Raw genomic sequence first — 111658 nt, forward strand, 5'->3', positions numbered from 1 at the left:
GGGGGGGGCGCGCACGTTGGGATTGCTGGGTTTGTCCGTCCCGCCCTCACTATACCTGCGCCGGTCCGCGCGGGGGGGGCCCGGGTTGGGCCGCCACCGCACCTCGGTCAGGACTCGTAGGGCAGAGCCTTGACGTCGGACGCCTTCACGTAGACCACGCGGTGGTTGTACGAGATCTGGAAGTACGTCTGACCGCCGACGACGAGCGTGTGGTTGGCCGGCACGCCCGCCGGGTCGAACCGGGCGTAGTAGTTCTCCGCCTTGAACGAGCCGGTCGCCACGTAGGTCTGGCCGGCGGGCAGCGTCCAGGGGATCGGCGCGACCGTCCAGATCGGGTCGAACGGGATCGTGGACGGGTACTCGGACTGCTCGGGGTAGGCACGCCCGTAGAGCGGGACCGACGAGACGCCGTCGGGAGCGGTCAGCAGCAGGCCGCGGGCGGGCACGGTCGCGCAGTGCCCGGGGTTGTGGAACCACGCCTTCTGCCCGCCGTACCAGATGGCCGTCCAGTCGCCCTGCTGCCCGGCGAGCGCGTAGGACCGGCCGGTGACCGCCTTGTCGCTCCAGTCGTCGATCGCGGTGGTGCCGGGCGAGCCGTCGGGGTGGTTCACCGGGTCGGTGATCAGCGGCGCGTTCTCGTCGGGCGCGGTGCGCAGGTAGACGAAGTTCGCGCCGTGCGCCGGCAGCGGGGTGCAGGTGCCCGCCGCGTCACACGTCGTCATCGGGGGCTGGTTCGTCGCGTAGTGCGGGTTGATCGTGACGACCTGGCTGTCCGGGGAACCGGTGGGCCGGATCGGCGCGCCGAGCAGGTCCATGTAGTGCGCCCAGTCCCAGTAGGGGCCCGGGTCCCAGTGCGCGGCCGAGAAGTTCTTCGTGCGCTCCCGCGAGATGTCCTCGTGGCCCAGGATGTGCTGGCGGTCCAACGGGATGTGGTACTTCGCCGCGAGGTACTTCACCAGCGCCGCGGAGGAGCGGTACATCTGCTCGGTGTACCAGGTGCCGCCCTGGGCCGCGATGCCTTCGTGCTCGATGCCGATCGAGTGCTCGTTCATCGTCCAGTTGCCGGCGTGCCAGGCGACGTCCTTGTTCTGGACCATCTGCGTGACCTGCCCGTCGGACGAGCGGATCACGTAGTGCGAGCTGGCCCCGCCGGCCGGGTTCTGGAACGACGCGATGGCCTGGTCGTACGGGCTCGCGGTGCTGCTCGGCACGCTTTCGGTGTCGTGGATGACGATGTACTGGATCTTCTGGCCGTCAGCGGGCCGGTTGGCGGGATCGTAGTTGCCGTAGTTGTTGGGATCGCTGTGGTTCGCGCTGGACCAGTCGTATCCGGCGGGCACGAACCGGCAGTCGAGGTTCGCCGGGCATTCCGGCGCCGGGGTGTCCTGCGCGTGCGCCGTGACGGGCAGCGCGGCGGACGCGACCAGCGCGAACACCGCGGCAGTCACGGTTCTGACGGTGAAGGGCATCAGGCATGATCCCAGAAATCCCGCCGCTGTGAAGCGTTTTCACCATTCCGCGAAACCGCCGTCGTCGTGCCGCCACACCGGCGACCGCCACGCGTGCCCGACCTCGTCGGCCCGGCGGACGGCGTCCTCGTCGATCTCGATGCCGAGGCCGGGCCCGAGCGGGCGGGCCGCGTAGCCGTCCTGGAAGGCGAAGATCGACGGATCGGCGAGATAGCTGTGCTCCCGGCCTTCGTGGTAGTGCATGCCCGCACTCTGTTCCTGGATCAGGAAGTTCGGCGTCGCGAACGCGACCTGCAGCGACGCGGCGAGGGAGATCGGGCCGAGCGGGCAGTGCGGCGCCAGCGAAGCGCCGTACACCTCGGCGAGCGCGCCGATCCGCCGCAGCTCGGAAATCCCGCCCGCGTGCGACGGGTCCGGCTGGACCACCGCGACGCCGGCGTCGAGCACCGGCTTGAACTCCCAGCGCGAGAAGAGCCGCTCGCCGAGCGCGATCGGCACCGTGGACGCCTCGACGACCGCGCGCAGCGTGTCGCTCGGCGTCTCCGGCAGCACCGGTTCCTCGACGAACATCGGCTGGACTTCCTCGAGGAGACGCACCAGCCGGCGCGCCATCGCGGGCGAGACGCGGCCGTGGAAGTCGATCGCGAGGTCGCGGTCCGGGCCGAGTGCCTCCCGCGCCTCCCACGCGCGCGCGACCGCGGCGTCGGCTTCCGCGGGCGACGCGATCGCGGGCAGCGGGCCGGCGACGTTCATCTTCACCGCCGTGAACCCCGCCTCGACCTGCGCGGCCACGGCTTCGCGGATGCCGGCGGGCCGGTCGCCGCCGACCCAGCTGTAGACCCGGACGCGGTCGCGGACCGGGCCGCCGAGCAGCTCGTGCACCGGCGCGTCGCGCACCTTCCCGGCGATGTCCCACAGCGCGTGGTCGAAGCCGGACAACGCGCTCGACAGCACCGGGCCACCGCGGTAGAAACCGCCGCGGCGCAACACCTGCCAGTGGTCCTCGATGCGCAGCGGGTCCTGGCCGATCAGCAGCTCGGACAGCTCGTGCACGGCCGCGCGGACGGTCTCCGCGCGGCCCTCGACCACGGGCTCGCCCCAGCCGCTGATCCCCTCGTCGGTGCTGACCTTGAGGAACAGCCAGCGCGGCGCGACCAGAAATGTCTCGATGCCGGTGATCTTCACCCTGTCCCCGATCTACGCGGAATCCTTGGCGGCGGACCAGCCGCCGTCGACGGTCAGTTCGGCCCCGGTGACGAACGAGGCCGCGTCCGAAAGCAGGAAGGCGATCACGTTCGCCACCTCTTCCGGCTTGCCGAGGCGGCCCACCGGTGTCGCCCGCGCGCTGCGTTCGCGGTTCTCGGGCGAGATGTTCTTCCAGGCCTCGGTGAGCACCGGTCCCGGCAGCACGGAGTTGACCCGCACGGCGGGGGCGTATTCGACGGCCAGCTGCCGGGCCAGCGCGACCAGCGCGCCCTTGCTCGCGGCATACGCGGGATGCCCCGGCAGGCCGAAGTGCGCGTGCACCGACGAGACCAGCACGATCGCGCCGCCCCGGGCGCGCAGCGACGGCAGGCAGGCCCGGACGGCGAGGTACGTGCCGGTCAGGTTGACGTCGAGCTGGCGCTGCCACTCGGTCAGGCCGATCTCGTGCAGCGGCCCGGTGCTGGGCACGTAGGCGTTGCTGACCAGGGCGTCCACCTCGCCGATGGCCGCCCAGGTGGCCTCGTCGCGGACGTCGCCCCGGATCGGGACGACGCCGTCCGGGAGTTCCGCGATGTCCACGCCCAGCACGCGGTAGCCGTCGTCGAGCAGTCGAGCCGCGGTTGCCGCGCCGATCCCGGACGCCGCTCCCGTCACCACCGCCGTACGCGCGGACATCGTCGTCTCCTCTCGGACTCCAGCCAGGAGCAGCATGACGTGCGCCCCTTGGTTTGCGCAAGATTAAATCCTAAAATACGACTTATGACTTATCGTTGGGAGATCACGGCGGACGCATTGGGCCAGGGTGTCGTCGGAATCGTGCGCACGCGCGACGCGGAATCGGCGCTTTCGGCGGCCCGGGCGGCCCTCCAAGCCGGGCTGCGCTCGATCGAGCTGCCGCTCACCAACCCGGGAGCACTGGAGGCGATCTCCGCGCTCGCCGCCGCCCACCCGGACGCGACGATCGGGGCGGGCACGGTGCTCGACGCGCCGTCCGCGGTGCTGGCCATCCGCGCCGGGGCACGCTTCCTCGTGTCGCCGTCGGTGGACACCGCGGTGATCCGGACGGCGCACCGCCACGGCGCGGCGGCCTTCCCGGGCGCCGGCTCGGTGACCGAGATCGTGCGCGCGCTGGAAGAAGGCGCCGACGCGGTCAAGGTGTTCCCGGCTTCCGCGCTGTCGCCGTCGTGGATCTCCGACGTGCGGGCGGCGCTGCCGCAGGCACCACTGGTACCCACCGGCGGCATCGGCCCCGAGGACGTGCCACGCTGGCTCTCGGCGGGAGCGGTGGCCTGCGGGATCGGCTCGGCGCTGACCCGCGGCACCAGCGCGGAGATCTCCGCCCGGGTCGAGACGCTGTTGAGGAGCGCGCATGGCTGAGCTGGTCTTCGTCGGGTGCTACACGGGCGACGCGGGGAAGGGCACCGGGATCACGACGCTCTCGCGTTCGCCTTCGGGCGAGCTGACGGAGATCGCGACGCTGCCCATGGAATCGCCGTCGTGGCTCGTGCGCCACCCGTCGTTGCCGGTGCTGTACGCGGCGAACGAGACCGGCTCGGGCGCGGTGACGGCGTTGTCCTTCTCCTCCTCGGGTGCGCTGTCGGTGCTGGGCTCGGCCGAGACGGGCGGCGCGCACCCGTGCCACCTGGCGGTGACGCCGGACGGGAAGTTCCTGCTGTGCGCCAACTACACCGGCGGCAGCCTGGCGGTGTTCTCCCTGACGCCTTCGGGCGCTCTCGGTTCCCAGACGGCCCTGGTCCAGCACACCGGCAGCGGTCCGGTGGCCGACCGTCAGGAAGCGGCGCACGTCCACATGGCGGTGCCGTCGCCGGACGGTTCCGTCGTGAGCGCGGTCGACCTCGGCACGGACGAAATCCGCAGCTATACGCTGTCTTCGTCGGGCTCGCTGGAGTTGCTGGCGGTGTCATCGCTGCCGCCGGGAACCGGCCCGCGCCAGCTGGTGCGCCGCCCGGGCACGGACCTGGCGTACGTCGTCGGGGAGCTGGCCGGAACCGTCGTGACGGTCCGGGAGACCTCGCCGGGCGCGTTCGCCGTGGTGTCCACGACGGCTTCGACGTTTTCGCCGCCTTCGGGCCCGAACCTGGTGGCGCACCTCGAGCTGACGGGCGAGAGCCTGTACGTGTCGAACCGCGGCCCGGACTGCGTCACGGAGTTCGCCCTGGACGACACGGCCGCGGTGGCGGACCAGCCGTGCGGCGCGAACCCCCGGCACTTCGCCTTGGTCGACGGGACCTGCTACGTCGCGGCCCAGTCGGAGGACGCGATCACGGCGTTCACCCTGACCGCGTCCGGCGACGCGGAGCTGCGGTACCACCCGACGGGGTCGCCGACGTTCGTGCTCCCGGTTTCCCTGCCCTGACCATCGGCGCTAGCACGGGTCCAAGCGGGTCGGATCAGGCTTGTGCCCGTCGAGCGGTACGCCGGGGAGGTTGTTGCGGAAGAACGTCTCCCACAGGTCGCTGGTGATGAACTCGACCAGCTTCCGCCGGATGACTTCGCATCGCTCCTTGTCGGCTACCGGGACACCGACGCCGTAGCGTTCCTGGTGCCCGAAGACTATCTCGACGGGGACCGAAACGGCCGGGTCCGTGCGCTGGATGCCGGCGAGCAGCAGCTGGTCGGTGGACACCGCGTCGATCTGACGGCTGTGCAGCGCCTGGCGGCACTCCTCGTTGGTGTTCTTCTCGACGATGGTCACCGGAAACCCCAGTTCGCCGTGCAGCTGGCTGGACGAGGTCGACCCGCTCGTCACGCAGATCGTTCTTCCGCGGAGATCCGCGACGGTGCGGTAGGCGCCCTTGTCCTCGGCACGGACCATGACACCTTGCTGGGTCAGCATGTACGGCCCAGCGAAGTCGATGCCTTTCTCCCGGCGTTTGTCCGTGATCGAGTACGTTGCCACCACGAGTGACAGCGCCCCGCCCAGCAGATCGTTTTCGCGGTTCTTCGTCACCACATCGACCGGCACCGGCCGGAATCCCAGCTGGCTCCCGAGCCAATTGGTCAGATCGTGGTCGAATCCGCCACGGTCGCCGGCCGCGTCCACCAATCCCCAGCCGGGCGAACCGGATGTCACGCCGACGTTGAGGATCGCGGGAAACAGCGGTTTCTGTTCGGCAGAGCAAGCGGAAAGCAGCACAACCGCCGCGAAGATCGCCACGGACCCCCGTCGCCGGTCAGCCATTGAGCACCGCCTTGTCGATGTGCAGGCGGACCGCGCAGTTCACGTTGTCCGCGTCGTAGCGCAGCACCACCTTGACCGCCGCGTCGCGCCGGACTCCGTCGAGTGGCACTGCCGTCGGTTGTTGCGGCGAACCTGTCACCACCTTTTGCTGACGCCCGTCGAGCACGGGGATGAAATCGAGCATGGCGGTGCGCTCGCAGTCCCCGGTGTCCTGCACGTTGGTGAGCGACACGGTCATGGTCAGCTTGGTCCGAGCCGGAGGCGCGCCCGGCACGTCCAAAAGCGTGTAACTGCCGTTCCGCCATGGCGGATCATCGGGCTTGCCCTTGCCGGGGAACGACACCTCGATGTCCCTGGTGTTGTCCCACACCGCATAGCCGAGCGCGCCCAGCCCGAACACCGCCAGCGCGGCGGCCGCGACCATCGAATACCGCCGCCACGGCAGCGGACTGGTCCGCTTTCTGACCTTCGGCAACAGCGGCAGGGCCGCCAAAGCCGCCGAAAAGGAAAACGCCAGCGTACCGGCGAGCTGGCTCGCCGTGTTCAAATCCAGGACGAGCAACGGCAGCAGCGATACCGCGCAAAGAATTGCCAGCAACCCCAGGAAACGTCGCCGCGCGGCACTGTCGGTCATGGCCCGCATGTCGGTCTCGCAACCGCGGTTGTTACAACCCGGGCTTTGTCGGTTCAGTGATGATTGTCTGACGTATTCGCAGGCCTATCCGCAGCGATTCAACGGCCACCGTCCACGCCGCAGTTTACTCATAATTTATGATGAATCGCCGAGCGGCGTAAGATCCTCCTGTCACCACCAGCCAGCTGAGAGGGTCCTCCCTTGACCGAACACCGGCCACGCGGCCTGCACGGCCAGACCGTGGAGGCACTGGCCAGCCGGATCCTCTCCGACGAGTGGGGCGAGGGCACCGTCCTGGACCTGCCCGCGCTGCGGGAAGAACTCGACATCAGCCTGACCGCGCTGCGCGAGGCGCTGAAGGTGCTGGCCGCGAAGGGCATGATCGACGCGCGGCAGAAGCGCGGCACGTTCGTCCAGCCGCGCGAGAAGTGGAACATGCTCGACGCCGACGTCATGCGCTGGCAGACCGCGGCCGCCGACGACCCGGGGCTGCTCGACGAGCTCACCGAGGTCCGCGCGGTCGTGGAGCCCGCCGCCGCGCGGATCGCCGCCGGGCGCGCGTCGGCCGAGGACGTCGAGGCGCTGCGGGAAGCGCTGTCCGAGATGGCCGCCGCGGGCGACGACCCCGAGGCCAGCGTCGCCGCCGACCTCGTCTTCCACCGGCGGCTGATGGCCGCCACCCACAACAACTTCCTGGTGCGGATGGAACGGATCATCGCGATCGGCCTGGCCGAGCGCGACAAGCTGGTGCACGGGGCACCGGCGGCGGAGGACCCGGTGCCGAGCCACCGGAAGGTGTTCGACGCGATCGTCGCCGGGGACCCGGCCGCGGCCGAGCAGGCCATGCTCGCCCTGGTCGCCAAATCCCACGACGACCTGGAGAAGGCCAAGCGCCAAAGTCCGTGAAGGCCTCCTTACCGGCCGTAAGCGCCGGTAAGGAGGCCTTCACGGACTTTCGAGGGCCGCCTGCAGCATCCGGGCCGCCGCCGCGCGCGGGGCCGGGTCGACGGCGATCAGCGCGTTGACGACCGCGCCGTCGACCAGGGCCACCAGCCGGTCCAGCTCGGTCTCCGTGACAGGTGTGCCCGAGCGGGCGAAGATCTCCGTCAGCAGCTCGTTGAGCTGGGCCGACAGCGTCCGCATCAACGGCCGCAGGTACGGACGGCGGCCGGTGGCGACCAGCCGCTCGTACCGCAGGAGCACGGCTTCGGCGTCGGCCTCCTGGTCACCGCTCTCCGGGCCCAGCAGCATGTCCAGCACCAGGTCGACGGTCGCCTGCACGCCGCGGTTGCGGGTCGCGAGCTCCTCCAGCCGGCGGCGGCCGGTCGCCAGCTCGGCCTTCGCGTGGTGCTCGACGGCCGCCGTGACCAGGTCTTCCAGCGAGTCGAAGTAGTACGTCGTCGACGCGAGCGGCAGGCCGGCCCGCTCGGCGACCGCGCGGTGCCGCACGGCGTCGAACCCGCCCTCGACGAGCAGTTTCGCGGCGGCCTCGACGAGCGCGGCGCGCCGTCGCTCCCCCTTCGGGGTGGTCGCAGCGGTCATGGCCGGTCATTCTGCCAACCGGCCCGCCCCGGGCTCAGAACTGGGGCGCGAGATCGTGCGCGATCCGCTCGACCCGCCCCGCGAGCGGTGCCGCCGCCCCGGCGGAAGGCACGCTGACCAGCACCAGCGCGCCCCCGGAAGCCGTGCTCACCTGCGCGGTCACCGTGCCGGCGGGCTGGAACTTGCGGGCCACCGGGATGCCCTTCGGGTACACCGCCGCGGCGATTTCGCCACCCGGGACCGGGAACCCGGCGGACCGCGCCGCCGTCGAACAGGCACCGCCCGGGACGGCCTGGGTGTCGGAGACGTGGCCAGGGAGCTCGCCAGCGAGGGCGATGGCGAGCTCCCTGTCCACCTGATCGCACCCGGAGGCGCCTTCGGCCAGCCGGCCGGTCCTCCCGTCGGAGGTACCCCCCTGCTGGGGTACCGCCGACGAGAAGTTCGGTGACTCCCCCTCGACCTGAGGACGCATCGGGCCGTCCCCGGGTTGCCCGGCGGCCGCCCCGCTGTCCTGGGCCGAGGTCATCGACTGCGGGGTACCCCCGGACAGCAGGCCGTACGCCCCGAACCCGGCCACGACCAGCACCGCGGCGCTCACCCCGGCGGTGATCCGATTGCGGTGGCGCACGGTCTGGCGGCGGGACTCGCGGACGACGTCGTCCTGGGAGAACGTCGGTTCGGGCGCGTCGCCGGGCACGGCGGAGAACAACGAGCGCAGCTCTTGCTCATCCATTGGTCTCCACCTCCCGTTCCAGCACCTGCTTCAGGTTCGCCAGCCCGCGCGCGGTCTGGCTCTTCACGTTGCCTTCGCTGCAGCCCAGCGCCTGCGCCGCGCTGGTCACGTCCAGTCCTTCGAAGAACCGCATGACCAGCACCGCCCGCTGCTTGGGCGGCACTTCCTTCAACGCCGCGAGCAGGTCTTCCCTGGTCGCGACGAGGTCGTCGAGGCCGGGCGAGTCGTCGGCGGGCTCGGGCAGCGTCTCGGTCTGCCACTCGCGCCGCCACGGCCGCCGTGATTCGTCGATCGTCGCCCGGACGAGTGTCTTGCGGACGTACGCGTCGGTCGCCGCGCGATCCCTGATCTTCTTCCACCTCCGGTGCAGTGCGACGAACGCCGTCTGCGCGAGGTCGTCCGCCCGGTGCCAGTCGCCGCAGAGCATGTACGCGGTCCGGCGCACGGCGTCCCGCCTGGCGGCGAAGTACTCCGCGAACTCCTGCTCGTCGCGCTGGTCCACGCGCAGTCGTGCTCCGCTCTGTTGTCGTTCGCCCGTGAGGACGGAATCAGGGGCGTCCACGGTTGCACGGACCGGACGAGTTCGACCACTCCGGGGCTCATTGATCCCCTCGACGTCGGTGTGATGTGATCGCTCTGTGACCTTCACGCTGCCGCCGCTGGACTTCCGCTCCGACACCGTCACCCGGCCGGACGACGTGATGCGGGCCGCGATGGCGTCCGCCGAGGTCGGCGACAACGTCCTCGACCACGACCCGACGATCGCGAAGCTGGAGGAGCGGGCCGCGCACGTCCTGGGCATGGCGGCCGCTCTCTGGGTGCCGAGCGGGACCATGGCCAACCTCGTCGCGCTGAGCCTCCACCTGCGTCGCGGCGACCGGTTCCTCGCCACGCGCGGCGCGCACGTGCTGGCCAACGAGCTGGGTTCGGCGGCGTGGCTGGCCGGCGGCATGCCGGAACCGGTCGAGCACGACGGCGGCCCGGGCCGCCCCTCGCCCGACGGCCTCTTGGCCGCGATCGGGCGGCCCGCGCCGTACTTCCCCCTCCGGACCTCGCTGTTCTGCCTCGAGAACACGCACAACGCCGCCGGCGGCGCGGTGATCCCGCCCGACGAGCACGCCCAGCTGCTGTCCGTCGCCAAGGAAGCCGGCCTGACCGTGCACCTGGACGGCGCCCGGATCTGGCACGCCGCCGTCGCCCTCGAAGTGCCGCCGGCCGCGCTCACCGTCGGCGTCGACAGCGTGTCGGCCTGCTTCAGCAAGGGCCTCGGCGCGCCAGTCGGCTCGGTCGTCGCGGGCAGCAAGGAGTTCGTCCGGGAGGCCCGCCGGATGCGGCAGATGCTCGGCGGCGGGGTACGGCAGGGTGGCATCCTGGCCGCGGCCTGCCTGGTCGCGCTGGACCGCGTCCCCGAGCTGGCCGAATCGCACGAAAACGCCCAGCGGCTCGCCGAGGGCCTGCGCGAACACGGCTGGCCGGCGAACGACCCTGACACCAACATCGTCCTCGCCGAGGTGCCCGACAGCCTGGCCGCGCAGACGTGGCTCGACTCGCTGGGGATCCACGCGATCGCGGTGTCGGGCCGGGTCCGGTTCGTCACCCACCGGGACCTGAGCGCGGCCGACATCGAAGAAACGTTGCGCCGGCTCAAGACCGGCGCGTGACGACCTGGGGGTACCGGTGAACTGGATCGTGTTCGACTACGGCGACGTGCTCAGCAAGCCGAGCGCGGCGCGCCCGGACCTGGCCGCGGTGCTGGGCGCACCGCTGCCCGAGTTCGAGAAGGCGTACTGGGACCTCCGGATCCCGTACGACGCCGGCAGCACGCCGCTGGAGTACTGGCAGGCCGTCGGTGCCGCGGTGGGCGTGCCCGTCGACGAGGCGATGTCGGCCGAGCTGACCCGCATCGACGTCGAGGGCTGGGGTCACCTGGAACCGGCTTCGGCGGCGCTGCTCGAGGCGCTTTCCGAGGCCGGCGCGGCGCTGGCGCTGCTGTCGAACGCGCCGTCGGTGTTCGGCGAGTGGGTCCGCGCGCAGGACTGGGCGCGGCACTTCCGCGTGACGTTGTTCTCGGGCGACGTCCGGTGCGTCAAGCCGGACGCGAAGATCTTCCGTCTCCTGCTCGACGAGCTCGGCGCCGAACCGGCCGACTGCCTGTTCTTCGACGACCGTGAGTCCAATGTGGACGGAGCACGTGCCGTGGGCCTGCGCGCCCACCTGTGGAACGGCGCCGACGCGGCCCGGGCCTGGCTGGACTGAAACTCACCCACACCGCACGGCCGCCTACCGGCCGTGATCTCCATGACCTAGGCTGGGCGTCCCCGACTTCCCCGGCAGGTGTCCATGGCGACGAGCGAACGACCGTCGGACCGCGTCGACTTCGACCGGCCGAGCATCGCGCGCGTCTCCGACGCGCTCATGGGCGGGCAGAACAACTACACGGCCGACCGCACGGTCCTGCGGGAGATCCTGGACATCGCGCCCGAGTCGCCGGCGATGGCCCAGGAAGTGCGGCAGTGGCTCGTGCGCGCCGTCCGCTACCTGACCGAACGGCTGGGCGTCGACCAGTTCCTCGACCTCGGCTCGGGTTTCCCCACGGTGGAGAACACCCACCAGGTCGCGCAGAAGTACAACCCGGAAGCCCACGTCGTCTACGTCGACAACGACCCGGTAGTGCAGGCGCACGGCCGGGCCCTGCTCGTCGACAACGACTTCACGCACTTCTCCGGCAACGACCTGCTGCACCCCGGAGAGACGCTCGCCGACGACACGGTGAAGCAGTTCCTCGACTTCGAGCGGCCCGTCGGGCTGGTGATGTGCGCGATCGTCCACCACATCACGGACCTCCAGCAGGCGCAGCAGGTCGTCAAGTCCTACGTCGGCGCGATGGCGCCGGGCTCGTACCTGCTCCTGCTGCACCAGCACAACCCCGGCGACGGCTCCGAAGCGGCCGCCGTCGCGGCGTCACTGCAGGACCGGTTCGGCCGCACCGGGCTCGACACGCTCTACCGCACCCGAGCCGAGATCGCGTCCTTCTTCGACGGCCTCGAACTGCTCGAGCCCGGGCTGACCGCGCCGCACCTGTGGTGGCCGGACGGTCCGCGCCTGGCGCCGCTGACGCCCGTCAACTGGACGTCGCTGTGCGGCGTGGCGCGGATCCCGTGAGTGTCAGTAGCGGTTGATGCGCTTGTGGTCCTTCTTGCCGGTGATGGCGCCGTACGCGGCCGTGCCCAGGAAGACCACGCCACCGATGATGGCGATCCACAGGACAGCCTTGAACAGGAAGCCGAGCACGCTCCCCAGCACCATGAACGCCACCCAGGCGACGATCAGGCCGCCGACGATCTTCCAGAACATGGCTCCTCCGATGCATTCCCCGTGGCCCCACCGGCCCGATGACTCCACAGTGCCACCTGGCGCGGTGAAACTCCCCTCGGAAGGCCAACGTTCGGGGTTTATTCAGGGTTCCCCCTGGCCAGCCAGGCCCCCAGGCGCCGGACCCCTTCGTCGATGTCCCCGGCGCTGCCGGCGAAGGAGAACCGGACGTACTTGCCGCCGTCGACCGGGTCGAAGTCGACGCCGGGGGTGATGGCGAGCCCGGTGTCGGCGAGCAGCCGCTGGCACCAGCTCAGGCTGTCTTCGGTGTACGCGCTGACGTCGGCGTACGCGTAGAAGGCGCCATCGGCGGGAGCGAGCTTGTCGATGCCGATGCGCTTCAGGCCGGCGAAGAGCCGGTCGCGGTTGGCGCGGTACCGCTCGACGTGCGCGTCGGCTTCCGCGTACGCCTCGGGCGTGAAGGCGGCGAGGGCCGCGTACTGCGAGACGGCGGGCGGGCAGATGGTGAAGTTGCCGGTCAGGACGTCGACCGCGCGGTGCAGCCGCTGCGGCGCGAGCATCCAGCCGAGCCGCCAGCCGGTCATGGCGAAGTACTTGGAGAAGCTCCCGAGCACGATCGGCTCACGGCCGAACTGCCAGGCGCAGTCGAGCTCGGCGCCGTAGGAGATGCCGTGGTAGATCTCGTCGCTGATGAGCTGCACGCCGTGCGACGCGCACCAGCCGGTGATCGCGGCCAGCTCCCCGGGCGGCAGCACGGTCCCGGTGGGGTTGCTGGGACTGGCGACGATCAGCCCGTCGATCGGACCGAGCTCGTCGAGCAGGGCGACGGTCGGCTGGAAGTTCGTCTCGGCGGTGGTGGCGAACTCGACGACCTCGCAGCCGAGGACGGACAGCAGGTTGCGGTAGGCGGGGTAGCCCGGCCGCGCCATGGCGACCTTGGCACCGGGGTCGAAGGCGCTGAGGAAGGCCAGCAGGAAGCCCCCGGAGGACCCGGTGGTGAGGACGACGTCCTGCGCACTGACGTCGAGCTGGTATTTCCGCTGGTAGTGCGCGGCGACGGCCTCGCGCAGCTCGGGGATGCCCAGTTGTTCGGTGTAGCCCAGGGTGCTGTCGTTCAGGGCTTTGTGCGCGGCCTCGAGGACGGGCTTCGGCGCGGGCGCGGACGGCTGCCCGGCCGCGAGCGACACGAGATCGCCGTGGCTGCGCTGCCGGGCACCGGCCGCGGAGAGGACGTCCATGACGTGGAAGGGCGGCACACCGGCCCGCAGCGCGGGCCCCGCGAAGGCTCCGAGGTCGACCATGCGGCCAGGCTAGTAGCCGCGGTAGGCACCCCCGTGGGCCATGGCCTTGATGCCGGGCACGTTGTCGAGGCTGCCGTACCGGTCGAAGGAGTACCGGACGCCGGCGATGATGTTGTCGACCGGGTTGTAGATGTTGTCGTGGCCGGGCAATTTGTGGGCATTGAAGGTGGAATCAATGCACTGCATGAGGCCCTTGGACGGATGCCCAGCGGCGGCATTCGAGTTGCCGGTCAAGAAGATGTGGTCGCCTTCCTGGGCTGTCCACGTGCCGAGTTCCGTGGTCACGCACCACACGTCGCCCCGGCCGGCCTCTTCCTTGTGCAGGAACGCGCCCGTGATGACGGGGGCGTTGAAGTGCACGGAGAACTCCGGGCGCCAGGTTTCCGGCTGGTGCTTGCGCTCCACCGGGAGCACACGAGGCCGCCACCCGGACAGGTACCCCGCGAGCGCGATCGCCTCGAGGACGGCACCCGGCGCCTGGTAGACGACCACCTGAGGCCGGGTGTAGCCCGGCTTCAGGTACTGGCTGCCCTCGGCGTCGGTGATCGCTTCGAGCCACGCCGCACGCTGCTCGGTGGACATCGCCAGGACCTGGGCCACCGCGTCCGACTTGGGGTTTCCCGCGCGCGCCAGCAGGTCCCGGGCGTAGTCGTGGTCCAGCCGGAACTGGTGCCGGGGCCTGCAGCCACCGCGGTCGTCGACGTACAGCGCGTGCGGCACGCCGTCGAGGAGCTTCTTGAGCTTCTCCACCATTTCGGGCTTCGACTGCGCGATGGACACGGTCGGGCGGTGCTGCCGGGTCTCGACGTGTCCGTCACCAGCGATCCACCCGAGGATGGCGGCCTCCGGCACGCTGATTTCCAGCGACGACTCGGTCGCCGCGGGCGCCGTGAGGAGAATCCGGTCACGCGAGCGAACGTCACGGGTGGTCACGAAACCCGGCTCGGTCTCGTAGCGGTTCTCCTGTTTCGGCGAAACGAAGCCGTGCATTTTGCGTCGGTGCACCGCGACACCGTTCGCCGGCTGGTCCACCGAACGCGGCTCCCAACCACACTCCGGGCAAACCACCGGCAGATCGGTGCGCCGGACACTGACCCGCGACAGGTCGAGCCAGCGGTGGTTCGGCGTCGTGGTCGCGTGCCAGCGGGAGTTGCTCATCCGGACCAGTTCGGCGTCTTCGTGGTGGACCACCCGGGTGATCCGTGTCCACTCGCTGCGCCCGGTGGCCGGGTTGAAGCCGATCGTCTCGTCGCCGACCTCGACCGCGTCGTGCTTCAGGAGACCACGCCTGGTCACGATTTGCGTGTCCAGTGGCACGCAGTCCCAGTTGTTTATGGCATTGGGATTTCCACCGGATTCGTGCTGAATGATGGCCCAGATCTTCGGGATATCCGCATCCGTCACCGGAATACCCGCCGCCTGGAGCGCCTTCATCGCTTCCTGAATCCACTGTTGCACATTGCCAGGAGGCGGCGACGACGGCGGCCCACCGCTGGGACCGAGGCCGCCACCTCCACCGCCTCCACCACCACCGCCGCCGCCCCCGCCACCGCCGTGGTGGGAGGCGCCGTTGCTGTGGATGCCGCCCGTGCTCTGGGGTGGCGGTGACGAGCTGCTCGGCAGCGGGACCTGGTCGTAGCCGCCCTCGATCTGCTGGGACATCAGCTTCTGCGAGGCCTTGATCGCCGTGTCGGCCTGGGTTTGCAGGCCCGTCACGTCGCCGTCGAAGCCCGCCGTGATGGTGTGGATGTCCGTTTTCGCCGTGGCCAGGATTTCGGCGGACGAAGGGCTCGGGCCGGGCTTGCCCTCCTCGTGCGCCCTCTGTTCCGCGGCTTTCGCGTTGTCGATGGCCGTTTGCGCCTGCTGGTTGCGGGCGTTGACCGCCTTCTCCGCCGCCAGCTGCTTGTCCTGGACGTTCTTCTTGATCTGCTCCAGGGACGACGCGAGGTCGTCGAGATCCTTGGCGACGTCCTCGAGGTGGGTCTGCACCTTGGTCCCGGCGTCGCGGACCTGGCGGACGTACTGGAAGAACTGGTCGGCCGCCGGACCGGCCCACACGCTTCCGTTGAGCGCGTCGGTCGAATTCTTCAGCGACGCATTGTGGTCGCCCGCGTTCTTCCCCGCCTCGCGGAACTGCGCCGCCGCCGCGGTGATCTTCCCCAGGTCGACCTTTTCGACCTGGTTCACCTTGTCCATGAAGGCGCCCCAGTTGTCCGGCGTGCCGGCGCCGTTGGAGTTCAAACCCACTGTCGTGCCCCCTGCTCAGTTCACTTGTCGACGTGCAGTTCGAGGTCGCTCGCCCCGACCTGGTCGGTTTCGGCGATCAGCCCCGCGGCCTTGCGCATGGCGAACCCCAGCGCCTCCATGTGCTTGCCCGCGGCGTCGAACTGGCTGTGCACGCCGTCCTTGAACTTGCCGACCGCGCCGTGCGCGTCGCCGGTGGCGTCCATCCCGCCGAAGGGGCTTTCCTTCTCGTGGTCCAGGCCGGTGACCTTCTGCTTGGACTTCTCGAACTCGTCCTTCAGCTTCTCCACCTGACCGGCCGCGATGGCCATCGAGTCCGGGTCGTAGACAGGCACGGTTCGTCATCCCCTTCGGAAACTTGTCGCCGCCCGGTCAGACGTCGCCGTGACCAGGACGGTTCCCGCGCTTACTTTATGACTTCGCGCGGGGCGGGCGGGGGATCTCGGCGAACTTCCACCCGGCGGGGCTCAGGCCTCCGCCATCAGCTCGCGGATCCGCGTCGCCAGCAGGGCGTTGTCCGCCGGGGTCACGGTCGCCCACTCGCGGCCGTCGCGGTCCGGGGCCACCTGGAACAGGTACCTGCCCGCGTCCGTGTCGAAGAACGCCACCACCCGGCCCGCCCGGTGGACGACGCCGTCGCGCGAGGTGCGTTCGGCGCCGAACTGGCCGCGGGCTTCCTGCCCCAGCAGCATCCCGGACAGCTCCTGGGCCTGGAACAACGCGACCCCGCGATCCTCCAGCGCCGTGACCAGCGCCTTCGCGTCACCCTTGGCCGCCTCGTCGGCGGACCTGAGGGCCGCGTACGGGATGCTCACCGTCTGGCCGATGCCCGGGCCGAGGTCGCCCGCCACCGACACCGCCGCTTCCGGGAGGCCGTCCTCCGTGGCCGGGATCAGCCAGACCTCGCCGTGGTCGACCACCGCCAGGACGGCCTGGCCGCGGACGCTCACCGCGCGGCCGCGGATCTCGCGTTCGGCCCACACCCACACGTCCAGCCCGGCCTGCGGGCGGCCGAGCAGGTGCAGCATGTCCGCCACCTCGCCGGACACCCGGCGGTTGCGGGCGAGGCGCCGCTCGCTCAGCGACGCCCACGCCGACTCCACCAGCTCACGCCGTTCGGTGTGGGTGGCTCCCGCGCTCGGCACGTCCAGGGCGACGTGCCGGCGGGGCAGTTCGAGCGACTCCCAGAGCACGTCGAACTCGAGGGCGGACAGCACCAGCGACACGGTCAGCGCACATCCCCGCCGTGGTCGCCGAGCACGTCGGGCGAGACCATCCGCTGGTCGGAGAACAGGTCCTTGTCGTCGACGCCGAAGCGGCGCACGTGCTCGGCGTCCTCGTCCTGCGGTGCCGCCTCCGACAGGAACTTCGCCTCGCCGGGCTGGTGCTTCGGGCTGATCTGCTCCGACTTCCGCAGCGCGACGGCTTCCTCTTCGGGCAGCTCGCCGACCGGCAGCGGCCGCACCGGGCCCTTCGGCTGGGTCTTTTCCCGCCGCTGCCGCTCCTTGTCGCCGCTCAGCGCGCCACCGGCCGCGCCCGCGCCGACCGCCGCCGCGCCCGCGCCCAGCTCGCCCGGCGACGCGCCCGGCTTCCCCGCGAAACCGCGTTCGGCCGTGTACTGCCCGGGCGGCAGGGACGCCTGCGGGGCGGCACCGACCGTGCGGCCCTTGGCCAGCAGGCCGTCCGGGCCGCGACCGGCCGAGCTGTCGACGCCGGTCGAGCCGCCGGAAGCACCCCCGCCACCGCCTTGGAGTGACTTGATCGGTGCCGTCGCCGGTGACGCACCAGGCGGCAGGCCGTGCGGCAGATCACCTGGTGGGACGAACTGTTCGCCACCGCCTCCGGCGGACGGGCCCGGGGTGAAGCGGCCGCCTTCGTGGGACGTGCCGCGCCCCGGGGCGTTGACCCAGCCGGTAGGCGCCGACGTCGGCGGCTTCGCGCCCGCCGGCGTCGTCGAACCGGTGGGCGTCGTGTGCTGGGCGGGCGGAGCACTCACCGGCCCGCCCTGCCGCGGCTGCTGCACCGGCCGGGTCGGCGGCTGGGCCGCGACGCCGTAGGCGGGCGTCGGCGGGTCGGCGTGCACGTGGTGCGACACCGGCTGCACCACCGGCGGGTCGACGTGCACCGACCGGACCTTGTCCGAAGCCGGCTTCACGCCGCCGTCCGGGGTCACCTGGACCGCGGCGCCGGCGACGTCGAGCACGCCCGGCGTGACGCCCGGGGCGGCCAGCTTCAGCGACTCCGGGTCGCCGAGCGCCTGCGTCGAGAGCAGGTTCGTGCCGCTCGCCTGGGCGTACTCGTTCAGCGCCTGCACGGCCTGTGCCTTGGCGTCGTTCGCGGCTTCCACCTGCCGGGCGTGGTCGGTCTCGAAGCCGATGAGGCTGAGCAGCAGGCCGTCGGTCAGGGTGAAGCCGCCCGCGCCCTTCCGGACCGTTTCGGCGTCCGGGAGCTTGTACTTCGTCCGGTTGAACGCCTCGCCCTGCTCGAACACCATTTCCGCGGCGTGCGCGACCTTCGTCGTGGCGTCCTGGGAGAACCCGGCCTGCTCGGTGAACACCTGGCTCGCCGCGCCCCCGGCCTGGCTCTGCCACTCGACGCCGAGCTTGAGCAGCTGCGCGCGCAGCGTCTGGTCGGTGTGGGCGAGCGCGGCCGCGACGGCCTTCAGCGCCTCGACGGCGGTGCCGATGCTGCCGGTGCCGTCACCGTCGATCATCCGCGTGATCTGGGTGGCGACCGCGGTGTTGGTCCAGCCGTCGAACCGGGTGTTCTGGATGCCGGCCGCGAGCTCGGATAGTTCCACGCGCCCTCCCTAGTTGCGTGCTTTCAGGGACTGCAGCGCCAGGTCGGCGGCGTGCGCCGACATGTCGCACAGCTGCGGCTGCGTGAGCTTGCCGCGGGTGATGGCGAAGGTCTGGACGGCCAGCGTCTGGCCCTTCGCGACGCCGACGAGCGTTTCGCAATCGGCGGGATCGCCCGCCGCGCGGTAGCTCGTCAGCGCCGGGTAACCGGCGATGGTCTTCGGCTCGGTGGTCATGCTGTTCTTCTTGCGGGCCCCGGTGATCCACTGGTCGAGGTCCGCCTTGACCGCCCGCACGTGGTAGGAGTGCACCGGCTCGGCGCCGTCGGCGTCGAACACGCAGGTCGGACCGTCCTGCTCCGGAGCCGTACGGGGGAGGCTGGTGATCTTCAGCTCGTCGAGCCGCACCTGCGGGAAGATCTCGCACAGGTCGAGGCCCTGCAGCGGCAGGTCGGCCGGGCGCTGCGGCAGCTGGGCCGCCTTGGCGCTCTGCGAAGCCGCGGTCGCGCCCGTCTCGACCGGGTAGGGGGTGCCGCCGGTGCCCGCCGAACAGCCGGCGAGCGCCGCCGTCGCGAGCACGCCCCCGGTGATCCGCCACCGCCGGTTACGCACCGTGCTTGCCGCGGTCACCGAACACCGCCGCCTTCTCCTCGTCGCTGATCTTGTAGTCCTTGGCGGCTTCGCGCAGCTGGTCGACCAGTCGCTTGAGGCCGGCGACGTACTCGCGAACCTGGCCGGCGTAGGAGCGGTCGCCGTCCGCGATCAGGCTGTTCCAGGCCTCGATCGACTGGGTGCTGATCACGTCGGCGGACGGCGCGTCGATCCGCAGCTGGCCCAGCCGGGTGAGCAGCTGGTCCTCGAGGGCGTTGGCCTGGTCTTCGACGATGCGGGCGACGTCGAGGAGCTTGTCCGGGCGGACCAGGACGTCCGCGGCCGCGGGCGCCACCGGGACCGCCGCGCTGAGGTCGTACGAGGGTCCTGACATGCTCTCCCCTGACGTCGTACGGACAGTGACCGGCCGGCTCCCGTCGAGGCTACCAACGAGGGTGTGGCGGCAGCCTGAGTTTGGACGAAGAACGGTTCCGTCCGGTTCCCCCGATCCGGGAAACCTCAGGCGCGCTGTTTCGCCGACGGCGCGCTGATCTCGCCGTTCGCCGCCTTCAGCGCGATGTCAGTGCGGTGGTGCGAGCCCGCGAGGTGGACCTTCTCGACGGTCTCGTAGGCGTGCTTGCGCGCCGACTTGAGCGTCTTGCCCGTGCCGACGACCGACAGCACGCGGCCGCCGGCGGAGACGACGGCGCCGTCGTCACGGCGGCGCGTGCCCGCGTGCAGCACGCCTTCCAGCTCGGCCCCGGTGATGACGTCGCCGGTGCGCGGCTTGCCCGGGTAGCCGTCGGCCGCGACCACGACGGTGACCGCGGCGCCGCCCGACCACTCCAGCGGCGGGTGCTCGGCGAGCTTGCCGGTCGCGGTGGCGTGCAGGAGCCCGGCGATCGGCGTGCGCAGCAGGGCCAGCACGACCTGCGTCTCGGGGTCGCCGAAGCGGCAGTTGAACTCGATGACCTGCGGGCCTTCGGAGGTGAGCGCGAGCCCGGCGTAGAGCAGGCCGGAGAACGGCGCGCCGCGGTTCACGAGCTCGTCCGCGACCGGCTGGACGACCTTCTCGACCAGCTCGTCGACCAGGTTCTCGGGCGCCCACGGCAGCGGCGCGTACGCCCCCATGCCGCCGGTGTTCGGGCCCGCGTCGCCGTCGCCGACGCGCTTGAAGTCCTGCGCGGGCAGCAGCGGCACGACGGTGCGGCCGTCGACGAAGCAGAACAGCGACGCCTCCGGACCGTCCAAATAGGACTCCAGGAGGACCGGGTGGCCGCCGTCGAGGAGCATGATCGCGTGCTTGCGCGCGACGTCGATGTCCGGCGTGACGACGACGCCCTTGCCGGCGGCGAGGCCGTCGTCCTTGACCACCCAGATCGGGCCGAAGCGGGCGAGCGCGGCGTCGAGACGGGCCGGGTTGTCGACCACCTCGCTGCGCGCGGTCGGCACGTTCGCCGCGGCCATGACGTCCTTCGCGAACGCCTTCGAGCCTTCGATGCGGGCCGCCGCGGCCGACGGGCCGAAGCAGGCGATGCCCGCCTTGCGGACGGCGTCGGCGACGCCGGCGACGAGCGGGACCTCCGGCCCGACCACCACCAGGTCGGCCTGCCAGCTCTTCGCGAGCGTCACCACCGCTTCGGGGTCGGCCGCGTCGACGCCGAGCTGCTCGGCCACCGCGGCCGTCCCGGCGTTGCCGGGCGCGCAGGCCAGCGCGGTGACGGAGGGGTCGCCGGACGCCGCGAGGACGAGAGCGTGCTCACGGGCGCCGGAGCCGATTACCAGTACGCGCACGCCGCACAGCGTATCGGCCCGCGTTCCCGGCGGACATTTCGCCGTCCCCGGGCACCCCGGGGAAGAGGAGTCCACGCGCCGTTTACCGCGGCGTCCACCCGGATACGTACTTCGGACGCTTGCGACATCGAGGGTGACGCGGGTAGATCAGGGACACCCTGGGAAAAGAGGTCACCAGATGAAGCGGAAACGTGTCGGCGTACTCGCCTTGGCCGGACTGGCGTTGCTGAGCGTCACCGGAGTCGCGGTCGGGTCGGCCAGTGCTGCTGCGGCGTCCGACCAAAGCGGGGGGTCCGCCGGTGCGGCCGCGCACGGACGGGGCCACGATGACCCGGTGATCATCGGACACCGCGGCGCGCCCGGGTACCGGCCGGAGCACACCCTCGCCTCGTACGAGCTCGCCTACCGGATGGGCGTCGACTGGGTCGACGTCGACCTCGTGCCGACGAAGGACGGCCGGCTCGTCGCCCGGCACGAACCGGAGATCGGCGGCACCACCGACGTCGCCAAGCACCCCGAGTTCGCTTCGCGCAAGAAGACGCTGGTCATCGACGGCGTCCCGACGACCGGCTGGTTCACCCAGGACTTCACGCTGGCCGAGCTGAAGACGCTCCGCGCGGTCGAGCGGATCCCGCAGAACCGGCCGCACAACACGCTGTACAACGGCAGGTACCAGATCGCCTCCTACCAGGAGGTCCTCGACCTGACCAGGCGGCTCGGCCGCGAGCTGCACCGGACGCTGGGCACCTACCCCGAGGTCAAGCACTCGACGTTCTTCCAGTCCATCGGCAACCCGACCGAGCCGAAGCTGGTGGCGATCCTCAAGCGCAACGGCCTCGACCGGCCGGACGCGCCGGCGATCATCCAGTCGTTCGAGGTGTCGAACCTGATCGCGCTGCACAAGCAGCTCCGGACGCCACTGCTGCAGCTGACGTCGGCGACGGGCGCCCCGGCGGACTTCGTCGCGAACGGCGACAAGCGGACGTACGCGGACCTCGTGACGCCGCAGGGCCTGCGTGAGGTCGCGAAGTACGCGAAGTACCTCGGGCCGGACAAGGCGCAGATCATCCCGCGGGACAAGAACGACAACCTGGGCACGCCGACCGCGCTCGTCGCGGACGCTCACAAGGCGGGCCTGAAGGTGCAGCCGTACACGTTCCGGAACGAGAACCCGTTCCTGCCCGCCAACCTGCGCTCCTCGGCCGAGCCGGACGCCTACGGCGACGTCTTCACCGAGGAAGCGGCGTTCTTCAAGGCCGGCGTCGACGGCTTCTTCGCCGACCAGCCGGACACCGCGCTGGAGTCGCTGCACGCCTTCCTGGGCCGGTAAATAGCTTTGCCGGGCAGGGCGCTTCCGGGGACGCTGTGTCCATGGAAGCGCCCTTTTCCGGCGTCGTGCTGGTCAGCCGCGGTGACGAGACGCTGCTCGCCCAGGCGTCCGGGTACGCGCACCGCGCCCACGACGTGGCGAACACCCTCGACACGCGGTTCGCGATCGCCAGCGGCACCAAGGGGCTGACCGCGCTCGTCGTCGTCGGCCTGGTCGCCGAGGGACGGCTGAAGCTGGAGACGACCGCCCGCGAAGTCCTCGGCGACGACCTGCCGCTGATCGACGACCGCGTCACCGTCCAGCACCTGCTGACGCACACCTCCGGCATCGGCGACTACTACGACGAGGAAGCCGACCCGCCGCCGACCCCGTCCCTCGCCACGTCGGCCGACTACCTCGCGGCGCTCGGCGGCTTTCCGCAGCGAACCCCGCCCGGCACGGAGTTCCGGTACAACAACGGTGCGTTCGTCGTCCTCGGCCTGATCGCCGAACGGGTCGCGGGCATACCTTTCACCGACCTCGTCCGGACCCGCGTGACCGAGCCCGCGGGCATGCCGGACACCGCGTTCCTCCGCTCGGACGCCTTGCCCGGCCGGACGGCCACCGGCTACCTGGAAGACGGCCGCACCAACGTGTTCAGCCTGCCGGCGGTAGGCCACGGCGACGGCGGCATCTACAGCTCCGCACCGGACTTCCGGAAGTTCTGGCCCGCGTTCCTGGCCGGCCGGATCGTGCCGCGGGAGTGGGTGGACCGGATGCTCACCCCACACACGGACCGCTACGGGCTCGGCTTCTGGCTGCCGCGGCCCGGCGTCGTCCGGCTGGAGGGCGGCGACCCCGGTGTCACGTTCCGGAGCACCCACCAGCCGTCCTCCGGTGTCACCGCGACGCTGATCTCGAACGACCACCGAGGTGGCGGGCCGCTCCTGCGGCAGCTGGACGAGTTCTTCACGGAGTCTTGACACCTTCGAGCACCCGGGCTACTTTCGGCGAATTCAATGGTCTGGCCGCATACCTTTCAAGAGGTGCTCGATGGACGTTTCCGACCAGCAGACCACCCCCGACCACACCGACGACGACAGCGCCCGCCTGCACCAGCTGGGGTACGCGCAAGAGCTCAAACGGACGATGTCGGCGTTCTCGAACTTCGCCGTCTCCTTCACGATCATCTCGATCCTGTCCGGCTGCCTCACGCTCTACAAGTTCGGCATGCAGACCGGCGGACCGGCCACGATGATCTGGGGCTGGCCGCTGGTCGGCGTGTTCGTCGTGCTGGTCGGGCTCGGCATGGCCGAGGTCTGCTCCAGCTACCCGACCGCCGGCGGGCTCTACTACTGGGCCGCGAAGCTGGCGCCGGGCCGGTCCGGCCCCGCGTGGTCGTGGTTCACCGGCTGGTTCAACCTGATCGGGCAGATCGCGGTCACCGCGGGCATCGACTTCGGCGCGGCCCTGTTCCTCAACGCGTTCCTCGACCTGCAGTTCGGCTTCGAGGCGACGGCCGGGCACACGATCCTGCTGCTGGCGGTCATCCTGGTCGTGCACGGCCTGCTGAACACCTTCGGCGTGCGGCTGGTCGCGATCCTCAACAACGTCAGCGTGTGGTGGCACGTGCTCGGCGTGCTGGTGATCGTCGGCGTGCTGATCTTCGTGCCGGCCAAGCACCAGGACGCGTCCTTCGTCTTCGGCAGCTTCGTCAACCAGACCGGCTGGGGATCGTCGATCTACGTCTTCGCGCTCGGGCTGCTGGTCGCGCAGTACACGTTGACCGGGTACGACGCTTCGGCGCACATGACCGAGGAGACGAAGAACGCGGCCAAGGCCGGCCCGCGCGGCATCGTGACGTCGATCGTGGTCTCACTGGTCGCGGGCTGGATCCTGCTGATCGGCCTGACGTTCGCGATCCAGGACTACGACGGCGCGGTCAACTCCGCCACCGGGGTGCCGCCCGCGCAGATCTTCATCGACGCCACCGGCGCTGTCACCGGCAAGTTCCTGCTGCTGATCTGCATCGGCGCCCAGCTGTTCTGCGGCATGGCGTCGGTGACGGCGAACTCGCGGATGATCTACGCGTTCGCGCGTGACGGCGCGATCCCGGGGTCGAACTTCTGGCACCGGATCAACAAGCGCACGCAGACGCCGACCAACGCCGTGTGGCTCGCCGCGGGCGGCGCGCTGCTGCTGGCCCTGCCGTACCTGTGGAGCGCGACGGCCTACGCGGCGGTGACGTCGATCGCCGTCGTCGGGCTGTATGTGGCCTACGTGATCCCGGTGTTCCTGCGGGTGCGGCTCGGCGACGCCTTCGAAGCGGGTCCGTGGTCGCTCGGCCGCTGGGGCAAGCCGGTCGGCATCGTCGCGACGGTGTGGGTCGTGCTGATCTTCTTCCTGTTCATGCTCCCGCAGGTGTCGCCGGTGACGGTGGATTCCTTCAACTACACGCCGATCGCCTTCCTCGTGGTCCTCGGTGGCGCGGGGTTGTGGTGGGTGGCCTCGGCCCGGAAGTGGTTCAAGGGGCCGAAGGTCCAGGGTTCCGAGGCGGAACTGGCCGCGGTGGAACAGGAACTGAAGGAGCTGGGCTGACTTCCTGCGCCGGGCTGCGGTGGCCGGGACGGACGACCGTCACGGCCGCCGCGCCCAGCGCGCCGACGCCGGCGAACGCGTAGAAACCCCACGGGTACGCGATTCCCGCCGTCAGCAGCGCGCCGCCGAGGATCGGGCCGGAGATCGCGCCGATCCGGCCGATGCCCGCCGACCAGCCGAGGCCGGTCGCGCGGATCGCGTCCGGGTAGATCCGGCCGATGTAGGCGTACACCAGCACCTGCGCGCTGAACACGAAGCACCCGGTCAGGAACACCACCGCGTACAGCCCCACGGCGGTCAGCTTCACGCTCATCAGCGCCAGGAACAGCGCGCCCGCGCAGAACCAGGCGATCGCCGACGGGCGGATGCCGACGCGGTCGGCGACGCGGCCCGCGACGAGCAGGCCCACGATGCCGCCGACGTTGAGCGTCAGCAGCAGGCTCAACGCGGCCCCCAGCGGATAACCGGCCTGGCGCATGATCTCCGGCAGCCACGTGTTGAGCCCGTAGACCAGCAGCAGGCCCATGAACGACGTCACCCAGAACGCGATCGTCGCGCGCAGCAGGCCGCCGCGGAACAGGCCGGCGACGGCGTGCCCGGCCGACCGCTCGGTCTCGCGGACCCGCTGGAACGTCTCGGACTCCGGCAGGTACTTCAGCATCAGCGGGACCAGCACGACGGCCGGGAGCGCGCCGGCCACGAACATCGCGCGCCAGCCCAGCGGCGAGATCAGGACGATGCCCAGCAGCGCGGTCAGCACCGCGCCGACGTGGTAGCCGGTCATCACCGTGGTCGTCGCGCTGCCCGACTTGCCGTGCCGCGCGTACTCCGTGACCAGCGTGATCGCCGTCGGCAGGCAGCCGCCGAGGCCGAGGCCGGCGACGAACCGCAGCAGGCCGAAGACGAACGTCGACGGCGCGAACGCGCATAGCAGCGTGCACAGCGAGAACAGCGTCACCGAGATGATCAGCGACTTCCGGCGGCCGATGACGTCGGTGACCGTGCCGATCGCCAGGCCGCCCAGCATCATCCCGGCGAGCCCGACGGTCGACACGACCGAGGCCGTGGCGGGCGTCAGGCCCCAGACGTGGCCGCGGAGCAGCACGGGCAGCACGGTGCCGAGCACGACCAGGTCGAACCCGTCCAGCAGGACGGCTGTCCAGGCCAGGGGCACGACCCAGGATCGGGTGCCAGGGGACATGGGAACCTCCGAGGTGCGTCGGTGCACGTCTTCCGCACACGTGTGCGTATTGCGAACGAGTATGCACACCACCCCCGACAGTTTCCATCGCACTTCCACTCGCCGGAAGCCGAGCAGGGCCGCGCGACCTGCGGAAAGATCGCCCGGGTGGAAATTCTGACGTTGATGGGCGTGCTCGCGGGCTCGCTGGCCCTCACCGCTCTCGCCCGGCGCCACAACCTGTCCGCGCCGCTGCTGGTGGTGGTCGTCGCGCTCGGGGTCGCGCTGATCCCCGGCATCCCGAGGCTGGCGCTGGAGCCGGAGCTGATCCTCACCGTCGTGCTGCCGCCGTTGCTCTACTCGACGTCGCTCGAGAGCTCGTTGACGCACTTCAAGACGAACCTGCGCCCGATCGTCGCCCTCGGCGTCGTGCTGGTCGCCGTGACCGCGGTGGTCGTCGCCGTCGTCGTGCACCTCCTGCTGCCGGACGTGCCTTTCGCGTCGGCGCTCGTCCTCGGCGCCGTCGTCGCGCCGCCGGACGCGGTGACGGCGGTGGCGATCGGGCGCAAGCTCGGCCTGCCGCGGCGGGTGATGGCCGTACTGACCGGCGAAAGCCTGGTCAACGACGCCGCCGCGCTGACGCTCTACAAGGTCGCGCTCGCCGCCGTCGCGGGCACCGCGGGCTCGGCCGGGCACGGGTTCGCGGTGTTCGGGGTGGCGACGGTGCTCGGCATCGCGGTCGGCCTGGCGATCGGCGGCGTCGTGGTGCTGATCCGGCGGCAGCTCGACGACCCGCTGATGGAGTCGGCGTTCGGGATCATCGTGCCCTTCGCCGCGTACGTCACCGCTGAGCACCTGCACCCGTTCAGCGACGACTTCAGCGGGTCGGGAGTGCTCGCCGTGGTCGCGGCGGGCCTCTTCCTCGGCCACCGCCAGATCCACGCGTCTCCCGCGACGCGCATGCAGGACAGGTCCGTGTGGGCGTCCATCGACGTCCTCCTGGAGGCGCTGGTGTTCGCGCTCATGGGGCTGCAGCTGCCGTTCGTGCTCGACGGCGTGCAGCACGCGGCCCGCGACAACGGGACACTCGCGCTGGTCGCGGCGGCCGTGCTCGGCGTGACGATGCTGGTGCGGATCCCGGCGGTGTTCGTCTCGGCCTACCTCCCGCGCGCGATGCGGCTCTTCGGCCGCGGCCCCGCGGCACCGTCGTGGCGGACTCTGGCCGTCGTGTCGTGGACCGGCATGCGCGGTGTCGTCACGCTCGCCGCCGCGGCCGGTGTCCCGGCGGACACCCCGGGCCGCGCGGAAATCCAGCTGTTCGCGTTCGCGGTCGCCGTCGGCACGGTGCTGATCCAAGGCCTGACGCTGCCGCCGCTGATCCGGGCGCTGAAGGTCGAGGACCCTTCGGAGGCGTCGCGCGACGAAGCGGAGGAACTCGCCGCGCGCGAAGTCGCGAAGAAGGCCGCGCACGAACGGCTGCGTGAGATCGGCCGCGAACGGCTCGTTTCGCTGGACCTGCCGCCCGAGCGGGTCACCCGGCTCAAGGAGCGGCTGGAACGGCTGATCGACATGCGGTACCGGTTCGCCAAGGCGGCGATCACGTTGTCCGGCGAAGAACAGTCCGGCAGCCCGCAGGCGCAGTTCGCGAAGGCCCGGCGCGAACTGCTGGTCACCCAGCGCAAGGCGATGATCGAGGAGAACCGCGCGGGCCGGCTCGACGACGAGGTCCTGCGGAAGGTGCTGCGGGAGCTGGATCTGGAGGAGCTGTCGGTGTCGGCCACTCTCACGAACCGCCTGGGTTGAGCAAGCGCTTCCGCATCGCGGGCACCCGCGCTCCCAGCGCATGAGAACCCCAGCGGCGGTGCGTGAAATCGCTCACCCTGAAGCAAATCCGATCTTCAGGAGAGCCCATGTCGCTGACCGACGTCATCGAAGGCACCCGCAAGGCCGTCGACGCCGACCCGCACAACGCCGCCGTTTCCTTCAGCGTCGGCAACGCCCTCAAGCCCGGCACCAGGACCGAAGTCGCGGTCAAGGTGCGAGGCCACGAGTTCACCGTCGACGAGCCGCCGGCGCTCGGCGGGACCGACCACGCCGCCAACCCCGTCGAGCTCGCGCTCGCCGCCCTCGGCTCCTGCCAGGTGATCACCTACCAGTTCTGGGCGGCGAAGCGCGGCATCCCGATCGACTCGATCAAGGTCACCGTCGACGGCGACCTCGACCTCCACGGCTTCTTCGGCTTCTCCTTCAACACCCGCCCCGGTTTCGGGGACGTCCGGGTGTCCGTCGAACTCGAAGGACCGGCGAGCCGGGAGCGCTACGAAGACCTCAGGCGCGAGGTCGACGAGCACTGCCCGGTGCTCGACCTGTTCCGCAACGAGACGCCGGTGTCGACCAAGCTGACCTAGACGAATTCGTGCCGGACGATCGTCTGCTCCCGGCCCGGGCCGACGCCGATCGCGGAAATCCGGGCGCCCGACAGCTCTTCCAGGCGCTCGACGTACGCGCGGGCGTTCGCCGGGAGCTCCTCGAACGTGCGGCACGCCGAGATGTCCTCGAACCAGCCCGGGTGCTCTTCGTAGATCGGGATCGCGTGGTGCACGTCGGTCTGCGTCATCGGCATGTCCTGCGTGCGGAATCCGTCGACTTCGTAGCCGACGCACACCGGAACCTTCTCCAGGCCGGACAACACGTCCAGCTTCGTGAGGAAGTAGTCGGTGATGCCGTTGACGCGCACCGCGTACCGCGCGATCACCGCGTCGAACCAGCCGGTGCGCCGCGACCGGCCGGTCGTGACGCCGAACTCGCCGCCCTGCTTGCGCAGGTACTCGCCGGACTCGTCGTGCAGCTCGGTCGGGAACGGGCCGGAGCCGACGCGCGTGGTGTAGGCCTTGAGGATGCCGAGCACCGTCGTGATGCGGCCCGGCCCGATGCCCGAGCCGGCGCTCGCCCCGCCGGACGTCGGGTTCGACGACGTCACGAACGGGTACGTGCCGTGGTCGACGTCGAGCAGCGTGCCCTGCGAACCCTCCAGCAGCACGGTTTCGCCGCGCTCGAGGGCCTGGTTGAGCTGCAGCCGCGTGTCGGCGATGCGGTGCGCGAACTTCTCGCCCGCGGCCAGCACCTCGTCGGCGACCTGGTCGGCGTCCAGTGCCTTGCGGTTGTAGACCTTCACCAGCACCTGGTTCTTGAACTCCAGCGCGGCTTCGACCTTCTGGCGGAAGATCTTCTCGTCGAGCAGGTCCTGCACGCGGACGCCGACGCGGGCGATCTTGTCCTGGTAGCACGGCCCGATGCCGCGGCCGGTGGTGCCGATCTTGCGGCTGCCGAGGTACCGCTCGGTGACTTTGTCGATGGCCACGTGGTACGGCATGATCAGGTGCGCGTCGGCCGAGATCAGCAGCTTGGACGTGTCGACGTCCCGCGCTTCGAGGCCGGAGAGCTCTTCGAGCAGCACGCCGGGGTCCACCACCACGCCGTTGCCGATGACGTTGGTCACGCCCGGCGTCAGGATGCCGGACGGGATGAGGTGCAGGGCGAAGTTCTCGCCGTTCGGCAGGACGACCGTGTGGCCGGCGTTGTTGCCGCCCTGGTAGCGGACGACCCACTGGACGCGGTCACCCATCAGGTCGGTGGCCTTGCCCTTGCCTTCGTCTCCCCATTGGGCACCGATGAGCACGATGGCCGGCATGTGACACTCCAGGTGTTCGAGGACGTGAGGTTTAGTGTCCCGGACGGACACCGGTGGCGCTGCTAAATGCCGGTGCATGAGCGTAACGGAGGACCCGCGGGTGCGCGGAATAGTGGTGGCTTGTGGCGAGGACGCGGCCGGCTTCGAGGAGGTCGACGACGTCGAGTCGGTCCGCGTGCCGAGCCGTCCCGGCAAGGCGGAAATCGACCCCTTGCTGGGCGAACACGATCACCTGGTCGTCTCGGGCACGGACGCCGACCTCGCCGCGGTCGTGCTGCGGCTGCTCCGGAAGGACGCGATCTCGGGCGTGTCGGTCGGGTTCGTGCCGTCGTCGCCGGACTCGGTCGTCGGGGAGCTCTGGGGGCTGCCGAAGACGCCGCTGCGTGCTCTCGCGCTCGCCCTGCGCGGCGAAGTCGACCCGGTGCCGCTGATCCGCGACGACGTCGGCGGCGTGCTCGTCGGACGCGGGCAGCTGCGGCTCGTCCGCGGCGTCGCCTACGCCGACGAGCAGGTGGCGCTGCGGGGGCCGGCCTCGTCGATCGAGGTGACGCCGGACCCGGGCGGCCCGGGCCTGGCCGTCCGCGTCGTCAAGGGCACGATCTTCAAGCGGCCGACGACGCTGTACTCGCGGGCGTTCCAGATCGGCTGCATCCCGACCCGGCCGGTGAGCGACGACGTCGTCCACGAGCGCGCGGTGAACAAGTGGACCTGGTACCGGCACACCGAAGACCTGCGCTTGGTCCGGGGCGCCGTTTGACGGACAGCAACACGTCACCTATACGTGTTGTACGCGCCACGCACGTGCCTCAAGGTTAGCTGTCCCCACTTCTGACCCGGAGGCAGCAAGATGCCAACCAGGCGTGCTGTTCGTCATTCGTTCACTGTTCTCGCGGTCACCGCGGTGCTGTCCGGAACCCTGGCCGGTGTCGCGGAAGCGACCCCGCCGGGAATCCCGTCGGCCACCACGGCGAAGTCCGAGCTCGCGGCCCTGACCGTCAAGGCCGACGGCTCGCAGACCGGCTACAGCCGCGACAAGTTCCCGCACTGGATCGACCAGGGCAACAGCTGCAACACCCGCGAAGTGGTGCTCAAGCGCGACGGCACGAACGTGGTGACGAACTCCAGCTGCGCCGCGACGTCCGGCAAGTGGGTCAGCCCGTACGACGGCGCGACCTGGACCGCGGCGTCCGATGTGGACATCGACCACGTCGTGCCGCTGGCCGACGCGTGGCGCACCGGCGCGTCGTCGTGGACGACCGCGCAGCGCCAGGCGTACGCGAACGACCTGACCGACCCGCAGCTGATCGCCGTGACGGACAACGTCAACCAGGAGAAGGGCGACAAGTCGCCCGACGCCTGGAAGCCGCCGCTCGTGAGCTACTGGTGCACCTACGCGAAGATGTGGGTCGCGGTGAAGTACAAGTTCAAGCTGACGATCAACTCCGCCGAGAAGACCGCCCTGACGGACATGCTCAACCGCTGCTGACGCCGGTACGCTCGGGCGGTGCGGATCCTCTTCACGTGCCGCCCGGCGTACGGCCACCTCTTTCCCCTGCTGCCCTTGGCGAACGCGGCGCGCGCGGCCGGGCACGACGTCGTCTTCGGGACCGGTGAAGCGTTCGTGCCGAAGGTGCGTGAACTCGGCTTCGAAGCCCACCGCGTGGGCGTCTCGATCAGCGACGCGGAGGCCGAAGCCAAGCGCCGGCACGGCGAGGACGCCGGCTTCCTCGACGTCGGCGTCACGATGTTCGCCGACCTGCTGCCACGGGCGACCCTCGACGACCTGACGCCGCTGCTCCCCGCGGTGCGGCCCGATCTCGTGGTCTACGAGCAGAGCGACGTCGGCGCCGGGATCGCGGCCCGCCGGGCCGGCCTTCCCGCCGTCTCGGTCGTCATCGGCCGGTCGATGCCGCCGGAGGTCCTGGCCGTCGCGACCGAACGGCTGCGGCCGCTCTGGGGAACCCTGCCCGCGGACGCCTTGTTCGGTGACGCCTGCGTCGACGTCTGGCCCGACCGCGTCCGCGACCCGGGCACGGCGGCCGTGCCGAAGGTGTTCCGGATGCGCCCGACGCCGTACGACCCCGAGGTTCCGCTGCCGCCGCTCCCGGCCGACGGCTTCGTCTACCTCACTTTCGGCACGGTCGTCTTCGGCGCGACGCAGATGCTGCGCGGGGCGATCCGCGCGCTGTCCCGCCTGGACGTGGACGTGCTGGTGGCGGTGGGTCCCGGCGACCCCGCCGCGCTGGGCGAGCTGCCGGATCGGGTGCGGGTGGCGAACTTCGTGCCGCAGGCGGAGGTGCTGAAGCACGCGGGCCTGGTGGTGCACCACGGCGGCTCGGGGACGGTGCTCGCCACGCTCGCCGCCGGCCTGCCCCAGCTGATCCTGCCGCAGGGCGCCGACCAGTTCGCCAACGCCGAGACCCTCTCGGCGCTCGGCACGGCGAAGGCCCTGGTAGGTGACGCGGTCCGCATCGACGCGATCGAGACGGCAGCCCGCGAACTGACGGCCGACCCGGCGGCCTGGGAGATCGCCCGCGCCATCGCGGCCGAGATCGCCGAAATGCCGCCACCGGAGCAGGTTCTGGCCGAACTGGTCAGCTGGGCGGGTTGACCAGCGCCAGGATTTCCCGCGCCACGGCGTCGTTCTGGCGGAAGGACGGCGCGTTCGTCCGCGGCCGGGAGAACGCCGCCGCCGAGCGGGCGCTCGTGTGCGGTCCCACCGCGAAACGGTGCGGGTGCGGACGTCCGGTGCCGTCGAGCAGGCGCGAGTCCGAGACGCGCGTGTGGATGCGGCCCGACGGCAGTCGCGCGCCGGTGACCGGGTCCGCGACGGTCTCTTCGGCCAGTTCACCCGCGTCACGCAGCCCGCGGAGCAGGCCGTCGGCCGCGCGGGTCACGCTCGGGCCGGGCAGCCGCGCTTCGATGAGCGTTCGGGCCTCGACGCTCTCCGGGTGGCTCGCACTGGACGCCACGAAGACGCCGCGTTCCACCGCCACCCGCATTTCCGCGCCCGCGAAGGAAACCAGCCCAGCCTCCTGCAGGGCCAGCAGTTCCTCCAGCCGGCGTGGCGGCGGCCCGCTGGCGTAGTACGAGAAGAACCCGTGGAACCAGCCATCCACATCGGACACTTGGGATGCGGCCGTCAATCGTCCTTTGTGGACCAGCGTGGGCAGCTGGGAATACACCGACAGCAACGCCATGAAGGCGCCCAGGTCGGCGCTGAACTCCTGGTCCGCCCGCCGCGCGAGGTCCGCTTCGACGTACTCGCGCAGTTCCTTGCCGTACTCCTCCGCCGAGCCGAACTCGCGGTCCGCCATCGGCCGGTCCAGCCGGTCGAGGTCGAGCCGGTCGGCCTCGGCGGGCACCGCCCGCGCGACGAGGTCGCGCATGCCCGGCGAATCCCAGTCCAGGTCGGCGAAAGCGTCGGCGAACACGGCGAAGTCCAGGCGCACCCGGTCGGGGTGCCCGGTGAACAGCTCGCTGTAGTAGCCCCAGGCCAGCTCCTTCGCGACCAGCGGCCAGACGTCCGCGCGGAAGTCGAGGGCGTCGCCGGCCAGCGCGTCGATGGCGTAGGCGTCGAAGAACCTGGGCAGCCGCAACGGTTTCCCGCGCAGCCGGTAGCCGATCTTCGCGTGGTAGGGCACCCCGCGCCGCGAGCCGACGTGCAGCAGCGGCTCGGCGCCGCTCGGGTGGTAGCGGAGACCGCCGCACGGGAGGTCCTCGAACCGGCCGCCACGGCCCTCGGTCAGCAGCAGCATCAGGTCCACGAAGGCCAGCCCGAACCCGCGGACCAGCACGGTCTCCCCCGGCTCGATACCGGAGTAGTCGACGTCGGCGGTGTAGCCGGCCGGGTAGTACGACAGCCCGTGACGCGCGGCGGACGACACCAGCTCGCGCTCCCGCTCGTCCGGCTCGGCGTCGAGGTGCCCCACGGTGAACAGGACGGCGTCCGCGGACACCGTCGAGCCGTCGGACAGGCTGACGTCGTACCCGTCGACCCCGACCGCCCGGGCCGCGTGCTCGACGACGTCGATGCCTTCGGCCAGGCCCTCGACGACGGCCTGGTACACCCACCGCAGGTAGGCGCTCTGCAGCCGCCGGGTGGGGAAGTCGAAGGGGTCGAGCGCGGTCAGCTCGGCGACGACGTCGGGCGGCACGTCGGCGTCGAGCCCGCCGTCCCGCACCTCGCGCGCCCACTCCAGCAGGGACGGCCCCGGCCGCACCGGGCCGGCCATCTTCACCGAGTCGTCGGTGAACATCGTGACGTCCTCGGGCATGGAGTTCATCCGCAGCAGCGGCGACTGGTCGTAGCGCCACACCCGCCCGGGCCCGGGCGGGAACGGGTCGATCAGGTGCACTTCGAGCCGGCGGCTTCCGAGCAGCTCCGCGGCGTTCGCGCCGAGCCGCTCGAGGACGCCGACCCCGCGGGGTCCGGCGCCCACGACGGCGAGGGTGAACGGCGGATGGTCGGCCACGAACCCGAAGCTACGCCCGGATTCCGGCGGGAAAGCCGCGTCCCACACTGCGGAACCGCGGCCGCGAGGTCCTGAACGACTCGTTCATGACCTCCGACGACCTGAACGAGTCGTTCATGTCATCCGGACGGCCCAACTTTCGCGCGCCACCAATCGCCTCCGCCCGCGGCTCCGAATCCCCCGGGCACATCGGCGAAAGGAGCGGTTTTGTCCCTCGTCCACCGCGGCGCCCGGGCCCCAGCTGTGCTGTCTCGCAAGCGAAGACGTGGCCGATGAGATCGGTTCGCCGCACCGGGTCCACACCGCGCAGGACGTGGTCGGCACCCTCCTCCGGGGGAACTGGGCGATCTTCGCCCACGAATGGGCGGATCCGGACGGGATCGACCCCGAGCACTGGCAGGAGGTCGTCGAGGCCGCCGCGGAGGCGGCGGGGGTCGACGTCGAGTTCGTGGTCATCCCGCGCCGGTCCCTGACCGTCGTGTTCAACCGGGCGGTCCCGCCCACTTTCGAGCAGGTCCGCGCCTCGATCGAGGTCATCGAGCGCTCCCGCGGCAAGAGCTGAGCCACCTCGCGCGCGAGGTGGCTACTTTTGCCCCTGGTCTGGAGACCAGTCGGTACGGAATGATCGATTAGTGACTCCTGAGCGACCGATCAGACACTGCGGGCTATGGTCTCACCCGTTCGGGAAAGTTCCGTGACACTTTGGATACCAGCGAAAGAACCTAGATATTTACCAACCGTCACGGGACACTGATCGGGGGACTCACGTACCGTAACTGTTTCATGACTGGCTGGCTCGTCTGGTCACCAGCAGTCACGAGACAGTCACGGTCTGCACAGACAGTTCGGGAGAAACGCATGGCAGCACCGCCGGACCGGGTCACGTTCCGCGAGGTGTTCGGAGTCGCCGAGTTCCGGGCACTGTGGTTCGGGGAACTGCTGTCGATCGCCGGCGACCAGCTGGCCAGGGTCGCGCTGTCCATCCTCGTGTTCACCGGGACGAACTCGGCGACGCTCACCGGCCTGACCTACGCCCTGACGTATGCGCCGTCGCTGCTGGGCGGCATCTTCCTGACCGGTTTCGCCGATCGCTTCCCCCGCCGCAGCGTGATGGTGCTCGTCGACCTGCTGCGGGCCGCGCTGATCCTGCTGGTCGCCCTGCCGGGCATCCCGTTCTGGCTGATGTGCGTGCTGGTCGGCGGGGTCTCCCTGGTCAACCCGCCGTTCAAGGCGTCCCAGCTCGCGCTGCTGCCCCAGGTGCTCGAGGGCGACCGGTTCGTCGTCGGCATGGGCATCCGGAGCATGACCGTGCAGAGTGCCCAGCTCCTCGGCTTCGCCGGCGGCGGCGCGCTGCTCATCGCCCTCGACCCGCACGTGGCGCTGGTCGTCGACGCGGCCACGTTCGTGCTCTCCGCCCTCTTTGTCCGCTTCGGTGTCCGCGCGCGGCCGGCCGCAGCGAGCGGCGAGCAGCGGAAGTCCTTCTTCGCGACGCTCGGCGGCGGTGGCCGGACGGCGTTCGCGAGCTCGCCGTTGCGGGCCCTGGTGCTCTTCACCTGGCTGATGGGGCTCCTGCCGGTCTACGAGGGCATCGCCGCGCCGTACGTCTCGGCGTCGGGCGGCGGCCCCGAAGCGATCGGCCTGCTGCTGGCGGCCGACCCGATCGGCAGCGTCATCGCGACCTTCGCCTACACGCGCTGGGTGCCCGCGCGACTGCGGCCGAAGCTGATCGGCCCGCTGTCGGCGCTGTGCGCGGTCCCGCTGGTGCTGTGCTTCCTGAACCCCGGCCCGGTCTCGTCGATCGTGCTCTTCATCGTCTCGGGCGGCTTCGGGACGATCTGCCTGCTGCAGGCGACCGCGTCACTGACCCTGGCCGTGCCCGACGAGCAGCGCGCGCAGGTGATGGGCCTGTCCAACACCGGGCTCACCACGATGATGGGCATCAGCCCGCTGATCGGGGGCGTGCTCGCCGACCAGCTCACGCCACACGGGACGGTCGGGATCTTCGGCGTCGCGGGGATCCTGCTCACCCTGCCGCTGGCCGCGATGTGGGCCCGGACGCTGTCCGACCAGCCTCAACGATCGGGTGACAAAGAAGCCGCACGCGCCGAACATGCTTGACATGCTCCGCGCGTGGGCCCGACCCTGCGCGACCTTGCGGTGCGCTGTGCGGTCACTGATCTTTGCCGCGCATCGCTGGCCACCTCTCGTTCCGGTGTCAACCAAAAAGTACACACCGAAAGCCCTTGTGGACAGCACGCAAACGATCTGAAACTGTCCGTGAGTAGATTGTCACCGATCACCGGCGCAAGGGTCTGGGGGAAAAATGGTCACATCGGGGGAACGGTCTGGACAAGGCTCGGTTCTTGGGGTTGCCGACTGGGCACTGTGGACCCGGCCGCGGGCCTGGGTCGCCGTCACGCTCAGCGCGATCGCCGTCATGCTGGCCTGGACCGCGGCCGCCACGCTCACCATCCCGGTCACGCTCGCGAACCTGGGGACGTTCGCGCTGCTCACCGCCCTGGCGGTGACCCAGACCGAGGTCAGCAGGCGCATCGAACGCCAGCGCCGGATCCTGAGCAACGGCCCGCACATCAACATGACGTCGGTCTGGCTGCTGCCCGCCGGGCTGCTCGTGCCGCCGCAGCTGGTGGCCGTCCTGGGCACAGTGCTCTACGTCTACCTCGCGTTCCGTAGCTGGTCTGGCACCCGTCCGGGTGAAGCACACCGCGTGGCGGCCAACGCGACCACGATGATCCTCTCCGGCTTCGCCGCCGGCCTCGTCGCGGACTTCTTCAGCGGGCACGGGATGGTGGCCGTCGCGCTCGCCGCCACCGCGTTCTTCACCGCCAACACCGCGCTCACCGGCCTCGGCCTGTACCTGGCCGCCCCGGAGAAGGCGACCGCCGAAGGCTGCCTCGGCAACATGGACGACAACCTGCTGGAGCTGGCCACCCTGTGCGTCGGCGGCCTGCTCGTCATGGTCCTGACCACCGAGCCGCTGCTGTCGGTGCTGGTCATCCTGCCGCTGTACGTGCTGCAGCGGTCCGTGCTGATCAAGCGGCTCGAGGAGCTCGCCACCACCGACCAGAAGACCCAGCTGCTCAACGCCACCACCTGGCAGGACGGCGCGCAGCGCGAGATCTCGCGCGCCCAGCGGGAGAACGGCAGCTTCGGCGCCCTGATGATCGACCTCGACCACTTCAAGCGGATCAACGACACCTACGGGCACCTCGCGGGGGACGACGTGCTCAAGGCGGTCGCCGCCGTGGTCAAGCAGGAGACCCGGGCGCACGACCTGGTCGGCCGGTTCGGCGGCGAGGAGTTCGTCGCCCTGCTGCCCGCGACGTCCAAAGAGGACGCGATCGTGACTGCGGAGCGGATCCGGCAACGGGTCAGCGAGCTGATCATCAGCACCAAGACCAACGAAGGCGCCGCCGTCGACATCGAGCGCCAGACGGCGTCCATCGGCGTCGCCGCCTACCCGATCGACGGGTCGTCGGTCGAGGAGGTGATGGCGTCCGCCGACGCGGCCGTGTACGCGGCCAAGCACGGCGGCCGCAACCGGGTGGTGGGGTCCGCCGCAGTGGCCTTGGCCGCGGCTTAGCGGCCTACCGCAGCCGGTCGATGACGTCGCTCGCCTTCGTCTGGAGGCGGGCGACCCCGCCGACGGTGAACTCGGTGAGCAGGTCGATCAGGGCGTCCTGGTCCGGCGGATCACCGTCCCAGGTCGCCTGGACCAGTGACTCGGTCATCGCGAAGAAGAGCGTGACGAGCGCGCGGTCCGCGCGGCCGGAGTCGATGCCGTGCGCGGCCCACCGCTTGCGGGCGGCGTCGGCGTAGACGACCGCCAATCTCTCCCTCAACCGGGTGAGAGCGGGGTCGCCCGCGCGCTCGGCCGCCCGGAGTACGCCGTAGGCCTCCGGGCTGTCGGCGACGAAGGTGACCATGTTGGCGTAGTTGGCCCGCGCCCAGGCCCGCAGACCGGGCTGCGTGTCGGCCACCGCCGGGCTCGCGATGGCGGCGAAGGCGCTTTCCTCCGTAGTGGCCACGACCTCGGCGAACAGGGTCGCGCGGTCGCCGAACTGCTCGTAGACCGCCTGCCGCGAAACGCCGGCTTCGCGCGCGATCTGCTCGATCGTCGCGCCCTGCATCCCGTGCTGCGCGACGACCCTCGCCGTCGCCTGCAGCACCCGGGCGCGCTGCTCCCCGACCGGCAGCTTGCGCGGCCGCCCGCGCGGGGCCGGGCTTGACATAGTGCTCCACCTCACGTGATTCTTTTTCCGACACCTCTGTCTGAAAAGGTGTTCCCCGCGCACCCGCCCTGCTCAACGAGGAGCAAGCATGCGTATCTTCCCTCGCCGCGCCCTGTCCGCGGCCGTCGCCACGATTTCCGTTCTGGCATTGGCGACGCTCGGCCCGCCATCGGCCTCGGCCGCGTCCTTCTACGATCCGCCGTCCCCCCTTCCCGCCGGAAGCAACGGCGACGTCATCCGGCACGAGGCGTCGACGTTCTACATCGATCCGATCCAGCTGATCAAGGCCGACGCGAACGTGCAGCGGATCATGTACCGCAGCACCGACACGCACGGCTCGCCGATCGCCGTCACCGGCACCGTGCTGACCCCGCGGTCGGCGTGGAACGGCGCCGGCGCGCGCCCGATCGTCTCCTACGCCGTCGGCACCCAGGGCGAGGGCGACGACTGCGCGCCGTCGAAAGCGCTTGCCGCGGGCTTCGAGTACGAAGGCCCGTTCATCGCCGGGCTGCTGACCAGGGGCTACGGCGTGGTCGTCACCGACTACGAAGGGCTCGGCACGCCGGGCGACCACACCTACGTCAACCGCGCGGCAGAGGCGCACGCGGTGCTCGACGCGATCCGCGCGGCGCAGCGGCTGCCCGAGGCGGGACTGCCGGACGACGGCCCGGTCGCGATCGCGGGCTACTCCCAGGGCGGCGGCGCGTCGGCCGCGGCGGTGGAGCTGCAGCCGAGCTACGCGCCCGAGCTGAACCTCAAGGGCGCCTACGCCGGCGCGGTGCCGGCGGACCTCGCCGAGGTGGCCAAGAACCTCGACGGCCACTACGCGTTCGGGTTCCTGGCGTTCGCGATGGTCAGCATGAACTACGCGTACCCGGAGCTGAACATCCCGGCACTGCTCAACGCCCGCGGCAAGCAGCTGTTCGAGCAGGTCCGGACGGAGTGCACGGTGGAGGCGATCGCCGCGCACGCGTTCACGCACTCGGAGACGCTGACCGCCGACGGGCGGCCGGTGACGGGGTTCCTCGGTGAGGAGCCGTACCGGTCGCGGGTGGCCGAGCAGAAGATCGGGTCGCTGAAGCCGTCGGTGCCGGTGCTGATCGTGCACAGCGCGCTCGACGACATCGTGCCCTACGCGCAGGACCGCGACCTGGGCCGGACGTGGTGCGGCAAGGGCGTGAAGGTGCAGTTCAGCACGACGCTGATCCCGACGCACGTGCTCGCCGCGGTGCGCGCGTTCCCGGAGGCGTTCGCCTGGCTCGAGGGCCGCTTCGCCGGCCAGCCGGCGCCGGTCAACTGCGGCTGGTTCTGACCCCTGCGAAGTCCGTGAAGGCCTCCTTCCCGGCTCTTATGACCGGTAAGGAGGCCTTCACGGCTTGTGGGTCACTTCAGGCCGGTGGCCTCGGACGCGGCGGGGTCGGAGTCCGCGAGGAACGTGCGGCAGCGCTCGTGCTCCTCGGTCTCGCCGATCTTCCCGGCGGCCTTGCCCAGGACGGCGAGGGCGCGCAGGAACCCCTGGTTGGGGCGGTGCGACCACGGCACCGGGCCGAAGCCCTTCCAGCCGGCGCGGCGCAGCTGGTCGAGACCCCGGTGGTAGCCGGTGCGCGCGTACGCGTACGCGGCGACGGTCTCGCCCGCGTCCAGGGCCTTCTCGGCCAGCGAGGCCCACGCCTCGCTGTAGTAGGGGTGTTCGGCGGCGACGGTGGCCGGGTCGTTCCCGGCGTCGAGCGCGGCCTGGGCGGCGGTGTGCTCGGGCAGCAGCGTCGGCTCGGGGCCGAGCAGGTTGTGCGTCATGCCGCCATTGTCTCTCAGAAGAACAGGCTCCCGAGCACCCCGGCACCGGCCAGCACCAGCACGGCGACCAGCACGCCCGCGACAACTCGTTTCGGCATCATGGCGCGACACCTTGCCAAGCCGGGGCGCCCGGAGGCAAGTCGTCCACCCCTACGGGTGAACCCTGGGCGCGAAGCGCCTCCGTTGAGGGTGGCGGCGGGGAAGAAGGTCGGGGGAACCCCGATTTTCGCGTCGTTTGCCACGGTCTTGGCCCACTCGTGACCATGACCGGCCATGATGTCCGGCATGGCCAAGGCAGTCGACGTCCCGGCGGACGTGATCCCGCGCAGCCCGATCGGCAAGACGCGGCTGTTCTTCACGCGGCACTGGCACCGCGGCGCACCGGGGCAGCCGACGCCGGACTGGGTGCTGCGGTTCTGCTACGGGATGTGGCTGACGGCGTTCGCGTTCAAGCTGGTCGGCTCGTCGTGGGACATGTCGTGGCACTTCCGGTGGCTGCGCGACGACCTGGCCCCGCCGCACCTGATCAACACCGTGGGCACGGTGATCATCGTGGTGCTGGTGGCGATCCACAGCTACACGGGCCTGGGCTGCGACAAGCGCTCGCTGCGGCTGATGCAGATCGGCCTGCTGACGTTCCTGGTCGCGGCCCCGCTGGACGTGATCAACCACCGCGTCAACGGCCTCGACCTGACGGCGTGGAGCCCGTCGCACATGATGCTGTACCTCGGCACGGGCATCATGCAGGCAGGCGTGCTCCTCGGCTGGCTGCGGTTCGCGCCGCCGGGGCGCTTCCGGACCGGCGTGCTGCTCGGGCTGTGGGCGTTCTTCCTGGAGAACACGTTCTTCCCGAACGGCCAGCAGGAGTACGGCATCCTCGGCCTGCGGGCGTGGGAGCGCGGGACGCCGGAGGCCGAGCAGTCGCTGCTGGACTTCGCGGCCAACCAGATCGGCCACCCGGTCGACCGGGCCGCGGTGCTGCACTTCACGATGCCGATCCCGGAGTGGGTGTACCCGCTGTGGGGCATCGGGGTCATGGCGTTGATCCTGGCGCTGGCCCGGCACACCCTGGGCCGTCGGTGGTCGGCTTCGTTTGTCGCGCTGGCGTACGTCGCTTACCGGTCGGTGATGTGGCCGCTGCTGCTGGGACTGGGCTTCCCGGTGTCGACGGTGCCGTTCTACCTGCTGTTCGTGGGGCTCGCGGTGGATCTGGCGTTCGCGATGGGCAGCGGGATTCTGCGCGCGGGCGCGGGGGCGCTGCTGGTGACGGCGTTCGGGTACGGGGCGTTCTGGCTGCAGTCGCAGTTCCGGCCCTGGGTCCTGGGTGACGCGCACACGGAGTCGGCACCCCCGGCGGCGTACTGGACGGCGGCGGTGGTGCTGGCCGGGGTGTTCGTCCTGTGGGCGGCGGCCGGTCCGGCTTCGCGCCGCTGGTCGGCGAGGCGAGCGATGCCCGAAACGGTCTGAACACGACGAAGGGGCGGCACTTTCACGTGAAAGTGCCGCCCCTTCGCGCGTGACTACTTCAGCTTCGTCCCCGCCGAGCCCAGCGCCTGGCAGGCCTCCACGACCCGAGCCGCCATGCCGGCCTCCGCGGCCTTCAGGTACGACCGCGGGTCGTACACCTTCTTGTTGCCGACCTCGCCGTCGATCTTCAAGACACCGTCGTAGTTCTTGAAGAAGTGGTCCACGATCGGGCGCGTGAACGCGTACTGCGTGTCCGTGTCGACGTTCATCTTCACCACGCCGTACGACACCGCCTCGCGGATCTCCTCCGGGAGCGAACCCGAGCCGCCGTGGAAGACCAGCTCGAACGGCTTCGAGCCCGCCGGCAGACCCAGCTTCTTCGCCGCCGCCTCCTGGCCGCCCTTCAGGACGTCCGGGCGGAGCTTCACGTTGCCCGGCTTGTACACGCCGTGGACGTTGCCGAACGTCGCCGCCAGCAGGTAGCGGCCGTTCTCGCCCGCGCCCAGCGCGTCGATCGTCTTCAGGAAGTCGCCTTCGGCCGTGTACAGCTTCTCGTTGATCTCCGCCTCGACGCCGTCCTCTTCGCCGCCGACGACGCCGATCTCGACCTCGAGGATGATCTTCGCCGCCGCCGTCTTGGCCAGCAGTTCCTGGGCGATCTCGAGGTTCTCGTCGAGGTCGATCGCCGAGCCGTCCCACATGTGGGACTGGAACAGCGGGTTCTGGCCGTTCTTCACGCGCTCGGCCGAGATCTCGATCAGCGGGCGGACGAAGCCGTCCAGCTTGTCCTTCGGGCAGTGGTCGGTGTGCAGTGCGACGTTCACGCCGTACTTGGCCGCGACGACCTGGGCGAACTCCGCCAGCGCGGTCGCGCCGGTCACCATGTCCTTGACCTTCTGGCCGGACGCGAACTCCGCGCCGCCGGTGGAGAACTGGATGATGCCGTCGCTCTCCGCCTCGGCGAAGCCGCGAATGGCGGCGTTCACGGTCTCGGACGAGGTCACGTTGATGGCCGGGTAGGCGAACTCGTTCGCCTTGGCCCGGTCGAGCATCTCCGCGTAGACCTCGGGGGTGGCGATGGGCATCGTTACTCCTCCTTGGCACAGGGTGGTCCCGACCGCATCGTACGAGGTCGGCCGCCGCCGCACACCGGTCCCCGCGCAGAAACTCTCCCGCACGTGGGATCGGTTCAGAAGGAGTACGTCCGGCCGCCGGGCGGACCGGCGGCCGGACGGAGGTCACATCAGCTCGGCCGCCAGCGCGCGGTACGCCGGCCACGGGTCCTCGTTCAGGACCTGGACGATCACGTGGTCGGCCCCCGCCTCGAGATGCGCCCGCAGCCCGGTCGCGATCGTCGCCGCGTCCCCCTGCAGCGCCAGCGCGTCGACCAGGCGGTCGCTCCCCTCACCTTCGAGGTCGTCGTCGGTGAAGCCGAGTTTCCGCAGGTTGGCGACGTAGTTCGACAGCTGCAGGTAGAACTTCACGGTGTTGCGGCCGATGGCGCGGGTCTCGGTGACGTCGGTGCCGAGGACCACCTTGTGCTCCGGGGCCAGCAGCTTGCCCTCACCGAGGATCTCCCGCGCCTCGCGCGTGTGCTGCGGCGTCACCAGGTACGGGTGCGCGCCCGCCGTGCGGTCGCCCGCCAGCTTGACGACCTTGGGGCCGAGCGCCGCCAGCGCCCGCCCGGCGACCGGGACGCCCGCCGCGTCGAGGCCGTCGAGGTAGTCGACCAGGGCCGCGTACGGCTTCTTGTACTCCTTCGTCGCCTCGCGGTGACCCGCGCCGACGCCCAGCAGGAAGCGGTTCGGGTACTTCCCGGCGATCCGCTCGTACGCCCGCGCGATGTCCGCGGGCGCGTCCTGCCAGATGTTCACGATGCCGGTCGCGATGACCAGGGAATCCGTCGCCGCGAGGAGCTCGTCGACGAAGGCGAGGTCGCCGCCGGGCGAACTGCCCAGCCAGATCGCGCCGTAGCCGAGCTTCTCCGCCTCCGCCGCGAACTTCGCGTCGACCAGGTTGTAGGACCGCCAGATACCGAGGTTGCCCAGTTCGATTGCCATGGAACACTCCAACGCGCGAGACACGGGTTTTCCTCCCGGGTTCGGCAACTAATCTCGGAACCATGACCAAGCTGGGCAATACCGACCTCGACGTGTACGGCCTCAACCTCGGCTGCAACGTCTTCGGCTGGACGGCCGACGAGCCACGGTCCTTCGCCGTCCTCGACGCCTACACGGCGGCCGGCGGCAACTTCCTGGACACCGCCGACCTCTACGGCGGCGGAGGCGGCTCCGAGACGATCATCGGCAACTGGCTGGCCGCGCGCGGCAACCGCGACGACGTCGTCGTGGCGACCAAGGTCGGCCTGTGGGACGGCCGGCCGGGCCTGTCGGCGAAGAACATCCAGGCCGCGGCGGAGGACTCGCTGCGCCGCCTGCGGACCGACCACATCGACCTCTACTACGCCCACCGCGACGACCCGGACACCCCGCTCGAGGAGACCCTGGAGGCGTTCGACGCGCTGGTCCGCGCGGGCAAGGTCCGCTACCTCGGCGCCTCCAACTACACCGCCGGACGGCTCGCCGCCGCACTGTCCATTTCGGACAAGCACGACTTCGCGCGGTACGCCGTGCTGCAGCCGCACTACAACCTCGTCGAGCGGGACTACGAGCGCGACCTCGCGCCGCTCGTCGCGCGCGAAGGCCTCGCGACACTGCCGTACTTCTCCCTCGCGAAGGGCTTCCTCACCGGCAAGTACCGCACGAAGGACGAGCTCGGCGACAGCCCGCGCGCCGCCCGTGCCGCGTCCTATTTGGACAACGGCGGCGAGCGCGTCCTGGCCAAGCTCGACGAGGTCGCGAACGCCCACGGCGTCTCGGTCGCCACGGTCTCGCTCGCCTGGCTGCGGCAGCAGCCGACGGTCGCCGCGCCGATCGCCAGCGCCCGGACACCGGAGCAGCTCACCGACCTGATCGCATCGGTCACCCTCGACCTGACCCCAGCGGAGATAGCCGAGCTTTCACGTGAAAGCTAACTTACCGCATGGTAGCTTACTGCGGGTAAGTTGAGGTACGGTGCCTCCAAGCGACGTCTAGGAGGCACCGTGGCCAACCCGTTTTCGCTGCTCAGCGGCACCAAGAAGGTCGACGGCAAGGTCGTGCTGATCACCGGCGCGGCCCGCGGCATCGGCGCCGGGCTGGCCGAACGGCTCGCCGCCCGCGGCGCGAAGGTCGCCCTGGTCGGACTCGAAGCCGAGGAGCAGCAGAAGGTCGCCGACCGGATCGGCCCGAACGCGAAGTCCTGGGAAGCCGACGTCACGAGCTGGGACGCGCTGGAGAAGGCGACAGCGAGCGTCGTCGAGCACTTCGGCGGGATCGACATCGTCATCGCCAACGCCGGCATCGCGACCGCGGGCTTCGTCCGCTCGGTCGACCGGGGCGCGTTCGAGAAGGTCATCGAGGTCGACCTGCTCGGCGTCTGGCGCACGTTCCGCGTCACGCTCCCGCACGTCATCGAGCGCAAGGGCTACCTGCTCGCCATCTCCAGCCTCGCCGCGATCACGCACGCGCCGGGCATGGCGAACTACGCCGCCGCGAAGGCCGGCGTCGAGGCGTTCTCGAACAGCCTCCGCGCCGAGGTCGCCCACCTGGGCGTGAAGGTCGGCGTCGCGCACCCGACGTGGATCCGCACCGACCTCGTCGAAAGCGCCGACGCGCACCCGGTGTTCGGCAAGCTCCGCGCGTCGATGCCCGGCCTGATCGGCAAGACGTACCCGCTGGACGTCGCTCTGGACGACCTCGAAGCAGGCATCCTCAAGCGTGCCCGGACCATCCACGTGCCGCGCTGGGTCGGCGGGCTCAAGCTGTTCCGCGCGTTCCTGCCGCCGGTCATCGAGCTCGGTTCGCGCACCCGGGTACCGTCGGCGGACAAGGCCGCGCTGGCCGACATCGAGGCGCGCGGCGCCTTCGAGTCGGCGGTCACCGGCCACGGCGGGCGGGCCGCCACCAAGGGGTGAGCATGTCCCGTCGCGACCAGATCAGGATGACCGAGGACGAGGTTCGCGCGTACCTCGCCGAGCAGAAGGTCATCAACGTCGCCAGCATCGGCCCGAACGGCCGCCCGCACCTCGCGCCGCTCTGGTACTTCCCGCACGAAGACGGCGTCGCGACGTGGACGTACGGGACGTCGCAGAAGGCGAAGAACTTCCGGCGGCTGCCGGAGGCGACCGTGCTGGTCGAGGACGGCGACAGCTACGAGAAGCTCCGCGGCGTCTCGTTCGAGGCCGACGTCGAGATCGTCGAGGACACCGCCGAGGTCACCCGGATCGGCACCGCGCTGCTGCAGCGGTATTCGGGTGCCAAACCGGGCGACCCGGCACCGGCCGAGATGAACGCCTTCATCGCCGGTCAGGCCGCCAAGCGCATCGGGCTGGTCTTCAAGCCGACGAAGGTCGCCAGCTGGGACCACGGCAAGCTCGGCGGGACGTACTAGCGAGTAAGGGGTACTTCCAAGTAACTGTTACCTGAGGTAACGTCATCTGGGCAGCATCCTCGACGCAGCGGAGGCCGACAGATGACCGAGCGGTTCAAGGTCGTGATCGTGGGCACCGGGTTTTCCGGGCTCGGCCAGGCGATCCAGCTCGAAAAGGCCGGCATCCGGGACTACGTGCTCCTGGAGAAGGCCACCGAGGTGGGCGGCACCTGGCGCGACAACTCCTACCCCGGGTGCGCGTGCGACGTGCAGTCGCACATGTACTCGTTCTCGTACGAGCAGAACCCGGGCTGGTCACGGTCGTTCTCGCCGCAGCAGGAGATCTTCGACTACCTCAAGGGCGTCGCGGACAAGTACCGGCTGCGCGAGAAGATCCGGTTCGGCGTCGAGCTGACCGGCGCCCACTGGGACGAGAAGGAGCGCCGCTGGACGGCGACCACCAGGGACGGCCGCGAGTTCGTCGCGCAGTTCCTCGTCTCCGGCGTCGGCGGCCTGCACATCCCGCAGATCCCCGAGCTGCCCGGGATCGCGAACTTCCAGGGGCAGACCTGGCACTCCGCGCGCTGGAACCACGAGTACGACCTGCGTGGCAAGCGGGTCGCCGTGGTCGGCACCGGCGCCAGCGCCGTCCAGTTCGTCCCGCGGATCGCGCCCGACGTCGCCGAGCTGACCCTGTTCCAGCGGACGCCGCCGTGGATCATGCCCAAGCCCGACCACGCGATGCCGGAGTGGGCGCAGACGCTGTTCAAGCGCGTCCCAGGCACCCAGCGGGCCTATCGCAACGCGCTGTACTGGCTCCTCGAAGCGCGCGCCATCGGCTTCAACGGCCACCCGGCGATCATGAAGGCCGGCGAGCTGATCGCGAAGCGGAACATCGCGAAGGGCATCAAGGACCCCGCGCTGCGCGAGAAGGTCACGCCGGACTACACGATGGGCTGCAAGCGCGTCCTGATCTCCAACGACTACTACCCGGCGCTGGACCGGCCCAACGTCGACGTCGTCACCGCCGGGATCAAGGAGGTCAGGGCGCACTCGATCGTCGACTCCGCCGGCGTGGAGCACGAGGTCGACGCCATCATCTACGGCACCGGCTTCAAGGTCACCGACGCGCTGGAGTACCTCGACATCACCGGCGTCGACGGCCGCAACCTCGCCAAGGAGTGGGCGGCCGAGGGCATGCGGACGCACAAGGGCATCACCGTGTCCGGCTACCCGAACCTGTTCTTCCTGCTAGGCCCGAACACCGCGCTCGGCCACAACTCCGTCGTGTTCATGATCGAGTCGCAGGCGCGGTACGTCGTCGACGCCATCAAGCTCGCCGGCTCGCGCGGCGCCGCGGCGCTCGACGTCCGGCCGGGCGTGCAGGAGGAGTTCCAGCGCGAGATCCAGGACAAGCTGGTCAAGGGCGTCTGGACGCAGGGCGGCTGCAAGAGCTGGTACCTCGACGCCCAGGGCGTGAACCGGACGATCTGGCCCGGCTTCACCTGGCGCTACTGGCTCGAAACGCGCAAGGTCGACCCGGCCGACTACGAGCTGACCGGGCGAGCTTTCACGTGAAAGCTCGGCACCGCCTATGACTCCGCGGGCAGCCAGGCGCCGATCACCGGCTTGAACTCGCGGACGGTCCGCTGGGCGATGACCCCCTCCAGGAAGTACGGGTCCCGGTCGATCGTCTCCTTCAGGTGCGCCTCGTCGTCGGCCTGGTAGAGCGTGATGCCGCCGGTGCCGTCGCCCAGCGGGCCGGCGACCGCGACCCGGCCCTGTTCGGCCAGCTTGACCAGGAATTCGCGGTGGCGGGGCCGCACCTCCTGCAGCTTCTCCTGGACGTAGGTGATTTCGACGAGGAACCAGGCCATGTGGATCTCCGGGGTCGTGCGCGGGCGGGACGGAGCCGACGCTACCCGCGTCACGGTCGCGTCCCGGCATCCGATCTGTGGCGGGGGCAGGTGAACCCGATAGGCTTGGCATGCGTCAGTACCTGTGTGAGCGCTGTGAATACCGTGAACCTGCTGACGCGGCACACCGTGCAAGCCGGGGTCGAGAACAGGCAGGGGTTCATGCTCGAGGGCAATGCGGAACGCAGCGTCGAGGCGACCCTCGGCCACCTGCGGGTCATGGACGGTCCGGCTCCGGCGCAGACCGCCGCGCCACTGACCCTCGAAGACCTCTACCGCCAGCACCGCATGCGGCTGGTCCGGCTGGCGATCCTGCTGGTCGACGAGCCCGCGACAGCGGAAGACGTCGTCCAGGAGGCCTTCACCGGCCTGCACCGCAACTGGGGCAGGCTCCGGGACGCCGCGGCCGCGGTCGGCTACCTGCGCACCGCGGTGGTCAACGGGTCGCGCAGCGTGCTGCGCCGCCGCAAGACCGCCCGCGAGTACGTGCCGCCGCACGCGGTGAACGCGCGGTCCGCCGAGAGCCTCGCGATGCTCTCGAGCGAGCACCAGGCCGTGGTCAGCGCGCTGTCCAAGCTGCCGCCCCGCCAGCGGGAAGTGCTGGTCCTGCGTTACTACGGTGGGCTGAGCGAGGCCGAAATCTCTGAGGCCGCGGGCATCTCCAAGGGTACCGTTAAATCGACCGCCAGCCGGGCGCTCGAGGCACTCCAGAAGGCCATGCAGACGCCGCAGTGACCCGGGTGGACCATTCCAGTCACTGAGTCGTATCACCATGCTTGGTCCAGACCAATATATGCTGGGGCGCGTGAGAGGCGCCGGAGATTTCGTGATCATGGGCGGCCGGGTCGCCGCCCCGGACCGTGTACTCGACGACGGCTGGCTGGCCGTCTCCGACGGGCGGATCGCCGGCGTGGGTTCCGGGACCCCGCCGTCCGGCGAGCACGTGGACGTCGGTGGGGCGCTGGTCGTCCCCGGGTTCATCGACACCCACTGCCACGGCGGGGGAGGTGCTTCGTTCACCTCCCTCGATCCCGGGGAACTCCTGACGGCGGTGCGAGCGCACCGCCGTCACGGCACCACGACCATGCTCGCCAGCCTGGTCTCCGACCCGGTCGACATCCTGCGTGAGCAGGTCGCCGCGCTGCGTGAGCTCGTCCAGGACGGCGAGGTCGCGGGCATCCACCTGGAGGGGCCGTTCATCTCGAAGGCCCGCTGCGGGGCGCACGACCCGGAGACGCTGCTCGAGCCGGACACCGGCACGGTCGAGAAGCTCCTGCGCGCGGGCCAGGGCGCGATCCGGATGGTCACCATCGCCCCCGAGCTGCACGGCGGCGTGAAGGCCGTCCGCCAGCTGGCCGAGTCCGGCGTCATCGCGGCCATCGGGCACACCGACGGCGTCGAAGAGCAGCTGCTGCCGGCGATCGACGCGGGCGCGACCGTCGCGACCCACCTGTTCAACGGCATGCGGCCGCTGCACCACCGCGAGCCCGGCCCGATCGGGGCGCTGCTGGACGACGAGCGCATCACGATCGAGCTGATCTGCGACCTGGTGCACCTGCACCCGACGGTGGTGCGGCTGGCCGCGAAGCACGCGGGCCGCGACCGGACGGTCCTGATCACGGACGCGATGTCGGCCACCGACGCCGACGACGGCCGCTACACGCTGGGCCGCCTCGAGGTCGACGTGCACGACGGCGTCGCCACCCTCGCCGACAACGGCTCCCTGGCCGGCAGCACCCTGACGATGGACACCGCCTTCCGCAACCTGGTCCGGGGTGCGAAACTCGGCATTCTCGACGCGGTGCACGCGACGTCGCAGCGGCCCGCGGAGCTGCTCGGCATCGCCGACCGCACGGGGATGCTGTGCTCCGGTTACCAGGCCGACCTCGTGGTCCTCGACGACGACCTGCGGCCGGCGAAGGTGCTGCGCCGGGGTGAGTGGGTCGCCGAGGTCGGAACGGCTACCTTGAGTACCTAGGTTTTGGCACGAGCGGACGGGCGGAGATGAGCGAGCCGAAGGACCCCGAGCAGCTGCTGGCGGACGCCCTTCGCGCGCAAGCCGTCTTCGCCCCCTCAGCGGCGCCTGAGCCGAGCACGAATGCTGTTCCCACCAGCTCGATCAACGAGCTGCCGTCGGCGTACGGGCTGCTGTCGGGGGCCAGCGCGGACTCGCTGGAACGCGAGCGAGCGGCCCTCGACGCGGTGTCCGACGCGCCCACGGCGTTCGCCCCGCCACCGCCGCCACGTGCGTCGGCGCAGCTGCCCGCGTACTGGATCTTGCTGCTGGCCGTGCTGCTGGGCCTCGCCGCGGGGTCCGTGGTGGGCCTGCTGACGCTGGTCTGACGGGTCTCAGAAACGACTCAGGGTGACCCTGTACCGTTTTCGGGGTGATTCTCGCCCAGAGCACGGTCAACACGATGTCGCTGCTGCCGTCATGGCTGGACCCGCAGCACCTGCTGAGCGGCCTGACGGTGCCGGTCATCGCGGTGCTGTGCCTGATCATCTTCATCGAGAGCAGCATCTTCCCGGTGCTGCCCGGTGACTCCCTGCTCTTCACGGCGGGCCTGTTCATCGCGAACGGCACCCTCGACGCGCCGTTGTGGCTGGTCTGCGTGCTGGTGACGGTCGCGGCGCTGCTCGGCAACGTCGTCGGCTACTACATCGGCTACTTCGTCGGGCCCAAGCTGTTCAACCGGCCGGACTCGAAGTTCTTCAAGCGCGAGTACGTCGACAAGACACACGAGTTCCTGGAGAAGCACGGCCCGAAGGCGGTCGTCCTGGCCCGGTTCGTGCCGTTCGTGCGGACGTTCATCACGTGGATCGCGGGCATCGGCCGCATGGACCCGAAGCGCTACTTCACGTACACGGTGCTCGGCGGCATCCTGTGGGCCGCGGGCATCACGATCCTGGGCTCGCTGCTGGGGAACATCTCGTTCATCCGCAACAACGTCGACGCGATCTTCGTGCTGATCGTGCTGGTGTCGGTGGTCCCGATCGGGCTCGAGTACCTCAAGTCCCGGCGCGAGAAGAAGGCCGCCGTCGCCGAGGCCGACCCCGAGGTCACGCAGCGGATCCCGCGCATCAAGGACTGAGCGCCGAGGGCTGGGCCGCCCGAAACTGTCGTACCCCCGCGGTAACGTGAAATCCGGGGGTCCCCCTGGGCGGGTGACCTCTGTTCGCGCAGGTCAAGTGGCCCACCACCCCGAAGCCGGAATTGTGACTACGGCTTCGGATCGGGGTTGCGGGGAGGGGTCTGGGTGGAGCGCAAGCCTCGCCTCAGCGTGCGCCCGCCTGCACCTGCCATGTCCTGAACGAGTCGTTCATGTCGTCGGAGGACATGAACGAGTCGTTCAGGACACCGCGGAACCGGCCGGCTCAGGGCATCGAGAACATCGAGCCCGGGTTGAACAGGTTCTCCGGGTCGAGGGCCTGCTTGATCTGCCGGTGCACCCGCATGCCGACCGGCCCGATCTCGCGTTCCAGCCACTCGCGCTTGATCTTGCCGATGCCGTGCTCGCCCGTCACCGTGCCGCCGAGGGACAGGGCGACTTCGAGGATGTCGTCGAACGCGCGGCGGGCTCGGGCGAACTCCTCCGCGTCGCCCGGCTGGTAGACGATCGTCGGGTGCATGTTGCCGTCGCCCGCGTGGCCGACCACCGCGATGCGGAGGCCGACCTCTTCGCTGATCTTCTCGCAGCCGTGGATCAGCTCGGCGATCCGCGTCCGCGGGACGCAGACGTCGTCGGTCAGCCAGACGCCGTACATCTCCAGCGCGGTCAGCACCACCCGGCGGACCTGCAGCAGCATCCGGCCTTCTTCGAGGTCCTCGGTCGTGTACGCCAGGTCCGCGTCGCAGTCGACGCAGATCTGCTCCAGTGCCGCCAGCTCGCGGCGGGCGACCTCGCCGCCCGCGTCCGACTGGCCCAGCAGCAGCGCCCGGCAGTCCGAACCCGCGCCGAGGTCGGTCTTGAGGTACGTCTCGGCCGCCTTGATCGACGACGCGTCCATGATCTCCAGCAGCGACGGCACGAGCCCCTCGCGGACGACTCGCGCCACGGCCTCCCCGGCGGCTTCGGTGGTGCTGAAGCCCGCGACGAGCGTCGCCGGTGCCTGCGGCAGCGGCTTGAGCTGCACCGTCGCCTGCGTGATGACGCCGAGGGTGCCCTCGCTGCCGACGAACAGCCGCGCGAGGTCGTAGCCGGCGACGCCCTTGACCGTGCGGCGGCCCGTCTTGAGCAGTGAGCCGTCCGCCAGCACGACCTCCAGGCCGAGGACCGAGTCGGTCGTCACGCCGTACTTCACGCAGCAGAGGCCGCCGGCGTTGGTGGAGAGGTTGCCGCCGATCGTGCACCAGTCGTAGCTGGACGGGTCCGGCGGGTAGAACAGGCCCTGCTTCTCGACGGCGTTGCGGAAATCCAGGTTGACGACGCCCGGCTGCACGACGGCGAGCCGGTTGCCCGGGTCGATCTCCACGATCCGGTCGAGCTTGGCCAACGACAGCGTGACGCACCCGTCGATGGCGTTCGCCGCGCCGGACAGGCCGCTGCCCGCCCCGCGCGGCACGATCGGCACCTTGGCCTCGGCGCACGCCTTGACGACCGCCTGCACCTGCTCGACGTTCGCCGGCAGCACCACCGCCAGCGGCCGGCCCGACGGCGCCAGCGGCATCATGTCGCGGGCGTAGGACGCGGTGACGTCGGAATCGGTGAGCACGGCGCTCTTGCCGAGCAAGTCGCGGAGCCGGCTGACAAAAGCTTCGTTGCCCATGACCCGATGGTAAGCCCGGTGAGTCCGCAGTGCGGAAAGATTCTTTCGAATCCAACTCTTGCGGACCAATCCCGGGAAGCGGTCAGCGGACCAGGCCCAGCAGCTTCTCGACGTGGATGGTCAGCAGGACCCGCTGGTCGGTGACCATGGCCTGGCGGTACTCGGCCCAGTCCGGGTGCTCGCCCGCGGCCCGCCGGTAGTAGTCCACGAGCGCCTCCACCGTCGCGTCGTCCGGCGCGGCCGCCGGAGGCGTCAGCTCCGCGCGTCCCTCCACGACCGCGTAGCTCCAGCCGTCCTCGCTGCCCACGTGGTAGGTCACCCGCGGGTCGCGCCGCATGTTCCTGGTCTTCGCCCTGGTCTCGGTGACCGACGCGATGATCGTGCCCGCGTCGGCGTCGTAGAGGTGCGTGATGGTGGAGAGCTGGGGCCGGCCGTCGCGGCGGATCGTGGCCAGGACGCCGTGGCTGCGCTTGGCGATGAAGTCCTTCAACGCTGTGTCGTCGGTCATACCCGTTCCAACCCGTGGCCGCCGCCTTTGTTCCGTGGGCCCGAGCGAAATCTGCTTGCATATGACAACTAAAGTGTGTTGCACCACAACACGAGGTACTCCGCTTGCATAACCGCTAGTGAAGGCACATCCTTGCCTGAGGCAACTAGTTGCAGCCGCCAACCAACGCCTTCGAAGGATCACCCATGGCACCGAACAACGCCACCGCCCGGCCCACGGCCGAACTCGACCTCGCCGACCAGCTCGGTCATGAGCTCGTCCGCCTGGTCCGTCTGATCAACAAGGCGAAGTCGCAGGTGTCGAAGCAGGGTCCGGACGGCATCGAACGGGCGGCGTACGCGATCCTCTTCACCCTCATCCACGAGGGCCCGCAGCGGACCAGCAAGCTGGCCGAGTCGCTCCACTCCGAGATCTCCACGATCAGCAGGCAGTCGAGCTCCCTGGTCCAGCACGGCCTGGTCGAACGCCAGGCCGACCCGGAAGACGGGCGGGCCTGCCTCCTCGCGCCGACGGCCGAGGGCATGCGGGTGTTCGAAGAGAACCGCAAGAAGCGCAACCAGTGGCTGGCCGAAGTACTCGGGGACTGGACCGAAGGGGAGATCCAGACCCTGAACCGGCTCTTCGGCCGGCTCAACACAGGTATCGAGAACCACTCTCCACAGCTGGCCGACGCGCAGCCGTCCGCCAGTGCTCCGGCCAAGGGGGCCAACGCATGAGTTCCACCACAGAAGCACCGCTGCAAGCCGAGGTGAAGCAACCACCGCGGCTGAGCCACCGCCAGATCGTCACGATCCTGAGCGGCCTGATGTGCGGCATGTTCCTCGCCGCGCTCGACCAGACGATCGTCGGCACGTCGATCGTCAAGATCGCCAACGACCTGCACGGCTTCGACCTGCAGGCCTGGGCGACCACGGCGTACCTGATCACCTCGACGATCGTCACGCCGATCTACGGCAAGCTGTCCGACATCTACGGCCGCAAGCCGTTCTACCTGACCGCGATCGCGATCTTCGTCGCCGGTTCGGCCGCCTCGACGTTCGCGACGTCGATGTACGAGCTGGCCGCGTTCCGCGCGGTGCAGGGCCTCGGCGCCGGTGGCCTGATGTCGCTGGCCATGACCATCCTCGGCGACATCGTTCCGCCGCGTGAGCGAGCCAAGTACCAGGGTTACATCCTGGCCGTGTTCGGCCTGTCGACCGTGCTCGGCCCGGTGCTGGGCGGCTTCTTCGCGGGCATCGACACGCTGGCCGGCCTGCACGGCTGGCGCTGGGTCTTCCTGATCAACGTGCCGATCGGCGTCGTCGCGCTGTTCGTCGTGGCCAAGGTCCTGAACGTGCCGCACGAGCGCCACGACCACAAGATCGACTGGTGGGGCGCGCTCACGCTGATCGTCGCGGTCGTGCCGTTCCTGATCGTGGCCGAGCAGGGCCAGAAGTGGGGCTGGGGCGACCAGAAGGCCATCTGGTGCTACGTCATCGGCGGCGTCGGCGTCATCGCCTTCATCGTCGTCGAACAGCTGATGAAGGACGCCGCGCTGATCCCGCTGCGGCTGTTCAAGAACTCGACGTTCACCGTGGCGATCATCGGCGGTGTCATCGTCGGTGTCGCGATGTTCGGCGCGATCACGATGATCCCGCAGTTCATGCAGGTGGTGCAGGGTTACACGCCGACCGAGTCCGGTCTGCTGATGCTGCCGCTGATGGCCGGCATCATGACCAGCTCGATCGTGTCCGGCCGGCTCACCGGGACGACCGGGCGCTACAAGATCTTCCCGATCGTGGGCACCATCCTGATCGCCGGCGGCGCGTTCTTCTTCGCGCAGGTCAAGTACGACTCGCCGCTGTGGCACCCGCTGGTCGCGGCCGCCATCATCGGCCTCGGCCTCGGCCAGTGCATGCAGACGCTGATCATCGCGGTGCAGAACGCCGGCCCGCGCAGCGACATGGGCGTCTCGACCGCGTCGGCGACGTTCTTCCGCCAGATCGGTGGTACCGCGGGTGTCGCGATCTTCCTGACCGTCCTGTTCAACACCCTGATGCCCAACATCACCAAGGCGTTCGGCGGTCACCTGCCGGCCGGCGCCGGTGCGAACATCGGCAACCTGTCCGAGAACACCAGCGTGATCCAGACCCTGCCGGAGGCGATCCGGACGCCGATCCTGGTCGGCTTCACCGAGTCGATCACCACGGTGTTCTACATCGCGGGTGCGGTGGCCCTGCTGGCGACCGTGGTCCTGCTGTTCATGAAGGAGATCCCGCTGACCAACGCGGCCCCGGCCGCGGCGGCCATGGAGGGCGGCGAAGCGCTGCTGGAGGACCACGCGGACGAGCCGACCGAGATCGTCGAGCCGGTGCGTCCCGTCGACCGTGAGCCGGCCCTGGTCGGCGGCGGCAAGCACGCGCTCAGCACCAACGGGCACGGCGACTACCAGGCCGTGTCGGGCGCGCTGCCGATCACGAACTCCGTCGCGGACTCCGAGGTCGACGTCCCCGTCGGCACGGGCGGGGTGCCGGTGACCGGGCACGTCCGGCGTCAGGACGGCAGCCACGTGCCGGGTGCCGCGCTGACCCTGATCGACCAGCGCGGCCGCCAGGTCGCGCGGGCCACCGGCGGCGCGGACGGCAGCTACTCGGTGCCGAGCCAGGGCCCGGGCGCGTACGTCCTCATCGTGTCCGCGCACGGCCACCAGCCGCAGGCCTCCAGCGTCGTGATCAGCAACGGCCCGGCGACCGTCGACGTCACGCTCACCGGGTCCGGCGAGCTGACCGGCACCGTGAAGGCGGCCACGACCGGCGAGCCGCTGGCGAACGTCACCGTGACGCTGACCGACAGCCGCGGCGAGGTGAACGGCGCGTTCATCACGACCGCGGACGGCACCTACGCCTTCGTCGGGGTCGGCGCCGGGGCGTACACCCTGGTCGCCAGCGGCGCGGGCTACCGGCCCTTCGCGGTGACGCTCACCGTGCCCGACAGCGGCGTGCTGCGCCACGACGTCGAGCTCGCCAGCTCGGTGCTGCTCACCGGCACCGCGCGGACCGAGGGCGACCGGGTGGTGCCGGACGCGCGGATCACCGTGCTCGACGCCGAAGGCAACGTGGCCGCGGTCGCGCGGACGGACGGCGAAGGCCGGTACGTGGTGAGCGACCTGCCCGCGGGTGCGTACACCGTGGTCGCGAGCGGCTACCCGCCGGCGACCAGCCAGGTGGAGCTGACCGGCGGCGAGGCGGGCCACGACGTCCGGCTGAGCTACGACCAGGCCCTCGACGAGCTGGTCGACCGGTCATGACCGGCTTGCGCGCGACCTTCCGCACGGCCGAGGGCTGGGTGGTGGAGCACGCGGTGCTCACCGTCACCGACCCGGCCGGGCGGCAGGTCGCCCGCCAGGCCGCGGACGTCCGCGGGGAGGTCGTCACCGACGCCCTCCCGGCGGGCGTCTACACCGCCGTCGTGACCGCGGCCGGGTACACCCCGGTCGCCCGGACGACGCACATCGCTTCGGACGGCAGCGGCTCGCTCGGCGACGTCGTGCTGACCCCGGTCGCCGAGGCGGTCGACCTGCCACCGGCCGGGCCGTGGGTGATCGACCCGGTGCACTCGTCGGTCGTCGCGACCGCGCGGCACATGGGCATCGCGAGCATCAAGGCGCGGTTCCCGGACCTGTCCGGCCGGATCGAGATCGGCCGGCCGGCCGAGCGGTCGTCGGTACACGCCGAGATCAAGGCGGCCAGCGTCGAGACCGGCATCAAGATGCGCGACGACCACCTGCGCTCGCCGGACTTCCTCGACGTCGACGTGCACCCGGTGATCGCGTTCACCAGCACGGGAATGCGGCCGCGCGGGGTGGACTCGTGGACGCTGCAGGGCGAGCTCACGCTGCACGGCGAGCGCCGTGAGATCGAGCTGGAGCTCACCTACGGCGGCTGGGGTCCGGACCCGTGGGGCGGCGTGCGCGCCGCGTTCCACGCCGAAACGACGCTGCACCGCAACGACTTCGCGATCAACTACAGCGCGCTGGCCCGCGCCGGCGTCGCGGTGGTCGGCACGACCGTGAAGATCGAGCTGGACATCGAAGCGGTGCAAGGCGAGTCCCTGCCGCAGTTCTGAGGTTCCATAGTCCGTGAAGGCCTCCTTACCGGCTTTTACAGCCGGTAAGGAGGCCTTCACGGCTTGTTGGTCCTGGGGCTCGATTTGAGCGTTCGCCGTGGGGTGTTCACCTGGGCCACGTAGGCTCCCGGTGTGAACGTCGTGAGCATCGAGGCCGCGGGCGTCGGCGTGAGCTGGCTGGACACCGCCGGACCGCTGCTCGTCTGGGTGATCGTGCTGAGCTTCGTGCTGGTCGAGTGCGCGTTGATCATCGGGCTGTTCCTGCCCGGCGACTCGCTGCTCTTCGGGGCCGGCGTGGTGCTGGCGCAGCACGGTTCGGACGCGAACGCGTGGTTCCTGTCGGGCGCCGCGCTGATCGTCGCCGTCCTCGGCAACCAGATCGGCTACTACATCGGGCGCGGCAGCGGCACCAAGCTCATCGCGCGCCGCGACGGGAAGGTGCTGAACCGGCACAACCTCGAGCGCGCGCAGCGGTTCCTGGACCGCAAGGGCTTCTTCGCGATCGTGGCGGCCCGGTGGATCCCGTGGATCCGCACACTGGCCCCGCTGATCGCCGGCGCCGCCCGGATGGACCCGCGCCGGTTCCTGCTGGCCACCACGCTCGGCGGGCTGCTCTGGGTGCCGACGCTCGTGCTGCTCGGCTACTACGGCGCCGGGCTGCTCGACGCGCTGCCGTGGGTCAAGACGGCCGCGCTGTGGCTCAGCATCGCGTTCTTCGTGTTCGGCACCGGGTACGGCGTGCTGCGCTACCGCCAGGAGATGCGCCGTCCCGTGGACGACCGGGACGACGCGCGAGCGTGACTTCTACAGCTGCGGGTCCGCCCAGATCTCGAGCTGGATGCCGTCGGGGTCGCGGAAGACGATGACGCGCGAGCCTTCGAAGGTGCGTGACGGCGCGACCGGCCGGTAGGAGACGCCGAACTCGGCGAGCCTGCTCTCCCATTCGGCCAGCTCGGCGGCTGTGTGCACCCGGAACGCGACGTGGTCGAGCCCGGTCCGGCGTTCGTCGAACCCCCGCCTGCCGGTGTCCGCGTGCTGCACCAGCACCACGGAGAACTCGTCCCCGGCGGACCGCAGCACGACCTTCCGCAGTCCCGTGTCCGGCTCTTCGCGCCGGGTGACCTCCTCGAGGTCGAGGACACGCACGTACCACGGCACGCTGCGGTCCACGTCGGTCACGGTGAGCGCGAGGTGGTGCACGGACATCAGTTTGGCCATGGCTTCCGAAGCCGTCCTTTCTCGTGGCGGCTTCCCAGAGTTGCACAGCCCCCGGCCACCGAAACCGAGGTGACCAAGTTCCCGTCCGATCGTGATCTCGCCGTCTCCGGCCGTCCCAGCAGACGGACGGAATCCACCGGCGGTCACCCCCGTCTCACGGATGGTGACCGCCGGTGACGATCACCGGGTGAGCAGGCGCATCCGGCCTTCCTCGTGGATGCGCTTGGTCGTCACCCGGTCGGGATAGCAGCGGGTGAACATGTTCGTGAAGTGCGTGCCGTAGTGGATGCGGTCGTCCCCGCCGTCCAGCGGGCGGACGGTGGTGCCGAACGACGGCTCGTGGAAGTACGCGAGCGTGTAGCGCTCCCGCGTCGCCAGCCGGACCTTGTGCGGGGTCGACAGCAGCCTGCCGCCGGTCAGGAACTGCATGATGTCGCCGGGGAAGACGGTGAACACCCGCGGCTCGGGCTCGACGAAGTGCCACGGCTCGTCGTCCTGGTACATCCCGGCCGTGCTCTCCTCGGGCAGCCAGTTGCGCCGGCGGGGTTCCCCGGGCACCGGCGGCCGGATGAAGAGCCCGCCGACGTCGTCCTGCGCGGCGATCACGAGCAGGCCGTAGTCGGTGTGGGCGCCGATGCCGCGTTCGGTGGTCGCGGACCGGGCGGGGAACCGCAGCACGCGCATGTGGTGCCAGCCGTCCCGGGTGAGCCGGGTCAGCCGGTCGATCTCCACGCCCAGCCCGAGCGCGACGAGCCGCAGGAGCTTCTCGCCGGTTTCGCCGACCTCCTGCAGGTAGGCGCGCATCGCCGTCCGGTAGTCGTCGTCCGGCCACGGAACCGGCCCGTGGCACGGCCAGCCTTCGGTGACGCGGGCGTCGGTGAGCGGCACGTCCGGGCACACCGTGAAGATCTCGGAGAAGTCGGCTTCGCCCGCGGTCACTTCTTCGCCGGAAGCGATGTAGCCGCTGTAGGTCAGGTCGCTGACGAACTTCGCCTTCTCCGGCAAGGACCTGGCGAAGAACCGGCGGCTTTCGGTAAGCGCTTCCCGAGTGATCCGGTCCTGCTCCGCGGTGGCGGCGACCTGGAAGATCCCGTCGGTCTCCCAGGTGCGGACCAGCTGACGGCCCAGTATCCGATCGACGGTCGTCCCGCTCACCGAAGCGGGGAGCTCGAAAGTACGCATTTCCTGTTCACCTTTCGCGCGGTTTCGGAAGCCCTCACCACACGAAGCACCGGAAACGCCGGTTCAGAACGATCAGCGGCCGCCGCCCACGTCGAGCACCGCCCCGGCGGTGAAGGACGCGGCCGGCGAAAGCAGCCACAGCACGGCTTCGGCGATCTCGGCCGGTTGCCCGGCACGCCCCATCGGAATCAGCCGCGCGAACTTCTCGAGCCGGTCCGGCAGCCCGGCGGCCTCGTGCAGTCCAGTGTGCACCATCCCGGGCGCGACAGCGTTGACACGAATTCCCTCGCCCGCGACTTCCTGCGCGAGCCCGAAGGTCATCGTGTCGACGGCGGCCTTCGACGCGGCGTAGTGCACCCATTCCCCGGCCGACCCGGTGCGCGCGGCCGTCGACGAGATGTTGACGATGGCGCCGCCCGTCCCGCCGTACCGCGTCGACATCCGGCGAACCGCCTCCCGGCAGCACAGGAAGACCCCGGTGACGTTGACGTCGAGGGTCCGCCGCACGACATCGACGTCGTACTCGTCGAGCCGGCCGGGCGTGTTCCCGGTGACCGCGGCGTTGTTGACCAGGCTGGTCACCCGGCCGAGTTCCGCCGCCGCGTCGAACAGGGCGTGGACGTCGTCCTCGCGGGAGACGTCGGCGCGGACGGCGAGCGCCTGACGGCCTTGCGCCCGAACCCGCTCGGCGACGGCTTCGGCGGGCGCGGGATCTCCGGAGAAGTTGACGACGACGTCGTAGCCGCGGCGGGCGGCCAGCTCGCAGATCGCCGCGCCGATCCCGCGGCTGCCGCCCGTGACGATGAGCGTTCCGGTCATGAACGCCAGTCAACCAGGCCTTCACGTGAGGTCATCGGCACCCGATCGGGTCATCCACGCCACCGAAGCGAGCCCCTGGATCACCATGATCAAGACTCGGTGTAGCCTCACCCGATCTTGTCAAAAGACGGGCACATCGCCCCTTGAAGTCGGAGAATCCCACCATGGCGAAGTTCGGCGGAGAAAGCGGCAACTAGGGTTCTCGACCCTGTCGCGGCGGGGCACTGGTCGCCGATCAGTGCCTGCTCTCCTTGACTTGCAGCATCATTCCGACACGCCTGTTCAACGGGATGTCCACACCTTCGAACACGAACTCGTGGCATCCCTTGTCCACGCGCGTGGACAACGAGAACTGGGGGTCCGACATCTCGAATCCGATGGGCGAGAAGTGTGCGTCCAGGCCCCTCGGCAACACGACCACGTAAGACGCGTAGTCGACCGGCGCCGCCTTGGTGAAGGTGAAGAAGAACGAGTCGGTCTTGCGCATCATGAGCGGCAGAGATTTTCCCGGCCAGTGCCACGATATCCGCAACTTCAGCTTCGTACCCGACGGTACCGGCCGGTGCAGATGGTAGATGACATCAAGCCTGCCATCGAGCTCCCACGTGGTGGTGACCTCCGAGTCCGGTACGCGGGCACCGTTGTCCTGCAGGAGATGGACATCGATCTTCGTCTTCTTCCAGTATTTGGCCGGCTGTTGCCAGCCGGCCTTGAACTTGAACTGCAAGAAGTAGATCGCTTTTTTCACGGTCACCAGCTCGATGGCCACCTCGCCGTCGGTGTCGCCGTTCTCCGCGACGACGGCCAGCTCTTCCCAACCGGCCACACGGTAAGCGACCTTCGGGTGTTCGGCGATGAACTTGCAGTACCTGGAGAGAAGGTGCTGATAAGTCTGCACCTCCTGCTTGAGGGCGAGCCGATCACGCAGAAGGACCAAGCTGAAGATCAAGGCGAGCACGACGACGAGCGCGAGTACTCCCGCCTTGACCGCCGGAATGCCGGGGATGGCGGCCATCGCCACCGAAAACCCCATGATGGCGAAGACCGACCTGACTGTTGCCGCTGTTCCTTTGGCCAACAGTTGCTTGTCAAACCACTCGATCAGACCTTTCAGCATCAGCCGGAGCCTTCCCTCGAACAGCTTCGACGTTCACCTGATGTTGATCCGAGGGTAAGCAGCGGTTGACTTTCCGTAAATGGAGCGCCTCTGACAGTGAACCTTTCGAGACCTCGAAGTTATCCGGTAAGACGATCACCGAGCTGGGTCAAATCGCGAAGTTCGCCAGCGGCAGGTTCTCCAGCACCAGGTCCGCGCGGTCCCGCGTCTGCGAGATCAGGTCCGCGTTGCGCTGGTCCGAGCCGAGCGCACGCTGGCGCGCCTCGACGAGCGAACGGCCGTACCGGCGGTGGCGCGAAACGAGCCGTTCGATCCGCTCGGGTTCGTCCGGGGCGAGGAACCAGGCCTCGGTGAGCAGCGGCCGGATCCCGCTCCACGGGTCGTCCGGAAGCAGCAGGTAGTTGCCTTCGGTGATCACGAGCTGGACCTCCGGTGGCACCGCCACGGCTCCGGCGATCGGTTCCTCGATCTCGCGGCGGAACTCCGGCGCGTACACCGTTTCGCGGCCTTCGGCGAGGCGTCGGATCAGGTGGTAGTAGCCCGCCGCGTCGAAGGTGTCCGGGGCGCCCTTGCGCTCGGTGCGGCCGAGCCGGCGCAGTTCGACCTGGGCGAGGTGGAAGCCGTCCATGCCGACCACCGCGGCGCGCGAACCGAGTGCGCCGGCCAGCGCCCACGCGAGCGTGGTCTTGCCGGACGCGGGCGCGCCCACGATGCCCAGCACGTTGCGCTGCCCGCGCACGGTCAGGCCCTCGGCCCGGGCCAGCAGGTCGTCGAACGCCGTCATGTCCTGTTCCTTCCTGCGATCGCGGTCGTCCACGACCGCGGTCCCACATGCCGCACCCGTTCGGCGGCCACCTCGTTGGCGAAGCGGATCCGGTCCGTCACCGTCCGTTCGCGCGTCACGGCCACGGCGAGCGCGCCGTGCCAGACGTCGCCCGCCCCTAGTGTGTCCCGCGCTTCCACGCTCGCGACAGGCACCTCACCCGAGCCGCCGTCCGCAGTGGACCAGCGCACCGGGCCAGGCCCCGCGGTAGTGATGACGGTGGGGACGCCGCGCTCGTGCAGGCCGGGTCCCGGCGCCGTGAAGTGCGCGGAGCAGGCGGCGACGTCCACCAGGGGCAGCAGCTCGTCCAGCACGGGCTTCCAGCTGCCCGCGTCCAGCACGACCGGCGCTCGCGTGCCCCGCGCGACCGCCAGCGCGAGTTCCGGGTAGTGCCCGTCCACGAGCACCACGTCAGCCTCCGGAAGGGGCACTTTCACGGGAAAGTGCCGCCCTCCGGCGTTGCGGGAGACGACCGTGCGCTCGCCGTCGCGTTCGCGGACGGCGACGGCGCTGACCGGCGGCGGATCGGCAAGCGACGGCGCCAGGTCGATCAGCCGGACCCCGTGCGCTTCGAGGTCGGCGCGGGCGAGCGCCGCCAGCGGGTGTGCACCGAGGACGGTCAGCAGGGTCGCTTCGGCGCCGAGCGCGGCCGCCGTCACCGCGGCGTTCGTCGCGGGCCCACCCGCGGCGACGTCCACCCGCAGCGACTGCACCTTCTCGCCCGGCGCCGGAAGCTCCTCGACCCGCTGGACGACGTCCACCGTGCACAAGCCCGCCAGCAGCACTCTCACTTCAAGCCGGCCACGTGCGTCGCGGCGGCTGCTTCTTCCACTTCGCCGTTCTCGTTGAGCCGCAGGGCACCGGTGAGCAGGCCGACGACCTGGTTCATCGTGTGCGTCTTCGGCGAGACGACCGCGACGCGCTTGCCGAGGCGGTGCACGTGGATGCGGTCGGCGATGTCGAAGACGTGCGGCATGTTGTGGCTGATCAGCACCACCGGCAGGCCGCGGTCGCGGATCCGGCCGATCAGGTCGAGCACCTTGCCGGACTCGGCGACGCCGAGCGCGGCGGTGGGCTCGTCCATGATCACGGCCTTGGTGCCGAACGCGGCCGCGCGGGCCACCGCGACACCCTGACGCTGGCCGCCGGAGAGCGTCTCGACGGGCTGGCTGATCGACTTGATGTTGATGCCCAGCTCGTCGAGGATCCGCTGCGCCTCGGACCGCATGGTGCCGGTGTCGAGCTTCCGGAACAGCCCGAGCGGCCCCTTGAGCCGCTTTTCCCGGCCCAGGAACATGTTCGACGCGATGTCGAGCGCGGGCGCGACGGCGAGGTCCTGGTACACCGTCTCGATCCCGTAGTGGCGAGCGTCCAAAGGGGACTTGAAGTGGACGGTCTTACCGTCCACTTTGATCTCGCCGTCGTCCGGGATCACCGCGCCGGAAAGGGCTTTGATGAGCGAGGACTTCCCGGCGCCGTTGTCGCCGACCACGGCGAGCACCTCGCCGGGCAGCAGGTCGAAGTCGGCGCCGTCGATGGCGGTCACCCGGCCGTAGCGCTTGACCAGGCCGCGGGCCTGGAGGATCGGTTCACTCATGACTGCTGCTGCCTCCGCGCGATCCGGTCCACCACGACGGCGGCGATGAGCAGGGCGCCGGTGGCGAGGTCCTGGTAGTTGCCGTCGACGTTCATCTGCGTCAGCCCCGACCGCAGCACCGCCACGACCAGCGCGCCCATCAGCGTGCCGAGCACCGAGCCGCGGCCGCCGAAGAGGCTCGTCCCGCCGAGGACGACGGCGGTGATCGAGTCGAGGTTGCCGAGCTGGAACTGGTTCGGGTCGGCGTTCGGCGTGCGGCCGAGCGCCTGCCACGCGGCGATGCCGAAGGTCAGCCCGGCCACGATGTAGACCGACAGCACCGTGCGGTTGACCTTGATGCCGGACAGCCGAGCGGACTCCGGCGCGTTGCCGACCGCGTAGACGTGCTTGCCCCACGCGGTTTTCGTCAGCGCGTACCAGACGCCGAGGTACATCAGCAGCGCCAGCGTCATGCCGTAGGTGATCGGGATGCCGCCGAAGAGGTAGCGCTTGGTGCCGAGCCACTGCAGCAGCCCGTCGGTCACCGGGACGGCCTGGCCGCCGGCGATCAGCTTCGACACCGCGGTCAGCATGGTGAACGTGCCGAGCGTGATGATGAACGCCGGCAGCTTGATCCGCGTGGCCAGCCCGCCGATGAAGATGCCGACGATGATCGTCAGCACGACGCCGGCGAGCAGCGCGACGAAGCCGTTGGTCCCGGCCGCGGCGAGCTTGGCCATGATCAGCGTCGCGACGACCATCGAGGCCGCGTTGGACAGGTCGATGCCCGCGATCAGGATGACGAGCGTCTGGCCCAGCGCGAGCGTCCCGACGACCAGCGACTGCTGGACCACTGTGGACAGGTTGTCGAGGTCGAAGAACGTGTCCGTGGCCAGCGAGAACACCACGATCGCGACGACCAGCGCGAGCGCCGGGCCGACCGCGGGGGCGCGGAGGAAGAACTCGCCGAGGGACTCACGTTCCTTGGTGGCGACTGCCGTGGTCATTTGTTTCCTCCCCAGCAGTTCTGCAGGCCCCAGGCCGAGTCGTGGCTCTCGATGCCGGGCAGGGGCTTGTCGGTGATCACGGCGGACCCGGTGTTCACGAACCCGGACGGCTTCTTGCCGGTCTTGGCGTATTCGACGGCGGCGAGCACACCCTGCTCGGCCATCTTCTTCGGGAACTGCATGACGGTGGCGGCGAACTGGCCGTCCTTGACGTTCTGGACGCCTTCGCAGCCGCCGTCGATCGAGCCCATGACGATCTGCCCGGTCAACCCGCGGGCCTTGAGCGCCGCGTACGCGCCGCGGCCCATCGGCTCGTTCATCGAGTAGACGGCGTTGATGTCGGTGCTGCGCTGGAGCAGGTTCTCCATGCCCTGCTGGGCGAGGCTCTGGTCGCCGTTGGCCGCGGTGTGGCCCTTGATCTCCGGCGAGCCGTCGGTCAGCCCGATGCCCTTGAGGAACCCGGTGTGCCGCTGGGTGTCGACCGTGCTGCCCGCGGTCCCGTCGACCATGAGCAGCTTGGGCGGGGTGCCGTTGAGCGCGGCCTTGACGTAGGCGCCCTGCTGCTCGCCGGCCGCGAAGTTGTCGGTGGCGAAGGTGGCGTCGACGGCGTCGGCCGGTTCGGTGGCGGTGTCGAGGGCGATGACCAGGACCCCGGCGTCGCGGGCGTCCTTGATCGCCTTGAGCACGCCGGTGGACGAGCTGGGCGTGATCAGGATGGTGTTGGCGCCCTGCTGGCGGAGGTTTTCGATGGCGCGGACCTGGCCGTCGTTGTCGCCGTCGAACTGGCCGGCGAGCGCGCTGAAGTCGGCGCCGTTGGCCTGCGCGGCCGCTCTGGCCGCGTTGCGGAGTTCCACGAAGTAGGGGTTGGTGTCGGTCTTGGTGACCAGGCCGACCTTCGCCTTGCCGCTCCCGCCCGTGTTGGTGTTGCCACCCCAGTGACGCTCGACCGTGCACCCGGTCGTCGCGGCGAGGACGGCGGCCAGCACGACTGCGGTGAGACTTCGCTGTCTCATGGATTCCCACCCTTTGTGATCGGGGGCTTGCCGATGGTCGGGAAGGTAGACAGACTGCCTCCGTGACGCAAGCGTTTGCGCAAACGCTTGCCGGAAAGGATGGGTATGCCCCAATCGAGATCTTCGCGGCCGACCCAGCGGGACATCGCCGAGCTCGCCGGCGTGTCGATCACGACCGTCTCGCACGTCGTGAACGGGACCCGCGCGGTCGCGGAGGACACGAAAGCCGCCGTGCTGCGGGCGATCGAGGCGACCGGCTACACCGGCGACGCCATCGCGCGGTCGCTCGTCACGGGCGGGACGCGGTCGATCGGGATGGCGATCTCGCTGGTGGCGAACCCGTACTTCGCGGTGCTGATGCAGGCGATCGAGCGGGAGGCGTCGGCGCACGGGTACACCGTGCTGCTCGCCGACACGCACGACACGGCGGACACCGAGCGTGACACCGTGCGAGCGCTGCGCTCCCGCCGCGTCGACGGCCTGCTCATCACCCCGGCACCCGGCGACGGGCCGGTGATCGGCGAGCTGGTGTCGCTGGACGTGCCGACGGTCCTCATCGACCGGCTGTCCACCCGCACCGACGTCGACCAGGTGGGGTCGGAGAACATCCAGGCGACCTCGGCGCTGACCGCGCACCTGGCGACGCTCGGGCACCGGCGGATCGGGATGATCAGCGGCACACCCGGGCTGTCGACGAGCGAAGAGCGCGTGCTGGGCTACCGGCTGGGGCTGGGCCGGTCCGGGCTCACCTGGTCGTCCGAGCTCGTGGCCTGCGGAAACTCCTCACGCGAGGGCGGCGCGCTGGCGCTGAGCACGCTGCTGGCGCTGCCGGAGCCGCCGTCGGCGCTGGTCGTCGGGAACGACAGCATGATGGTCGGGGTGCTGCACGAGGCGCGGCGGCGCGGGCTGCGGATCGGGCGCGACCTGCCGGTCGTGGTCTACGACGACGTCGAGTGGGCGGATCTCGTCGACCCGCCGCTGACGACGATGGCGCAGCCGATCGAGGAGATCGGGCGCCAGGCGGTGCGGCTGCTGCTGGCCCGGATCAACGACCCGGGGCGCAAGGCCGAAACCGTCCGGCTCGCACCCACTCTGCGTCACCGCGAGTCGTGCGGCTGCCCGCCGGTTCACTCACTTCAGTGAATCTGGGTTCCTGATACCCCTCCGCGGGCCTCCAGCGGATACCGTTCCGCTGAGCGTCTGCGAGGGCTTATGACCGCACTTTCGCCGGACCTCCGGTTGTGGGACCCCCCGGTCACCTACCGGATCGGCGTCGCGATGGGTGGGCAAGCGAACCCCTACTCCGGCGAGCTGCTGCGCGCGATCCGGGGCGCCGCGGCGGAGTCCGGGTGCGACGTCGTGCTGGCCGAAACGGAGGACACCGCCGGCGAAGAGGCCGCGGTGGTGCGCGCGTTGCGCGCGGACCTGGTGGACGGAGTGCTGCTGGTCCCGGCGGCCGGCGACGAAGCGGTGATCAACGGACTGGTGCGGATGGGCGTGCCGACAGTGCTGGTGGACAGGCTGGCCGCGCGCAACGACGTCGACCAGGTCGGCACGGAGAACGTGCACGCGGTGGCGTCGCTGGTCCGCCACCTGACCGACCGCCGTCACCGGAAGATCGGGTTGATTTCGGGCGAAGAGGGCCTGGAGGTCAGCCGCGAGCGCGTCCGCGGCTACCGGCTGGGGCTGGAGCAGGCGGGCCTGCGCTTCAACCGCGAACTGGTGGAGTCGGGGTTGTCGACCCCGGGCGGCGCGGCCCGGGCGACGGCCAAGCTCCTGGACGGCTGGCCCTCCCCGACGGCGCTGGTGGTCGCGGACGAGTCGATGCTGGTGGGCGTCCAGTACGAGGCACACCGCCGAGGCATCAAGATCGGTTCGGAGCTGGCGGTGGTCGGCTACGGCGACATGGACTGGGCCCGCCGCGTGAGCCCGGCGGTGACGACGCTGGCCCAGCCGGTGGCGGACATGGGCCGCCGCGCGGTGCAGCTGCTGATGTCCCGCATGGCCGACCCGGACCGGCCCCCGGAGTCGGTGTTCCTGACGCCGCGCTTCTTGCACGGCGCCTCCTGCGGCTGCTGACGGAGTTCGGCACGGCTGAACCTCACTGTTCGGTGCCGGCTGTGATCTGGTCGCCGGCCGCCGTTCCCTCGTCGCTCGGCAGACCACGGCGGTGCCCGGACTGCTCCCGGACCATGGTCAGCAGCTCACGGCAGTTCTCCGTGACGTTCCACCGCTCCGCGTAAGCCAGCAGCGCCAGGCTGGTCCCGTGCTCACCGAGACTGCGGTCCGTCAGCTGCGCGTCGGTCGGGTCGCCGGCCCGGCGGCGAAGGTCGTCGAGTGTGGGATCCGCGTCTTCGCCCCGCTCGCCGGAGCCGGCCAGGTGCTGGTATTCCCGGCGCAGTTCGAGCTCTTCGCGGTCGTGACGCTGCTTCTGCAGCAAGAGCGGCCGCACGGATTCGCGGTAGTGCCGGAGTTCGTCCTGCTCGAGCGAGCCGTCCCGGAACGCGCCCCAGAACAGCCAGCCCGCCGACCCGATCAGCACACCGCCCACGGCACCGGCGACGAGCCAGCCGACGGGCGCCGGCCCCGCGGCCGTGTACACGCGAGCAGCCGCGACCGCGCCCATCGTGACCGCCAGCGCGGTGACCCCGATCAGCACTCGCTTCGTCGAAGCGGGCAGGAGCCCCCAGCCGAGCCGGCGGCCGGAGTCCTTGTACTGCCGCTGGTTCCGGCCCAGCTGGTGCAGCCCGACGGCACCACCGCCGGTGGCGAGCAGCGCCAGCAGCCCGCCGGCCACCGCGGACAACCAAGTCGGCGCGGCCAATGCGGTGGTGAATCCGGACGTCGTCAGCCAGAGCATGATCGGCAAGTCGAACAGGACCACCGTGAGCACGGCCAGGATCCGGGCGAAGCGCGGAATCCGCCGGTGGCGCAGGCTGCCCTGGCCCTGCTCGACTTCGATCAGGCCGCCGAGCAGATCGGCGCGGGCCTGCGCCTCGCGCACGGTCAGGTTCTGCCCGTGCGGGCCGACGACGTGTCCTTCCATCACCTGAGCCGACTGCCAGCGCACCTGCCGGATCCGGGCGCGCAGCCGCTCCTCGCGACCGGACGCGTCGAACCGGCGGGGCGGCGGCGGGGGCAGCAGCCCGGTCACCACCGGCCGCGGCCCACGGCGTTCCTCCGGCGGGACCACCGCGCGAGCGCGGGTCCGGCTGGGCTGGGGCAGCCGCGCCTGGACGCCCACGACGTCGAACGACCGGGCGCCACCCGCCAGGCACAGTTCCCGCAGATAGCCGACGTTCCGCTCGGCCGCCGGGCCGGAGCCGGTGTTCACGCAGGTGACGGACCAGCCGTCGAGGTCCGGAAGCAGCCCCTGGAGGTCCAGGTCGAGCAGGGCCAGCCGCCAGTTCGCCTGGGTGGCGGCGAGCAGCGTCCCCGTCGCCCCGGAGACGAGGATGACGTACCCGGGGCGCGGCGGGCAGTCTCCCCGCGCCAGCTGTCTCAGCTGACTGGCCACCGGGTGGGGCACGCCGGGGAGTGGCGGTCCGCCGGGCACCCGGCGGAACCGGATCCGCGGGTCCGGCTCGCCGCAGGTCCGGTGCCGGGCGACTTCGAGCACGGCGTGCAGGTGCTGGTCCGACTGGAGGCGGACGTCGATCTCCCGGTCGCCGTCCCGCCGCGCGACGGCGACGATCTGCCGGTGCACGGTGAGCGCGACGTCGTGCGGCAGCGCTTGGTCGGCGAGGACCAGGACAGGCAGGGCGTTTCGGCCGTCGGCGGCCGCGGAGCTCGCCGGCTGCGGCTGCTCGGGCACCCGGTACCGCTCGACGAGCACGATCCAGCCACCCTGGTCGGCGTGGTCCAGCACCTCGTCCGCGACGGCGGAGGCCCGGTCGAGCAGGCACCGCAGTTTCGCCGGATCGAGCTCCCCGGGCCCGGGCACCAGCAGCTCGACCCGCTCCTCGAAGACCAGTGATTCCGCGGTGAGGAACGCGCCGGCCGCGCCGACCAGCCGGCCGACCACCGCCACGGTGCGGTCGTCGCGGCACCCGCCCGGCGGGCGGCAGGCGACGGCGGCGGGCGGGTCGTCGTGGTCGACCTGGATCCGGAAAAGCTCCCCCAGCAACGACCGCCACCGCTCCCCGGGCGGTTCCGCCCAGGCCGGACCGTCCACGGCGATCGACCACCCCAGCCGGCGGTGCACGTCGTCCAGTGCGTGGACGCCGTCGCGTGCGACCAGGATCATCGTGTGCAGCACCGCTTCCGCCAGCTCCCGGTCGAGAGCACCGAAGCGAGTCATAATCTGATCGGCCACGGCACAATGGTTGCCCCGCGGCACCGGCTCCCGCAAACCGATGCCAACACCTTTTCATGAACGACCGCCGCTATTCGTCAATCGTGAACATGGCCCCCGAGCATGAATCAGGTATGCGACAGCGCATTAATGATCGACTGCGGATCCGTAGTTGCTCGGCTACGTATCATGGCCCGCATGACCGAAATTGACGGCGTCGGCGCTGAGAGGGTCCAGCGCAGCAGCACCGAGAATGGCGGCGCCGAGCAGGCGGACGCCATTGTCGGAAAGCGCGCCGACGCAGGCTGGCTGACCCCGGCAGGCGACCTGGCCGTGCCGTGGCTGGTCGTCTACGGGCACGGCACGAAATGCGAGGAGCTGGGCCGGGCCATCGCCCGGCGCTGCCGGGCGCACGGTGTGCGGCCGCAGCTGTGCCCGCTCGACGAGGTGGCCTACGAGGACCTCGGGATGTTCCCGGCCCTGGTGCTCGTGGTGCCGGACGCGGAGATCTTCCGCCGGTTCCGGGGCACCGGGCCGAAACTCGCCGAGCTGGCCCGGGCGTACCGGCGGTACCGGCCGGGCGGGCGCCAGCTGCTGCACCCGCGCACCGACCGGTGGTACGCCGCGGGCGTCCTGCAGGTGGTCCACCCGAGGAGCGCGGCGGGCGAGCCCGACATGCGGACGGTGTTCGAGCTGGCCTGCGCCGCCCACGAGGTCGAAGACGTGCCAGGCCTCGACGCCGTCGACCTCTTCGACGTCTACGAACCCGGTGGCGCGCCGAAGAAGGACCAGCTCGGGCGGTCGCTCGACATCCTGTGGACGCAGCTGTCGCTCTGGGGCATCACCACGCCGGACCAGGCCCACGAGATCAAGGAGTTCATCGACCAGCGGCGTCAGCTCTACGAAGATCCGAAGCGGTACAAGGCGATGTACCGGCCGCTTCCGGAGCAGCCGGACATGAACCACCTGGTCCTCGTGCTGGAGGGCAAGCTGAACGACCGGCCGGCGATGCTGCAGACCCTGCCCAAGCAGGACCGGGCCAAGGCCGAGACGTCGTTCGTCGAGTGCAGCGCCCGCGCCGTGCGCGACCTGGTGAAGGAGCTCTCCGAGAAGTTCGGCTACTTCGCCAGACCAGATCACCGCAAAGGGCGCAAGGACTCGCGGAAAGACCTGCACAACCTCTACCGGACACTGCGGAGCATCACCAGCAGTTCATGATCGACAGCGTGATCCAGGTTTCCGGAAATGCGGCACCTGTCACGATCGACGAATATCGCGCATGTTCACGATTGACGATTCTCCCGGCGGTTGAGGAACGAAATTTTTCACCACGCGCCTGCCGCGGTAGAAATCAAGCATGAGAGAAAACCGAAACAATGCGCTGATCACGGCGGCGGTGGCGCTGGCGCTCGTGCTCGCCATCCTGGCGTTCGCCAGCGCGAGCCCGTGGCTGCTGGCCGGCGTGCCACCGGTGCTGGCCGGGATCGCCACGGTGATCCGCGCGATCAACAACGCCCCGGGCCGGACGAACGAGAGCGAAGACGTGAAGCAGGAGGACGAGACCGAAGAAGATGCCCCGCCTGTCGGCGACTCGAAGAGCTAGCCGCACCGACCCCGATCCTCCACACAGGCGCCGCCCCCGAAGGGCGTGCGCCTGTTGTGGTTTCGCCGCGTCCGGTCAAGCCTCACCGACGTCCGGGGACAGCGTCGCCGCGGCTTCGAGGAGCATCCAGCCGCCCACCTGGACCGACATGTCCCGTTCCGGCGCGTCTCCCGGCAACGGCCACGGTGCCGGGCGGTCCCAGTAGGCGCTGAACAACGGCCCCTCGGGAGTCTCGGCGGCGCCGGACCAGCACGCCGACGCCGACTGGAGTACCAGCGACCGCGCCACCTCAGCCTCCGGGCCGGGCAGCGCACGAGCCGCTGACGCCAGGTACCGGGCCAGGATCGCCGCGAAGAGCCCGCCGTCTCCGCCGCTCTGGCCGCGGATCACCCCGCCGGGTGCGCAATGCTCCGCGACCGCCCGCACGGTCCGGACCGCATTGTCCACTTCGGACAACTCCAGGCACGCACCCAGGTAAACCCCTTGGCAGTACGTGTAAATGTGCTTCACCAGCTCGCCCGTCGACGCCCGGATCCCGTCCCAGACCAAGCCGGACGACGGATCGACCAAAGTGGACGTCATCCACGAAGTCATCTCACGAGCGCGCGAGAGATTGCCGGACCGGGCGTGGAAGATCGCCGCCGGGCCGTTGGCCGGGGCGTTCTTGAAGTCGTCGCCGCGACGCCACCAGATCCCGCCGCCCGCCGCCGGCGTCCAGCCTGACAGCAGTTGCGCGTAAATCGACGCCAGAGCCGGGCCCACGTCGATTCCCAGGGACGAAACCCGTTGCAGCGCAAGGCCGAGCCATGCGATGTCGTCGTAGTAGTCGTTGGTCCAGCGGCCGAAGTTGCGCAGCCGTACCGATCGGACGAACGCGCGGATCAAGGCCAGGCGCGAACCCGAAGGCGCGCGTAGCTGGGCGTCGACCAGCGTGTCCAGCAGGTGCGCCTGCCACCAGTAGTTCCAGTGCCAGTGCAGCCGTTGATCGACCGCCGCCGGCCAGCGGCTGCGGCCCAGGACCGTGCCGGGCAGGGCCCACACCCGGCGCAGGTGCCGCGAAGTCACCGCGTGTTCCGCGGCCGAGACGTCCATGACGCAATCGTGCCTTGCCCATCCACATACCGCTCGGTATGTTCGGTGGTCATGACGACCGCCCACGTCACCTGCCCGCTGTGCGAAGCCACCTGCGGACTGGAAGTGACGCTCGACGCGAACCACCAGGTCACGCGCGTCCAAGGTGACGACAAGGACGTCTTCTCGAAGGGCTACATCTGCCCCAAGGGCGCGTCGCTCGGCGCACTGCACCACGACCCCGACCGGCTGACCGCGCCGCTGCTCAAGCGCGACGGCGAGTTCGTCGAGGTCAGCTGGCAGGAGGCGTACGACGAGATCGCCCGGCGGCTTCCGCCGATCGTCGACGAGCACGGCCGCGACGCCGTCGCCGTCTACGCGGGCAACCCCGGCGTGCACAACATCGCGCTGACACTCTACGGCCGCGTGCTCTACAAAGCCCTGGGCACCAAGAACTTCTACAGCGCGACGTCCGTCGACCAAATGCCGAAGCACTACTCCGCCGGCACCATGTTCGGCGACCCGCTCGCCATCCCGGTGCCCGACCTCGACCGGACGAAGCACCTGCTGATCCTCGGCGCCAACCCGCTCGTCTCGAACGGCAGCCTGATGACCGCGCCGGACATCCGCGGGCGGCTGCGCGGGATCCGCGACCGCGGCGGCAAGATCGTCGTCGTCGACCCGCGCCGCACGCGCACCGCGCAGTTCGCCGACGAGCACCACGCCATCCGGCCCGGCACGGACGCGCTTCTGTTGTTCGCGCTGGTCAACGTCCTGTTCACGGAGAACCGCGCCGACCCGGGGCGGCTCGCGGAACACCTCAACGGCCTCGACGACGTCCGCGCGCTGGCCGAGCCGTTCACGCCGGAGGCCGTCGCGCCGCGCACCGGCATCGACGCCGCCGAGATCCGCCGGATGGCCCTCGAACTGGCCGACGCGGAAAACGCCGTGGTCTACGGCCGGATCGGCACGACGACCCAGGCGTTCGGCACCATCGCTAGCTGGCTGGTCGACGTCCTCAACGTGCTGACCGGCCACCTCGACGCGCCGGGCGGCGCGATGTTCCCGCTGGCCGCCTGCCAGCCCACCGGGAACCGGCGGCCGTTCGCCGTCGGGCGCTGGCGCAGCCGCGTGCGCGGTCTCCCCGAGGTCGTCGGCGAGCTGCCGGTCGCGACGCTCGCCGACGAGATCGAAACCCCCGGCGAGGGCCAGGTCCGCGCGCTGATCACGGTCAGCGGAAACCCGTGCCTGAGCACGCCGAACGCCGGACGGCTGGCCGCGGCGCTGGAAGACCTCGACTTCATGATCTCGCTCGACGTCTACCTCAACGAGACGTCGCGCCACGCCGACGTCATCCTGCCCGGCCCGTCGCCGCTCGAGCGCCCGCACTTCGACCTGGCGTTCTACCAGCTTTCGGTCCGCAACGTCGCGAACTGGACGCCCGCGACGCTCCCCTCGAAGCTGCCGCAGGAGTGGGAGACCATGCTCCGGCTCGCCGGCATCGTCGCCGGCCAGGGCCCGGAAGCCGACGTCGCGGCGCTCGACGGCTTCGTCGCCGCGGAGACCGCGCGCCGCAACGGGCTCGACGTCGCCGTCGCCGGGGACCGCACCGGGCCCGCGCGCCTGGTCGACCTGCTGCTGCGCGCCGGCCCCTACGACGTCACGCTGGCCGACCTCGAGGCCGCGCCGCACGGGATGGACTTCGGGCCGCTGCGGCCGCGGATCCCGGAGGTGCTGTGCACGGCGTCCGGGCGGATCGAGCTGGCGCCCGAACCGGTGGTCACCGACGTTCCGCGGTTGCGGGAAGAACTTGCGAAAAACGCGGAACCCGGTCTCGTGCTGATCGGGCGGCGGCACCTGAGCTCGAACAACTCGTGGATGCACAACCTCGCACCGCTGATCCGCGGCGGCAACCGGTGCACCGTGCAGGTCCACCCCGCCGACGCGACGCGCCTGGGCCTCACCGACGGCGGGCTCGCGTCGGTGACGTCCCGCGCCGGAAAACTGCAGGTCCCGGTGGAGGTGACCGACGAGGTCCGCCCCGGCGTCGTGAGCATCCCGCACGGCTGGGGCCACGACGTGGACGGCTCGCGGACGCGGGTGGCGCGCGCGAACCCCGGCGTCAACTCGAACCTCGTCGCCGACGAGACCCTGCTGGACGTTCCGTCCGGAACGTCGGTCTTGAACGGGATTCCGGTCGAGGTCGCCCCCGCCTGACGCTTGACACCGGTGTGGGTGCTGCCGCATTCTCGGCTCGGATGTTGACGTAAACATCGATCTTCCCCGCGCGCCCCTCGGACATCGGAGTTCGTATGAAGCGCTTTGGTACCCGCATCTGGCTGCGCGCCGCGATGGCCGCCGCACTCGCCGTCCCCCTGCTCGCCGTCCCGCAGAGCGCGTCCGCGGCGACCAACGCGTTCCGCGGCGTCAACTGGGCGGACGCGCGCGACAACTACGTGGACGGGTGGGTGATCCCGACCGGTCTCACGGCCGGCGACAGCTACGACACGGTCCGCACCAAGGCGGACGGCATCATCACCGGCTTCCAGCAGAAGCTGGGCGCGAACACCGTGCGGCTGCCGATCAACCCCCAGAGCGTCAACTCGGACTGGTGGGGGCGGTACAAGGGCGCCGCCGACTCGGCGCTGGCCCACGGCATGAAGGTCATCTTCGGCTACTGGGAAGCGAACAAGGACGGCTTCGTCGACGACACGGCCGCGTGGAACACCATGTGGGACAAGGTCACCAGCGACTACGGCGGCAACGGCAGCGTCTACTTCGAACCGATGAACGAGCCGTTCGGCTACAGCCTGAACGACTGGGTTTCGCTCTGCTCGTCGTGGCTGTCCCGGCACTCGAACATCCCGCGCGGCCGGGTGCTGATCAGCGGCACCGGCTACAACGACAACGTGACGGGCGTCGGCGCGGCCAGCGCGTTGGACGGCACGCTGCTTTCGCTGCACTTCTACGGCTACTGGGCCTCGGACACGACGCGCTCGGCGTGGACGACCAACCTCAGCAACCGGCTCGGGTCGTACTCCTCCCGCACGATCATCGACGAGGCCGGCGCCCCGATGACGACCGGGCTGGACTACTCCGCCGGGCACCAGGACGGCAACAACTTCACGGCCTACTTCGCGGCCACCACCGACCTGGCGAGGTCCCGGCAGATGGGCGTCGTCTACTGGCCCGGCCTGCGGTCCGGGGACACGTACTCGATCACGCGGCAGAGCGGGAGCGGCCTGGAGACGAACAACGCGTCGGGCGTGGTCCAGCTGCGCTGGGGCTGGGGTCTGTAGGGGCTACCAGGCGCGGCCGAGGTCGGCGTGCTGCCGGATCCAGGCGTGCATGACGATCCCGGCCGCGACCCCCGCGTTGATCGAGCGGGTCGTGCCGAACTGGGCGATCGACACGACGAGGGACGCCGCCGCCTGCGCTTCCCCGGAGAGCCCCGGCCCTTCCTGGCCGAAGAGCAGGACGCATTCGCGCGGGATCTCGGCCGTCTCGACCGGCCGGGACCCGGGCGTGTTGTCCACCGCGACGACGGCGAGGCCGTGGTCCGCGGCGTACCGGGTCAGGCTTCCGACGTCGTCGTGGTGACGCAGGTGCTGGTAGCGGTCGGTCACCATGGCGCCCCGCCGGTTCCAGCGACGGCGGCCGACGATGTGCACCTCGGCGGCGGCGAACGCGTTGGCCGTGCGGACCACGGTGCCGATGTTGTGGTCGTGCTGGAAGTTCTCGATCGCGACGTGGAACGGGTGCCGCCGGCTGTCCACATCGGACACGATGGCCTCGCGGCGCCAGTAGCGGTAGGCGTCGACGACGTTGCGCCGGTCGCCTTCCCGCAGCAGCTCCGGGTCGTAGCGGTCGTCGTCCGGCCAGTCCCCCGGCCAGGGACCGACGCCGACCTCTTCGCGGCTCACCCACTCGGTGGGGCCGGGGACTGTGCTCACCCGTCGATTGTCGCCTAGCTGAGGTGGACCGGGCGCGCGTGGGTTTCCTGGGCGTCGTGACGGTGGCGCCAGCGGTGGTAAACGCCGACGTAGGAGTAGGCGACGAGCACGATCGCGATGATGCCGATCGCCGGCAGCCACGAGTGCGGGAACACGGTGCCGTAGAGGTAGTAGGAGTTGAAGCCGCCGGGCAGGTCACCGAGGCCCTGCTGGTGCCGGAAGTAGTTCTCCAGCGCGGTGAGCGGGCACGGCACGGGCGTCACGTTGACGAGGACGCCCCAGGCCGCGGCGAAGACGTGGACGAAGATCAGCTTCGGCCAGCGCCAGGCGAGGAAACCACCCAAGCCGATGAGCAGCAGGGCCAGAATGTGCACCGCGACGGTCACGTCGGCCAGGAACTTCGCCATCCGCACCCCCTCCACCGATCCCCCTACCAGCGACTTTACTCCGCTGATCGGAGACGGCCGCCCTCAAGAGTGCCCCGCCGTGTGATTTTTAACCCAGCGGAGCAACCTGTTCACCTGGGCGGTGACGGAGGGGTCACACCGGGTGGAGCGGCCGCAACGCCCCGGCGACGCGTCAGTCCAGGCCGAGGTCGTCCTTGCCGAGGACGTACCGGTACTCCAGGCCTTCCTTCTCGATGGCCTCCCGCGCCCCGGTGTCGCGGTCGACCACCGTGGCTACACCCACCACGTTCGCGCCCGCCTCGCGCAGGGCCTCCACCGCCGTCAGGACGCTGCCGCCGGTCGTGGACGTGTCCTCGACCGCCAGGACGCGCTGGCCGCGGACCTCCATGCCCTCGATGCGCCGCTGCATGCCGTGTTCCTTGACCGCCTTGCGGACCACGAACGCGTCCAGCACCACGCCGTCGGAAGCCGCCGAGTGCAGCATCGCCAGCGCCACCGGGTCCGCTCCGAGGGTCAGGCCGCCTGCCGCGACGTAGTCCCAGTCCGCCGTCAGCTGGCGCAGCAGCTTGCCGATCAGCGGGGCGGCCGCGTGGTGCAGCGTCGCCCGCCGGAGGTCGATGTAGTAGTCGGCTTCCTTGCCGGATGCCAGGGTCACTTTTCCGTGCACCACGGAAAGATCGGTGACCAGCCTGGCCAGTTCGAGTTTCGCCGCTTGATCCAACCCGGGGTTCGCCACGGCGGTGAGTCTTACACACGCGCCCGCTCACTCACCGATGGATGTGGCGTCGACCGCACGCCCGCGCGTCGCCGCCCAGGCCGGGACCAGGATCGCCACCAGCGACAGGACCACGGCGATCGCGAGCACCGCCAGGTAGATCGTCACCGGGCCCGACGGGAGCGGCGATCCGCTCACGACCAGGCAGAACGGCACGATCGCGCCCGCCGCCACCAGCGTTCCGAGCAGCACCGCGATCGCCGCGATCAGGCCGCCTTCGACGCCGGCCATGCGCAGCACCTGGCCGCGGGTGAAGCCGCTCAGCCGCTGCAGCCCGAACTCGCGGCGCCGCCTGGCCGTCGCCATCACCAGCGTGTTCACCACCGAGATCACCGTGTACGCGATGATCATCCCGACCAGCAGGTAGTTGACCCAAGCGCCGATCTCGTCACCCTTCGCGTGCGCCGCGATCAACACCTCACGATCGCCGACGGACACCGGCAACCCTGCCGTCACTGAGCGAAGACGCGAAGTCAGCGAAGCCGTGTCGACGCCGGGAGCGGCGCGGACCAGCAGCTGCGGTGCGAGCCCGAGCGTCGTGTGCGGGGCCAGCAGCCCGGCGGGCAGCACGAGCCGTTCGAACCCGGGACGCTGGCTCACGACGGCGGCCACCCGCACCTCCACCGGTGTGCCGTCGCCGAGCCGCAGCGACAGCGTGTCGCCGACGTTGCGGCCGAGCTTCGCGGGCACCTCGACGGCGTTCCCCGTCAGCTCGCTGACGCCGAGCGCCGGCCAGCCGTCCTTGTCCTGGTTCGAGTCGAACGGCTTCTCGACGAACACCGTGCTCGCGACGTATTCCGAGGCACCCGCGACACCGGGGACGGCGGCAACCCGCTCCCGCACCGAGGGATCGAGCCCGGACGGCCCGGCCACGACCGCGTCCGCCCGCAGGTCCTCGGTGTACGCCTGGTTCGAGACGGCTTCCTGGGTGGTCTGCAGGTAGATGTTGGCCGTCGCGATGCCGACGGCGAGCATGATCGGGGTGACCGCGCCGGCCGCCCGCACGGCGCCGACGCGGGTGTTGCGCAGCGCCACCCGGCCGTTGACGCCGGTGATCGCCTGGACCGGCCACCGCAGCAGCGATGCCGTCACCTTCGTGACGCCCGGGCTGATCGCCGCCAGGCCGAACGCCCACAACATCACCGCCGGGCCGGCCGTGCTGGCCGCGACCGGGCCGGTCATCACGGCGACCGTGACGATGGCCAGCGCCGTCCCGCCCGCGAAGCACAGGATCGCGGTGATCACCCGGATCGGCGTCAGCCAGCGCCGCTCGACGGCGGCCTCGGCGAGCGCCTCGGTCGGGCGGACCCGCGAAACACGACGTCCCGCCACGAAGGAAGCCGCCACGACCGCCAGCAGGGACGTGCCCGCGGCGACCGTCGCCGGCAGCCAGCCCTGCTCGAACCGCAGCACGTCGGGCACGACGTGGTGGGCCGCGAGCTGGTCGAACAGCCAGTTCCCGAGCACCGGGCCCAGTGCGACCGCGGCACCGACGGCGAGCAGCCCGACGACGAGTGCCTCGCCCAGCACCATGCGCCGCAGCTGGCGCGGGCTCGTGCCGATCGCGCGCAGCAGCGCGAGTTCGCGCTGGCGCTGCTGGGTCGACAGCGTGAGCGTGCCCGCGACGACGAACAGCAGCACCATCGCCGACAGCCCGCCCGAAACGGCGGCCAGCACGATCAGGTCCTCGCCGCTCTTGCCGACCTCGGGGAACTCCAGGCCACCGCGGTCGACGCCGGTCGTCACGACCCCGGCGTCCCCGACGGCCGCCGACACCGCGGCGACGTCGCCGCCGAAGACGCCGATGGTGTCGAAGCGTCCCGGGTGGCCGGACAGCCGCGAAGCGTCCGAAGGCGCGAAGAAGAGCGCGGGATCCCGCATGGCCTGCGGTGCCTCGGCGATCCCCGAGACGCGGTACTGGCCGATGCCGCCGTGCGCCGCGACGGGCAACGTGGTGCCGACGGCGATCCCCAGCCCGGCGTCGACGACGACCTCGCCCGGCTGCGGAGCCCGGCCGCTGAGCGTGTACGGCGTCAGCACCGCGGAATCCCAGGCGTGCCCGAGCGCGCTCGCGGAGCCGGCTTGCGCCGGGAAGCTGACCTCGCCGACGACGCGCGTGACGCCGGGAACCGCGCGCAGGCGGTCGGCCAGCGCCGCGTCGAGCCGGACGCGCTCGGGCAGGGTCGCGTTCTCGAACTTGTGCTTGTCCCCGGGATCGAGGGTGGCCGGGTCGTCCTCCGGCAGCTTGAGCGTCTGCTGTCCGCCGACGACGATCGGCGCCGCGGCCAGCCGCTGCACCGGCGTCTCGGACCGGATGCCGGTCTCCATCAGGCCACCGCACGCCGAGACGATCAGCGCGCCGAAGAAAACGGCGACGAACGTCGCCAGGAAGCCGCCTTTGCGCAGGCGGAGCGTGCGAAGTGCGAGCTTGAACATCACGCCGCCACCCGGCCCCACGCGCCCAGGTGGGTCATCCGTTCGGCGACGGCTTCCGCGGTCGGCCGGGCCAGCCGCCCGGCGATGCGGCCGTCGGCCAGGAACACGACGTCGTCGGCGTAGGACGCGGCGACCGGGTCGTGCGTCACCATGATCACCGTCTGGCCCGACGACCGGACGGACTCGCGCAGCAGGCCGAGGACCTCGGCGGCGGTGCGGGTGTCGAGCGCGCCGGTCGGCTCGTCGGCGAACAGCACGGCCGGGCTGGTGACCAGGGCCCGCGCGATCGCGACGCGCTGCTGCTGTCCGCCGGACAGCTGCCCGGGCAGGTGCTTGCGGCGCCCGTCGAGACCGACGTGCGCGAGGATCCGCGCCACCAGCCGCTTGTCCGGGCGCTTCCCGGCCAGCTGCAGCGGCAGCACGACGTTCTGCTCGACCGTCAGCGCCGGCAGCAGGTTGAACGCCTGGAACACGAACCCGACGCGGTCGCGCCGAAGCTTGGTCAGGAAGGTCTCGTTCTTGCCGTCGAGGTCCTGGCCGTCGAGCACGACCCGGCCCGACGTCGGCCGGTCGAGACCGGCCGCGCAGTGCAGGAACGTGCTCTTGCCCGAGCCGGACGGCCCCATCACCGCGGTGAAGCCGCCGCGCGGGAACGAGATCGAAACCCCGTCCAGCGCGGCCACTCCGCCGTACTCCTTGCGCACGGCCTCGAGCCGAACCGCCTCATTCGTCATGGGGAAAACGCTATGGGCGCAGCCCTTCCCGCACCCTGGTGCGCACGCGCGTCTTCCCGGTGGGGACAGCCCTACCGCGTCAGGTGCGGCCCTTGCCGCCGAAGCCGCCGCTGACCCGGCGCAGCACCGCGCGCGGCAGCAGGCCGCCGATCGCGACGACGGCCTTGTACTGCAGGCTCGGCACGGAGATCACCTTGCCGCGGCGGAGGTCCGCGAGCGCCTCGTTGACCACCTGTTCGACACCCAACCAGGCGATTTTCGGGCCCGGTTTGCCGATGCCGGCCCGTTCGTGGAACTCGGTCGCCGTGAAACCGGGGCAGAGTGCCATCATCCGGACACCCTTCGGCAGCGACGCGGCGATGCCTTCGGTGAACGACGTGACCCAGTTCTTGCTCGCCGTATACGTCGAACCGCGGCCGCTGAAGAAGCCCGCCACGCTGCTGACCTGGATGATTTCGCCGTGGCCGCGCTCGATCATGCCGGGCAGCACGGCCCGGGTGAGCCGCAGAACCGCGGTGACGTTGACGTCGAGCTGGCGCTGCAACGCGTCCGGCGGAATCGTCCAGAAATCGCCGTTCAACCCGAACCCGGCATTGTTCACCAGCAGGTCGACCGGCCCGGCCGCGAGCCGCTCCTCGACCGCCGCTCGTCCGTCCACTTCGGACAGATCGGCGGGCAGCACCTCGACGGCGACACCGTGCTTTTCGCGCAGCTCAGCGGCATACGCCTCCAGTCGCGCGGTGTCGCGGGCGACGAGCACCAAGTCGTATTTCTCGGCGGCGAGCGTGCGGGCGAACTGTGCGCCGATTCCCGCGGTGGCTCCGGTTATGAGGGCGGTGGTGGTCATGTGGGTGAACCATACTCGCTGGTCAGGGCCGGATGTGCGCGGTGATTCGCCGGGAAGTATCGTCCGGCGCATGGGTAAGCACACTAGGCGCAAAAGCGGCTACCTGCCCAAAGTCGCCGCGGGCGCGGCACCCGTCGCGCTCCTTTTCGCGGCGCCCGCGACCGCCCTCGCAACCCCGGCCGAACTGACCCTGCCGCTCGACCACCGGGAGGACAGCACGTTCGGACGCGACGTCTCGACGTCGGGTCAGGACGGTTCGTCGGTCGTGCGCGAGACCCTGACCGCGACCCGCCACGACTTCCTCGCGAAGGACGTCGCCGGCGCGGTTCTCACCAACGACTTCGCCGAGTCCGCGACCACCCGCCGCGAGGAGCGGCAGACGGAGACGGCGGCCGGGTCACGGGAAAGCGAGTCGCTCACCCGCACCGGCCGGCACACCTTGCGGCTCGGCGACGTCCGCGCGGTCACCGCGAACAACCAGCGGCTCGGCCAAGGTGGTTCGCACGACCTGTCGCTCTCGCCCCTCGCCGGCGGCGCCGAGCGCCGGATCGGCGTCGGCGAAGGCAGCACCCACGGTGTCTGGCCGGCCGACGGCGTCGACGTGCTGAGCCAGAACGCGGAACAGCTCGACACCGGCCTCCACGGCAGTTTCGCCGGTGACCTCCAGGGCGCGCTGTCGGCTCGCCGGTCGTCCGGCCAGGCGGTCGACCTCGGCGGCCTGGGCGCGGTCGGCACGACGTCCGAGCAGCACGCGACCGGCCAGCTCACCGGCGTCCTCGACCTGGACCAGCAGCACGAGCTGGGTGGTCAGCTCGGCCCGGCCTGGGGCTGGACGGAGACGAGCCAGTCCCTCGGCCCGGCCGGCCCGGCCGGTTCGATCCGCGGCGACCTCGGCGTGGACCACGTGGTCCACGCCGAAGGCACCACGACGACGGTCCGCGGCACGCTCGACCGGTCGGGGTCGCTCAGCGCGCTCGACCGGCCGGTGCTCCGCTTCTAGCTCTCGCTCGGCTTCGGCGGCGCGTCCGCGGGCGGCTGCTGGACCGGCGTCCCGGCCGCCGGGGTGCCCGGGGCGGCGGCTTCGGAGGGGACGGGGGTCTCGGCCGGGATCGGCGCGCTCGCCTGGTGGCGACCGGCGTCGTACTCCTCGTCGAACGGGTCGACGATGTCCGCGATCTCGCCCAGATCCCTGAGCAGCCGCTCGAGCCGCGACGGCCCCGCGGTCGGGACGACGCTGGCGAGCACCCACTCGTTCTCCAGCCAGGCCACGCCGACGTCGCCGCCGAGCTGGTCCGCGGCGTCGACGAGCTCCTGGGTGATCACGACGCGGGCGCCGTCGGCGTCGTCCGCGAAGGCGTAGCGGGCGCCGATCGGGCCCAGCATCTCGGGCATGTCGGCGCGCTGGAACGGCACGCTGGACAGCCACATCTCGATCGGGATCCGGTGCTTCTTGTTGCAGCGCACGGCGACCACGACCGCGGGGATCTGGCCCTCGGTCTCGATGTCGAAGATGAACACCGGACGGCGGCCGTCGGAGGTGAAGGTCGAGCCCGCGACGACGTTGACGGCGGCGTCCGCGCCGAAGTAGCCGATCGCGCCGCCGGTCCACTGCTGCGGCAGCCGCTCGTCCTCTTCGACGAACTGCCAGCCGCGCAACTGTGCCCAGCGCATTCGCTCGCGGTTGCGCGAGCCCTCCTTCGCCCGGTCGGCCGCGAGCAGCCCCAGCCCCGCCACCAGGGCGACGGCCGCGATGACGAACCAGATCCACGCCGGAATACCCACGACCGCCAGGGTATCGCCTGTTACGCCGGAGGGATGATCGCCGGTCCCCGTGTCGCCACCCCCATTTGAACCATTTCCCGGGCCCCCGGGTCGACAAATCGCCACTGTGGACACCCGCGAAAGCCGTGAAGGCCCCCTTCCCGGCCATAAGAGCCGGGAAGGAGGCCTTCACGGACTTCGGTCAGGCGCGGGTGACGGTCAGGGAGTCACCGGCTTCCAGGGCCGGGATGTCGACGCGCACCGTGTCGCCGTCCCGGATCTCGCCCGACAGCAGCTCCTTCGCCAGCTTGTCGCCGATCGCCGACTGGACCAGCCGCCGCAGCGGCCGGGCGCCGTAGATCGGGTCGAAGCCGTTCAGCGCGAGCCACTCGCGGGCGCCGTCGGTGACCTCCAGGTGCAGCCGGCGCTGGGCCAGCCGCTTGGCGAGCCGCGCCACCTGGATGTCCACAATGGACGTCAGCTGCTCGGTGCCGAGCGAGTGGAACACGACGATGTCGTCGAGCCGGTTGAGGAACTCCGGCTTGAACTGCCGCTGCACCGTCTCGAGCACCGCGTCCCGCCGCTGCCGCTCGTCGAGCCCCGGGTCGGCGATGGCCTGCGAGCCGAGGTTCGAGGTCAGGATCAGGATGGTGTTCCGGAAGTCCACCGTCCGGCCCTGCCCGTCGGTCAGCCGCCCGTCGTCGAGGACCTGCAGCAGCACGTCGAAGACGTCCGGGTGGGCCTTCTCGACCTCGTCCAGCAGCACCACCGAGTACGGGCGGCGCCGCACGGCCTCGGTCAGCTGGCCGCCCTGGTCGTAGCCGACGTACCCGGGCGGGGCACCGACCAGGCGCGCCACCGAGTGCTTCTCGGCGTACTCGCTCATGTCGATGCGCTGCATCGCGCGCTCGTCGTCGAACAGGAACTCGGCGAGGGCCTTGGCCAGCTCGGTCTTGCCGACGCCGGTGGGCCCGAGGAACAGGAACGAACCGGTCGGCCGGTCGGGGTCGGCGACGCCGGCCCGGCTGCGGCGGACGGCGTCCGCCACGACCTGCACGGCCTCGGCCTGCCCGATGACCCGCCGGGTCAGCTCCTCCTCCATCCGGAGCAGCTTGCCGGTCTCGCCCTCCAGCAGCCGTCCCGCCGGGATGCCGGTCCACGCGCTGACCACGTCCGCGACGTCGTCCGCGCCGACCTCTTCCTTGAGCATGACGTTCTGCTGGCTGGCCTCGCTCGCCGCGGTGGCCGCTTCGAACTCCTTCTCCAGCGCGGGGATCCGGCCGTAGCGCAGCTCGGCGGCCTTGCCGAGGTCGCCGTCGCGCTCGGCGCGTTCGGACTCGCCGCGCAGCTGCTCGAGCTGTTCCTTGAGCTCGCGGACGCGCTCGATGGAGCCCTTTTCGTTCTGCCAGCGCGCGGTCAGCGCCGTCAGCGTCTCGCGCTTCTCGGCGAGTTCGGCGCGCAACGCGGCGAGCCGCTCCTTGGAGGCGGAGTCCTCCTCCTTGGCGAGCGCCATCTCCTCGATCTCCATGCGCCGCACGGCGCGCTCGACCTCGTCGATCTCCACCGGCCGCGAGTCGATCTCCATGCGCAGCTTGGACGCGGCCTCGTCGACCAGGTCGATGGCCTTGTCCGGCAGGAAGCGCGCGGTGATGTAGCGGTCGGACAGCGTCGCGGCGGCGACCAGCGCGGCGTCCGTGATCCGGACACCGTGGTGCACCTCGTAGCGTTCCTTCAGCCCGCGCAGGATCGCGATCGTGTCCTCAGGGGACGGCTCGCCGACGAGCACCTGCTGGAAGCGCCGCTCGAGGGCGGCGTCCTTCTCGATGTGCTGGCGGTACTCGTCGAGCGTGGTCGCGCCGACCATCCGCAGCTCGCCGCGGGCGAGCATCGGCTTGATCATGTTGCCCGCGTCCATCGCGCCGCCCTCGCCGGTCGCGCCGGCGCCGACGATGGTGTGCAGCTCGTCGATGAAGGTGATGACCTCGCCCGCGGAGTCGGTGATCTCCTTGAGCACGGCCTTCAGCCGCTCTTCGAACTCGCCGCGGTACTTCGCGCCGGCCACCATCGACCCCAGGTCGAGAGCGACGACGCGCTTGCCGCGCAGCGACTCCGGCACGTCGCCGGCGACGATGCGCTGGGCCAGCCCTTCGACGATGGCCGTCTTGCCGACGCCCGGCTCGCCGATCAGGACCGGGTTGTTCTTCGTGCGCCGCGACAGCACCTGCACGACGCGGCGGATCTCGGTGTCCCGGCCGATGACCGGGTCGAGCTCGCCGGCGCGGGCGCGCGAGGTGAGGTCCACGCCGTACTTCTCGAGCGCCTTGAACGTGCTCTCGGGGTCGGGGCTGGTGATCCGGGCGGAGCCGCGGACCTTGGCGAACGCCTCCTGCAGCGCGTCCGGCGTCGCACCGTGGCGCTTGAGCAGGTCGGCGACCTGGCCGCCCTCGGTCGCGAGCCCGACGAGCAAGTGCTCGGTCGAGACGTACTCGTCGCCCAGCTCGGTGGCGAGCTTCTGCGCGCGCGTCAGCGACTTGACGGCGAACGCGTCGAACTGCGGGCTCGACACGGTCGCGCCGGTCGCGGACGGCAGGGCCGCGATGAGCGGCTCGAGTTCCTTGTGCACCACCTCCGGGTCGGCCCCGACCGCGGTCAGCAGCGGCGCGGTGAGCCCCTCACCCTGCGCCAGCAGGGCGCCCAGCAGGTGGGCGGCCGAAACGTGCGGGTTGCCGGCCATCGTGGCCGCCTGCGCCGCCGACGAGATCGCCTGCTGGGTCTTCGTGGTCGGGTTGAAAGCGTCCATCCCTCACCTCATGCTCGGTACTGCGAAAAGTCCTGGTGACAGGCCTGACCGTGACCTGACACTATCTCTAACGCACGAAAACTTGAGTCTGTTCCGCTCAACTCTGTCCGGGGGCGACCGCGCTCGCCGGCAGCCGGGTACCCAACGTCCCGAGCCCCGCCACGGCGAGGCCGGCACACGCTCCCACCAGCACCCAGGGTAACCAGTCCGCGACCGAGAACAGCGAGACCACGACGGGTGCGATCACCTGCGCCACGGTGAACGCGTACTGGTACGCAGCGAGATAACGGCCGCGGGCGACCGGAGGTGCCGCGGCCTCGGCCAGCGCCCCCGACCGCGGCCCGAACACCAGGTCGCCGGCGGCGAACACCAGCGTCGAGGCCAGCAGGTACGCCACGCGCCAGTCGCCGGGCACGACCAGCACGCCCAGGCTGACCAGGCACCAGGCGGCGAACAACGCCGAGCCCACCCGCATCGCGGCGATCCGGTTCAGCCCGGCGGTGAGCCGCAGCGCGAGCGTGCCGCCGACGCTGGTCACCACGGTCAGCAGCGCGACGATCGCACCCGGCAGCCAGGCCGGGCCGTGCAGCCGGTCGAGGACGAACACCGGCGTCCCGATCAGGAAGAAGTCGAGCGAAAGCCCGAAGAGGCCGCTGAAGAGGATCAACGCGAGGTACGGCCGGTCGCGCAGCACCCGGACCGACGGCGTGCAGGCCTGCCGGTGCGGCCGCGCGAGCTGGACGAAGGCGGCGAGGACCGACGCGGCCAGGAAGAACGTCGCGGCGTCGACGGCGAGCGCGATGCGGTAGCCGTCGGTGCCGAGCCACGTCAGGACCGCTCCCGCCGCGAGCCCGCCGAGGCCGAAGCAGCCGGCCCGCACCATCCCCACCTCGGCGAACGGCCGGTCCTTCGGGACGTCGCCCGCGACGTCGGCGATGAGCACGAACAGGGAGCTGTAGAAGAGCTGCTGGCCGGCGGCGAGCAGGACCGCCGCGGCCACCACCGGGCCGGGGCCGTCGGCGATGAGGTAGGCGCCGGCGCCGGCGGCCTGCAGCAACTGGGCGACGATCACCACGGCACGCGGCCCGATGCTGTCCACCATCCGCCCGGCCAGCGGCGGCACGACGAGTCCGCCGACCGCACCGAGGGTGACGGCGGTACCCGCCATCGCCAGCGGCACCCCGACCACCTGCGTCACGTAGACCAGCGCCAACGGGAGGAACAAACCTGAGCCGAAGTTGTCGATCCCCAACGCGCACAGCAGTGCGACCCGGCTACGCGTCACCCACCGACGTTAGCTCTGACGAATGGCCCCAAGTCAGGACCGAACGGACACTTTCCCCAGGGGAAAAAGCCACTTCCGGTATGCCTCTTCGCCGTGGTGTCACTTGGTCGTGTCAGCCAGGACGGCGGCGTTGCCGAGCGCCCGGCGGAGGTCGGCGTTCATCTCCGCGAGCCGCGCGGTGAGGTCGGTGACGCGCTCGTCGTCCCAGCCGCCGAGCGCCTTCTCCATGAACTCGAGGTAGCCGGCGCGCCAGCGGGCGAGCTCGGCCCGGCCCTTCTCCGACACGCTCACCAAGGAGGCACGGCCGTCTTCGGGCGCGGGACGGCGGTCGACGAGCCCGGCGGCGGAGAGCTGGGTGATCTGCCTGCTCACGACCGACAGGTCGACGAACCGGCGTTTCGCGAGCTCGGACGGCCGCGCCTCGCCGTTCTTCAGCAGGTCCGAAAGCAGCATCGCGGCCGCCGGGTGCAATCCGGGCTCGCTCTGCCAGGTCTGCATGATCCAGGCGTGCTGCAGCTGGGAAGCGGTCTTCAGCTCGCGCATGAGCTCGACCCGGACGTCGTCGTCGGTGTCGTCGAAGCTCATTGGCACCTCCCTTAGTTGTGCAATACAAGTTTATGACCGGACACTTGCTGAGGACAACCATCGGCCCGGTGAGGTCGCCCACGCCGTGACCGGGACGGATACACCCGGTCGGAGCAACAATGCGGGCAAAAGGCTGCCCGGCCGCTACCCTGCGGACGGGCCGTGCGAGCGGCACGTTCGAGTGACGAGGTGAAAGCAGTGGCGATGGACCCAGGAGGCGGCGGTGAGCGGAAGAGCCGTCGCCGTGCCCCGGCCGGCGGTGCGTGACGGGGTGCCGCCGCTCAACCGACCCGTGAACACCGGCCCATGACAGCCGACCAGGTCAGCCCGCTCCCCAGGTCTTCGGCGCCGCGCGAAGCTCCCGCGGCCGTCACGGCGATGGTCCGGCTCATCCGGGACAGCTGGGCCAAGTCCGAGCCGTACATCGCCGACATCTCGCAGTTCTTCTACGGGATGCTGTTCACCCTCGCCCCGACCACGCGCGACTTCTTCCCGATCAACATGGAGATCCAGCGCGGCAGGCTGGTGCGCGCGCTCGTGCACATCGTGCAGATGGTGGACCGGCCCGACGACCTCGCGCCGTTCCTGCGCCAGCTGGGCCGCGACCACCGCAAGTTCGGCGTCGTGCCCCGCCACTACGAAGCGGTCGGTACCGCGCTGCTGGCGTCCCTCAAGAACCACCTCGGCCCGGAGTGGACGCCCGAGGTCGAACGGGCCTGGGCCGAGGCGTTCACCATCGCCGCGCGGGCCATGCAGGACGCCGCCGCGGCCGACACGAACCCGCCGTCGTGGTCGGCCACCGTGGTCGAGCACCGGCGGCTGACCTGGGACCTGGCACTGGTCCGCGTGCTGCCCGACCAGCCGGTGCCCTACCACCCCGGCCAGTACGTGAGCGTCGAAGTCCCGCAGCGGCCGCGGCTGTGGCGGTACCTCTCGCCGGCCAACGCGCCGCGCGAGGACGGCGGCATCGAGTTCCACGTCCGGGCGATCGACGGCGGCTGGGTCTCGCGCGCCATCGTCAGCCACACCCAGCCCGGCGACGTCTGGCGGCTCGGCCCGCCGCTGGGCCGGATGGCGGTCGACCGGGAGTCGTCGCGAGGCGTGCTGATGGTCGCGGGCGGCACGGGCATCACGCCGCTGCGGGCGATCCTCGACCACCTCGCGCTGTGGGGGGAGAACCCGAAGACGCGGCTGTTCTACGGCGGCCCGACCCGCGAGGACCTCTACGACCTCGACGAGCTGCGCGCACTCGCGGCCGTCAACCCCTGGCTGGCCATCACGCCGGTGGTGGAGCGCGGCGGCGACGTCCCCGGGTTCGAGCAGGGCACGCTGGCCGACGCCGTGACGCGGTACGGCTCGTGGCCCGGCCACGACATCCTCGTGTCCGGCTCGCCGGCGATGATCCGCGCGACGGTGTCGCGCATGCTGGTCGCGGGCAGCGCGCTGGACCAGATCCAGTACGACCCGTTCACGATCGACTAGCCACCGTCGGCAGGTGGCAATCCGCCGTCCGGTGAATGATTTCGTTACGCTTCGGAAATCGGCAACCGGTAACGGATGAATCCGACGTGGTGATCATTTTCACGCAGCGACAGATCGGGTTTACCGGGCGTACCTGAATTGCTCCGTTCGAGCGGGAACGCACGTAATCACGCGCATCTGCACGGGAATTCGCCTACAGTCGGGAACCCTCGGGGGCGGTACCGCGACAGCGACGCCGCATGCACGGCGCAAAAGTCTTTGCAGGACTGGAGATTACCGTTCCCGATGAACGCTGAATCCGTGAAGATCTCCACAATGCCCGAAACGCTTCCCGTTTCGGCCGTGGAAGGTCGAGAGATGGCCCGGTTGATTCGTGAGAGTTTCGCGGAGATCGAGCCGAAAGCCGACGAACTCGCGCAGTACTTCTACGGCGCGTTGTTCGTGGTCGCGCCCGATTGCCGCGATCTGTTCCCGGTCACCATGACGACCCAGCGGAGCAGGCTGCTGCGCGCACTCGTGTACGTGGTGCAGATGGTCGACCGGCCCGACGAACTGGTCACCTTCCTCGGGCAGCTGGGCCGCGACCACCGCAAGTTCGCCGTCGTCTCCCGCCACTACGACGCCGTCGGGACCGCATTGATCGCGGCGCTGAAACGATTCCTCAAGGAGAAGTGGACCGCCGAGGTGGAATCGGCGTGGACCGCGGCGTACGGGCTCATCGCCAAGACCATGCGCGAGGCCGCCCAGGCGGAGACCGGGCCGGCGGCGTGGGCGGCGACCGTGCTGGAACACCGGAAGCTCGCCCGCGACGTCGCACTGGTCAAGGTGCGGACCGACGGTCTCCTGCCGTACCGCGCCGGCGGGTACGTCAGTGTGGAAGTGCCGCAGCGGCCCCGGTTCTGGCGGTACCTCTCGCCGGCGAACGCGCCGCGCGGCGACGGTCAGCTCACCTTCCACGTGCGCGCCGTGCCCGGCGGCTGGGTCAGCGGAACCATCGTCAACCACACCAGGCCGGGTGACGTCTGGCGCCTCGGGCCGTCGATGGGCGTGCTCAACGTGCAGCCGACCACGACGAAACGGCGGTTGCTCATGATCGGCGGCGGCACCGGGATCACGCCGTTGCTGGCCATTCTCGACGACCTCTCCCGCTGGAAGCGGAACCCATCGGTGCACCTGTTCTTCGGGGGCCGAAGACCGGAAGACCTGTACGCGCTGGAGAACCTGCGCCGGCTGGCCGCGACGTCCAAGTGGCTGACCGTCACGCCGGTCACGGAGGAGGGCGCGGTCGCCGGCGGCGACCGGGGCACGCTCGCCCACGCCGTGACCCAGCGGGGCGCGTGGCTGGACCACGACGTCCTCGTTTCCGGTTCGCCGTCGATGATCCAGTCGACCGTCGCGAAGCTGCTGGCCAGGGGGATCGACCTGGAACGAATATCCTACGACCCGTTCACGCTGGACTGAGTTCTCGCTATCTTCGCCGATATGGAGATGACCATTCCGGTTTCGGACGGCACCATCGGCGGCTACCTGGCGGAACCCGCGGGCCCGGGTCCCCACCCTGGCGTGGTGCTCATCCACGATGCGTTCGGGCTGAGCCAGGACACGAAAACCATCACCGACCGCTTCGCGGCCGAGGGCTACCTCGCACTCAGCCCCGACCTGTATTCGCGCGGGGGCATGCGCCGCTGCGTGCGCCGGGTGTTCTCGGACATGTTCGCCAACAAGGGCCGCACGTTCGACGACATCGAGGCCGCGCGTTCCCTGCTCGCCGGACGGCCGGACTGCTCGGGCCGGATCGGCATCGCCGGGTTCTGCCTGGGCGGCGGCTTCGCGCTCGTCGCGGCGTCGCGCGGGTTCGACGCGTCGGCGCCGTACTACGGGCAGCTGCCGAAGAACCTGTCGGTACTGGACGACGCATGCCCGATCGTCGCCAGCTTCGGCAAGAAGGACTTCGGGCTGCGTGGCGCCGCGGCGAAACTCGAGACGGCGCTCACCGAGCGTGGCATCCCGCACGACGTCAAGGAGTACCCGGACGCCAGCCACGGGTTCGCCAACAAGATCGACACGGCGGCTCCGGTGAATCTGCTGCTCAAGGTCGTCGGCTTCACCTACCACCACGAGTCGGCCGAAGACGCGTGGCGCCGGGTGACGTCCTTCTTCGGCGAACACCTGCAGCAACCGGACCTACCTTCGCACTGAGCCAAGTGGGGCAGAGCTTTCGTCGAACGGCGGTAGTTCGTTGACCGTTGTGCCCGAATCGCCTTATGGTCTAGACCACATCGATCCCTCCGATGTGCTCGCTCGTCCTCCCCCGGAACAACGGTGTTCCCCCTCGAGGAGCCGAAATGACCTGGAACCGAAAGCTCTTCGCGGCCGCTGCCGGTGTCTTGCTCGCGCCGGTACTGGTCGTCGTCCTCCCCGCCACCACCGCGAGCGCCCACGGCTACATCTCGGACCCGCCCAGCCGGCAGGCCAACTGCGCGGCCGGAAAGGTCCCCGACTGCGGCAGCATCATCTACGAACCCCAGAGCGTGGAAGGTCCCAAGGGCCTGCGCAGCTGCGACGGCGGCAACGCGCGCTTCTCGCAGCTCTCCGACGAGTCGAAGCCGTGGCCCGCCAAGTCCGTCGGCACGACGGTGACGTTCAACTGGGTGTTCACCGCCCGCCACGCCACGAAGGACTACCAGTACTTCGTCGGCAACGCCCTCGTCGCGTCGTTCGACGGCAACGGCCAGCAGCCGCCGGCGACGGTGTCGCACACGGTGAACCTGTCCGGCTATTCGGGCCGGGTGAAGGTGCTCGCGATCTGGAACATCTCCGACACCACCAACGCGTTCTACAGCTGCGTCGACCTCCAGATCGGCGGTGGCGGGACTCCGCCACCGACCACGACCGCGACCCGGCCGCCCACGACGACTCCGACGACCACGCCGCCTTCGAGCGGCACGTGGGCGGCGGGCACGGCGTACAAGGTCGGCGACGTCGTCACCTACGGCGGCGCGAGCTACCGCTGCATCCAGCCGCACACGGCGATCGCGGGCTGGGAGCCGCCGAACACCCCGGCACTCTGGCAACGTCTGTGAGGCCGGCCCTGGCCGTCGTCGCGCTGCTGCTCACCAGCTGCGGCGCGACGGCCGCCCCGCCCGCGCACAACGCGGCCGACGTGATGTTCCTGCAGATGCTGATCCCGCAGAACCGGCAGGGCATCGAGATCGTCCGGCTGGCCGCCGACCGGCCGTTGCCGGCCCCGCTGAAGGAACTGGCCGCGGCGATCGGGTCGACCCAGCAGACCGAGATCGACACGATGAAGGGCTGGCTCCGCGGCTGGAACGCGCCCGAGGCGATGGACATGGATCCGCAGGTCCACGCGGGACACGGTGGCATGAAGATGACCTCGCCGGACCTCGTGTCGGCGTTGAAGTCCGCGCCGGACGCCGAGTTCGGCCGCAGGTTCCTGGACGTGCTGACCGGTCAGCAGCAGGGCGCGGCCGAGCTGGCCCGGACGGAAACCGGCAGCGGGGTCAACGCCGAGGCTCGCGACCTGGCCCGGCGGGTCATCGAGTCGCGGACGGCGGAAGTCGCGCAGCTGCTGAACTTCAAGGTGTGAGACCCGCGGCGCACCTTGAACGCGAGAAGGCCTCCCCGGTCACTCGGGGAGGCCTTCGTCGTTCGGGGTGTCAGCGGCGCTTGGGCCGCCAGACCACCATCGCCGTCTGCTGGTTGAGGGGCACCAGGTCCCGGCGGTAGGACGCGTGCGCCGCCGCCGTCGCCTGTTCCGCTGCCACGTACGCCGCGGCCAGTTCTTCGGTCAGCTCGGTGATCCGGGCCCGCAGCGCGTCGACCTGGTTCTCCAGCTCGATGATGCGCTTGATGCCGGCCAGGTTGACACCGTCCTCCTGGGACAGCCGCTGGACCTCGCGCAGCAGCGCGATGTCCCGCATCGAGTACCGCCGGCCGCCGCCGGGGGTGCGGCCCGGTGACACCAGGCCCTGCCGGTCGTAGGTGCGCAACGTCTGCGCGTGCATCCCGGCGAGCTGGGCCGCCACCGAGATGACGAACACCGGGGTCTCCTCGTCCCCCTCAGGGGGCATCCCGCCGAACATCTGTCTCACCTACCTTGCAGCAGCTCGGTGATCTCCGGCCGGGGGTCGTGCCCGGCCATCGCCTCGGCGTACGCCTGCAGCGCCTCGCGCGCCTTGTCGTCCAGTTTGGCGGGGATCGCCGCCTGGAGGGTGACGAGCAGGTCACCTTGCGAACCGTCGCGCTTGGCGATGCCCTTGCCGCGCACGCGCAGCACGCGCCCGCTCGCCGTGCCCGGCGGCACCTTGAGCGAGACCTTGCCCTCGAGCGTCGGCACCGTGATCGTGGTGCCGAGAGCCAGCTCGGTGAAGTCCACCGGCACGGTGATCGTCAGGTCGAGCGCCTTGCGGCCGAACAGCGCGTGCGGAGCCACGTGCACCCGGACGTACAGGTCCCCCGCCTGCGCCCCGCCCCGGCCGGGCTCGCCCTGGCCGGCCAGCCGGATGCGCTGGTCGTCGTCGACGCCCGGCGGGATCCGGACGGTCAGTGTGCGGGTCCGCGTGCTGACGCCTTCGCCGCCGCACTCCGGGCACGGGTCGTCGATGATCGTCCCGCGGCCGCGGCAGTCGCGGCACGGCTCCGAGAACGCGAACGCGCCCTGGCTGCGGCTGACCAGCCCCGAACCGGAACAGGTCGGGCAGGTCCGCGGCGACGTCCCCGGCCGCGCGCCGTTGCCGCCGCACGTGGCACAGGTCGCCGGGCTCGACAGCCGCAGCGGCAGGGTCGCGCCCTTGACCGCCTCGGCGAAGTCGATCCGGACGTCCGTCTCGACGTCGGCACCGCGCTGCGGCCGGTTCGCCGTCGCACCCGCCGACGCCCGGCCGCGGCCGAACAGCCCGCCGAGGATGTCGCCGAGCCCGCCGAAACCGCCCTGCTGACCGGCGCCGGCCTGGCCGAAGATGTCGCCCATGTCGAAGCTGCCGGTACCGCCGCCACCGGGGAAGTTGAAGCCACCCCCGCCGCCGAACAGGCGCCGCGCCTCGTCGTACTCCTTGCGCTTGCTCGCGTCGGAGAGCACGCCGTAGGCCTCGGAGACCGCCTTGAACTTCTGCTCCGCCTGCGCGTTGCCGGCGTTCGCGTCCGGGTGGTTCTCCTTGGCCAGCTTCCGGTAGGCCTTCTTGATCTCGTCCGCGGTGGCGTCGGAGGAGACGCCCAGCTCACGGTAGAAGTCCTTACCGATCCATTCCCGTGCGCTCATCGGGCGTCTCCTCCTCCCACTTGAACCTGACAGTGATTACTGCTGCTGCTCATCGACTCCGCCGCCGAGTGGCCGCTCGCCACCGACGGACGGGTCCTCCGGGGCCGCACCGGGCTCGTGGTCGGTCACGCCGACCAGCGCCGCCCGCAGTACGCGGTCCCCGAAGCGGTAGCCGCGGCGCATGACCACGGTGACCGTCGGGCCCGCCACGTCCGGCGAGGTGTTGTGCTGCACGGCCTCGTGCACGCTCGGGTCGAAGGGCTCGCCCTCGGCACCGAACGACTCGAGGCCCGCGCGCTGCAGACCGCTGATCAGCTTGTCGCCGACGGCCTTGAACGCGCCGGTGAGGTCACCGTGCTGCTCGGCCCGCTCGAGGTCGTCGAGCAGCGGCAGCAGGTCGTTCACCACGGTCGCCTTCGCGCCGATCACGACCGCCTCGCGGTCGCGCTCGACCCGCTTCCGGTAGTTGGCGTACTCCGCCTGCAGGCGCTGGAGGTCGGCGGTGCGCTCGGCCAGCTCCTTCTCCACGTCGGAGACGACCGACACCGAATCGTCCACAATGGACTCGCCGAGCGAGGGGCCCGCGTGTTCCACGGGCGCCTCGTCCGGCTCCGGTGCGGCGTGGGCCGGACCGGGCGGGCGGACCTGCCCGGTCTGGGGGTCCACCCGACGACGGTCCCGCACGACCACCGGCTCCTCGTGGCCTCGGCCGGAGTTCTCGGATTCGTCGTAGCTGTGGGTCACTTCTTCGGGTCCTCTTCGACGATCTCGGCGTCCACCACGTCATCGGCCTTGGCCTGGCCGCCGGCCGCACCGGCGTCCCCGGCCGCACCCGCGCCCGCGGCACCTTCGGCGCCCGCCGCACCGGCGTTCGCGTTGGCGTACAGGGCGGTGCCCAGCTCCTGCGAAGCGGCGTTCAGCTTCTCGATCGACTCGCGGATCTTGGTCGAGTCGGTGCCCTTCAGCGCCTCGTTGGCCTCGTCGATCGCGGTCTTGACCTTGCCCTTGAGGTCCTCGGGCAGCTTGTCGTCGTTGTCCTTGACGAACTTCTCGGTCTGGTAGACCAGCGTCTCCGCCTGGTTGCGGGTCTCCGCCTCCTCGCGGCGCTTCTTGTCCTCCTCGGCGTGCGCCTCGGCGTCCTTGACCATGCGCTCGATGTCGTCCTTCGGCAGCGCGGAGCCACCGGTGATCGTCATCGACTGTTCCTTGTTCGTGCCCAGGTCCTTCGCGGTCACGTGCACGATGCCGTTGGCGTCGATGTCGAAGGTGACCTCGATCTGCGGCACGCCACGCGGGGCCGGCGGGAGACCGGTCAGCTCGAACATGCCGAGCTTCTTGTTGTGCGCGGCGATCTCGCGCTCACCCTGGAACACCTGGATCTGCACCGACGGCTGGTTGTCGTCCGCGGTGGAGAAGATCTCCGAGCGCTTGGTCGGGATCGTGGTGTTGCGCTCGATGAGCTTGGTGAACACGCCACCCTTGGTCTCGATGCCCAGCGACAGCGGGGTGACGTCCAGCAGCAGGACGTCCTTGACCTCGCCCTTCAGGACACCGGCCTGCAGGGCCGCGCCGACCGCGACGACCTCGTCCGGGTTCACGCCCTTGTTCGGCTCGCGGCCGCCGGTCAGCTCCTTGACCAGCTCGGCGACGGCCGGCATGCGGGTGGACCCACCGACGAGCACGACGTGGTCGATGTCGCCGACGGAGATGCCCGCGTCCCGGATGACGTTGTTGAACGGCGCCTTGGTCCGGTCGAGCAGGTCCGAGGTGATCTTCTGGAACTCGGCGCGCGAGAGCGTCTCGTCGAGGAACAGCGGGTTCTTGTCCGCGTCCACGGTGATGTACGGCAGGTTGATGCTGGCCGAGTTCGAGCTGGACAGCTCGATCTTCGCCTTCTCCGCCGCCTCGCGGATGCGCTGCAGCGCCATCTTGTCCTTGGTCAGGTCGATGCCGTTCGTCGCCTTGAACTTGTCGACCAGCCACTTGACGATGCGCTCGTCCCAGTCGTCACCACCGAGGTGGTTGTCACCGGAGGTCGCGCGGACCTCGACGACGCCCTCGCCGATCTCCAGCAGCGAGACGTCGAACGTGCCGCCACCGAGGTCGAAGACCAGGATGGTCTGCTCCTTCTCGCCCTTGTCCAGGCCGTACGCCAGCGCGGCGGCGGTCGGCTCGTTGACGATGCGGAGCACGTTCAGGCCGGCGATCTGCCCGGCCTCCTTGGTGGCCTGCCGCTGGGCGTCCTCGAAGTACGCCGGGACGGTGATGACCGCGTCGGTGATCGTCTCGCCCAGGTACGCCTCGGCGTCGCGCTTGAGCTTCATCAGCACGCGCGCGCTGATCTCCTGGGAGGTGTAGTTCTTCCCGTCGATCTCGGTCTTCCAGTCGGTGCCGATGTGCCGCTTCACGGACCGGATCGTCCGGTCGACGTTCGTCACGGCCTGGTTCTTCGCCGGCTGACCGGTCAGCACTTCGCCGTTCTTGGCGAAGGCGACGATCGACGGGGTGGTCCGGGAGCCTTCCGAGTTGGCGATGACCGTCGGCTCGCCGCCCTCAAGGACGGCGACGACCGAGTTGGTCGTGCCGAGGTCGATGCCGACCGCTCGCGCCATGGTGCTTTCCTCCTGTGTAAGCAGCTCGCCTGCTATGGTTCGTGACCTGCACGTTCGCCCCCACCTTGAGCGGGGCTCTGGCAAGTTCTATCGGGCCTTCGCGCCTCTCGTCAAGCCAGACTTGAGTCGGTTGCGCTCAACCTTCACATCCAGCCTAACGAGCCGGTCCGGGTTCTTGTTCCCGGGTTCACCGGCAGACCGCGTCACGCCCCGGTGTGACCCCGCTCACCAGGTACTTCACCTCGGCCGCGCGGGCGCAGGCCGAGTTGAACAGCCCGGTGTGGCCGTCGTCGGTGCGGGTGAGCAGGGCTCCGCTGTCGATGCTCGCGACCAGCCCGCGGGCCCAGGACAGCGGTGTCGCCGGGTCGTGCGCGCCGCCGACGACCAGGATCGGCGGGGCGCCGCGCACCGGGTGGGGCTGCGGCGGGTTCTTCGCCGGCACCGGCCAGCCGGCGCACCCGCTGGTGAGGTCCCAGAACTCGGAGTACCGCCAGCTGTGCGGCGCCACCGCGCGGACCAGCCCGGCCAGCGCGCCCATGTCCGCGGGTCCGGTGAACGGTGACGGGAAGTCGTGGCAGCCGATCGCCCGGTAGGCCCCATAGATCGGGGAGAGGAACTGGTTCCGCTCGGTCAGCCCCTTGGCGTCCGGGAACTCCCCGCCGGCCGCGGCCAGCGCCTTCCCCAGCGCCGGCCACTCCTCGCGGAGGTAGAGGTGGTTGTAGACGCCGGCCGAGACCTCGTCGGCCGTCGCCTTGCGGCCGAGGTCGCTCGACCAGATCGCCCCCTGCGCCGCCCTGGCCACGACGTCGTCGTAGAAGCGGAGGACGTCCTGGCCGTGCAGGACGCACTCCGCCGAGCCGCGGCACCAGCCCGCGAACCGGACCAGCGCGTCCTCGGTCGCGGCGGCCTCCTCGAGGATCGCCTGACGCAGCGGCCGTGCGTGGTCGACCGCGCCGTCGAGCACCATCGTGCGCACCCGGCCGGGGTGCTTCGACGCGTAGATCGCACCCAGTTCGGTGCCGTAGGACAGGCCCAGCCAGGAGATCTTCGGCTCGCCGAGCGCGGTGCGGATCGTCTCGATGTCCTCGGCCGCGCTCCGGGTGTCCGCGTTCGCCAGCAACGGCCCGGTCCTGGCCAGGCAGTCCCGGCCCGCCGCCCGGTTGTGCGCCACCAGCGCGTCGAACCCCGCGGCGGTCGACGGGAACCGGTCCAGCGCCGGGTCGAACAGCGTCGCCGCGTCGCAGGTGATGCGCGGGGTGCTGAACCAGTCGCCGCGCGGGTCGAACCCCACGACGTCGAACCGCTGCCGCAGCGGCGCGAGGTCCGGCGAAGCCAGTCCGCCGAACTGCACGAACCCGACGCCGGAGCCGCCCGGCCCGCCCGGGTTCACCAGCAGCGAGCCGATCCGGTGGCCCGGATCGAGCGCGGGCAGCCGGGCCAGCGCGAGCTGCGCCGAGCCGAGCTCCGGCCGCGCGCGGTCGATCGGCACGTCGACCGTCGCGCACTCCGCCGCCGGCTCCTGCTGCGTGGCACACGGGTGCCACGACAGCGCCGACGCTTCGGCGACGGCCGGCACCGCCGCCATGACCACGACCGCCGCGATGACCGCGACCGCCGCAATGAGCCGGCGCACGTCCATGATCCGTTTCCTCCCCTGCACGCCGGCTTTCGGCGTGCTTCCTTCCTAACAGCGACCACCGACAACTCAGGAGCGGCGGGCGGTCCCGGAAGAAAGCGAGGAATCCGGATTTCCTTGCTGGACAACGACTTCAGCCGGGGTGCCGACCCACGAAGTCACTCGATAGTGGGAATTCACGGTCACCGGCACCCCCAGGGCCGGCGTCGTGGTCTGTTCGCCGCGGGTGAAGCCCACGACGCCGAACATCGCGACGGCCCCCAGCAGCGCGGCGGCGAGCACCCGCCGTTCGATCCTGCCCATCGGAAAGTCCCCCCGTAGATATAGAGAAAGGTCAGGCCGCGCGGACCGTGACGCTGCCGCTGTCGGTCGTCAGGTCGAGCGTGTGCGGGGCGGAGCCGTCGGTCGGGACGCCGATGTCGCGGTGCCCGCTGTCGCTGTCGCCGACGACGCGGTACGGGCCGCCCGGCACCTCGACGTCGACGCTGCCGCTGTCGGCCTTCACCTTGACGTCGTTCGCCTGCGACAGCGAGAAGTCGACGCTCCCGCTCGACGACGTCACGTCGACCGGGCCACGCACCTCGGTGCCCCTGATGCTGCCCGAGTCCGCGTGCAGCTGGACCTCGCCGACGTCCCGCAGGTCGATCCCGCCGCTCTCCAGCCGCAGCTTCACCGGGCCGGACACGTCTTCGACGCGGGCGTGGCCGGAGTCGGACCGGACGTCCACGCTCGCCACCCCGGCGACGTCCAGGCCGCCCGAGTCCATCCGGCCGGTCACCGGGACGCCCGGCGGCACGACCACCTCGTAGTCGACCGAGCAGTTGCTCCCGCAGTCGGCGAGCACGAGCTGGTCGCCGTCGACGCGGAAGAACGAGTCGCCCGGCTTGCTGCGCCAGTGGTAGCTGATCTTCTGGTGCACGGTCGACGGTCCGGTGCCGGTGCGGATCTTCACCGAGCCCGAGTCGCTCTCCAGCTTCACGCTGCGGATGGTCTGCGAGACGGTGTTGGTGTTCTCGTAGTCCGAGCCCCAGCCCCAGCCGAACGCGGTCGCCAGGCCGATGCCGATCAAGACGATGCCACCCAGGGCCAGAAGCGGGCGCGCCATGGTCGTTGGTCCCCTCAGTGATGTTTCCTCTGCGTGAGAAAACGTTATGGCCTGGTGCACGGGCGGTACATGGGGGTAACCCCCCGAAAGACCCTGAGATCCGTCCCTGACACGCGGGGCGGCATCGGGGGGCCTAACCTGGCGCAGTCCCCGGAGTTCTTGATCAGGAGGATCCATGCCGCAAGCACCCGGCCCGTACGAATCCCTGCCCGAAGTGCCGTCCTTCACCCTCCGCAGCAGCGACGTCGCCGACGGCGAAACCCTGGCCACGCCCCACTTGTCCGGCATCTTCGGCGCCGGCGGCGAGGACCGTTCGCCGCACCTGGCGTGGGCGGGCTTCCCGGAGGAGACGAAGAGCTTCGCGGTGACCTGCTACGACCCCGACGCCCCCACCGGCAGCGGGTTCTGGCACTGGGCCGTGTTCAACATCCCGGCGTCGGTGACGGAGCTGGCCTCCGGGGCGGGCGACGGCTCCGGCCTCCCCGAAGGAGCGGTGACGCTGAAGGGCGACGGCGGGGTCAAGCGGTTCCTCGGCGCGGCGCCGCCGCCCGGGCACGGCCCGCACCGCTACTACTTCGCGGTCCACGCGCTGGACGTCGACAAGCTGGAGGTCCCGGAGGACGCCACCCCGGCGTTCCTCGGCTTCAACATGTTCGGGCACACCCTGGCCCGCGCGGTGATCACGCCGGTGTACGAGAACAAGGGCTGAGGTTCGACGTTCCCGGCGTCTCAGCGCAGAGGCGCCGGGAAGGTGCCTTCGCGCTCCAGGTACCGGCCCTGCGTGTGCTCGCCGAAGCCGAACTGCCGGTACAACCCGTGCGCGTCGGCGGTGTGCAGCATCCAGCGGAACCCGGCGCCGGGACCGTTGTCGATCATCTCCCGGACGAGCTCCTTGCCGAGCCCGGTGCCCCGGGCGGAGTCGACGACGAACACGTCGGCCAGGTACGCCGAGCTGACGCCGTCGGAAAAGGCCCGCGCGAAGCCGACCTGCTCGTCACCGCGGTAGGCGCCGACGACCCGCCACGACGCGGCGACCGCGGCCTCGACCTGCTCGCGGGTGCGCCAGCGGCCCCAGTAGGCCTCGGTGGAGAGGAACTTCCACACGACGTCGAGGTCCAGCCGCGCCGGGTCGTCGTCCAGCTCGTACTCGCCGAAGATCCGCATGCCCCGACGCTAACTCCGGCGTCAACGCGGTTTCAGCAGGTAGTCGACCACCGGGCGCAGCTCGTCCGCGGACGGCGGCTCGTCGTCGATCAGGCCCTGGATCAGCAGCCCGTCGATGCCCGCGAGGAACACCCGGAACGCCACTTCGTCGTCGTGCCGGACCATCGACGTCAGGACGTCGAGCCAGCGCCGCGCGGCCGGGCGCAGCTCCGGCTTCCGGGCGGCCAGCAGGTACAGCTCGTACTCCGCCATCGTGCGCCCGCGCCGCGGCCCCAGCGCCTCGGCGAGCAGGCCCGCGACCTCCTCTGCGCCGCGCGAACCGCGGGACCGCGCCCGGTCGATCATCCAGTAGACCTCGGTCGCCATGTCGCGCGCGCACGAGATGAGCGTCGCGATCAGCAGGTCGTCCAGCGAGGAGAAGTGGTAGGTCGTGGACGTCGTCGGGACGCCGGCCTCGGCCGCGACGGTCCGATGCGTCACGCCCGCGACGCCGTCGCGCTCGATGACCCGCAGCGTCGCCGCGATGATCTCCGCGCGCCGCTTGTCGCCGCGCGCCTTGCGGCCGTCGACCTGCAGTTTCACGCCGATGCACTCCCGATTTCGATCAGCACCACACCGCCGATGACCAGTACCAGTCCGGCGATCATCGCCGCGTTGACCGGTTCCTTGAGGAACACGACGCCGATGATCGCGACCAGGGCGACGCCTGCCGCGGCCCAGATCGCGTAGGCGACGCCGAACGGCAAGCCCAGCTTCAGCACGTACGACAGCGCGACGAACGCGACGGCGTACCCGAGCACCACGACGATCGACGGGCCGAGCTTCGAGAAGCCCTCGGAGAGCTTCAGCGAGACCGTCGCGGAGACCTCGGCGGCGATCGCCAGCGCGAGGAGAAGGTACGCACCCATAGGGTGAAAAGTATCTGAACGATCGTCCCAAAACAAAGAGCGACGTACACCACATCGGTGGGACTTAAGGCCACTCAACGGGTTACTCATCAGTAAGGAAGGTTAGTCTCCCGGCACCACCACAGTTCTGATCCGGACGAAAGGCACCCGAACGATGGGCGCTCTCCAACTGACGCTCGGCGGGCTCTCCGTCGTGCTCGGCCTCGTCGCCTGGGGCATGTTCGCCGCGACGATCGCCCGTTTCGTGCGGGTGATCCGGCTCGGGCAGCCCGACTCGACGCGCAACGGGCCGTTCGCGGCGCGCATGAAGACGCTGATCAAGGAGTTCGCCGCGCACACGCGGATGAACCGCAAGCGCAGCGTCGGCCCGGCCCACTGGCTGGTCATGTGGGGCTTCCTGCTCGGCTCGCTCGCCCTGTTCGAGGCCTACGGCGAGGTCTTCGTGCCGACCTGGGGCTGGCCGATCCTCGACGACTTCCCGCCGTTCCAGCTGCTCATGGAGCTGCTCGGGCTCGGCACGATCGTCGGCATCCTGGTGCTGATGGCGATCCGCCAGCGCAACCACCCGCGCCGCGCCGACCGCCAGTCGCGTTTCCAGGGCTCCAACTTCAAGTGGGCGTACTTCATCGAGGCCGTCGTCCTGATCGAAGGCATCGGCATCCTCGGCGTCCGCGCCGCGAAGGCCGCGCTCGGCGCGCACGAGACGCCGACCTGGGCCGCTTTCGTCTCGAACCCGCTCGGACACCTGCTGCCGGCCAGCCCGAACCTGGTCACGGTGTTCGCGTTCGTCAAGCTGATGAGCGCCACGGTGTGGCTGATCGTCGTCGCGCGCACGATGACCATGGGCATCGCGTGGCACCGCTTCAGCGCCTTCTTCAACATCTACTTCAAGCGCGAGGCCGACGGCGGCGTCGCCCTGGGCGCGCTCAAGCCGATGATGAGCGGCGGCAAGGTCCTCGACCTGGAGGAAGCCGACCCCGACGAGGACACCTTCGGCGTCGGCAAGATCGAGGACTTCAGCTGGAAGGGCTGGCTCGACTTCTCGACGTGCACCGAGTGCGGCCGCTGCCAGGAGCAGTGCCCCGCGTGGAACACCGGCAAGCCGCTGTCGCCGAAGCTGGTCATCACGCAGCTGCGTGACCACGCCTACGCGAAGGCGCCGTACCTGCTGGCCGGCGGCAAGCGCGACATGGCCGGCGACGAGATCGGCTTGTCCGGGGACAACATGTACGCGGGGATCGACGTCCTCGCGATCGCCGAGTCCCAGAAGGCGCTGATCGGCGACGACGGCGGTGTCATCGACCCCGACGTCCTGTGGTCCTGCACCAGCTGCGGCGCCTGCGTCGAGCAGTGCCCGGTCGACATCGAGCACGTCGACCACATCGTCGACATGCGCCGCTACCAGGTGATGATCGAGTCGTCGTTCCCGAGCGAGCTGAACGGCATGTTCAAGAACCTGGAGAACAAGGGCAACCCGTGGGGCCAGAACGCCAAGGACCGGCTGGCCTGGACCGAGGACCTCGACTTCGAGGTGCCCGTGTTCGACGGCGACCTCGGCGACGCCGAGTACCTGTTCTGGGTCGGCTGCGCCGGCGCGTTCGAGGACCGCGCGAAGAAGACGACGCGGGCGGTCGCGGAGCTGCTGCACATGGCGGGCGTCAAGTACACCGTGCTCGGCTCGGAGGAGTCCTGCACCGGCGACCCGGCCCGCCGCGCCGGCAACGAGTTCCTGTTCCAGATGCTCGCCCAGCAGAACGTCGAGGTGCTGAACTCGGTGTTCGAGGGCCGCGAGCGCAAGGCCCGCAAGGTCGTCGTGACCTGCGCGCACTGCTTCAACACCCTCGCCAACGAGTACCCGGAGCTGGGCGGCCAGTTCGACGTCGTGCACCACACGCAGCTGCTGAACCGCCTGGTGCGCGAGAAGCAGCTGGTGCCGGTGGCACCGGTCGCCGAGGACGTCACCTACCACGACCCGTGCTACCTCGGCCGCCACAACAAGGTGTACGAGGCGCCGCGTGAGCTGGTCGGCGCGACGGGCGCGCAGCTGCGCGAGATGCCGCGGCACGGCGACAAGTCGATGTGCTGCGGCGCCGGCGGCGCGCGGATGTGGATGGAAGAGAAGATCGGCAAGCGGATCAACGTCGAGCGCGTCGACGAGGCGCTCGGCACCGCGCCGTCGAAGATCGCCACCGGCTGCCCGTTCTGCAAGGTGATGCTGAACGACGGCCTCACCGCGCGCCAGGCCGACGGCAGCGCGAGCGAGAAGGTCGAGATCGTCGACGTCGCGCAGATGCTGCTGGAGTCGGTCAAGCGCAAGCCGGAACCGAAGCCGATCGCCCTCGGAGCGCCGTCGCTCGCGGAGGAGTGACACATTTCTCGAAAACGCACGGCCCCGGTCAGACTTCCTGGCCGGGGCCGTTTTCGTGGCGCGTCCCGAATTTCGTAGTTGATCAACTACAGGTTGTCACGGAAGCAGTTCTCGATGCCCAGACCGCCCGCTAGCTGGGATTTCGTCGGGGTAATCGTTTTCACGAAACATGTTCACAATAATCACCGAAATGGCCCATCAGGCCAAGGACAAACGAGCGCCGCAACTCTGGACAACCGGCGTATCCTGGCCTTTCCTCGCCGCCGCCGTTGCCAGCGAGGGCACCTTTGACGATCACAGAAACAGGGGGCGGCACGAATGCCCGAGGACCGGCGGAGCACGACGACCGGGCGGCACGCACTTCGCACCTTCCCCGACGACGACACCTTCCCCGACGACCGGCTCCCCGTCCCGGACCCCGAAGATCCGGTTCCCACCCAGCGGACACTGGTCCGCCCGTACGTCCTCACGCGCGGCCGGACGCAGTCGCGGCGGCACCTCGCGATCGAAGCGCTCGTCTCGACGCGCGCGGGCGCGCACTGGAACGGCGCGCGGCTGACCGGCGAGTTCCGCTCGGTCCGCACCCTCTGCCACCAGCCACGCTCGGTCGCCGAGGTCGCGGCCACGCTCAGCGTGCCACTCGGCGTCGTCCGGGTGCTGCTGGACGACATGGCCGAGCAGGGCCTGGTGACCATCCACGACAACCGCGTCAACGCCGAGGGCCGCCCGGCGGTGGCGCTCATGGAGCGCGTTCTGCACGGCCTGCGGCGCCTCTGACCATTACGCTCACTCAGGTGAGCGAGGAAAATTCCGGTGGCGAAAGCACCCTGACCGTCCTGCTCGCCGGCGGGGTGAACCTGGCGATCGCCGTCATGAAGCTGATCGCGGGGATCATCAGCGGCTCCGGCGCGATGCTGTCCGAAGCGGCCCACTCGGTGGCCGACACGATCACCGAGGTCCTGCTGCTGACGGCGTTGAAACGCTCGGCACGCCCGGCCGACCGCGTCCACCCCTTCGGCTACGGCAAGGAACGCTACTTCTGGTCGCTGCTCGCCGCCGTCTCGATCTTCGCCTCGGGCGCGATGTTCGCCCTCTACGAAGGCGTGTCGACCGTGCTCGGCCACGGCGAAGCGCAGAGCACGTCGGTGCTCAGTTACATCGTCCTGGCCGTGGCGTTCCTGCTCGAAAGCACGTCGTGGGTCCAGGCCGTACGCCAGGTCGTCCGGGAGTCCAAGGCCGAGAACCGCTCGCTGTGGACCTACCTGAAGCTGATCGACGACCCGACGCCGAAAACCGTGCTGTTCGAGGACTCGGCCGCGCTGGTCGGCCTGCTGCTCGCCTTCGGCGGTATCGGGCTGCACCAGCTCACCGGCTCGGAGGTCTGGGACGGCGTCGCGTCGATCGCCATCGGCGTGCTGCTCGCCTGTGTCGCGTACCTGCTCGGCCGAACCAACCGCGGCCTGCTCGTCGGGCGCCAGGCCGACCCGAAGCTGGTCCGCGCCATCCGCGACCACCTCTCCGCCGCGCCGGAGATCGAGATCGTGGTGGACCTGCAGACCATGCTGATGGGCACCGACCAGGTGCTGGTCTGCACCCGCGTCGACTTCGACGACTCGCTCGGGGCGGCGGACCTCGAACGCGCTTGCGTCCGGCTCGCCGGCGAGCTGACCGACACGTTCCACGACGTCACCGAGGTGTTCATCGAACCGGTGCCGCGGTCCGATCCGGACCTGCGGGCGACGGTCCTGGCCCGCTACGGCGACATCGCCGAGCGCTGGAGCAAGAGCTCGTGAGTCAGTAGCCGAAGTCCTGGACCCAGTACCAGCCCGCCGTCGTGAGGCCGACGCCGATCTTGGTGAGCGAGCAGTTGAGGATGTTCGCGCGGTGGCCTTCGGAGTTCATCCACGCGTCCATGACCTGCTCCGCGGACGTCTGCCCCTTCGCGATGTTCTCCGCACCCGGCTTCGAGTTGCCGGCGTTCTTGATGCGCTGGTCGAACGTGGTGCCGTCGGGGCTGGTGTGGGAGAAGAAGTTGCCGGCCGACATCTGGTCGCTGTAGTCCTGCGCGGCCTTCGTGAGGTGCGGTTCCTCGGCCAGCGGCGCGCAGCCGGCCTTCGCCCGTTCGTCGTTGACCCGCGAGATGACCTGGGCGGTGACCGAGGGAGCGACGCGCGCCGCGGCTTTGGTGGTCGGCGCCGGCGCTTCGGACGTCGCCGGCTGCGGGGTCTCGGACGTCGCCGGCTGCGGGGCCGGCGCCGCGCTGGACGTCGTCGGGGCCGGTGCCGAGGTCGTCGGCACGGCGGGTTTTTCGGTCGCAGTGGTCTGGACCTGACCGCCGGAAAGTTCGGTTCCGCTGGTGCCACCGGAACCCGCGGGGGCGTTCGGCAGCACCAGGGCCGCGGCGCCGAGCTCTGCGGTGTTTCCTTCCGCGGTCGCCATCCAGGTGCCTGCCGCGGCGGAAAAAACGCCGAGCAGCACACTGAGTGACACCATCACCACGCGAGCACGTTCACCAATGGGGGACACGGCGCAGGAACGTATCACGGAACGATTACAGCGAGAACCCCACGAACGCACTGGTCACATTTTCGGGGCCACGCTTTTCGGCGACAGGTACGGATTTCGCGGCAAACGGCCGCTTGCTCGTTACTCCGTTCAGCCGCTTCGCACGACGAAGGTCGCTTCGCCGGACGCGGTCACCGAGCGGCCGTTCAGGTCCTGCGCGGTGACGGTCGCCTTGCCCGTGAAGCCTTCCCTGCCCGCGATCGTCGTGCAGGTATAGGTGGTTTCCGCGTCCACGACCAGGTCAGGCCCGGTGTGCGCACACGCCGGCGTGTGGTCGTCCACGACGGACAGGGCGGTGAGCGGCACGTCGCCGGTGTTCTTCACCAGGATCGAGAACGTGACAATCTCCCCTTGGCGCACTTCGTACGGCGTGGCGTCCTTCATCAGCGCGATCTCGGGGTGGATGACGTCGACTTTCGCGTCATCGGCCGATTGCACCGGGCGACCGGTTGGGTCGATTCCAGTTACTTCGACGGCTTCCGCGAAGTCGTCGTCGGGCGCTTTTCGGGTGCAGTTGTACGTCTCCGTCGCGCCCGTCGCCAGGCTGTCGAACTTCTTCGCGCACGCTTGATCGTCCACAATGGACACCTTGCTCAGCGGGACATCGCCGGTGTTGCGGACGACCACGGTGAAGGTGACTTCGTCGCCCACCTGGACCGTCTTGGGCGGGGCGTCCACCGTGAGCTGCACGGCCGGGTGGATGACGTCGATCTTGTCGGTGTCCGTTGTTTCGAGCGGTGGACCCACGGGCGCGGTCGCGGTGGCCTTCGCGGTGCTTGTGACGTCGTCGGCCGGGGCGGTCGTCGTGCAGCCGAACTTCTGCGCGGTGCCGGCTTCGAGCTTGTCGAAGGTCTTGGCGCAGGACGGTCCGCCGGTGACCTCGACGGCGGTCAGCGGGACGTCGCCGGTGTTGGTCACGGTGATCGTCGACGTCACGGTGTCGCCGGGGCGGAAGGGTCCACCGTGGATCTCCTGGGCGACCGCCAGTCCGGGGTGGAGCACGGTGTAGGACGCGTCGTCGGTCGCGCTGACCTGGCGGTTCGTCGGATCGGTGCCAGTTGCGGTCGCGGAGCTCACGAAATTGTCGGTGCCGGCGTTTACCTTGCAGGAGTGGCGCTGCCGGGCGCCGGGAAGGAGGGTGCCGATGGTCTGAGCGCACGCCGGAGTGCGACTGTCCACAACGGACACGTCGGTCAGTGGGACATCGCCGGTGTTCGCGACGACGAGGGTGAACGTCACTGTGTCGCCTGGCCGGACCTGCGCGGGCGTGGCGTCGTTCGTGATGGAGACCGCCGGGTGGATGACGTCGACCGGTATCTCGGCGGTGGCTGTCACCGGACGGTTCGTGGCGTCCGTACCGGTCACTTTCGCGGTGGCGGCGAAGTCGGCTTCGCCGGCGACTTGGGTGCAGCTGTAGGTCTGCTTCACCTGGGGTTCGAGCGAGCCCAGGGAGCGGGTGCAGTCCGGGGCCAGCGGATCGGCCACGGAAACGTCCCGCAGCACGCTGTCGCCGGTGTTCGTGACGGTGATCGCCGACGTCACGGTGTCGCCTGCGCGGACCACCTTCGGATCAGCGGTCCTGGTGATCGCGACGGCCGGGTGGATCACGTCCACGGCGGCGTTCGCGGAGGCGGCGACGTCCGGACCGACCGGTGCGGTGGCGGTGACTCGCACGGTGCGGGTGAAGTCGTCGGCCGGGGCGGTGACGGTGCAGCCGAAGTCACGGGTGGCGCCGGGTTCGAGCGGGCCGTCGACTGTCTGGGTGCAGCCGGTGACTCGTGTGTGCGGACCTGACGTGCTCGGTCGCGTTCCCGCGGTCGGCTGGGCCTGCGGACCTGTGGCCTGCGCGTCCGCGACCTGCGTGCTCCTGGCTTGTGCGTCCGTTACGCGGAGACCGGTCAGCGGCACGTCACCGGTGTTGCGCACGGAGATCCGGAACGGCACGGTGTCGCCCACGCGGAACGGCCCGCCGACGACGTCCGCGGTGATCGCGACAGCCGGGTGCTGCACGACGAACCCTGCCTCGGCGGTCGCCTCGACCGGGCGGCCGGTCGGATCGGTGCCCGTCACCGCCGGCTTGTTCGTGAAGCCCGTGGCGCCCGCGACGGTCGTGCACGTGTAGGTCTGCTCCGCCCGCGGCTGAAGCGTGGCGAGCGGCTTCGCGCACTCGGCCACCTGGTCGTCCGCGACCGTGACGCCGGTGAGCGGCACGTCGCCGGTGTTGGCGGCGGTGATCGTCCAGGTCACCGTGCCGCCTTCGCGGACCTGGGCGGGTGCGGCCCGAACGGCCAGCGCGACCGCGGGGTGGATGACGTCGACCACGGCGTCGTCGGTGACCTTGACCGTGCGGCCGAGCTGGTCCTGGCCGGTGGCGGTGGCCGTGGTGGCGAAGTCGTCGGCCGGTGCGGGTGCGGTGCACGTGTACGTCTGTGTGCCCTGCGGTGGCAATGCGCCGATCGCCTTGGCGCAGGCCGGCGTGCGGTCGTCGGTGACGGCGACCTCGGTCAGCGGCGCGTCGCCCGCGTTGGCGACGGTGATCGTGAAGGTGATCGGGTCGCCGGCGCGGGCGACGGCCGGCGTGGCGTCCTTCGCGAGCGTCAGCGCCGGGGTGATCACCGTGACGGTGGCCGCGGCGGTGGCGGTCACGGGCCGGCCGCTCAGGTCGGTTCCGGTGGCGGTCACCTGGGACCTCGTGGTCCGGGACGGGTTCGCCGTGCACGTGTACGTCTGCGTCGCGCCCGCGGCCAGGCCGGCGAAAGTGCGGGAGCACGACGCCGTCGTGTCGTCGGTGACCTTGACCGGCGCGAGCGGGCTGTCGCCGGTGTTGCGCACGGCGACCGTCCAGGTGACGGTGTCACCGGCGTGGATCACCGGGTGGTCCGCGGTCGTGGTGACCTCGACGGCGGGGGCGATCGTCGGCGCGGGCGCGTCGGCGGTGGCCGTGACCTGCTTGCCGAGTTCGTCGCGGCCCGCGGCGGCCGCCGTGTTGACGCCGTCGGCGATCGGCGCCTTCGCCGTGCACTCCCACGTGCGGCTTTCGCCGGGGGCGAGCGTGCCGGACGGCGACTGCGTGCACGACGGCGTCTTCGGGTCGGTCACCTGCAAATCGGAGAGACCGGTGTCGCCGGTGTTCGTGGCGGTGATCGTGAACGTCGCCGTGTCGCCGGCGCGGTAGGCGGGCCGGTCGGCCGTCTTGGTGAGGCCGAGTGCCGGGTGCAGGACGTCGACGCGGGCGGTGGCCACGCCGTCGAGCGCGTCGCCGAGTGCGCTTGTGCCGGTCGCCTTCACGGTGTTCTCGAACTCGTTCGTGAAATTGGCCGCCGGGGCGGTTCCGGTGCAGGTGTAGCCGGCCGTCCGGCCGGGGTCGAGCGTGCCGAGTGACCTCGCGCAGTCCGGGACGGCGTCGGCGGTGACCTGCACACCGGACGCCGGGACGCTGCCCGGGTTGGTCACGGCGACCGTGAACGTGACCGGCTCACCGGCGTGCGTCTTCGGCCGGTCCGGACGCACGGCGACCCGGAGGTCGGGCACCGGCACCGAGAACGCGAGGTTCTGCGCTAGGTAGGTGTCGCCGCTGGTCACGAAGCCGAGCTTGGTGCTCGTCGCGCCGGCGGCGATGCTGTCGACGTTGAACGCCTTGGCGTCGACGTTGAAGTTGTTCTTCACACCCGGGGCCGCGGCGTTGTCCGCGTTCGCGACGAAGAAGTTCGACGTGCCGCCGGTCGAGGGCTCGGCCGCGGGTGTTCCGTCGACCAGGAACTGGTCGCCGGACGCACCCCAGTCGCCGTCGTACGCGGTGACGCCGAGGTGCGCGTCGGCGGCCGCGGCTCGGAAGCCGGTGATCGCCGTCTCGGCG

Annotated in this window: 107 protein-coding genes and 2 pseudogenes (1 of these 109 cut by a window edge); 47 read left to right on the top strand and 62 right to left on the bottom strand. The window is 70.4% G+C overall.

Going from position 1 to position 111658, the window contains the following annotated elements; all coding sequences use genetic code 11:
- Nucleotides 1-107: 107 nt before the first annotated feature.
- The 3 genes from AB0G28_RS05230 to AB0G28_RS05240 are packed head-to-tail and all read right to left on the bottom strand — an operon-like array spanning nt 108 to nt 3350.
- A complete protein-coding gene (locus tag AB0G28_RS05230) occupies nt 108-1448 on the bottom strand; it encodes a peptidoglycan recognition family protein (protein WP_361083160.1) in 1341 nt (446 codons plus the stop codon).
- Between the two features lie 60 nt (nt 1449-1508).
- The gene (dgoD, locus tag AB0G28_RS05235) at nt 1509-2654 is read right to left on the bottom strand and encodes a galactonate dehydratase (protein WP_361083162.1); all 1146 of its coding nucleotides are present in this window, start codon (nt 2652-2654) and stop codon (nt 1509-1511) included.
- A 12-nt stretch (nt 2655-2666) separates the two neighbouring features.
- Nucleotides 2667-3350: an SDR family oxidoreductase gene (locus AB0G28_RS05240; RefSeq protein ID WP_361083164.1), complete on the bottom strand. Its 684-nt coding sequence runs from the start codon at nt 3348-3350 to the stop codon at nt 2667-2669.
- Nucleotides 3351-3434: 84 nt separating this feature from the next.
- Between AB0G28_RS05240 and AB0G28_RS05245 the strand changes: the two genes are divergently transcribed.
- A complete protein-coding gene (locus AB0G28_RS05245; protein ID WP_361083166.1) occupies nt 3435-4052 on the top strand; it encodes a bifunctional 4-hydroxy-2-oxoglutarate aldolase/2-dehydro-3-deoxy-phosphogluconate aldolase in 618 nt (205 codons plus the stop codon).
- Nucleotides 4045-5052 carry a beta-propeller fold lactonase family protein gene (locus AB0G28_RS05250; protein ID WP_361083168.1) on the top strand — a complete coding sequence of 336 codons (1008 nt, stop codon included), beginning with the start codon at nt 4045-4047 and terminating at the stop codon, nt 5050-5052. The genes AB0G28_RS05245 and AB0G28_RS05250 overlap by 8 nt, the downstream gene beginning before the upstream one ends.
- 9 nt (nt 5053-5061) lie before the next feature.
- Here the strand turns inward: AB0G28_RS05250 and AB0G28_RS05255 are convergent, their stop codons facing one another.
- A complete protein-coding gene (locus tag AB0G28_RS05255) occupies nt 5062-5853 on the bottom strand; it encodes a transporter substrate-binding domain-containing protein (RefSeq protein ID WP_361083170.1) in 792 nt (263 codons plus the stop codon).
- Between the two features lie 16 nt (nt 5854-5869).
- Nucleotides 5870-6511 carry a hypothetical protein gene (locus AB0G28_RS05260; RefSeq protein WP_361083172.1) on the bottom strand — a complete coding sequence of 214 codons (642 nt, stop codon included), beginning with the start codon at nt 6509-6511 and terminating at the stop codon, nt 5870-5872.
- 201 nt (nt 6512-6712) lie between these two features.
- Here AB0G28_RS05260 and AB0G28_RS05265 point away from each other — a divergent pair, with 201 nt between their 5' ends.
- A complete protein-coding gene (locus tag AB0G28_RS05265) occupies nt 6713-7417 on the top strand; it encodes a FadR/GntR family transcriptional regulator (RefSeq protein WP_361083174.1) in 705 nt (234 codons plus the stop codon).
- A 39-nt stretch (nt 7418-7456) separates the two neighbouring features.
- Here the strand turns inward: AB0G28_RS05265 and AB0G28_RS05270 are convergent, their stop codons facing one another.
- Genes AB0G28_RS05270 through AB0G28_RS05280 form a run of 3 tightly spaced genes read right to left on the bottom strand, consistent with a single transcriptional unit; the run spans nt 7457 to nt 9288 of the window.
- Nucleotides 7457-8053: a TetR family transcriptional regulator gene (locus tag AB0G28_RS05270; protein ID WP_361083176.1), complete on the bottom strand. Its 597-nt coding sequence runs from the start codon at nt 8051-8053 to the stop codon at nt 7457-7459.
- Nucleotides 8054-8087: 34 nt separating this feature from the next.
- Nucleotides 8088-8786 (bottom strand): hypothetical protein, encoded by a 699-nt coding sequence (locus AB0G28_RS05275; RefSeq protein WP_361083178.1) that lies wholly within the window; start codon nt 8784-8786, stop codon nt 8088-8090.
- Nucleotides 8779-9288 (bottom strand): SigE family RNA polymerase sigma factor, encoded by a 510-nt coding sequence (locus tag AB0G28_RS05280; protein ID WP_361083180.1) that lies wholly within the window; start codon nt 9286-9288, stop codon nt 8779-8781. Before AB0G28_RS05280 ends, AB0G28_RS05275 begins: the two co-directional genes overlap by 8 nt.
- Before the next feature lie 136 nt (nt 9289-9424).
- Here AB0G28_RS05280 and AB0G28_RS05285 point away from each other — a divergent pair, with 136 nt between their 5' ends.
- From AB0G28_RS05285 to AB0G28_RS05295, 3 genes are all read left to right on the top strand, one after another.
- Nucleotides 9425-10447, top strand: coding sequence for a GntG family PLP-dependent aldolase (locus AB0G28_RS05285; RefSeq protein WP_361083182.1), 1023 nt, complete (start codon nt 9425-9427; stop codon nt 10445-10447).
- Between the two features lie 16 nt (nt 10448-10463).
- Entirely contained in the window at nt 10464-11042 is a 579-nt protein-coding gene (locus AB0G28_RS05290) for an HAD family phosphatase (RefSeq protein ID WP_361083184.1), read from the top strand.
- A gap of 84 nt (nt 11043-11126) precedes the next feature.
- The gene (locus AB0G28_RS05295; RefSeq protein WP_361083186.1) at nt 11127-11948 is read left to right on the top strand and encodes an SAM-dependent methyltransferase; all 822 of its coding nucleotides are present in this window, start codon (nt 11127-11129) and stop codon (nt 11946-11948) included.
- A gap of 3 nt (nt 11949-11951) precedes the next feature.
- Here the strand turns inward: AB0G28_RS05295 and AB0G28_RS05300 are convergent, their stop codons facing one another.
- The 10 genes and pseudogenes from AB0G28_RS05300 to purD all read right to left on the bottom strand — a co-directional run bounded on the left by AB0G28_RS05300 (nt 11952) and on the right by purD (nt 20846).
- Nucleotides 11952-12140, bottom strand: a complete 189-nt coding sequence (locus AB0G28_RS05300; protein WP_361083188.1) for a hypothetical protein — start codon at nt 12138-12140, stop codon at nt 11952-11954.
- Nucleotides 12141-12238: 98 nt separating this feature from the next.
- Entirely contained in the window at nt 12239-13420 is a 1182-nt protein-coding gene (locus AB0G28_RS05305) for a pyridoxal phosphate-dependent aminotransferase (RefSeq protein ID WP_361083190.1), read from the bottom strand.
- Between the two features lie 9 nt (nt 13421-13429).
- Nucleotides 13430-13642 (bottom strand): annotated as a pseudogene (locus AB0G28_RS05310) (transglycosylase SLT domain-containing protein); the annotation flags it as partial.
- A 513-nt stretch (nt 13643-14155) separates the two neighbouring features.
- Nucleotides 14156-15616, bottom strand: a pseudogene (locus AB0G28_RS05315) (WXG100 family type VII secretion target); the annotation flags it as partial.
- Between the two features lie 71 nt (nt 15617-15687).
- Nucleotides 15688-15999 (bottom strand): hypothetical protein, encoded by a 312-nt coding sequence (locus AB0G28_RS05320; protein WP_361083192.1) that lies wholly within the window; start codon nt 15997-15999, stop codon nt 15688-15690.
- A 132-nt stretch (nt 16000-16131) separates the two neighbouring features.
- Nucleotides 16132-16890 carry an ESX secretion-associated protein EspG gene (locus AB0G28_RS05325; RefSeq protein ID WP_361083193.1) on the bottom strand — a complete coding sequence of 253 codons (759 nt, stop codon included), beginning with the start codon at nt 16888-16890 and terminating at the stop codon, nt 16132-16134.
- A gap of 2 nt (nt 16891-16892) precedes the next feature.
- Nucleotides 16893-18464 carry a hypothetical protein gene (locus AB0G28_RS05330; protein WP_361083195.1) on the bottom strand — a complete coding sequence of 524 codons (1572 nt, stop codon included), beginning with the start codon at nt 18462-18464 and terminating at the stop codon, nt 16893-16895.
- Between the two features lie 9 nt (nt 18465-18473).
- A complete protein-coding gene (locus tag AB0G28_RS05335; protein ID WP_361084098.1) occupies nt 18474-19040 on the bottom strand; it encodes a DUF3558 domain-containing protein in 567 nt (188 codons plus the stop codon).
- 25 nt (nt 19041-19065) lie between these two features.
- On the bottom strand, nt 19066-19446 hold the full coding sequence (locus AB0G28_RS05340; RefSeq protein WP_361083196.1) for a hypothetical protein: 381 nt from the start codon (nt 19444-19446) through the stop codon (nt 19066-19068).
- A gap of 125 nt (nt 19447-19571) precedes the next feature.
- Nucleotides 19572-20846, bottom strand: a complete 1275-nt coding sequence (purD, locus tag AB0G28_RS05345; protein WP_361083198.1) for a phosphoribosylamine--glycine ligase — start codon at nt 20844-20846, stop codon at nt 19572-19574.
- A 178-nt stretch (nt 20847-21024) separates the two neighbouring features.
- On the opposite strand from purD, the gene AB0G28_RS05350 reads away from it, so the two are divergent.
- The 3 genes from AB0G28_RS05350 (at nt 21025) to AB0G28_RS05360 (ending at nt 24753) form a co-directional block, all read left to right on the top strand.
- Nucleotides 21025-22176: a glycerophosphodiester phosphodiesterase gene (locus tag AB0G28_RS05350; protein WP_361083199.1), complete on the top strand. Its 1152-nt coding sequence runs from the start codon at nt 21025-21027 to the stop codon at nt 22174-22176.
- A 41-nt stretch (nt 22177-22217) separates the two neighbouring features.
- Nucleotides 22218-23138, top strand: coding sequence for a serine hydrolase domain-containing protein (locus AB0G28_RS05355; RefSeq protein WP_361083201.1), 921 nt, complete (start codon nt 22218-22220; stop codon nt 23136-23138).
- 70 nt (nt 23139-23208) lie between these two features.
- The gene (locus AB0G28_RS05360) at nt 23209-24753 is read left to right on the top strand and encodes an amino acid permease (protein WP_361083203.1); all 1545 of its coding nucleotides are present in this window, start codon (nt 23209-23211) and stop codon (nt 24751-24753) included.
- Here AB0G28_RS05360 and AB0G28_RS05365 read toward each other — a convergent pair.
- Nucleotides 24680-25954, bottom strand: coding sequence for an aromatic acid/H+ symport family MFS transporter (locus AB0G28_RS05365; RefSeq protein WP_361083205.1), 1275 nt, complete (start codon nt 25952-25954; stop codon nt 24680-24682). The genes AB0G28_RS05360 and AB0G28_RS05365 overlap by 74 nt on opposite strands.
- A 147-nt stretch (nt 25955-26101) precedes the next feature.
- Between AB0G28_RS05365 and AB0G28_RS05370 the strand changes: the two genes are divergently transcribed.
- Together AB0G28_RS05370 and AB0G28_RS05375 are read left to right on the top strand one after the other, a co-directional pair.
- Nucleotides 26102-27736, top strand: coding sequence for a Na+/H+ antiporter (locus AB0G28_RS05370; RefSeq protein ID WP_361083207.1), 1635 nt, complete (start codon nt 26102-26104; stop codon nt 27734-27736).
- Nucleotides 27737-27843: 107 nt separating this feature from the next.
- Nucleotides 27844-28341 (top strand): OsmC family protein, encoded by a 498-nt coding sequence (locus AB0G28_RS05375; protein ID WP_361083209.1) that lies wholly within the window; start codon nt 27844-27846, stop codon nt 28339-28341.
- Here the strand turns inward: AB0G28_RS05375 and AB0G28_RS05380 are convergent.
- Complete coding sequence (locus AB0G28_RS05380; protein ID WP_013230806.1) at nt 28338-29624, bottom strand: adenylosuccinate synthase; 1287 nt, start codon at nt 29622-29624, stop codon at nt 28338-28340. The two genes, AB0G28_RS05375 and AB0G28_RS05380, sit on opposite strands and share 4 nt — an antisense overlap.
- 112 nt (nt 29625-29736) lie before the next feature.
- Here AB0G28_RS05380 and AB0G28_RS05385 point away from each other — a divergent pair, with 112 nt between their 5' ends.
- From AB0G28_RS05385 to AB0G28_RS05395, 3 genes are all read left to right on the top strand, one after another.
- Nucleotides 29737-30381: a hypothetical protein gene (locus AB0G28_RS05385; RefSeq protein WP_361084101.1), complete on the top strand. Its 645-nt coding sequence runs from the start codon at nt 29737-29739 to the stop codon at nt 30379-30381.
- A 90-nt stretch (nt 30382-30471) separates the two neighbouring features.
- On the top strand, nt 30472-31110 hold the full coding sequence (locus AB0G28_RS05390) for an HNH endonuclease family protein (protein ID WP_361083211.1): 639 nt from the start codon (nt 30472-30474) through the stop codon (nt 31108-31110).
- Between the two features lie 18 nt (nt 31111-31128).
- On the top strand, nt 31129-32235 hold the full coding sequence (locus tag AB0G28_RS05395) for a glycosyltransferase (protein ID WP_361083213.1): 1107 nt from the start codon (nt 31129-31131) through the stop codon (nt 32233-32235).
- On the opposite strand, the gene AB0G28_RS05400 is transcribed toward AB0G28_RS05395, so the two are convergent.
- Complete coding sequence (locus tag AB0G28_RS05400) at nt 32219-34099, bottom strand: FAD/NAD(P)-binding protein (RefSeq protein ID WP_361083215.1); 1881 nt, start codon at nt 34097-34099, stop codon at nt 32219-32221. The genes AB0G28_RS05395 and AB0G28_RS05400 overlap by 17 nt on opposite strands.
- Before the next feature lie 265 nt (nt 34100-34364).
- Here AB0G28_RS05400 and AB0G28_RS05405 point away from each other — a divergent pair, with 265 nt between their 5' ends.
- From AB0G28_RS05405 to AB0G28_RS05415, 3 genes are all read left to right on the top strand, one after another.
- Complete coding sequence (locus AB0G28_RS05405) at nt 34365-34661, top strand: hypothetical protein (RefSeq protein ID WP_361083217.1); 297 nt, start codon at nt 34365-34367, stop codon at nt 34659-34661.
- Nucleotides 34662-34957: 296 nt separating this feature from the next.
- Nucleotides 34958-36217 carry an MFS transporter gene (locus AB0G28_RS05410; protein WP_361083219.1) on the top strand — a complete coding sequence of 420 codons (1260 nt, stop codon included), beginning with the start codon at nt 34958-34960 and terminating at the stop codon, nt 36215-36217.
- 322 nt (nt 36218-36539) lie between these two features.
- Nucleotides 36540-37703: a GGDEF domain-containing protein gene (locus AB0G28_RS05415; protein WP_361084104.1), complete on the top strand. Its 1164-nt coding sequence runs from the start codon at nt 36540-36542 to the stop codon at nt 37701-37703.
- A gap of 4 nt (nt 37704-37707) precedes the next feature.
- Here AB0G28_RS05415 and AB0G28_RS05420 read toward each other — a convergent pair whose 3' ends face one another.
- Nucleotides 37708-38352 carry a TetR/AcrR family transcriptional regulator gene (locus AB0G28_RS05420; RefSeq protein ID WP_361083220.1) on the bottom strand — a complete coding sequence of 215 codons (645 nt, stop codon included), beginning with the start codon at nt 38350-38352 and terminating at the stop codon, nt 37708-37710.
- An 88-nt stretch (nt 38353-38440) separates the two neighbouring features.
- On the opposite strand from AB0G28_RS05420, the gene AB0G28_RS05425 reads away from it, so the two are divergent.
- Nucleotides 38441-39664, top strand: coding sequence for an alpha/beta fold hydrolase (locus AB0G28_RS05425; protein WP_361083222.1), 1224 nt, complete (start codon nt 38441-38443; stop codon nt 39662-39664).
- A gap of 71 nt (nt 39665-39735) precedes the next feature.
- Here the strand turns inward: AB0G28_RS05425 and AB0G28_RS05430 are convergent, their stop codons facing one another.
- The gene (locus AB0G28_RS05430; RefSeq protein ID WP_361083224.1) at nt 39736-40146 is read right to left on the bottom strand and encodes a DUF3151 domain-containing protein; all 411 of its coding nucleotides are present in this window, start codon (nt 40144-40146) and stop codon (nt 39736-39738) included.
- Between the two features lie 14 nt (nt 40147-40160).
- Nucleotides 40161-40433, bottom strand: a complete 273-nt coding sequence (locus AB0G28_RS05435; RefSeq protein ID WP_361083226.1) for a hypothetical protein — start codon at nt 40431-40433, stop codon at nt 40161-40163.
- On the opposite strand from AB0G28_RS05435, the gene AB0G28_RS05440 reads away from it, so the two are divergent.
- Nucleotides 40432-41613 (top strand): hypothetical protein, encoded by a 1182-nt coding sequence (locus tag AB0G28_RS05440; protein WP_361083228.1) that lies wholly within the window; start codon nt 40432-40434, stop codon nt 41611-41613. The two genes, AB0G28_RS05435 and AB0G28_RS05440, sit on opposite strands and share 2 nt — an antisense overlap.
- A 53-nt stretch (nt 41614-41666) precedes the next feature.
- Here AB0G28_RS05440 and fbaA read toward each other — a convergent pair whose 3' ends face one another.
- Nucleotides 41667-42698: a class II fructose-bisphosphate aldolase gene (fbaA, locus tag AB0G28_RS05445; protein WP_361083229.1), complete on the bottom strand. Its 1032-nt coding sequence runs from the start codon at nt 42696-42698 to the stop codon at nt 41667-41669.
- Nucleotides 42699-42851: 153 nt separating this feature from the next.
- The gene (locus AB0G28_RS05450; protein ID WP_361083231.1) at nt 42852-43673 is read right to left on the bottom strand and encodes an LLM class F420-dependent oxidoreductase; all 822 of its coding nucleotides are present in this window, start codon (nt 43671-43673) and stop codon (nt 42852-42854) included.
- Between the two features lie 62 nt (nt 43674-43735).
- On the opposite strand from AB0G28_RS05450, the gene AB0G28_RS05455 reads away from it, so the two are divergent.
- The 4 genes from AB0G28_RS05455 (at nt 43736) to AB0G28_RS05470 (ending at nt 47661) form a co-directional block, all read left to right on the top strand.
- Nucleotides 43736-44647 carry an aldo/keto reductase gene (locus AB0G28_RS05455; RefSeq protein ID WP_361083233.1) on the top strand — a complete coding sequence of 304 codons (912 nt, stop codon included), beginning with the start codon at nt 43736-43738 and terminating at the stop codon, nt 44645-44647.
- A 69-nt stretch (nt 44648-44716) separates the two neighbouring features.
- Nucleotides 44717-45628 (top strand): SDR family oxidoreductase, encoded by a 912-nt coding sequence (locus AB0G28_RS05460; protein ID WP_361083234.1) that lies wholly within the window; start codon nt 44717-44719, stop codon nt 45626-45628.
- Between the two features lie 2 nt (nt 45629-45630).
- On the top strand, nt 45631-46104 hold the full coding sequence (locus AB0G28_RS05465; protein ID WP_361083236.1) for a pyridoxamine 5'-phosphate oxidase family protein: 474 nt from the start codon (nt 45631-45633) through the stop codon (nt 46102-46104).
- Nucleotides 46105-46185: 81 nt separating this feature from the next.
- Nucleotides 46186-47661, top strand: coding sequence for an NAD(P)/FAD-dependent oxidoreductase (locus tag AB0G28_RS05470; RefSeq protein ID WP_361083237.1), 1476 nt, complete (start codon nt 46186-46188; stop codon nt 47659-47661).
- A 14-nt stretch (nt 47662-47675) separates the two neighbouring features.
- Here the strand turns inward: AB0G28_RS05470 and AB0G28_RS05475 are convergent, their stop codons facing one another.
- Entirely contained in the window at nt 47676-47960 is a 285-nt protein-coding gene (locus AB0G28_RS05475) for a YciI family protein (protein ID WP_361084107.1), read from the bottom strand.
- A gap of 201 nt (nt 47961-48161) precedes the next feature.
- On the opposite strand from AB0G28_RS05475, the gene AB0G28_RS05480 reads away from it, so the two are divergent.
- From AB0G28_RS05480 to AB0G28_RS05495, 4 genes are all read left to right on the top strand, one after another.
- On the top strand, nt 48162-48734 hold the full coding sequence (locus AB0G28_RS05480) for a SigE family RNA polymerase sigma factor (RefSeq protein WP_033262965.1): 573 nt from the start codon (nt 48162-48164) through the stop codon (nt 48732-48734).
- Between the two features lie 91 nt (nt 48735-48825).
- Nucleotides 48826-49977, top strand: coding sequence for an N-acetylglucosamine-6-phosphate deacetylase (nagA, locus tag AB0G28_RS05485; RefSeq protein WP_361084111.1), 1152 nt, complete (start codon nt 48826-48828; stop codon nt 49975-49977).
- A gap of 26 nt (nt 49978-50003) precedes the next feature.
- Nucleotides 50004-50342, top strand: a complete 339-nt coding sequence (locus AB0G28_RS05490) for a hypothetical protein (protein WP_361083239.1) — start codon at nt 50004-50006, stop codon at nt 50340-50342.
- Nucleotides 50343-50386: 44 nt separating this feature from the next.
- Nucleotides 50387-51091, top strand: a complete 705-nt coding sequence (locus AB0G28_RS05495) for a VTT domain-containing protein (protein WP_361083241.1) — start codon at nt 50387-50389, stop codon at nt 51089-51091.
- A 283-nt stretch (nt 51092-51374) separates the two neighbouring features.
- Here the strand turns inward: AB0G28_RS05495 and AB0G28_RS05500 are convergent, their stop codons facing one another.
- Both AB0G28_RS05500 and AB0G28_RS05505 read right to left on the bottom strand, forming a co-directional pair.
- A complete protein-coding gene (locus AB0G28_RS05500) occupies nt 51375-52766 on the bottom strand; it encodes an FAD-linked oxidase C-terminal domain-containing protein (protein ID WP_361083243.1) in 1392 nt (463 codons plus the stop codon).
- Between the two features lie 82 nt (nt 52767-52848).
- Complete coding sequence (locus tag AB0G28_RS05505; RefSeq protein ID WP_361083245.1) at nt 52849-53274, bottom strand: PPOX class F420-dependent oxidoreductase; 426 nt, start codon at nt 53272-53274, stop codon at nt 52849-52851.
- A 185-nt stretch (nt 53275-53459) separates the two neighbouring features.
- On the opposite strand from AB0G28_RS05505, the gene AB0G28_RS05510 reads away from it, so the two are divergent.
- From AB0G28_RS05510 to AB0G28_RS05525, 4 genes are all read left to right on the top strand, one after another.
- Nucleotides 53460-53990: a MarR family transcriptional regulator gene (locus AB0G28_RS05510; protein ID WP_361083247.1), complete on the top strand. Its 531-nt coding sequence runs from the start codon at nt 53460-53462 to the stop codon at nt 53988-53990.
- A complete protein-coding gene (locus AB0G28_RS05515) occupies nt 53987-56560 on the top strand; it encodes an MFS transporter (RefSeq protein WP_361083249.1) in 2574 nt (857 codons plus the stop codon). Before AB0G28_RS05510 ends, AB0G28_RS05515 begins: the two co-directional genes overlap by 4 nt.
- Nucleotides 56557-57378 carry a YceI family protein gene (locus AB0G28_RS05520; protein ID WP_361083251.1) on the top strand — a complete coding sequence of 274 codons (822 nt, stop codon included), beginning with the start codon at nt 56557-56559 and terminating at the stop codon, nt 57376-57378. The genes AB0G28_RS05515 and AB0G28_RS05520 overlap by 4 nt, the downstream gene beginning before the upstream one ends.
- A gap of 132 nt (nt 57379-57510) precedes the next feature.
- Entirely contained in the window at nt 57511-58179 is a 669-nt protein-coding gene (locus AB0G28_RS05525) for a DedA family protein (protein ID WP_361083252.1), read from the top strand.
- A 3-nt stretch (nt 58180-58182) separates the two neighbouring features.
- Here AB0G28_RS05525 and AB0G28_RS05530 read toward each other — a convergent pair whose 3' ends face one another.
- From AB0G28_RS05530 to AB0G28_RS05570, 9 genes are all read right to left on the bottom strand, one after another.
- The gene (locus AB0G28_RS05530; protein WP_361083254.1) at nt 58183-58596 is read right to left on the bottom strand and encodes a VOC family protein; all 414 of its coding nucleotides are present in this window, start codon (nt 58594-58596) and stop codon (nt 58183-58185) included.
- 180 nt (nt 58597-58776) lie between these two features.
- Entirely contained in the window at nt 58777-59778 is a 1002-nt protein-coding gene (locus tag AB0G28_RS05535) for a 2OG-Fe(II) oxygenase family protein (protein WP_361083256.1), read from the bottom strand.
- Between the two features lie 72 nt (nt 59779-59850).
- The gene (locus AB0G28_RS05540; protein ID WP_361083258.1) at nt 59851-60597 is read right to left on the bottom strand and encodes an SDR family oxidoreductase; all 747 of its coding nucleotides are present in this window, start codon (nt 60595-60597) and stop codon (nt 59851-59853) included.
- Between the two features lie 235 nt (nt 60598-60832).
- Nucleotides 60833-61714 (bottom strand): hypothetical protein, encoded by an 882-nt coding sequence (locus AB0G28_RS05545; protein ID WP_361083259.1) that lies wholly within the window; start codon nt 61712-61714, stop codon nt 60833-60835.
- A 148-nt stretch (nt 61715-61862) separates the two neighbouring features.
- Nucleotides 61863-62498, bottom strand: a complete 636-nt coding sequence (locus AB0G28_RS05550) for a nucleoside/nucleotide kinase family protein (protein ID WP_361083261.1) — start codon at nt 62496-62498, stop codon at nt 61863-61865.
- Complete coding sequence (locus AB0G28_RS05555) at nt 62495-63328, bottom strand: PfkB family carbohydrate kinase (RefSeq protein ID WP_361083263.1); 834 nt, start codon at nt 63326-63328, stop codon at nt 62495-62497. The genes AB0G28_RS05550 and AB0G28_RS05555 overlap by 4 nt, the downstream gene beginning before the upstream one ends.
- Complete coding sequence (locus AB0G28_RS05560) at nt 63325-64134, bottom strand: ATP-binding cassette domain-containing protein (protein WP_361083265.1); 810 nt, start codon at nt 64132-64134, stop codon at nt 63325-63327. The genes AB0G28_RS05555 and AB0G28_RS05560 overlap by 4 nt, the downstream gene beginning before the upstream one ends.
- Nucleotides 64131-65120 carry an ABC transporter permease gene (locus tag AB0G28_RS05565; RefSeq protein ID WP_361083267.1) on the bottom strand — a complete coding sequence of 330 codons (990 nt, stop codon included), beginning with the start codon at nt 65118-65120 and terminating at the stop codon, nt 64131-64133. Before AB0G28_RS05565 ends, AB0G28_RS05560 begins: the two co-directional genes overlap by 4 nt.
- The gene (locus AB0G28_RS05570) at nt 65117-66133 is read right to left on the bottom strand and encodes a substrate-binding domain-containing protein (protein WP_361083269.1); all 1017 of its coding nucleotides are present in this window, start codon (nt 66131-66133) and stop codon (nt 65117-65119) included. Before AB0G28_RS05570 ends, AB0G28_RS05565 begins: the two co-directional genes overlap by 4 nt.
- 105 nt (nt 66134-66238) lie before the next feature.
- Here AB0G28_RS05570 and AB0G28_RS05575 point away from each other — a divergent pair, with 105 nt between their 5' ends.
- Complete coding sequence (locus AB0G28_RS05575; RefSeq protein WP_361083271.1) at nt 66239-67276, top strand: LacI family DNA-binding transcriptional regulator; 1038 nt, start codon at nt 66239-66241, stop codon at nt 67274-67276.
- 69 nt (nt 67277-67345) lie between these two features.
- Nucleotides 67346-68212, top strand: coding sequence for a substrate-binding domain-containing protein (locus AB0G28_RS05580; RefSeq protein ID WP_361083273.1), 867 nt, complete (start codon nt 67346-67348; stop codon nt 68210-68212).
- Between the two features lie 22 nt (nt 68213-68234).
- On the opposite strand, the gene AB0G28_RS05585 is transcribed toward AB0G28_RS05580, so the two are convergent.
- Nucleotides 68235-70448 (bottom strand): hypothetical protein, encoded by a 2214-nt coding sequence (locus AB0G28_RS05585; RefSeq protein ID WP_361083275.1) that lies wholly within the window; start codon nt 70446-70448, stop codon nt 68235-68237.
- 177 nt (nt 70449-70625) lie between these two features.
- On the opposite strand from AB0G28_RS05585, the gene AB0G28_RS05590 reads away from it, so the two are divergent.
- Complete coding sequence (locus AB0G28_RS05590; RefSeq protein ID WP_361083276.1) at nt 70626-71645, top strand: hypothetical protein; 1020 nt, start codon at nt 70626-70628, stop codon at nt 71643-71645.
- Nucleotides 71646-71784: 139 nt separating this feature from the next.
- Nucleotides 71785-72030 carry a hypothetical protein gene (locus AB0G28_RS05595; protein ID WP_361083278.1) on the top strand — a complete coding sequence of 82 codons (246 nt, stop codon included), beginning with the start codon at nt 71785-71787 and terminating at the stop codon, nt 72028-72030.
- 75 nt (nt 72031-72105) lie between these two features.
- On the opposite strand, the gene AB0G28_RS05600 is transcribed toward AB0G28_RS05595, so the two are convergent.
- Nucleotides 72106-73122, bottom strand: coding sequence for a glycoside hydrolase family 76 protein (locus AB0G28_RS05600; RefSeq protein ID WP_361083280.1), 1017 nt, complete (start codon nt 73120-73122; stop codon nt 72106-72108).
- Nucleotides 73123-73173: 51 nt separating this feature from the next.
- Here AB0G28_RS05600 and AB0G28_RS05605 point away from each other — a divergent pair, with 51 nt between their 5' ends.
- Both AB0G28_RS05605 and AB0G28_RS05610 read left to right on the top strand, forming a co-directional pair.
- The gene (locus AB0G28_RS05605; protein WP_361083281.1) at nt 73174-75318 is read left to right on the top strand and encodes a molybdopterin-dependent oxidoreductase; all 2145 of its coding nucleotides are present in this window, start codon (nt 73174-73176) and stop codon (nt 75316-75318) included.
- Nucleotides 75319-75413: 95 nt separating this feature from the next.
- Nucleotides 75414-76400, top strand: a complete 987-nt coding sequence (locus AB0G28_RS05610; protein ID WP_361083282.1) for a cellulase family glycosylhydrolase — start codon at nt 75414-75416, stop codon at nt 76398-76400.
- 3 nt (nt 76401-76403) lie between these two features.
- Here AB0G28_RS05610 and AB0G28_RS05615 read toward each other — a convergent pair whose 3' ends face one another.
- The 6 genes from AB0G28_RS05615 to AB0G28_RS05640 all read right to left on the bottom strand — a co-directional run bounded on the left by AB0G28_RS05615 (nt 76404) and on the right by AB0G28_RS05640 (nt 82253).
- On the bottom strand, nt 76404-77054 hold the full coding sequence (locus AB0G28_RS05615; RefSeq protein WP_361083284.1) for an RNA methyltransferase: 651 nt from the start codon (nt 77052-77054) through the stop codon (nt 76404-76406).
- A gap of 14 nt (nt 77055-77068) precedes the next feature.
- Nucleotides 77069-77461, bottom strand: a complete 393-nt coding sequence (locus tag AB0G28_RS05620; RefSeq protein ID WP_361083286.1) for a DUF2784 domain-containing protein — start codon at nt 77459-77461, stop codon at nt 77069-77071.
- A 172-nt stretch (nt 77462-77633) separates the two neighbouring features.
- Nucleotides 77634-78197 carry an orotate phosphoribosyltransferase gene (gene pyrE, locus AB0G28_RS05625; RefSeq protein ID WP_361083288.1) on the bottom strand — a complete coding sequence of 188 codons (564 nt, stop codon included), beginning with the start codon at nt 78195-78197 and terminating at the stop codon, nt 77634-77636.
- Between the two features lie 27 nt (nt 78198-78224).
- Entirely contained in the window at nt 78225-80672 is a 2448-nt protein-coding gene (locus AB0G28_RS05630; protein WP_361084114.1) for an ABC transporter permease, read from the bottom strand.
- Nucleotides 80672-81406 carry an ABC transporter ATP-binding protein gene (locus AB0G28_RS05635; RefSeq protein ID WP_361083290.1) on the bottom strand — a complete coding sequence of 245 codons (735 nt, stop codon included), beginning with the start codon at nt 81404-81406 and terminating at the stop codon, nt 80672-80674. The genes AB0G28_RS05630 and AB0G28_RS05635 overlap by 1 nt, the downstream gene beginning before the upstream one ends.
- A gap of 79 nt (nt 81407-81485) precedes the next feature.
- On the bottom strand, nt 81486-82253 hold the full coding sequence (locus AB0G28_RS05640; RefSeq protein WP_361083292.1) for an SDR family oxidoreductase: 768 nt from the start codon (nt 82251-82253) through the stop codon (nt 81486-81488).
- 70 nt (nt 82254-82323) lie between these two features.
- Between AB0G28_RS05640 and AB0G28_RS05645 the strand changes: the two genes are divergently transcribed.
- Nucleotides 82324-83253, top strand: coding sequence for a hypothetical protein (locus AB0G28_RS05645; protein WP_361083294.1), 930 nt, complete (start codon nt 82324-82326; stop codon nt 83251-83253).
- On the opposite strand, the gene AB0G28_RS05650 is transcribed toward AB0G28_RS05645, so the two are convergent.
- The 4 genes from AB0G28_RS05650 to AB0G28_RS05665 form a co-directional block, all read right to left on the bottom strand.
- Nucleotides 83250-84035, bottom strand: coding sequence for a hypothetical protein (locus tag AB0G28_RS05650; protein ID WP_361083296.1), 786 nt, complete (start codon nt 84033-84035; stop codon nt 83250-83252). The two genes, AB0G28_RS05645 and AB0G28_RS05650, sit on opposite strands and share 4 nt — an antisense overlap.
- A gap of 181 nt (nt 84036-84216) precedes the next feature.
- Entirely contained in the window at nt 84217-86814 is a 2598-nt protein-coding gene (gene clpB, locus AB0G28_RS05655) for an ATP-dependent chaperone ClpB (protein ID WP_361083298.1), read from the bottom strand.
- A gap of 97 nt (nt 86815-86911) precedes the next feature.
- Nucleotides 86912-88099 carry an MFS transporter gene (locus AB0G28_RS05660; protein ID WP_361083300.1) on the bottom strand — a complete coding sequence of 396 codons (1188 nt, stop codon included), beginning with the start codon at nt 88097-88099 and terminating at the stop codon, nt 86912-86914.
- Nucleotides 88100-88198: 99 nt separating this feature from the next.
- Nucleotides 88199-88684, bottom strand: a complete 486-nt coding sequence (locus AB0G28_RS05665; RefSeq protein WP_361083302.1) for a MarR family winged helix-turn-helix transcriptional regulator — start codon at nt 88682-88684, stop codon at nt 88199-88201.
- A gap of 306 nt (nt 88685-88990) precedes the next feature.
- Here AB0G28_RS05665 and AB0G28_RS05670 point away from each other — a divergent pair, with 306 nt between their 5' ends.
- The 5 genes from AB0G28_RS05670 (at nt 88991) to AB0G28_RS05690 (ending at nt 93773) form a co-directional block, all read left to right on the top strand.
- On the top strand, nt 88991-90166 hold the full coding sequence (locus AB0G28_RS05670) for a globin domain-containing protein (protein WP_361083303.1): 1176 nt from the start codon (nt 88991-88993) through the stop codon (nt 90164-90166).
- Between the two features lie 357 nt (nt 90167-90523).
- A complete protein-coding gene (locus AB0G28_RS05675) occupies nt 90524-91627 on the top strand; it encodes a globin domain-containing protein (RefSeq protein ID WP_361083305.1) in 1104 nt (367 codons plus the stop codon).
- Between the two features lie 21 nt (nt 91628-91648).
- A complete protein-coding gene (locus tag AB0G28_RS05680) occupies nt 91649-92365 on the top strand; it encodes a dienelactone hydrolase family protein (RefSeq protein WP_361083307.1) in 717 nt (238 codons plus the stop codon).
- Nucleotides 92366-92511: 146 nt separating this feature from the next.
- The gene (locus tag AB0G28_RS05685) at nt 92512-93249 is read left to right on the top strand and encodes a lytic polysaccharide monooxygenase (RefSeq protein WP_361083309.1); all 738 of its coding nucleotides are present in this window, start codon (nt 92512-92514) and stop codon (nt 93247-93249) included.
- Entirely contained in the window at nt 93246-93773 is a 528-nt protein-coding gene (locus tag AB0G28_RS05690) for a DUF305 domain-containing protein (protein ID WP_361083311.1), read from the top strand. Before AB0G28_RS05685 ends, AB0G28_RS05690 begins: the two co-directional genes overlap by 4 nt.
- Before the next feature lie 70 nt (nt 93774-93843).
- Here AB0G28_RS05690 and AB0G28_RS05695 read toward each other — a convergent pair whose 3' ends face one another.
- From AB0G28_RS05695 to AB0G28_RS05725, 7 genes are all read right to left on the bottom strand, one after another.
- Complete coding sequence (locus AB0G28_RS05695; protein ID WP_361083313.1) at nt 93844-94269, bottom strand: helix-turn-helix transcriptional regulator; 426 nt, start codon at nt 94267-94269, stop codon at nt 93844-93846.
- A 5-nt stretch (nt 94270-94274) separates the two neighbouring features.
- Complete coding sequence (gene dnaJ, locus AB0G28_RS05700; RefSeq protein WP_361083314.1) at nt 94275-95444, bottom strand: molecular chaperone DnaJ; 1170 nt, start codon at nt 95442-95444, stop codon at nt 94275-94277.
- Between the two features lie 36 nt (nt 95445-95480).
- Nucleotides 95481-96188 (bottom strand): nucleotide exchange factor GrpE, encoded by a 708-nt coding sequence (gene grpE / locus AB0G28_RS05705; RefSeq protein ID WP_361083316.1) that lies wholly within the window; start codon nt 96186-96188, stop codon nt 95481-95483.
- Nucleotides 96185-98056 carry a molecular chaperone DnaK gene (dnaK, locus tag AB0G28_RS05710; RefSeq protein ID WP_361083318.1) on the bottom strand — a complete coding sequence of 624 codons (1872 nt, stop codon included), beginning with the start codon at nt 98054-98056 and terminating at the stop codon, nt 96185-96187. Before dnaK ends, grpE begins: the two co-directional genes overlap by 4 nt.
- A gap of 187 nt (nt 98057-98243) precedes the next feature.
- Nucleotides 98244-99695 (bottom strand): alpha/beta hydrolase, encoded by a 1452-nt coding sequence (locus AB0G28_RS05715; RefSeq protein WP_361083320.1) that lies wholly within the window; start codon nt 99693-99695, stop codon nt 98244-98246.
- A gap of 66 nt (nt 99696-99761) precedes the next feature.
- Nucleotides 99762-99995: a hypothetical protein gene (locus AB0G28_RS05720; protein ID WP_361083322.1), complete on the bottom strand. Its 234-nt coding sequence runs from the start codon at nt 99993-99995 to the stop codon at nt 99762-99764.
- A gap of 31 nt (nt 99996-100026) precedes the next feature.
- Nucleotides 100027-100797 (bottom strand): DUF4097 family beta strand repeat-containing protein, encoded by a 771-nt coding sequence (locus AB0G28_RS05725; RefSeq protein ID WP_361083324.1) that lies wholly within the window; start codon nt 100795-100797, stop codon nt 100027-100029.
- Nucleotides 100798-100972: 175 nt separating this feature from the next.
- Between AB0G28_RS05725 and AB0G28_RS05730 the strand changes: the two genes are divergently transcribed.
- Nucleotides 100973-101506, top strand: a complete 534-nt coding sequence (locus tag AB0G28_RS05730) for a YbhB/YbcL family Raf kinase inhibitor-like protein (protein WP_361083326.1) — start codon at nt 100973-100975, stop codon at nt 101504-101506.
- A 20-nt stretch (nt 101507-101526) separates the two neighbouring features.
- On the opposite strand, the gene AB0G28_RS05735 is transcribed toward AB0G28_RS05730, so the two are convergent.
- From AB0G28_RS05735 to AB0G28_RS05745, 3 genes are read right to left on the bottom strand one after another with little or no spacing between them, the layout of a single operon-like run.
- Nucleotides 101527-101961, bottom strand: coding sequence for a GNAT family N-acetyltransferase (locus AB0G28_RS05735; RefSeq protein WP_361083328.1), 435 nt, complete (start codon nt 101959-101961; stop codon nt 101527-101529).
- A gap of 21 nt (nt 101962-101982) precedes the next feature.
- Nucleotides 101983-102543, bottom strand: coding sequence for a TetR family transcriptional regulator (locus tag AB0G28_RS05740; protein ID WP_361083329.1), 561 nt, complete (start codon nt 102541-102543; stop codon nt 101983-101985).
- Complete coding sequence (locus AB0G28_RS05745; protein ID WP_361083331.1) at nt 102540-102869, bottom strand: SMR family transporter; 330 nt, start codon at nt 102867-102869, stop codon at nt 102540-102542. Before AB0G28_RS05745 ends, AB0G28_RS05740 begins: the two co-directional genes overlap by 4 nt.
- Nucleotides 102870-103023: 154 nt before the next feature.
- Here AB0G28_RS05745 and AB0G28_RS05750 point away from each other — a divergent pair, with 154 nt between their 5' ends.
- The 3 genes from AB0G28_RS05750 to AB0G28_RS05760 all read left to right on the top strand — a co-directional run bounded on the left by AB0G28_RS05750 (nt 103024) and on the right by AB0G28_RS05760 (nt 107030).
- Nucleotides 103024-105237, top strand: a complete 2214-nt coding sequence (locus AB0G28_RS05750) for a (Fe-S)-binding protein (RefSeq protein ID WP_361083333.1) — start codon at nt 103024-103026, stop codon at nt 105235-105237.
- A gap of 318 nt (nt 105238-105555) precedes the next feature.
- Nucleotides 105556-106014 carry a DUF742 domain-containing protein gene (locus AB0G28_RS05755; RefSeq protein WP_361083335.1) on the top strand — a complete coding sequence of 153 codons (459 nt, stop codon included), beginning with the start codon at nt 105556-105558 and terminating at the stop codon, nt 106012-106014.
- A gap of 17 nt (nt 106015-106031) precedes the next feature.
- Nucleotides 106032-107030 (top strand): cation diffusion facilitator family transporter, encoded by a 999-nt coding sequence (locus AB0G28_RS05760; RefSeq protein ID WP_361083337.1) that lies wholly within the window; start codon nt 106032-106034, stop codon nt 107028-107030.
- Nucleotide 107031: 1 nt separating this feature from the next.
- On the opposite strand, the gene AB0G28_RS05765 is transcribed toward AB0G28_RS05760, so the two are convergent.
- On the bottom strand, nt 107032-107736 hold the full coding sequence (locus AB0G28_RS05765; protein WP_361083339.1) for a CAP domain-containing protein: 705 nt from the start codon (nt 107734-107736) through the stop codon (nt 107032-107034).
- A 156-nt stretch (nt 107737-107892) separates the two neighbouring features.
- Nucleotides 107893-111658 carry the 3' portion of a hypothetical protein gene (locus AB0G28_RS05770; protein WP_361083341.1) on the bottom strand. Its footprint extends 746 nt past the window's final position, so the window shows 3766 of its 4512 coding nt (coding positions 747-4512); its start codon lies beyond the right edge, outside the window; its stop codon occupies nt 107893-107895.

The sequence above is a fragment of the Amycolatopsis sp. NPDC021455 genome, from assembly GCF_040640995.1.
Classification (GTDB): domain Bacteria; phylum Actinomycetota; class Actinomycetes; order Mycobacteriales; family Pseudonocardiaceae; genus Amycolatopsis.

What these genes read in the sequence shown, in the direction of transcription:
- AB0G28_RS05590 (WP_361083276.1), top strand. Translation starts at nt 70,626, where the DNA reads ATGACCGAAATTGACGGCGTCGGCGCTGAGAGGGTCCAGCGCAGCAGC.
- AB0G28_RS05465 (WP_361083236.1), top strand. Translation starts at nt 45,631, where the DNA reads ATGTCCCGTCGCGACCAGATCAGGATGACCGAGGACGAGGTTCGCGCG.
- AB0G28_RS05725 (WP_361083324.1), bottom strand. Translation starts at nt 100,797, where the DNA reads ATGGCGCGCCCGCTTCTGGCCCTGGGTGGCATCGTCTTGATCGGCATC.
- AB0G28_RS05250 (WP_361083168.1), top strand. Translation starts at nt 4,045, where the DNA reads ATGGCTGAGCTGGTCTTCGTCGGGTGCTACACGGGCGACGCGGGGAAG.
- AB0G28_RS05745 (WP_361083331.1), bottom strand. Translation starts at nt 102,869, where the DNA reads ATGGGTGCGTACCTTCTCCTCGCGCTGGCGATCGCCGCCGAGGTCTCC.
- AB0G28_RS05735 (WP_361083328.1), bottom strand. Translation starts at nt 101,961, where the DNA reads ATGCGGATCTTCGGCGAGTACGAGCTGGACGACGACCCGGCGCGGCTG.
- AB0G28_RS05530 (WP_361083254.1), bottom strand. Translation starts at nt 58,596, where the DNA reads ATGGCCAAACTGATGTCCGTGCACCACCTCGCGCTCACCGTGACCGAC.
- AB0G28_RS05245 (WP_361083166.1), top strand. Translation starts at nt 3,435, where the DNA reads ATGACTTATCGTTGGGAGATCACGGCGGACGCATTGGGCCAGGGTGTC.
- AB0G28_RS05470 (WP_361083237.1), top strand. Translation starts at nt 46,186, where the DNA reads ATGACCGAGCGGTTCAAGGTCGTGATCGTGGGCACCGGGTTTTCCGGG.
- AB0G28_RS05715 (WP_361083320.1), bottom strand. Translation starts at nt 99,695, where the DNA reads ATGGACGTGCGCCGGCTCATTGCGGCGGTCGCGGTCATCGCGGCGGTC.
- AB0G28_RS05355 (WP_361083201.1), top strand. Translation starts at nt 22,218, where the DNA reads ATGGAAGCGCCCTTTTCCGGCGTCGTGCTGGTCAGCCGCGGTGACGAG.
- AB0G28_RS05720 (WP_361083322.1), bottom strand. Translation starts at nt 99,995, where the DNA reads ATGGGCAGGATCGAACGGCGGGTGCTCGCCGCCGCGCTGCTGGGGGCC.
- AB0G28_RS05600 (WP_361083280.1), bottom strand. Translation starts at nt 73,122, where the DNA reads ATGGACGTCTCGGCCGCGGAACACGCGGTGACTTCGCGGCACCTGCGC.
- AB0G28_RS05545 (WP_361083259.1), bottom strand. Translation starts at nt 61,714, where the DNA reads ATGCTGAAAGGTCTGATCGAGTGGTTTGACAAGCAACTGTTGGCCAAA.
- AB0G28_RS05380 (WP_013230806.1), bottom strand. Translation starts at nt 29,624, where the DNA reads ATGCCGGCCATCGTGCTCATCGGTGCCCAATGGGGAGACGAAGGCAAG.
- AB0G28_RS05540 (WP_361083258.1), bottom strand. Translation starts at nt 60,597, where the DNA reads ATGACCGGAACGCTCATCGTCACGGGCGGCAGCCGCGGGATCGGCGCG.
- AB0G28_RS05270 (WP_361083176.1), bottom strand. Translation starts at nt 8,053, where the DNA reads ATGACCGCTGCGACCACCCCGAAGGGGGAGCGACGGCGCGCCGCGCTC.
- AB0G28_RS05240 (WP_361083164.1), bottom strand. Translation starts at nt 3,350, where the DNA reads ATGTCCGCGCGTACGGCGGTGGTGACGGGAGCGGCGTCCGGGATCGGC.
- AB0G28_RS05475 (WP_361084107.1), bottom strand. Translation starts at nt 47,960, where the DNA reads ATGGCCTGGTTCCTCGTCGAAATCACCTACGTCCAGGAGAAGCTGCAG.
- AB0G28_RS05300 (WP_361083188.1), bottom strand. Translation starts at nt 12,140, where the DNA reads ATGTTCTGGAAGATCGTCGGCGGCCTGATCGTCGCCTGGGTGGCGTTC.
- AB0G28_RS05755 (WP_361083335.1), top strand. Translation starts at nt 105,556, where the DNA reads ATGCCCGAGGACCGGCGGAGCACGACGACCGGGCGGCACGCACTTCGC.
- fbaA (WP_361083229.1), bottom strand. Translation starts at nt 42,698, where the DNA reads ATGCCCATCGCCACCCCCGAGGTCTACGCGGAGATGCTCGACCGGGCC.
- AB0G28_RS05630 (WP_361084114.1), bottom strand. Translation starts at nt 80,672, where the DNA reads ATGTTCAAGCTCGCACTTCGCACGCTCCGCCTGCGCAAAGGCGGCTTC.
- AB0G28_RS05340 (WP_361083196.1), bottom strand. Translation starts at nt 19,446, where the DNA reads ATGTCAGGACCCTCGTACGACCTCAGCGCGGCGGTCCCGGTGGCGCCC.
- AB0G28_RS05640 (WP_361083292.1), bottom strand. Translation starts at nt 82,253, where the DNA reads ATGACCACCACCGCCCTCATAACCGGAGCCACCGCGGGAATCGGCGCA.
- AB0G28_RS05645 (WP_361083294.1), top strand. Translation starts at nt 82,324, where the DNA reads ATGGGTAAGCACACTAGGCGCAAAAGCGGCTACCTGCCCAAAGTCGCC.
- AB0G28_RS05565 (WP_361083267.1), bottom strand. Translation starts at nt 65,120, where the DNA reads ATGACCACGGCAGTCGCCACCAAGGAACGTGAGTCCCTCGGCGAGTTC.
- AB0G28_RS05575 (WP_361083271.1), top strand. Translation starts at nt 66,239, where the DNA reads ATGCCCCAATCGAGATCTTCGCGGCCGACCCAGCGGGACATCGCCGAG.
- AB0G28_RS05505 (WP_361083245.1), bottom strand. Translation starts at nt 53,274, where the DNA reads ATGACCGACGACACAGCGTTGAAGGACTTCATCGCCAAGCGCAGCCAC.
- AB0G28_RS05410 (WP_361083219.1), top strand. Translation starts at nt 34,958, where the DNA reads ATGGCAGCACCGCCGGACCGGGTCACGTTCCGCGAGGTGTTCGGAGTC.
- AB0G28_RS05610 (WP_361083282.1), top strand. Translation starts at nt 75,414, where the DNA reads ATGAAGCGCTTTGGTACCCGCATCTGGCTGCGCGCCGCGATGGCCGCC.
- AB0G28_RS05350 (WP_361083199.1), top strand. Translation starts at nt 21,025, where the DNA reads ATGAAGCGGAAACGTGTCGGCGTACTCGCCTTGGCCGGACTGGCGTTG.
- AB0G28_RS05605 (WP_361083281.1), top strand. Translation starts at nt 73,174, where the DNA reads ATGACGACCGCCCACGTCACCTGCCCGCTGTGCGAAGCCACCTGCGGA.
- AB0G28_RS05515 (WP_361083249.1), top strand. Translation starts at nt 53,987, where the DNA reads ATGAGTTCCACCACAGAAGCACCGCTGCAAGCCGAGGTGAAGCAACCA.
- AB0G28_RS05295 (WP_361083186.1), top strand. Translation starts at nt 11,127, where the DNA reads ATGGCGACGAGCGAACGACCGTCGGACCGCGTCGACTTCGACCGGCCG.
- AB0G28_RS05520 (WP_361083251.1), top strand. Translation starts at nt 56,557, where the DNA reads ATGACCGGCTTGCGCGCGACCTTCCGCACGGCCGAGGGCTGGGTGGTG.
- AB0G28_RS05275 (WP_361083178.1), bottom strand. Translation starts at nt 8,786, where the DNA reads ATGGATGAGCAAGAGCTGCGCTCGTTGTTCTCCGCCGTGCCCGGCGAC.
- AB0G28_RS05365 (WP_361083205.1), bottom strand. Translation starts at nt 25,954, where the DNA reads ATGTCCCCTGGCACCCGATCCTGGGTCGTGCCCCTGGCCTGGACAGCC.
- AB0G28_RS05635 (WP_361083290.1), bottom strand. Translation starts at nt 81,406, where the DNA reads ATGACGAATGAGGCGGTTCGGCTCGAGGCCGTGCGCAAGGAGTACGGC.
- AB0G28_RS05375 (WP_361083209.1), top strand. Translation starts at nt 27,844, where the DNA reads ATGTCGCTGACCGACGTCATCGAAGGCACCCGCAAGGCCGTCGACGCC.
- dnaK (WP_361083318.1), bottom strand. Translation starts at nt 98,056, where the DNA reads ATGGCGCGAGCGGTCGGCATCGACCTCGGCACGACCAACTCGGTCGTC.
- AB0G28_RS05430 (WP_361083224.1), bottom strand. Translation starts at nt 40,146, where the DNA reads ATGACGCACAACCTGCTCGGCCCCGAGCCGACGCTGCTGCCCGAGCAC.
- AB0G28_RS05490 (WP_361083239.1), top strand. Translation starts at nt 50,004, where the DNA reads ATGAGCGAGCCGAAGGACCCCGAGCAGCTGCTGGCGGACGCCCTTCGC.
- AB0G28_RS05510 (WP_361083247.1), top strand. Translation starts at nt 53,460, where the DNA reads ATGGCACCGAACAACGCCACCGCCCGGCCCACGGCCGAACTCGACCTC.
- AB0G28_RS05750 (WP_361083333.1), top strand. Translation starts at nt 103,024, where the DNA reads ATGGGCGCTCTCCAACTGACGCTCGGCGGGCTCTCCGTCGTGCTCGGC.
- AB0G28_RS05305 (WP_361083190.1), bottom strand. Translation starts at nt 13,420, where the DNA reads ATGGTCGACCTCGGAGCCTTCGCGGGGCCCGCGCTGCGGGCCGGTGTG.
- AB0G28_RS05550 (WP_361083261.1), bottom strand. Translation starts at nt 62,498, where the DNA reads ATGACGGCGTTCGACGACCTGCTGGCCCGGGCCGAGGGCCTGACCGTG.
- AB0G28_RS05360 (WP_361083203.1), top strand. Translation starts at nt 23,209, where the DNA reads ATGGACGTTTCCGACCAGCAGACCACCCCCGACCACACCGACGACGAC.
- AB0G28_RS05580 (WP_361083273.1), top strand. Translation starts at nt 67,346, where the DNA reads ATGACCGCACTTTCGCCGGACCTCCGGTTGTGGGACCCCCCGGTCACC.
- AB0G28_RS05455 (WP_361083233.1), top strand. Translation starts at nt 43,736, where the DNA reads ATGACCAAGCTGGGCAATACCGACCTCGACGTGTACGGCCTCAACCTC.
- AB0G28_RS05670 (WP_361083303.1), top strand. Translation starts at nt 88,991, where the DNA reads ATGACAGCCGACCAGGTCAGCCCGCTCCCCAGGTCTTCGGCGCCGCGC.
- AB0G28_RS05620 (WP_361083286.1), bottom strand. Translation starts at nt 77,461, where the DNA reads ATGGCGAAGTTCCTGGCCGACGTGACCGTCGCGGTGCACATTCTGGCC.
- AB0G28_RS05685 (WP_361083309.1), top strand. Translation starts at nt 92,512, where the DNA reads ATGACCTGGAACCGAAAGCTCTTCGCGGCCGCTGCCGGTGTCTTGCTC.
- AB0G28_RS05560 (WP_361083265.1), bottom strand. Translation starts at nt 64,134, where the DNA reads ATGAGTGAACCGATCCTCCAGGCCCGCGGCCTGGTCAAGCGCTACGGC.
- AB0G28_RS05695 (WP_361083313.1), bottom strand. Translation starts at nt 94,269, where the DNA reads ATGTTCGGCGGGATGCCCCCTGAGGGGGACGAGGAGACCCCGGTGTTC.
- AB0G28_RS05730 (WP_361083326.1), top strand. Translation starts at nt 100,973, where the DNA reads ATGCCGCAAGCACCCGGCCCGTACGAATCCCTGCCCGAAGTGCCGTCC.
- AB0G28_RS05500 (WP_361083243.1), bottom strand. Translation starts at nt 52,766, where the DNA reads ATGGGCAACGAAGCTTTTGTCAGCCGGCTCCGCGACTTGCTCGGCAAG.
- AB0G28_RS05570 (WP_361083269.1), bottom strand. Translation starts at nt 66,133, where the DNA reads ATGAGACAGCGAAGTCTCACCGCAGTCGTGCTGGCCGCCGTCCTCGCC.
- AB0G28_RS05535 (WP_361083256.1), bottom strand. Translation starts at nt 59,778, where the DNA reads ATGCGTACTTTCGAGCTCCCCGCTTCGGTGAGCGGGACGACCGTCGAT.
- AB0G28_RS05680 (WP_361083307.1), top strand. Translation starts at nt 91,649, where the DNA reads ATGGAGATGACCATTCCGGTTTCGGACGGCACCATCGGCGGCTACCTG.
- AB0G28_RS05450 (WP_361083231.1), bottom strand. Translation starts at nt 43,673, where the DNA reads ATGGCAATCGAACTGGGCAACCTCGGTATCTGGCGGTCCTACAACCTG.
- AB0G28_RS05665 (WP_361083302.1), bottom strand. Translation starts at nt 88,684, where the DNA reads ATGAGCTTCGACGACACCGACGACGACGTCCGGGTCGAGCTCATGCGC.
- AB0G28_RS05260 (WP_361083172.1), bottom strand. Translation starts at nt 6,511, where the DNA reads ATGACCGACAGTGCCGCGCGGCGACGTTTCCTGGGGTTGCTGGCAATT.
- AB0G28_RS05595 (WP_361083278.1), top strand. Translation starts at nt 71,785, where the DNA reads ATGAGAGAAAACCGAAACAATGCGCTGATCACGGCGGCGGTGGCGCTG.
- dnaJ (WP_361083314.1), bottom strand. Translation starts at nt 95,444, where the DNA reads ATGAGCGCACGGGAATGGATCGGTAAGGACTTCTACCGTGAGCTGGGC.
- clpB (WP_361083298.1), bottom strand. Translation starts at nt 86,814, where the DNA reads ATGGACGCTTTCAACCCGACCACGAAGACCCAGCAGGCGATCTCGTCG.
- AB0G28_RS05435 (WP_361083226.1), bottom strand. Translation starts at nt 40,433, where the DNA reads ATGCCGGACATCATGGCCGGTCATGGTCACGAGTGGGCCAAGACCGTG.
- AB0G28_RS05440 (WP_361083228.1), top strand. Translation starts at nt 40,432, where the DNA reads ATGGCCAAGGCAGTCGACGTCCCGGCGGACGTGATCCCGCGCAGCCCG.
- AB0G28_RS05390 (WP_361083211.1), top strand. Translation starts at nt 30,472, where the DNA reads ATGCCAACCAGGCGTGCTGTTCGTCATTCGTTCACTGTTCTCGCGGTC.
- AB0G28_RS05420 (WP_361083220.1), bottom strand. Translation starts at nt 38,352, where the DNA reads ATGTCAAGCCCGGCCCCGCGCGGGCGGCCGCGCAAGCTGCCGGTCGGG.
- AB0G28_RS05480 (WP_033262965.1), top strand. Translation starts at nt 48,162, where the DNA reads ATGCTCGAGGGCAATGCGGAACGCAGCGTCGAGGCGACCCTCGGCCAC.
- AB0G28_RS05425 (WP_361083222.1), top strand. Translation starts at nt 38,441, where the DNA reads ATGCGTATCTTCCCTCGCCGCGCCCTGTCCGCGGCCGTCGCCACGATT.
- AB0G28_RS05675 (WP_361083305.1), top strand. Translation starts at nt 90,524, where the DNA reads ATGGCCCGGTTGATTCGTGAGAGTTTCGCGGAGATCGAGCCGAAAGCC.